The sequence below is a fragment of the Humibacillus xanthopallidus genome (assembly GCF_044793955.1).
GTDB classification, from domain to species: domain Bacteria; phylum Actinomycetota; class Actinomycetes; order Actinomycetales; family Dermatophilaceae; genus Humibacillus; species Humibacillus xanthopallidus_C.
On the sequence record NZ_CP084995.1, the window covers coordinates 2,410,778 to 2,525,403 of the forward strand.

General features: G+C 71.2%; 102 protein-coding genes, 1 tRNA gene, 1 pseudogene and 1 riboswitch (1 of these 105 cut by a window edge). Of the genes and pseudogenes, 47 read left to right on the forward strand and 57 right to left on the reverse strand.

From position 1 onward, the window contains the following. Positions 1 to 94: 94 nt before the first annotated feature. Entirely contained in the window at positions 95 to 949 is an 855-nt protein-coding gene (locus LG278_RS10655) for a PAC2 family protein (RefSeq protein ID WP_404386904.1), read from the reverse strand. A 261-nt stretch (positions 950 to 1,210) separates the two neighbouring features. On the opposite strand from LG278_RS10655, the gene metH reads away from it, so the two are divergent. Further along, a complete protein-coding gene (gene metH, locus LG278_RS10660; RefSeq protein WP_404393609.1) occupies positions 1,211 to 4,990 on the forward strand; it encodes a methionine synthase in 3,780 nt (1,259 codons plus the stop codon). A gap of 39 nt (positions 4,991 to 5,029) precedes the next feature. Beyond that, on the forward strand, positions 5,030 to 5,677 hold the full coding sequence (locus LG278_RS10665; RefSeq protein WP_404393611.1) for an HAD family hydrolase: 648 nt from the start codon (positions 5,030 to 5,032) through the stop codon (positions 5,675 to 5,677). A gap of 9 nt (positions 5,678 to 5,686) precedes the next feature. Here the strand turns inward: LG278_RS10665 and LG278_RS10670 are convergent, their stop codons facing one another. Continuing rightward, a complete protein-coding gene (locus LG278_RS10670) occupies positions 5,687 to 6,469 on the reverse strand; it encodes a LysR family substrate-binding domain-containing protein (RefSeq protein WP_404386906.1) in 783 nt (260 codons plus the stop codon). 76 nt (positions 6,470 to 6,545) lie between these two features. Continuing rightward, positions 6,546 to 7,901 carry a PLP-dependent aminotransferase family protein gene (locus LG278_RS10675; protein ID WP_404386908.1) on the reverse strand — a complete coding sequence of 452 codons (1,356 nt, stop codon included), beginning with the start codon at positions 7,899 to 7,901 and terminating at the stop codon, positions 6,546 to 6,548. Positions 7,902 to 7,960: 59 nt separating this feature from the next. Between LG278_RS10675 and LG278_RS10680 the strand changes: the two genes are divergently transcribed. Together LG278_RS10680 and LG278_RS10685 are read left to right on the forward strand one after the other, a co-directional pair. Then, on the forward strand, positions 7,961 to 9,463 hold the full coding sequence (locus LG278_RS10680) for a CoA-acylating methylmalonate-semialdehyde dehydrogenase (protein WP_404386910.1): 1,503 nt from the start codon (positions 7,961 to 7,963) through the stop codon (positions 9,461 to 9,463). A 16-nt stretch (positions 9,464 to 9,479) separates the two neighbouring features. Continuing rightward, complete coding sequence (locus tag LG278_RS10685) at positions 9,480 to 10,874, forward strand: aspartate aminotransferase family protein (RefSeq protein WP_404386912.1); 1,395 nt, start codon at positions 9,480 to 9,482, stop codon at positions 10,872 to 10,874. A gap of 63 nt (positions 10,875 to 10,937) precedes the next feature. Here the strand turns inward: LG278_RS10685 and LG278_RS10690 are convergent, their stop codons facing one another. Beyond that, the gene (locus LG278_RS10690; RefSeq protein WP_404386914.1) at positions 10,938 to 11,777 is read right to left on the reverse strand and encodes a RecB family exonuclease; all 840 of its coding nucleotides are present in this window, start codon (positions 11,775 to 11,777) and stop codon (positions 10,938 to 10,940) included. Between the two features lie 71 nt (positions 11,778 to 11,848). On the opposite strand from LG278_RS10690, the gene LG278_RS10695 reads away from it, so the two are divergent. The 4 genes from LG278_RS10695 to arc all read left to right on the forward strand — a co-directional run bounded on the left by LG278_RS10695 (position 11,849) and on the right by arc (position 16,514). Continuing rightward, on the forward strand, positions 11,849 to 13,036 hold the full coding sequence (locus LG278_RS10695; RefSeq protein WP_404386916.1) for a site-2 protease family protein: 1,188 nt from the start codon (positions 11,849 to 11,851) through the stop codon (positions 13,034 to 13,036). Between the two features lie 148 nt (positions 13,037 to 13,184). Continuing rightward, a complete protein-coding gene (locus LG278_RS10700; protein WP_404386918.1) occupies positions 13,185 to 13,580 on the forward strand; it encodes a single-stranded DNA-binding protein in 396 nt (131 codons plus the stop codon). Between the two features lie 11 nt (positions 13,581 to 13,591). Next, positions 13,592 to 14,677: a tRNA (adenine-N1)-methyltransferase gene (locus LG278_RS10705; RefSeq protein WP_404386920.1), complete on the forward strand. Its 1,086-nt coding sequence runs from the start codon at positions 13,592 to 13,594 to the stop codon at positions 14,675 to 14,677. Between the two features lie 58 nt (positions 14,678 to 14,735). Continuing rightward, on the forward strand, positions 14,736 to 16,514 hold the full coding sequence (gene arc, locus LG278_RS10710) for a proteasome ATPase (protein ID WP_404386922.1): 1,779 nt from the start codon (positions 14,736 to 14,738) through the stop codon (positions 16,512 to 16,514). Between the two features lie 1,083 nt (positions 16,515 to 17,597). Here arc and LG278_RS10715 read toward each other — a convergent pair. The 3 genes from LG278_RS10715 to LG278_RS10725 are packed head-to-tail and all read right to left on the reverse strand — an operon-like array spanning position 17,598 to position 20,009. Beyond that, a complete protein-coding gene (locus tag LG278_RS10715) occupies positions 17,598 to 17,984 on the reverse strand; it encodes a DUF3054 domain-containing protein (RefSeq protein WP_404386924.1) in 387 nt (128 codons plus the stop codon). Then, positions 17,981 to 18,970: a ribose-phosphate diphosphokinase gene (locus tag LG278_RS10720; RefSeq protein WP_404386926.1), complete on the reverse strand. Its 990-nt coding sequence runs from the start codon at positions 18,968 to 18,970 to the stop codon at positions 17,981 to 17,983. Before LG278_RS10720 ends, LG278_RS10715 begins: the two co-directional genes overlap by 4 nt. A 40-nt stretch (positions 18,971 to 19,010) precedes the next feature. Next, a complete protein-coding gene (locus LG278_RS10725; protein WP_404386928.1) occupies positions 19,011 to 20,009 on the reverse strand; it encodes an alpha/beta hydrolase in 999 nt (332 codons plus the stop codon). 72 nt (positions 20,010 to 20,081) lie between these two features. Here LG278_RS10725 and LG278_RS10730 point away from each other — a divergent pair, with 72 nt between their 5' ends. Further along, positions 20,082 to 22,514 (forward strand): lysylphosphatidylglycerol synthase domain-containing protein, encoded by a 2,433-nt coding sequence (locus LG278_RS10730; RefSeq protein WP_404386930.1) that lies wholly within the window; start codon positions 20,082 to 20,084, stop codon positions 22,512 to 22,514. A 67-nt stretch (positions 22,515 to 22,581) separates the two neighbouring features. After that, the gene (dop, locus tag LG278_RS10735) at positions 22,582 to 24,102 is read left to right on the forward strand and encodes a depupylase/deamidase Dop (RefSeq protein WP_404386932.1); all 1,521 of its coding nucleotides are present in this window, start codon (positions 22,582 to 22,584) and stop codon (positions 24,100 to 24,102) included. Positions 24,103 to 24,133: 31 nt separating this feature from the next. Here dop and LG278_RS10740 read toward each other — a convergent pair whose 3' ends face one another. Together LG278_RS10740 and LG278_RS10745 are read right to left on the reverse strand one after the other, a co-directional pair. Then, positions 24,134 to 25,183 (reverse strand): hypothetical protein, encoded by a 1,050-nt coding sequence (locus tag LG278_RS10740; protein WP_404386934.1) that lies wholly within the window; start codon positions 25,181 to 25,183, stop codon positions 24,134 to 24,136. Between the two features lie 93 nt (positions 25,184 to 25,276). Further along, a complete protein-coding gene (locus LG278_RS10745) occupies positions 25,277 to 26,023 on the reverse strand; it encodes a hypothetical protein (RefSeq protein ID WP_404386936.1) in 747 nt (248 codons plus the stop codon). Positions 26,024 to 26,227: 204 nt separating this feature from the next. On the opposite strand from LG278_RS10745, the gene LG278_RS10750 reads away from it, so the two are divergent. From LG278_RS10750 to prcA, 3 genes are read left to right on the forward strand one after another with little or no spacing between them, the layout of a single operon-like run. Then, complete coding sequence (locus tag LG278_RS10750) at positions 26,228 to 26,434, forward strand: ubiquitin-like protein Pup (protein WP_404386938.1); 207 nt, start codon at positions 26,228 to 26,230, stop codon at positions 26,432 to 26,434. Beyond that, positions 26,431 to 27,264: a proteasome subunit beta gene (prcB, locus tag LG278_RS10755; protein WP_404386940.1), complete on the forward strand. Its 834-nt coding sequence runs from the start codon at positions 26,431 to 26,433 to the stop codon at positions 27,262 to 27,264. Before LG278_RS10750 ends, prcB begins: the two co-directional genes overlap by 4 nt. Then, positions 27,261 to 28,106, forward strand: a complete 846-nt coding sequence (gene prcA / locus LG278_RS10760) for a proteasome subunit alpha (RefSeq protein ID WP_404386942.1) — start codon at positions 27,261 to 27,263, stop codon at positions 28,104 to 28,106. The genes prcB and prcA overlap by 4 nt, the downstream gene beginning before the upstream one ends. Positions 28,107 to 28,228: 122 nt before the next feature. On the opposite strand, the gene LG278_RS10765 is transcribed toward prcA, so the two are convergent. Then, positions 28,229 to 29,419 (reverse strand): hypothetical protein, encoded by a 1,191-nt coding sequence (locus tag LG278_RS10765; RefSeq protein ID WP_404386944.1) that lies wholly within the window; start codon positions 29,417 to 29,419, stop codon positions 28,229 to 28,231. A gap of 136 nt (positions 29,420 to 29,555) precedes the next feature. On the opposite strand from LG278_RS10765, the gene pafA reads away from it, so the two are divergent. The 9 genes from pafA (at position 29,556) to LG278_RS10810 (ending at position 39,909) form a co-directional block, all read left to right on the forward strand. Further along, a complete protein-coding gene (gene pafA / locus LG278_RS10770) occupies positions 29,556 to 30,947 on the forward strand; it encodes a Pup--protein ligase (protein ID WP_404386946.1) in 1,392 nt (463 codons plus the stop codon). Between the two features lie 183 nt (positions 30,948 to 31,130). After that, on the forward strand, positions 31,131 to 32,117 hold the full coding sequence (locus LG278_RS10775; RefSeq protein ID WP_404386948.1) for an FKBP-type peptidyl-prolyl cis-trans isomerase: 987 nt from the start codon (positions 31,131 to 31,133) through the stop codon (positions 32,115 to 32,117). A gap of 93 nt (positions 32,118 to 32,210) precedes the next feature. Beyond that, positions 32,211 to 32,597, forward strand: a complete 387-nt coding sequence (locus LG278_RS10780; RefSeq protein WP_404386950.1) for an FKBP-type peptidyl-prolyl cis-trans isomerase — start codon at positions 32,211 to 32,213, stop codon at positions 32,595 to 32,597. Positions 32,598 to 32,721: 124 nt separating this feature from the next. Next, positions 32,722 to 33,705 (forward strand): helix-turn-helix transcriptional regulator, encoded by a 984-nt coding sequence (locus LG278_RS10785; protein ID WP_404386952.1) that lies wholly within the window; start codon positions 32,722 to 32,724, stop codon positions 33,703 to 33,705. Beyond that, positions 33,702 to 34,700: a helix-turn-helix transcriptional regulator gene (locus LG278_RS10790; RefSeq protein ID WP_404386954.1), complete on the forward strand. Its 999-nt coding sequence runs from the start codon at positions 33,702 to 33,704 to the stop codon at positions 34,698 to 34,700. Before LG278_RS10785 ends, LG278_RS10790 begins: the two co-directional genes overlap by 4 nt. 125 nt (positions 34,701 to 34,825) lie before the next feature. Next, positions 34,826 to 35,173 (forward strand): Sec-independent protein translocase subunit TatA, encoded by a 348-nt coding sequence (gene tatA / locus LG278_RS10795; RefSeq protein ID WP_404386956.1) that lies wholly within the window; start codon positions 34,826 to 34,828, stop codon positions 35,171 to 35,173. Positions 35,174 to 35,215: 42 nt separating this feature from the next. Next, on the forward strand, positions 35,216 to 36,022 hold the full coding sequence (gene tatC / locus LG278_RS10800; protein ID WP_404386958.1) for a twin-arginine translocase subunit TatC: 807 nt from the start codon (positions 35,216 to 35,218) through the stop codon (positions 36,020 to 36,022). 9 nt (positions 36,023 to 36,031) lie between these two features. Continuing rightward, positions 36,032 to 36,970: a diacylglycerol/lipid kinase family protein gene (locus LG278_RS10805; protein ID WP_404386960.1), complete on the forward strand. Its 939-nt coding sequence runs from the start codon at positions 36,032 to 36,034 to the stop codon at positions 36,968 to 36,970. After that, complete coding sequence (locus LG278_RS10810) at positions 36,967 to 39,909, forward strand: DEAD/DEAH box helicase (protein ID WP_404386962.1); 2,943 nt, start codon at positions 36,967 to 36,969, stop codon at positions 39,907 to 39,909. The genes LG278_RS10805 and LG278_RS10810 overlap by 4 nt, the downstream gene beginning before the upstream one ends. 84 nt (positions 39,910 to 39,993) lie before the next feature. Here the strand turns inward: LG278_RS10810 and LG278_RS10815 are convergent, their stop codons facing one another. Genes LG278_RS10815 through LG278_RS10825 form a run of 3 tightly spaced genes read right to left on the reverse strand, consistent with a single transcriptional unit; the run spans position 39,994 to position 41,050 of the window. Next, positions 39,994 to 40,179: a hypothetical protein gene (locus LG278_RS10815; protein WP_404386964.1), complete on the reverse strand. Its 186-nt coding sequence runs from the start codon at positions 40,177 to 40,179 to the stop codon at positions 39,994 to 39,996. Continuing rightward, positions 40,176 to 40,727 carry a hypothetical protein gene (locus tag LG278_RS10820; protein ID WP_404386965.1) on the reverse strand — a complete coding sequence of 184 codons (552 nt, stop codon included), beginning with the start codon at positions 40,725 to 40,727 and terminating at the stop codon, positions 40,176 to 40,178. Before LG278_RS10820 ends, LG278_RS10815 begins: the two co-directional genes overlap by 4 nt. Then, positions 40,724 to 41,050 (reverse strand): lipid asymmetry maintenance protein MlaB, encoded by a 327-nt coding sequence (locus tag LG278_RS10825; RefSeq protein WP_404386966.1) that lies wholly within the window; start codon positions 41,048 to 41,050, stop codon positions 40,724 to 40,726. Before LG278_RS10825 ends, LG278_RS10820 begins: the two co-directional genes overlap by 4 nt. A gap of 174 nt (positions 41,051 to 41,224) precedes the next feature. On the opposite strand from LG278_RS10825, the gene LG278_RS10830 reads away from it, so the two are divergent. Genes LG278_RS10830 through LG278_RS10840 form a run of 3 tightly spaced genes read left to right on the forward strand, consistent with a single transcriptional unit; the run spans position 41,225 to position 43,985 of the window. After that, complete coding sequence (locus LG278_RS10830; protein WP_404386967.1) at positions 41,225 to 41,941, forward strand: response regulator; 717 nt, start codon at positions 41,225 to 41,227, stop codon at positions 41,939 to 41,941. Further along, positions 41,938 to 43,347, forward strand: a complete 1,410-nt coding sequence (locus LG278_RS10835) for an ATP-binding protein (RefSeq protein ID WP_404386968.1) — start codon at positions 41,938 to 41,940, stop codon at positions 43,345 to 43,347. Before LG278_RS10830 ends, LG278_RS10835 begins: the two co-directional genes overlap by 4 nt. A 23-nt stretch (positions 43,348 to 43,370) precedes the next feature. Then, positions 43,371 to 43,985, forward strand: a complete 615-nt coding sequence (locus LG278_RS10840) for a GerMN domain-containing protein (protein ID WP_404386969.1) — start codon at positions 43,371 to 43,373, stop codon at positions 43,983 to 43,985. A gap of 23 nt (positions 43,986 to 44,008) precedes the next feature. Here the strand turns inward: LG278_RS10840 and LG278_RS10845 are convergent, their stop codons facing one another. The 3 genes from LG278_RS10845 to LG278_RS10855 form a co-directional block, all read right to left on the reverse strand. Next, complete coding sequence (locus tag LG278_RS10845) at positions 44,009 to 45,400, reverse strand: DUF2254 domain-containing protein (RefSeq protein WP_404386970.1); 1,392 nt, start codon at positions 45,398 to 45,400, stop codon at positions 44,009 to 44,011. A 64-nt stretch (positions 45,401 to 45,464) separates the two neighbouring features. Continuing rightward, a complete protein-coding gene (locus LG278_RS10850; RefSeq protein WP_404386971.1) occupies positions 45,465 to 46,040 on the reverse strand; it encodes a DUF664 domain-containing protein in 576 nt (191 codons plus the stop codon). An 83-nt stretch (positions 46,041 to 46,123) separates the two neighbouring features. Then, positions 46,124 to 47,059 carry a 5'-3' exonuclease H3TH domain-containing protein gene (locus tag LG278_RS10855; RefSeq protein WP_404386972.1) on the reverse strand — a complete coding sequence of 312 codons (936 nt, stop codon included), beginning with the start codon at positions 47,057 to 47,059 and terminating at the stop codon, positions 46,124 to 46,126. A 157-nt stretch (positions 47,060 to 47,216) separates the two neighbouring features. Here LG278_RS10855 and LG278_RS10860 point away from each other — a divergent pair, with 157 nt between their 5' ends. Next, positions 47,217 to 47,675, forward strand: coding sequence for an Lrp/AsnC family transcriptional regulator (locus LG278_RS10860; RefSeq protein WP_404386973.1), 459 nt, complete (start codon positions 47,217 to 47,219; stop codon positions 47,673 to 47,675). Positions 47,676 to 47,706: 31 nt separating this feature from the next. On the opposite strand, the gene ybaK is transcribed toward LG278_RS10860, so the two are convergent. Next, on the reverse strand, positions 47,707 to 48,207 hold the full coding sequence (gene ybaK / locus LG278_RS10865) for a Cys-tRNA(Pro) deacylase (RefSeq protein WP_404386974.1): 501 nt from the start codon (positions 48,205 to 48,207) through the stop codon (positions 47,707 to 47,709). Positions 48,208 to 48,210: 3 nt separating this feature from the next. Beyond that, positions 48,211 to 49,653 (reverse strand): KamA family radical SAM protein, encoded by a 1,443-nt coding sequence (locus tag LG278_RS10870; protein WP_404386975.1) that lies wholly within the window; start codon positions 49,651 to 49,653, stop codon positions 48,211 to 48,213. 136 nt (positions 49,654 to 49,789) lie between these two features. Here LG278_RS10870 and LG278_RS10875 point away from each other — a divergent pair, with 136 nt between their 5' ends. The 7 genes from LG278_RS10875 (at position 49,790) to LG278_RS10905 (ending at position 56,867) form a co-directional block, all read left to right on the forward strand. After that, positions 49,790 to 51,034, forward strand: a complete 1,245-nt coding sequence (locus tag LG278_RS10875) for an L-erythro-3,5-diaminohexanoate dehydrogenase (protein ID WP_404386976.1) — start codon at positions 49,790 to 49,792, stop codon at positions 51,032 to 51,034. Further along, complete coding sequence (locus tag LG278_RS10880) at positions 51,031 to 52,650, forward strand: lysine 5,6-aminomutase subunit alpha (protein ID WP_404386977.1); 1,620 nt, start codon at positions 51,031 to 51,033, stop codon at positions 52,648 to 52,650. Before LG278_RS10875 ends, LG278_RS10880 begins: the two co-directional genes overlap by 4 nt. After that, on the forward strand, positions 52,647 to 53,390 hold the full coding sequence (locus tag LG278_RS10885) for an OAM dimerization domain-containing protein (protein WP_404386978.1): 744 nt from the start codon (positions 52,647 to 52,649) through the stop codon (positions 53,388 to 53,390). The genes LG278_RS10880 and LG278_RS10885 overlap by 4 nt, the downstream gene beginning before the upstream one ends. Beyond that, positions 53,387 to 53,842, forward strand: a complete 456-nt coding sequence (locus tag LG278_RS10890) for a hotdog domain-containing protein (protein ID WP_404386979.1) — start codon at positions 53,387 to 53,389, stop codon at positions 53,840 to 53,842. The genes LG278_RS10885 and LG278_RS10890 overlap by 4 nt, the downstream gene beginning before the upstream one ends. Before the next feature lie 91 nt (positions 53,843 to 53,933). Beyond that, a complete protein-coding gene (gene lnt / locus LG278_RS10895) occupies positions 53,934 to 55,562 on the forward strand; it encodes an apolipoprotein N-acyltransferase (RefSeq protein WP_404386980.1) in 1,629 nt (542 codons plus the stop codon). Then, positions 55,543 to 56,334, forward strand: coding sequence for a polyprenol monophosphomannose synthase (locus LG278_RS10900; protein ID WP_404386981.1), 792 nt, complete (start codon positions 55,543 to 55,545; stop codon positions 56,332 to 56,334). The genes lnt and LG278_RS10900 overlap by 20 nt, the downstream gene beginning before the upstream one ends. Then, positions 56,331 to 56,867 (forward strand): FxsA family protein, encoded by a 537-nt coding sequence (locus LG278_RS10905; protein ID WP_404386982.1) that lies wholly within the window; start codon positions 56,331 to 56,333, stop codon positions 56,865 to 56,867. Before LG278_RS10900 ends, LG278_RS10905 begins: the two co-directional genes overlap by 4 nt. 302 nt (positions 56,868 to 57,169) lie before the next feature. Here LG278_RS10905 and LG278_RS10910 read toward each other — a convergent pair whose 3' ends face one another. The 3 genes from LG278_RS10910 to LG278_RS10920 form a co-directional block, all read right to left on the reverse strand. Beyond that, positions 57,170 to 57,532 (reverse strand): RNA polymerase-binding protein RbpA, encoded by a 363-nt coding sequence (locus LG278_RS10910; RefSeq protein ID WP_141845479.1) that lies wholly within the window; start codon positions 57,530 to 57,532, stop codon positions 57,170 to 57,172. 120 nt (positions 57,533 to 57,652) lie between these two features. Continuing rightward, complete coding sequence (locus LG278_RS10915) at positions 57,653 to 59,029, reverse strand: MFS transporter (RefSeq protein ID WP_404386983.1); 1,377 nt, start codon at positions 59,027 to 59,029, stop codon at positions 57,653 to 57,655. Positions 59,030 to 59,160: 131 nt separating this feature from the next. Then, a complete protein-coding gene (locus LG278_RS10920) occupies positions 59,161 to 59,658 on the reverse strand; it encodes a hypothetical protein (protein WP_404386984.1) in 498 nt (165 codons plus the stop codon). A 75-nt stretch (positions 59,659 to 59,733) separates the two neighbouring features. On the opposite strand from LG278_RS10920, the gene LG278_RS10925 reads away from it, so the two are divergent. The 4 genes from LG278_RS10925 (at position 59,734) to LG278_RS10940 (ending at position 66,043) form a co-directional block, all read left to right on the forward strand. Continuing rightward, entirely contained in the window at positions 59,734 to 60,264 is a 531-nt protein-coding gene (locus LG278_RS10925; protein ID WP_404386985.1) for a MarR family winged helix-turn-helix transcriptional regulator, read from the forward strand. A 405-nt stretch (positions 60,265 to 60,669) separates the two neighbouring features. Then, positions 60,670 to 62,616, forward strand: coding sequence for a CotH kinase family protein (locus tag LG278_RS10930; RefSeq protein ID WP_404386986.1), 1,947 nt, complete (start codon positions 60,670 to 60,672; stop codon positions 62,614 to 62,616). Between the two features lie 82 nt (positions 62,617 to 62,698). Continuing rightward, the gene (locus LG278_RS10935) at positions 62,699 to 63,895 is read left to right on the forward strand and encodes a methyltransferase domain-containing protein (RefSeq protein ID WP_404386987.1); all 1,197 of its coding nucleotides are present in this window, start codon (positions 62,699 to 62,701) and stop codon (positions 63,893 to 63,895) included. 396 nt (positions 63,896 to 64,291) lie between these two features. Continuing rightward, complete coding sequence (locus LG278_RS10940; protein WP_404386988.1) at positions 64,292 to 66,043, forward strand: CotH kinase family protein; 1,752 nt, start codon at positions 64,292 to 64,294, stop codon at positions 66,041 to 66,043. A 130-nt stretch (positions 66,044 to 66,173) separates the two neighbouring features. Here the strand turns inward: LG278_RS10940 and LG278_RS10945 are convergent, their stop codons facing one another. The 3 genes from LG278_RS10945 to LG278_RS10955 form a co-directional block, all read right to left on the reverse strand. Continuing rightward, positions 66,174 to 67,364 (reverse strand): Fic family protein, encoded by a 1,191-nt coding sequence (locus LG278_RS10945; protein ID WP_404386989.1) that lies wholly within the window; start codon positions 67,362 to 67,364, stop codon positions 66,174 to 66,176. Positions 67,365 to 67,413: 49 nt separating this feature from the next. After that, positions 67,414 to 69,339, reverse strand: coding sequence for an alpha-amylase family protein (locus LG278_RS10950; protein ID WP_404386990.1), 1,926 nt, complete (start codon positions 69,337 to 69,339; stop codon positions 67,414 to 67,416). An 87-nt stretch (positions 69,340 to 69,426) separates the two neighbouring features. Beyond that, entirely contained in the window at positions 69,427 to 70,047 is a 621-nt protein-coding gene (locus LG278_RS10955; RefSeq protein ID WP_404386991.1) for an L-threonylcarbamoyladenylate synthase, read from the reverse strand. Positions 70,048 to 70,072: 25 nt separating this feature from the next. On the opposite strand from LG278_RS10955, the gene LG278_RS10960 reads away from it, so the two are divergent. After that, positions 70,073 to 70,435: a GNAT family N-acetyltransferase gene (locus tag LG278_RS10960; RefSeq protein ID WP_404386992.1), complete on the forward strand. Its 363-nt coding sequence runs from the start codon at positions 70,073 to 70,075 to the stop codon at positions 70,433 to 70,435. A 21-nt stretch (positions 70,436 to 70,456) separates the two neighbouring features. Here LG278_RS10960 and LG278_RS10965 read toward each other — a convergent pair whose 3' ends face one another. From LG278_RS10965 to LG278_RS10980, 4 genes are all read right to left on the reverse strand, one after another. Further along, on the reverse strand, positions 70,457 to 71,677 hold the full coding sequence (locus tag LG278_RS10965) for a WXG100 family type VII secretion target (protein WP_404386993.1): 1,221 nt from the start codon (positions 71,675 to 71,677) through the stop codon (positions 70,457 to 70,459). Positions 71,678 to 71,760: 83 nt separating this feature from the next. Further along, on the reverse strand, positions 71,761 to 73,020 hold the full coding sequence (locus LG278_RS10970; protein ID WP_404386994.1) for an APC family permease: 1,260 nt from the start codon (positions 73,018 to 73,020) through the stop codon (positions 71,761 to 71,763). A 61-nt stretch (positions 73,021 to 73,081) separates the two neighbouring features. Next, entirely contained in the window at positions 73,082 to 73,693 is a 612-nt protein-coding gene (locus tag LG278_RS10975) for a CE1759 family FMN reductase (protein ID WP_404386995.1), read from the reverse strand. Further along, on the reverse strand, positions 73,690 to 74,853 hold the full coding sequence (locus tag LG278_RS10980; RefSeq protein ID WP_404386996.1) for an LLM class flavin-dependent oxidoreductase: 1,164 nt from the start codon (positions 74,851 to 74,853) through the stop codon (positions 73,690 to 73,692). Before LG278_RS10980 ends, LG278_RS10975 begins: the two co-directional genes overlap by 4 nt. A 161-nt stretch (positions 74,854 to 75,014) precedes the next feature. Here LG278_RS10980 and LG278_RS10985 point away from each other — a divergent pair, with 161 nt between their 5' ends. Beyond that, a complete protein-coding gene (locus LG278_RS10985) occupies positions 75,015 to 75,500 on the forward strand; it encodes an NUDIX domain-containing protein (protein ID WP_404386997.1) in 486 nt (161 codons plus the stop codon). Between the two features lie 12 nt (positions 75,501 to 75,512). Then, on the forward strand, positions 75,513 to 76,268 hold the full coding sequence (locus tag LG278_RS10990) for a TrmH family RNA methyltransferase (protein ID WP_404386998.1): 756 nt from the start codon (positions 75,513 to 75,515) through the stop codon (positions 76,266 to 76,268). Between the two features lie 129 nt (positions 76,269 to 76,397). Here the strand turns inward: LG278_RS10990 and LG278_RS10995 are convergent, their stop codons facing one another. Together LG278_RS10995 and LG278_RS11000 are read right to left on the reverse strand one after the other, a co-directional pair. Beyond that, positions 76,398 to 76,934, reverse strand: a complete 537-nt coding sequence (locus LG278_RS10995) for a DUF1697 domain-containing protein (protein ID WP_404386999.1) — start codon at positions 76,932 to 76,934, stop codon at positions 76,398 to 76,400. A gap of 2 nt (positions 76,935 to 76,936) precedes the next feature. Next, a pseudogene (locus LG278_RS11000) lies at positions 76,937 to 77,899 on the reverse strand (PhzF family phenazine biosynthesis protein). A gap of 7 nt (positions 77,900 to 77,906) precedes the next feature. On the opposite strand from LG278_RS11000, the gene LG278_RS11005 reads away from it, so the two are divergent. Next, positions 77,907 to 78,536, forward strand: a complete 630-nt coding sequence (locus LG278_RS11005) for a histidine phosphatase family protein (protein ID WP_404387000.1) — start codon at positions 77,907 to 77,909, stop codon at positions 78,534 to 78,536. Between the two features lie 106 nt (positions 78,537 to 78,642). Here LG278_RS11005 and LG278_RS11010 read toward each other — a convergent pair whose 3' ends face one another. The 11 genes from LG278_RS11010 to LG278_RS11060 all read right to left on the reverse strand — a co-directional run bounded on the left by LG278_RS11010 (position 78,643) and on the right by LG278_RS11060 (position 89,840). Beyond that, positions 78,643 to 80,130 (reverse strand): glutamate--cysteine ligase, encoded by a 1,488-nt coding sequence (locus tag LG278_RS11010; protein ID WP_404387001.1) that lies wholly within the window; start codon positions 80,128 to 80,130, stop codon positions 78,643 to 78,645. Positions 80,131 to 80,198: 68 nt separating this feature from the next. After that, positions 80,199 to 83,177 (reverse strand): aminomethyl-transferring glycine dehydrogenase, encoded by a 2,979-nt coding sequence (gcvP, locus tag LG278_RS11015; RefSeq protein ID WP_404387002.1) that lies wholly within the window; start codon positions 83,175 to 83,177, stop codon positions 80,199 to 80,201. A 78-nt stretch (positions 83,178 to 83,255) separates the two neighbouring features. Continuing rightward, a riboswitch (glycine riboswitch) is annotated at positions 83,256 to 83,355 on the reverse strand. A gap of 83 nt (positions 83,356 to 83,438) precedes the next feature. Further along, positions 83,439 to 84,023, reverse strand: a complete 585-nt coding sequence (locus LG278_RS11020; RefSeq protein WP_404387003.1) for a MerR family transcriptional regulator — start codon at positions 84,021 to 84,023, stop codon at positions 83,439 to 83,441. Positions 84,024 to 84,218: 195 nt separating this feature from the next. Beyond that, positions 84,219 to 84,713: a bifunctional nuclease family protein gene (locus LG278_RS11025; RefSeq protein WP_404387004.1), complete on the reverse strand. Its 495-nt coding sequence runs from the start codon at positions 84,711 to 84,713 to the stop codon at positions 84,219 to 84,221. Positions 84,714 to 84,755: 42 nt separating this feature from the next. Next, positions 84,756 to 85,595 (reverse strand): MerR family transcriptional regulator, encoded by an 840-nt coding sequence (locus LG278_RS11030; RefSeq protein ID WP_404387005.1) that lies wholly within the window; start codon positions 85,593 to 85,595, stop codon positions 84,756 to 84,758. A gap of 25 nt (positions 85,596 to 85,620) precedes the next feature. After that, positions 85,621 to 86,064 (reverse strand): FHA domain-containing protein, encoded by a 444-nt coding sequence (locus LG278_RS11035; protein WP_404393613.1) that lies wholly within the window; start codon positions 86,062 to 86,064, stop codon positions 85,621 to 85,623. A gap of 146 nt (positions 86,065 to 86,210) precedes the next feature. Further along, the gene (gene gcvH, locus LG278_RS11040) at positions 86,211 to 86,600 is read right to left on the reverse strand and encodes a glycine cleavage system protein GcvH (protein ID WP_404387006.1); all 390 of its coding nucleotides are present in this window, start codon (positions 86,598 to 86,600) and stop codon (positions 86,211 to 86,213) included. 162 nt (positions 86,601 to 86,762) lie between these two features. Beyond that, positions 86,763 to 87,947, reverse strand: coding sequence for a DUF881 domain-containing protein (locus LG278_RS11045; protein ID WP_404387007.1), 1,185 nt, complete (start codon positions 87,945 to 87,947; stop codon positions 86,763 to 86,765). After that, entirely contained in the window at positions 87,944 to 88,276 is a 333-nt protein-coding gene (locus LG278_RS11050) for a small basic family protein (RefSeq protein ID WP_141820447.1), read from the reverse strand. The genes LG278_RS11045 and LG278_RS11050 overlap by 4 nt, the downstream gene beginning before the upstream one ends. Further along, a complete protein-coding gene (locus tag LG278_RS11055; protein ID WP_404387008.1) occupies positions 88,273 to 89,232 on the reverse strand; it encodes a DUF881 domain-containing protein in 960 nt (319 codons plus the stop codon). The genes LG278_RS11050 and LG278_RS11055 overlap by 4 nt, the downstream gene beginning before the upstream one ends. Continuing rightward, entirely contained in the window at positions 89,232 to 89,840 is a 609-nt protein-coding gene (locus LG278_RS11060) for a CDP-alcohol phosphatidyltransferase family protein (RefSeq protein ID WP_404387009.1), read from the reverse strand. Before LG278_RS11060 ends, LG278_RS11055 begins: the two co-directional genes overlap by 1 nt. 102 nt (positions 89,841 to 89,942) lie before the next feature. Between LG278_RS11060 and LG278_RS11065 the strand changes: the two genes are divergently transcribed. Further along, complete coding sequence (locus LG278_RS11065) at positions 89,943 to 91,436, forward strand: YibE/F family protein (protein ID WP_404387010.1); 1,494 nt, start codon at positions 89,943 to 89,945, stop codon at positions 91,434 to 91,436. Positions 91,437 to 91,599: 163 nt separating this feature from the next. Beyond that, positions 91,600 to 93,300, forward strand: a complete 1,701-nt coding sequence (locus LG278_RS11070) for a DUF5671 domain-containing protein (protein WP_404387011.1) — start codon at positions 91,600 to 91,602, stop codon at positions 93,298 to 93,300. A 63-nt stretch (positions 93,301 to 93,363) separates the two neighbouring features. Here LG278_RS11070 and LG278_RS11075 read toward each other — a convergent pair whose 3' ends face one another. Together LG278_RS11075 and LG278_RS11080 are read right to left on the reverse strand one after the other, a co-directional pair. Beyond that, positions 93,364 to 94,653 (reverse strand): hemolysin family protein, encoded by a 1,290-nt coding sequence (locus LG278_RS11075; protein ID WP_404387012.1) that lies wholly within the window; start codon positions 94,651 to 94,653, stop codon positions 93,364 to 93,366. 158 nt (positions 94,654 to 94,811) lie between these two features. Beyond that, positions 94,812 to 94,885: transfer RNA gene (locus tag LG278_RS11080), tRNA-Pro, on the reverse strand. A gap of 193 nt (positions 94,886 to 95,078) precedes the next feature. Here LG278_RS11080 and LG278_RS11085 point away from each other — a divergent pair. Beyond that, entirely contained in the window at positions 95,079 to 96,002 is a 924-nt protein-coding gene (locus LG278_RS11085) for a trypsin-like serine protease (protein WP_404387013.1), read from the forward strand. A gap of 127 nt (positions 96,003 to 96,129) precedes the next feature. On the opposite strand, the gene der is transcribed toward LG278_RS11085, so the two are convergent. From der to ald, 9 genes are all read right to left on the reverse strand, one after another. Beyond that, a complete protein-coding gene (gene der, locus LG278_RS11090) occupies positions 96,130 to 97,626 on the reverse strand; it encodes a ribosome biogenesis GTPase Der (protein WP_404387014.1) in 1,497 nt (498 codons plus the stop codon). An 83-nt stretch (positions 97,627 to 97,709) separates the two neighbouring features. Next, positions 97,710 to 98,417, reverse strand: a complete 708-nt coding sequence (gene cmk, locus LG278_RS11095) for a (d)CMP kinase (RefSeq protein WP_404387015.1) — start codon at positions 98,415 to 98,417, stop codon at positions 97,710 to 97,712. Positions 98,418 to 98,483: 66 nt separating this feature from the next. Then, a complete protein-coding gene (locus LG278_RS11100; RefSeq protein ID WP_404387016.1) occupies positions 98,484 to 99,563 on the reverse strand; it encodes a prephenate dehydrogenase in 1,080 nt (359 codons plus the stop codon). Then, entirely contained in the window at positions 99,560 to 100,522 is a 963-nt protein-coding gene (locus LG278_RS11105) for a pseudouridine synthase (RefSeq protein WP_404387017.1), read from the reverse strand. The genes LG278_RS11100 and LG278_RS11105 overlap by 4 nt, the downstream gene beginning before the upstream one ends. Next, on the reverse strand, positions 100,519 to 101,115 hold the full coding sequence (scpB, locus tag LG278_RS11110) for an SMC-Scp complex subunit ScpB (RefSeq protein ID WP_404393615.1): 597 nt from the start codon (positions 101,113 to 101,115) through the stop codon (positions 100,519 to 100,521). The genes LG278_RS11105 and scpB overlap by 4 nt, the downstream gene beginning before the upstream one ends. Before the next feature lie 100 nt (positions 101,116 to 101,215). Continuing rightward, complete coding sequence (locus tag LG278_RS11115) at positions 101,216 to 102,301, reverse strand: segregation and condensation protein A (protein ID WP_404387018.1); 1,086 nt, start codon at positions 102,299 to 102,301, stop codon at positions 101,216 to 101,218. 13 nt (positions 102,302 to 102,314) lie between these two features. Then, the gene (locus LG278_RS11120; protein WP_404387019.1) at positions 102,315 to 103,322 is read right to left on the reverse strand and encodes a ParA family protein; all 1,008 of its coding nucleotides are present in this window, start codon (positions 103,320 to 103,322) and stop codon (positions 102,315 to 102,317) included. Between the two features lie 94 nt (positions 103,323 to 103,416). Beyond that, positions 103,417 to 104,436 carry a site-specific tyrosine recombinase XerD gene (locus tag LG278_RS11125; protein ID WP_404393617.1) on the reverse strand — a complete coding sequence of 340 codons (1,020 nt, stop codon included), beginning with the start codon at positions 104,434 to 104,436 and terminating at the stop codon, positions 103,417 to 103,419. Next, entirely contained in the window at positions 104,433 to 105,548 is a 1,116-nt protein-coding gene (ald, locus tag LG278_RS11130) for an alanine dehydrogenase (RefSeq protein ID WP_404387020.1), read from the reverse strand. The genes LG278_RS11125 and ald overlap by 4 nt, the downstream gene beginning before the upstream one ends. 174 nt (positions 105,549 to 105,722) lie before the next feature. Between ald and LG278_RS11135 the strand changes: the two genes are divergently transcribed. After that, positions 105,723 to 106,340 carry a hypothetical protein gene (locus LG278_RS11135; protein ID WP_404387021.1) on the forward strand — a complete coding sequence of 206 codons (618 nt, stop codon included), beginning with the start codon at positions 105,723 to 105,725 and terminating at the stop codon, positions 106,338 to 106,340. Positions 106,341 to 106,358: 18 nt separating this feature from the next. Here the strand turns inward: LG278_RS11135 and hisS are convergent, their stop codons facing one another. Next, on the reverse strand, positions 106,359 to 107,705 hold the full coding sequence (gene hisS / locus LG278_RS11140) for a histidine--tRNA ligase (protein WP_404387022.1): 1,347 nt from the start codon (positions 107,703 to 107,705) through the stop codon (positions 106,359 to 106,361). Continuing rightward, complete coding sequence (locus LG278_RS11145; RefSeq protein ID WP_404387023.1) at positions 107,702 to 108,403, reverse strand: MBL fold metallo-hydrolase; 702 nt, start codon at positions 108,401 to 108,403, stop codon at positions 107,702 to 107,704. The genes hisS and LG278_RS11145 overlap by 4 nt, the downstream gene beginning before the upstream one ends. 184 nt (positions 108,404 to 108,587) lie before the next feature. Between LG278_RS11145 and LG278_RS11150 the strand changes: the two genes are divergently transcribed. Next, the gene (locus LG278_RS11150) at positions 108,588 to 109,442 is read left to right on the forward strand and encodes a peptidylprolyl isomerase (RefSeq protein WP_404387024.1); all 855 of its coding nucleotides are present in this window, start codon (positions 108,588 to 108,590) and stop codon (positions 109,440 to 109,442) included. Continuing rightward, the gene (locus LG278_RS11155; protein WP_404387025.1) at positions 109,439 to 111,196 is read left to right on the forward strand and encodes a DUF349 domain-containing protein; all 1,758 of its coding nucleotides are present in this window, start codon (positions 109,439 to 109,441) and stop codon (positions 111,194 to 111,196) included. Before LG278_RS11150 ends, LG278_RS11155 begins: the two co-directional genes overlap by 4 nt. A 174-nt stretch (positions 111,197 to 111,370) precedes the next feature. Here LG278_RS11155 and LG278_RS11160 read toward each other — a convergent pair whose 3' ends face one another. The 3 genes from LG278_RS11160 to secF form a co-directional block, all read right to left on the reverse strand. Beyond that, positions 111,371 to 113,656 carry a RelA/SpoT family protein gene (locus LG278_RS11160; RefSeq protein ID WP_404387026.1) on the reverse strand — a complete coding sequence of 762 codons (2,286 nt, stop codon included), beginning with the start codon at positions 113,654 to 113,656 and terminating at the stop codon, positions 111,371 to 111,373. 28 nt (positions 113,657 to 113,684) lie between these two features. Then, entirely contained in the window at positions 113,685 to 114,200 is a 516-nt protein-coding gene (locus tag LG278_RS11165; RefSeq protein ID WP_404393619.1) for an adenine phosphoribosyltransferase, read from the reverse strand. An 81-nt stretch (positions 114,201 to 114,281) separates the two neighbouring features. Further along, positions 114,282 to 114,626, reverse strand: the end of a protein-coding gene (secF, locus tag LG278_RS11170) for a protein translocase subunit SecF (protein WP_404387027.1). It continues 816 nt past the right edge of the window; the window shows 345 of its 1,161 coding nt (coding positions 817-1,161); the start codon falls outside the window, past its right edge; its stop codon occupies positions 114,282 to 114,284.

A 114,626-nucleotide genomic window follows, 5' to 3' on the forward strand; every position in this document is an offset into this window, starting at 1 on the left:
GCGGATCAGTCTGCGGGTGGCGCTGCTCTGACGACACCATGCGCAGACTGATCAGCAGCGTGAACCCGGCCGGACGGCATACCGGAGGGGCGCGTCAGCGGCCGGTCTGGTCGTCGTCGCGGCCGCGGAGGTAGCGCTCGAACTCGCGGGCGATTGCGTCCCCGCTGGCCTCGGGCAGCTCGGCGGTGTCCTGGGCCTCCTCGAGCGACTGGACGTACTCGGCGACCTCCTCGTCGGACTGCGCGAGCTCGTCGACGCCGCGCTCCCAGGCGCGGGCCTCCTCCTCGAGCTCACCGTGCGGCACGGTGACGCCGAGCAGCGCCTCGATGCGCCGCAGCAGGCTGAGCGTGGCCTTGGGCGACGGCGCGCCGCCGGCATAGTGCGGCACCGCGGCCCACGCCGAGACGGTCGGGATGCCGGCGTCGGTCGCGGTGTGGCTGAGCACACCGACGATGCCCGTCGGGCCCTCGTAGCGCGAGGCCTCGACGTCGAAGCGGTGGATCGCGGCCTCGTCGTCGGCCGTCGCGGTGACGGGGATGGGCCGCGTGTGCGGCACGTCCGCCAGCAGGGCGCCGATCGTCAGCACGGTCGTGACGCCGAGTCGCTGGGCCAGCTCGACCAGCTCGAGCGAGAAGGAGCGCCAGCGCATGGAGGGCTCGATGCCCTGCACGAGCACGACGTCGCGGGCGAAGCCGGTCTCGGTGGCCACGAGCACCCGGGTCGTCGGCCACGACAGCATGCGGCGACCCTCGTCGAGCACGACGCGGGGCCGGTTGACCTGGAAGTCGTAGTACTCCTCGGGGTCGAACGCGGCGACGACCTCGGCGTCCCAGAGGTCCGCCAGGTGGCGGACCGCGCTCGTGGCGGCCTCGCCCGCGTCGTTCCACCCCTCGAAGGCGGCGATGAGCACGGGCTCGGTCAGCTCGGGGACGTCCTCGAACTCCAGCACGCGGCCTCCTTCACTGTGGTTGCCGATCGGCTGCCGGTGGGTCCCGGGTGAACCCTCCACCTCAGCCTATGGGGTCGCGCCGCCCGCATGTTCGATCTGGGCGGCGCGCCCCGCGCGAGGGGCCGTGACCGCCCGCAGGGGCGACCAAGGCGCAACCGCGCACGCGACGCGGTGGCGCCGGTCCGTAGAATCGGGCAGGTCCGTCACCACCCGACTGCTGTCCCCACCGGCCCCCGCGGCCCGCTAGGAGTCACGTTGCCCCTGTCGCCCCGACAGCGACCCGACGTCACCGAGTCACTGACCGTTGCCCTGAGCGAGCGGATCATGGTCATCGACGGCGCGATGGGCACCGCCATCCAGCGTGACCGTCCCGACGAGGCCGGCTACCGCGGTGAGCGCTTCGCCGACTGGCCGAGCGACGTTCAGGGCAACAACGACCTGCTCACCCTGACGCAGCCCGAGATCATCGCCGCCATCCACCGCGAGTACCTCGAGGCCGGCGCCGACATCATCGAGACCAACACCTTCAACGCCAACTCGATCTCGCTGTCCGACTACGGCATGGAGGAGCTCGCCTACGAGCTCAACCACGCCTCCGCGGCGCTCGCCCGACGCGAGGCCGACGCGATGACCGAGCGCACGCCGGACCGGCCGCGCTACGTCGCCGGGGCGCTCGGCCCGACCTCGCGCACGGCGTCGATCTCACCAGACGTCAACGACCCCGGTGCCCGCAACGTCTCCTACGACGAGCTCGTCGCGGCCTACCTCGAGGCCGCTCGGGGCCTCGTCGACGGCGGCAGCGACCTCATCATCATCGAGACGATCTTCGACACGCTCAACGCCAAGGCGGCGATCTTCGCCGCCCTGACCCTCTTCGAGGAGCAGGGGCGGCGCTGGCCCGTCATCATCTCCGGCACGATCACCGACGCGTCGGGCCGCACCCTGTCGGGCCAGGTGACCGAGGCGTTCTGGGACTCCGTTCGGCACGTGTCGCCGCTCGCGGTGGGGCTCAACTGCGCCCTCGGCGCCAAGGAGATGCGGCCCTACATCGCCGAGATGGCGCGGATCGCCGACTCGTTCGTCTCGTGCTACCCCAACGCCGGCCTGCCCAACGCCTTCGGGGAGTACGACGAGGCGCCCGAGGAGACCGCTGCGATCGTCGGCGAGTTCGCCGAGGCCGGTCTCGTCAACCTCGTCGGAGGGTGCTGCGGCACGACGCCCGACCACATCGCCGCCATCGCCAAGGCCGTCGACGGCCGTCCGCGGCGCGAGGTCGCCACGATCGCCCCGGCGATGCGCCTCTCGGGCCTCGAGCCGTTCACCATCACCGACGACAGCCTCTTCGTCAACGTCGGCGAGCGCACCAACATCACAGGCTCGGCCCGCTTCCGCACGCTCATCAAGGACGGCGACTACGACACCGCCCTGTCCGTGGCCGCGCAGCAGGTCGAGAACGGCGCCCAGGTCATCGACGTCAACATGGACGAGGGCATGATCGACGGCGTCGCGGCCATGGACCGCTTCCTCAAGCTCGTCGCGAGCGAGCCCGACATCAGCCGCGTGCCCGTCATGATCGACTCCTCCAAGTGGGAGGTCATCGAGGCGGGCCTCAAGTGCGTCCAGGGCAAGGCGATCGTCAACTCGATCTCGCTCAAGGAGGGCGAGGAGGCCTTCGTCCGGCAGGCTCGGCTGGTGCGCAAGTACGGCGCTGCGGCCGTCGTCATGGCCTTCGACGAGGACGGCCAGGCCGACTCGCTGCAGCGGCGCCAGGAGATCTGCGCGCGGGCCTACCGCATCCTCACCGAGGAGGTCGGCTTCCCGGCCGAGGACATCATCTTCGACCCCAACGTCTTCGCGGTCGCCACCGGCATCGAGGAGCACGCGTCCTACGGTCTCGACTTCATCGAGGCCACCCGCTGGATCAAGGACAACCTCCCCGGCGCCAAGGTCTCCGGAGGCATCTCCAACGTCTCGTTCTCCTTCCGCGGCAACAACCCGGTGCGCGAGGCGATCCACGCCGTCTTCCTCTACCACGCGATCGCGGCGGGGCTCGACATGGGCATCGTCAACGCGGGTGCCCTCGTCGTCTACGACGCCGTCGACACCGTGCTGCGTGAGCGAATCGAGGACGTCGTGCTCAACCGTCGGCCCGACGCTGCCGAGCGGCTGCTCGAGATCGCCGAGGAGCACAACCGGGCCGGCCAGGCGGCCGAGGTCAGCGAGGAGGAGTGGCGCGCCCTGCCCCTCGGCGAGCGCATCACGCACGCCCTCGTCAAGGGGATCGACGCGCACGTCGAGGCCGACACCGAGCTCCTGCGCGCCGAGATCGCCGAGCGGGGCGGACGTCCGATCGAGGTCATCGAGGGCCCGCTCATGGACGGCATGAACGTCGTCGGCGACCTCTTCGGCGCCGGCAAGATGTTCCTTCCGCAGGTCGTCAAGAGCGCCCGCGTCATGAAGAAGGCCGTGGCCTACCTCATCCCGTTCATCGAGCAGGAGAAGCTCGCCGACCCGAGCCTGGCGACCCAGAAGGACACCAACGGCACGATCGTCATGGCGACCGTCAAGGGCGACGTGCACGACATCGGCAAGAACATCGTCGGCGTCGTGCTCCAGTGCAACAACTACGAGGTCATCGACCTCGGCGTCATGGTGCCGGCGCAGAAGATCCTCGACGCGGCCAAGGAGCACGAGGCCGACATCATCGGGCTGTCGGGCCTCATCACCCCCTCGCTCGACGAGATGGTCAACTTCGCCGCCGAGATGCAGCGGCAGGGCCTGACGATCCCGCTGCTCATCGGCGGGGCGACCACCTCGCGCGCGCACACGGCCGTCAAGGTCGACAAGCGCTACGACGGGCCGGTGGTCTGGGTCAAGGACGCCTCTCGCTCCGTCCCGGTCGCCGCGGCGCTGCTGAGCGACGAGCAGCGACCCGGCCTGCTGGCCAAGGTCGAGGCCGACTACGACTCGCTGCGCCTGCGGCACGGGGCCAAGAGCGACCGCCGCCTCCTCAGCCTCGAGCAGGCGCGCGAGCGCCGCACGCCGATCGACTGGTCGGGCTACCGACCGCCGCACCCGCACCTGCTGCTCCAGCAGGACCACGACGTCTCGACGATCACCCGGTCACGCGTCTCGTCGCAGCACGTGCGCGTGCTGCGCGACTACCCCCTCGGCGAGCTGCGCCGCTACATCGACTGGCAGCCCTTCTTCACCACCTGGGAGCTCAAGGGCACCTTCCCCGAGATCCTCAACAACCCGACGAGCGGACCGACCGCCCGCAAGCTCTACGAGGACGCGCAGGCGATGCTCGACCGTGTCGTCGAGGAGCGCTGGCTGCGCGCCAACGGTGTGATCGGGCTCTTCCCGGCCAACGCGGTCGGTGACGACGTCGAGGTCTATGCCGACGAGTCCCGCGAGACCCCGATCGAGGTGCTGCGCCACCTGAGACAGCAGGGTGACCACCGGCAGGGTGTGCCCAACCGCTCGCTCGCCGACTTCGTGGCGCCCCGAGGCACCCGCGACTGGGTCGGTGCCTTCGCGGTGACGGCCGGTCTGGGCGCTGCCGAGCGGGTGGCCGCCTTCAAGGTCGAGATGGACGACTACAACGCCATCCTGCTCGAGTCGCTGGCCGACCGGCTCGCCGAGGCGTTCGCCGAGCGCCTGCACGAGCGGGTCCGCAAGGAGTTCTGGGGCTACGCACCCGACGAGCACCTCGACAACGTCGGGCTCATCAAGGAGCAGTACGCCGGCATCCGTCCCGCTCCCGGCTACCCGGCCTGCCCCGAGCACACCGAGAAGCAGACGCTCTGGCGGCTGCTCGACGTCGAGGCAAACACTGGCATGCAGCTCACCGAGAGCATGGCGATGTCGCCGGGGGCGTCGGTGTCCGGCTTCTACTACTCGCACCCGCAGTCCCAGTACTTCGTCGTCGGGCGTCTCGGACGTGACCAGGTCGAGGACTACGCCGCGCGCAAGGGCTGGACGCTCGCCGAGGCCGAGCGCTGGCTCTCCTCCAACCTCGCCTACGACCCGGAGGACTGACCGGTGGCCACCGAGCTCCCCGCAGCGGTGCTGTGGGACATGGACGGCACGCTCGTCGACACCGAGCCCTACTGGATCGCTGCCGAGCACGAGCTCGTCGCGGCCCACGGGGGCGAGTGGAACGACGAGTTCGCCCACCAGCTCGTCGGCAACGCCCTCGAGGTGTCGGCGCAGCTCATCATCGACAAGTCGGGCATCGGCCTCACGGTGCCCGAGATCATCGATGCCCTGCTCGACCGGGTCGTGCGACACGTCGAGGTCGAGGTGCCGTGGCGTCCGGGTGCCCGTGAGCTGCTCGACGAGCTCGGGGCGCTCGGGGTGCCGTGCCTCCTCGTGACGATGTCGTGGCGACGCCTTGCCGACACCGTCGTGCGCAACCTGCCGGACGGGTCCTTCACTGCGCTCGTCACGGGTGACGAGGTGGGCCACGGCAAGCCGCACCCGGAGCCCTACCTCGCCGCCGCCAGCCTCATCGGGGCAGAACCCTTCGACTGCGTGGCCCTCGAGGACTCGCCGGCGGGCGTGCGCTCGGCCACGGCGGCCGGCGTGCCGACGCTGGCGATCCCGCACGTCGTGCCGGTGCCACAGATCGAGGGAGCCGTGCAGATCACGACCCTCGACGGCGTGCGTGCGGCCGACCTGCTGCCTCTCACCGCAGCCGTGCGCTCTCCGCGATCGCTGCGCTGAGTCGCTGAGTCAGCGGCCCTTGCGCCCGCGGCCGCGTCTCGGGGCCGCGCCCCGCTGCGGCAGCGTGCGCCCCGTCGAGCGACGGGGCGTTGCGCCCCGCTCCGAGCCCGTATGCCGTCCGGTGCCCTTGGCCGAGCCGGATCCGGCCGCCGTGGTGGCCGCCTCGCTCCCGCGGCCCCGGCTGCTGCGCTCGGTGCGTCCGCGCACCACGCCGATGAAGTCCTCGATGCGGGGGTCGTCGTCGTCGACCCGCCAGGCGAGGCCCACCCTCGAGCCGGCCACCCCGGTCACCGGTCGGTGCACGACGTCCTTGCGGTGGTGCACCCGCGCGACCGACAGCGGCATCACGACGAAGCCGGACCCGGTGGCGGCCACCGCGATCGCCTCGACGACGGTCATGGGCGGCATCGTGGCTGCTCGCTCGAGCACGTCGGCAGGCGCGGCGTCGCGCCAGGCCGGCACCGTGTCGGCGGGCTGCAGCAGCACCTCGTCGGCCAGGTCGGCGACGTCGAGCGTGTCGTAGGCTGCCGCGGCGTGCTCCTTGGCGACGACGACGACGGGCGCCTCCTCGTAGAGCGGGATGACGTGCAGGCCGGTGCGGTCGATGGGCAGGCGGAGCAGGCTGAGGGTCGTCTCGCCCGAGCGCAGACGCGACTCCGCGTCATCGCCGTCGACCGGAGTGAGGTCCAAGGGATCACCGGGGTGACGCTCGGCCCAGGTGCGGACCCACTTGTCGGGTGTGACACCGGTGACGAAGTCGACCCGCAGGGGCCTGCTCGGGTCGTCCGTCATGGGGCTGCACCTTCGGTCGCGTGGAGAGTGCTCCGAGGCTAGCCGACCACTCGTCGTCGCCCCTCACCTCGGCGCCTCAGCGCTGCTGGGCGGTCCAGGCTCCGGCGCGGGCTGCGTCGGCGATGCGGTCGGCGAGCTCGGCGTGGCCTTCGCGAACGAGCCCGGTCGTCACGCGCACGTGGCCCTCCGACCCGGGCCGGCTCTCGACCGCGAAGGGCGAGCCCGGGGTCACGGCGATGCCCTGGCTGGCGAGCCGCAGCACCGCGGCGGACTCGTCTCGCACCGGCACCCAGATGTTGAGCCCGTCGGTGCCCGGCACGTCGATGCCCAGCTCGCGCAGTCGGCCGACGACGAGCTCTCTCCGACGGGCGTACTCCGCCCGGGCCCGCGCCACCTCGCGCACCGCCTCGGGGTCCTCGAGCAGGGCGGCGAGCACGTGCTGCAGCAGGCGGCTCGACCAGCCCTGGCCCAGCGCCCGGGCGTGTCGCACAGGGGAGAGGAGCGAGTCGGGCCCGCTGACCGCAGCGAGACGCAGGTCGGGCCCGTGCGACTTGCTGTAGCTGCGGATGTGCAGCACCTGCTCGGGGATCCACGCCCCGAGGCTGATCGGGGCCGACGACGAGATGGGCCCACTGGAGTCGTCCTCGACGACGATCACGTCGTGGTCCTTCAACAGGGCGGCGAGGCGACGGGCCCGGGTCGGTGTCAGCGAGACACCGGTGGGGTTCTGCCCGCGCGGCTGGAGGAAGACCGCTGCCGGGCGCCGCGCCAGGGCCGACTCGACGGCCTCGAGGTCGAGCCCCGTCTCCGTCAGCGGCACACCGACCATCTCGACCCCGCGGTCCTCGAGCAGGTCGAGCATGGGCGGGAAGCCGGGACTCTCGACGAGCACGGTGTCACCGGGCCGCAGCAGGGTGCGGCTGATGAGGTCGAGGGCATCCATCGCCCCGTCGACGACGACGACGTCCTCGGCGGCATACGGCCAGTCCCAGGCCAGCACGTCACGCAGCTGGGCCAGCACCGGGTCGTCGAGGTAGCTCGTCGGGGTCGAGCGGCCGGGCAGTCGGGCGAGCACCGCCGCGAGGCCGGGCAGCAGTGCCGGGTCGGGCACGCCGGTGGAGAGGTCGATCGTGACCTCGGAGTCGTGGCGCAGCGCCCGGGAGTAGCGCTCACCCCCGCCCCGCCCGGTCGGCGCGACCGTGGTGCCCCGTCGACCGTCGGAGCGGATCGTGCCCGAGCGCGCCAGCAGCTGCCAGGCCGAGCTCACCGTCGTCGGCGAGATCATCAGCTCCTCGGCGAGGCGGCGGATCGGCGGCAGCTGGTCGCCGGCCCCGAGCTCACCGTCGCGGATGGCGCGAGAGACCGCCTGGGCCAGGCCCTTGGCGGTCGGGGTGTCGAGGCGCTCCTCGAGCGCGGAGATGAGGCTGCGCACCTTTGCACCATAGCAATGAAAGCTTTGTATGGCATAGAGGTGTCACGTAATCTCGGTCCATGACCTCGACTCCTGTCACCGCCATCGACCACTGGATCTCCGGCACCCGCGTGCCCGGCACGTCGGGCCGCACCGCGCCGGTCCACGACCCGGCGACCGGGCAGCAGACGGGCGAGGTCGCGCTCGCGTCGGCGGGTGAGATCGACGAGGCGCTCAAGACCGCGGTGGCCGCTGCCCGGGAGTGGCGCGCCAGCTCCCTGTCGAAGCGGGCCGCGGTGCTCTTCGCCTTCCGCGAGCTGCTGCACACCCGCACCGACGAGCTCGCCGCGATCGTCACCGCCGAGCACGGCAAGGTGCTCTCCGACGCCGTCGGCGAGATCGCCCGCGGCCTCGAGAACGTCGAGTTCGCGACCGGCGTGCCGCAGCTGCTCAAGGGCGGCTTCTCCGAGCAGGCGGCGAGCGGGGTCGACGTCTACAGCATCCGGCAGCCCCTCGGCGTCGTCGCCGGCATCACGCCCTTCAACTTCCCCGTGATGGTGCCGCTCTGGATGTGTGCCAACGCCATCGCGTGCGGCAACTCGTTCGTGCTCAAGCCCAGCGAGAAGGACCCGTCGGCATCGCTCTTCCTCGCCGAGCTGTGGAAGGAGGCTGGCCTGCCCGACGGCGTCTTCACCGTGCTGCACGGTGACAAGGAGGCCGTCGACGCCCTGCTCGACCACGACGACATCGCGGCCGTGAGCTTCGTCGGCTCGACCCCGATCGCGAAGTACATCTACGAGCGAGGCACCGCGGCAGGCAAGCGCGTCCAGGCCCTCGGTGGCGCGAAGAACCACGCCCTCGTGCTGCCCGACGCCGACATCGAGATGGCGGCCGACGCCATCGTCTCGGCCGCGTACGGCGCGGCGGGGGAGCGGTGCATGGCGCTGTCGGTCGCCGTCGCCGTCGGCGAGGTCGGTGACGACCTCGTGGCCGCCATCTCGACCCGGTTGCCGAAGCTCACCGTCGGACCGGGCGCGGCCGAGGGCACCGACATGGGTCCGCTCATCACCCGCGAGCACCGTGACAAGGTGGCCGGCTACGTCGCGGCCGGTGCCGAGGCAGGTGCGACCGTCGTCGTCGACGGGCGCGACCAGCAGGTGCCGGAGGAGGGCTTCTTCCTCGGCATGACGCTGCTCGACGACGTCACCCCCGACATGGCCGTCTACCGCGACGAGATCTTCGGGCCGGTCCTGTCGGTCGTGCGCGTCGCCACCTACGACGAGGGCCTGGCCCTCATCAACCGCAACCAGTACGCCAACGGCACCGCGATCTTCACCCGTGACGGCGGGGCGGCCCGCCGCTTCCAGAACGAGGTCGAGGTCGGGATGGTCGGCATCAACGTGCCGATCCCCGTCCCGGTGGCCTACTACTCCTTCGGCGGGTGGAAGGACTCCCTCTTCGGCGACACCCACATGTACGGCCCCGAGGGCATCAACTTCTTCACCCGGGGCAAGGTCGTGACCCAGCGCTGGCCCGACCCGGCGACCTCGACCGTCGACCTCGGCTTCCCACGCACCCGCTGAGAAAGAGGATCACACCATGACCGACCTCGACCAGCGTCTTGACCAGCGCACCGTGATCGCCGACCTGCTCGACGGCATGACCGAGCAGCAGGTGCGCGCCCTCGACCGCGACCACGTCTTCCACTCGTGGTCCGCGCAGGGCCTGATCGACCCGCTGCCGATCGCGCGGGCCCAGGGCTCCTACTTCTGGGACTACGAGGACAAGCGCTACCTCGACTTCAGCAGCCAGCTCGTCAACGTCAACATCGGCTACAACCACCCGAAGGTCGTCGCAGCGATCCAGGAGCAGGCCGCGCGGCTCGCGACAATCGCCCCTTCGTTCGCCAACGACGCGCGCAGCGAGGCCGCGCGTCTCATCACCGAGGTCGCGCCCGAGGGCCTGTCGGCGGTGTTCTTCACCAACGGCGGGGCCGAGGCCAACGAGAACGCGATCCGAATGGCCCGCCTGCACACCGGGCGCCACAAGGTGCTCGCGACCTACCGCAGCTACCACGGCGCCACGGGCGGGTCGATCACCCTGACGGGCGACCCGCGGCGCTGGCCCTCCGAGCCGGGTTTCGCGGGCATCGTGCACTTCTGGGGCCCCTACCCCTACCGGTCCGCCTTCCACTCCGAGACCGAGGAGCAGGAGGGCCACCGTGCCCTCCAGCACCTGCGCGACACCCTCATGGTCGAGGGCGCCCACACCGTGGCGGCGATCATCCTCGAGACGGTGGTCGGCACCAACGGCATCCTCGTGCCGCCCGCGGGCTACCTCCAAGGCGTCCGCGAGCTCTGCGACGAGCACGGCATCGTGCTCATCGCCGACGAGGTCATGTCCGGCTTCGGCCGCTGTGGCGAGTGGTTCGCCGTGGACCACTGGGGCATCCGTCCCGACCTCATCACCTTCGCCAAGGGCGTCAACTCGGGCTACGTCCCGCTCGGCGGCGTCGTCATCTCCGACGAGATCAGGCAGACCTTCGACCAGCGCGCCTTCCCCGGCGGCCTGACCTACTCGGGACACCCGCTCGCCTGCGCCTCCGCCGTTGCCTCGATCAACGCCTTCCGGGACGAGGGCATCATCGAGAACGCCCGGATGCTGGGGACCGACGTCATCGGCCCGCGCCTGCGCGAGATCGCCACGCGGCACCCGAGCGTCGGCGACGTGCGCGGCCTCGGGGTCTTCTGGGCCGTCGAGCTCGTCCGCGACCGTGAGACGCGCGAGCCGCTCGTGCCCTACAACGCCGCCGGCGAGGCGGCGAAGCCGATGACGGCCTTCGCCGCGGCGTGCAAGGACCGGGGCCTGTGGCCCTTCACGCACTTCAACCGCACCCACGTCGTGCCGCCGTGCACGACGACGGCGGACGAGGCGCGCGAGGGGCTCGACATCCTCGACGAGGCCCTCTCGGTCGCCGACGAGTTCACCGTCTGAGGGAGACTGCGGCAGTCGGGCCGGTGCTCCGTCGGCAGGCCAGTCGACTGATGAGGGGCCTGGTCAGTCGTCGATCTCGACCTGACCTGTGACGGTCGGGTCGATGGCTCGGCTCGCCGCGTCGTCGGGCAGCGGTGGCGGCGTGCCGCCCCAGGCGGGGCACAGCGGCTTGTGGTCGCACCAGTCGCAGAGCCGACTCGGGCTGGGTCGCCAGTCGCCGGTCGTCGCGGCGCGCTCGATCGCCGCCCACAGGGCCTTGACCTTGCGCTCGGTGCCGAGGAGGTCCTGCTCGTCGGGCTCGTAGGCGACGATCTCGCTGTTGCCGAGGTAGACGAGCTGGAGCCGCCGAGGGATCTCGCCCCGCAGCCGCCACAGCACCAGGGCGTAGAACTTCATCTGGAAGAGGGCCTTGGCCTCGAAGTGCTCCGAGGGGGAGCGGCCGGTCTTGTAGTCGACGACCCGCATCGCGCCGCTCGGGGCCACGTCGAGACGGTCGACGTAGCCGCGCAGCACGAGACCGTCGATCTCGGTCTCCACGTAGAGCTCGCGCTCGGCGGGCTCGAGCCGGGTCGGGTCCTCGAGCCCGAACCACGTCTCGAGCAGGGCCTGGGCCCCCGAGAACCAGGCGTCGGTGCTGCCGTCGTGCTCGGACAGCAGGTCGAGCATGGCCGGCTCCTCGCCGGCGAGGCGCTCCCACTCCTGGGGCACGAGGGCCACGGCGGCATCGATGGTGCGCTCGGTGGCCGGCAGGTCGAAGAGCCGCTCGAGCACGGCGTGCACGAGGGTGCCCCGCGCGGTGGCCTGGGTCGGAGGAGAGGGCAGCTTGTCGATGACCCGGAAGCGATAGAGCATCGGACACGTCATGAAGTCCGACGCTCGGCTGGGTGAGAGGGCTGCGACCATGAGGCGACTGTATGCCGCGGGGCCGACAGCGCCGGACCGCTCCCCACAGGGCCAGGGCTTAGGCTCTGAGGATGTCCACACCCGCTGGCCGCCGGTCACCACACGGCTGGCAGATCGGCTCGCTGGCGGGCTCGCCCGTCTACCTCGGCCGCTCGTGGCCGGTCATCGCCGTCGTCATCGTCGTCGTCTTCGGTCCCAACCTCGCGCGCCCCGACCGAGGCCCTGAGTACGGCTACCTCGCGGCCGCCGGCTACGCGCTGCTGCTGCTGCTCTCGGTGCTCGTGCACGAGGCCGCGCACGCGCTCGCCGCTCGCTGGCGGGGCCACCCCGTCGACCGCATCGTCGCTGACGTGTGGGGCGGGCACACCGTCTACGACGCCACCCGCACCTCGCCCGGCTCCACCGCGCTGATCGCAGTCGTCGGCCCCCTCGCCAACCTCGCCCTCGCCGGGGTCGGGCTGCTCCTCCAGTCGGTCACGACCAACGACACCGCCCTGCTGCTGCTGACGATCATCACCTACGCCAACCTGCTCGTCGGGCTCTTCAACCTGCTGCCCGGACTGCCCCTCGACGGCGGCCAGATCGTCAGTGCCCTCGTGTGGCGCGTCACAGGTCGCCGTGGTGCGGGCTTCGTCGTCGCCGGCTGGCTGGGGCGCGTCGTCGCACTTGCCACCGTGGCGTGGTTCGTCGTCGTGCCCTTCGTGCGGGGCGAGCCCGGTGACGCGTTCGGCATGATCTTCCCGATCGTCATCGCGGCCTTCCTCTGGCAGGGCGCCACCGGTGCGATCCGGGCAGGACGCATCCACGAGGCGACGGCGCAGCCAGCAGCCGAGGTGCTCGAGCCGCTCGTCGTCGTCGCTGCCACGACGACGCTGGCCCAGGTCGACGAGGCGCTCGCCTCCGGCGCGCTGCGACCCACCCCGGCGCGCCAGGTCCCCGACGGGCAGGTCTGGCTCGCCACGTCCGACGACCGTGGCTGGCCCGTCGGCGTCGTCGAGCCCGGCGCCACGCAGGCGGTTCCACCCGAGGCGCGCGCACGGACGGCGCTCTCGGCGGTCACGGTCGCCCAGCCGGGCGCCTGGGTCGTGGCGCTCGCACCCACGGACGTGCTCACCGACCTCATCCGGGTCATGAGCGAGCGCAGCCTGTCGTATGCCGTGGTCGTCGACTCCTCGACGCGCTCCGTACTCGGGTTGGCCACGGCCGAGCAGATCAACGCCGTCGTCGGCGCGCAGCTGGCCCGTCGCGGGCGCCGCTGAGCGTCCGGGTTCCCGGCCCTGCGTCCACACCCCCCTCGACCGGCGTCGCGTCGTCCACAGTCTCGAGGTCGTCCCCCGGCGACGGGGCCCGGGGCGACGAGGCTGGCACCCGAGAGCCCGCGACCGTCGGGCCGGACAGGGCGGGGAGATGAGCAGGATTCGAGGTGACGAGGCCGGCACGACGTCGGCGCTCAACGAGGTCGCGCTGCGAGGGCGGGCGTCCGCCGCTGGGGAGGAGCGCACCCTGCCGAGCGGAGACGTCATCGTCACGCTGAGGGTCATCGTCCCGCGGGAGGGAGGGGCTGCCCGGCGCGCGGCCGGCACCGGTGAGGTGCGACGTGCCTCCGTCGACACCATCGACGTCGTCTGCTGGACGGCTCGCACCCGGCGGGCTGCCCTGCGCCTGGCCGCCGGCGACGGGGTCGAGGTCGGTGGGGCCCTGCGCCGCCGGTTCTTCGGCGGTCCCGGTGGGCGCCAGAGCCGCTACGAGGTCGAGGCGACGTCGGTGCGTCGGGTGGCGAGAGGGGCTCCAGTGGCCTCCTAGACTGTGCTCCCATGAGCGATGCCGCGCCGTCCACCCCTCCCGGGAGCGCCCACAACCGACGCGGGGTGTTCGAGGTCGGCGAGCGCATCCAGCTCACCGACCCCAAGGGTCGGCTGCACACGATCACCCTCGAGCCCGCGCGCGAGTTTCACACCCACCGCGGCTTCCTGCGCCACGACGACCTCATCGGTGCCCCCGACGGCTCGGTCGTCACCAACACGGCCGGCGTCGAGTACCTCGCGCTCCGACCGTTGCTCAGCGACTACGTGATGTCGATGCCGCGTGGGGCGGCGGTCGTCTACCCCAAGGACGCCGGGCAGATCGTCCAGATGGCCGACATCTTCCCCGGGGCGACGGTCGTCGAGGCGGGCGTCGGCAGCGGCGCCCTGTCGATGTCGCTGCTGCGCGCGATCGGTGAGCACGGGCGGCTGCTGTCCTTCGAGCGGCGCGAGGACTTCGCCGAGATCGCCAAGGGCAACGGCCGGGCCTTCTTCGGCGGCGACCACCCGGCGTGGACCGTCACCGTGGGTGACCTCGTCGAGAGCCTCCCGACGCTCGTGCCGGCGGGCACGGTCGACCGGGTGGTGCTGGACATGCTCGCTCCCTGGGAGTGCCTCGACGCCGTCGCCGACGCGCTCATCCCCGGCGGGGTGCTCATCTGCTACGTCGCGACCACCACCCAGCTGAGCCGCGTCGCCGAGGGCATGCGCCTGCACGGTGGTTACACCGAGCCCAGCGCGTGGGAGTCCCTCGTTCGGGGCTGGCACCTCGAGGGTCTCGCCGTGCGCCCCCAGCACCGCATGCACGGTCACACCGGCTTCCTCGTCACGACCCGCAGGCTCGCTCCCGGTGTCGTGCCGCCCGAGCGCAAGCGTCGACCGGCCAAGGGATCCCACCCGGTGGTCGACGGCGTCGCGGTGGGTGCGGACGGCATACCGGAGGGTGACGACACCCCGCTGACGCAGCCCGGCTCGCTGGCCGCGGTCGACGTGCCCGATGAGGCGTGGACGCCCGAGGCGATGGGCGAGCGAGTCAAGAGCGACAAGACGATCCGCCGCGTACGCCGATCACTGGCTGAAACGTCCGAGGAAAACTGACGACCTCGGGTTAGGGTCGAATCGTCACGGTGTGCGAGTGACGGATGAGGAGGCCGAGATGTCAGATGACGTCAGCAGCTGGAATCAGGCGGGTGACGGCGGCTCCGAGACCACCGGATCGCGCAGCCCCGGCGCCAGCGAGCGTGAGCTCGCCGCCCTGCGCGCCGAGATCGACGCGCTGCGCGACGCAGCGCGGGTCTCGCCGCAGCGCACGCGAGAGCTCGAGGCCCGCCTCGCCCACGTGCAGACGAGCCTCTCGACCCTGTCGACGCAGAACGAGCGCCTCGTGCGCACGCTCAAGGAGGCCCGCGAGCAGATCGTCACCCTGAAGAAGGAGGTCGACCGACTCGCCCAGCCCCCGAGCACCTACGGCCTCATCATGGACACGCCCCAGGACGGCGCGGTCGACATCCTCACCGGCGGGCGCAAGATGCGCGTCGCCGTGAGTCCCTCGGTCGAGGTCGGCGAGCTGGGCCTGGGCCGCGAGGTCATGCTCAACGAGGCGCTCAACGTCGTCTCGGTGCACGGCTTCGAGCGGGTCGGCGAGGTCGTCACCGTCAAGGACAAGCTCGACGACCTGCGCGTCGTCGTCGTCACCCACGGTGACGAGGAGCGGGTGTGCCGTCTGGCCAACCCCCTCATCGGCGAGCACATCCGGGTCGGTGACTCCCTCACCCTCGACGCGAGGTCGAACTTCGTGCACGAGGTGATCCCCAAGCTCGAGGTCGAGGAGCTCGTCCTCGAGGAGGTGCCCGACGTCGCCTACGAGGACATCGGGGGCCTGGCGGGCCAGATCGAGCAGATCCGCGACGCGGTCGAGCTGCCCTTCCTGCACCCCGAGCTCTACAAGGAGCACGCCCTCAAGCCGCCGAAGGGGGTGCTCCTCTACGGACCCCCCGGCTGCGGCAAGACCCTCATCGCCAAGGCGGTCGCCGCGTCGCTGGCCCGCAAGGTGGCCGAGCGCACGGGCAAGCAGACCGAGAAGAGTTACTTCCTCAACATCAAGGGCCCGGAGCTGCTCAACAAGTACGTCGGTGAGACGGAGCGGCACATCCGGCTGATCTTCCAGCGTGCTCGCGAGAAGGCCTCCGACGGCACACCCGTCGTCGTCTTCTTCGACGAGATGGACTCCCTCTTCCGCACCCGCGGGTCCGGCGTCAGCAGCGACGTCGAGACGACGATCGTGCCGCAGCTGCTCGCCGAGATCGACGGTGTCGAGCGGCTCGAGAACGTCATCGTCATCGGCGCCTCCAACCGCGAGGACATGATCGACCCCGCGATCCTCCGGCCGGGCCGCCTCGACGCGAAGATCAAGATCGAGCGCCCCGACGCCGAGAGCGCCCGCGACATCTTCAGCAAGTACCTCACCGACACCCTGCCGCTGCACGAGCACGACCTGGCCGTGCACGGGGGCGACCGCGAGGCGACCGTCGTGGCCATGATCACGGCAGCGGTCGAGCGGATGTACTCCGAGATGGACGAGAACCGCTTCCTCGAGGTGACCTACCAGGGCGGCGACAAGGAGATCCTCTACTTCAAGGACTTCAACTCCGGGGCGATGATCCAGAACATCGTCGACCGGGCCAAGAAGCTCGCCATCAAGGACTTCCTGATGACCGGCCAGAAGGGCATTCGCATCGAGCATCTGATGACCAGCTGCGTCGATGAGTTCAAGGAGAACGAGGACCTGCCCAACACGACCAACCCCGACGACTGGGCGCGCATCAGTGGCAAGAAGGGCGAGCGCATCGTCTACATCCGCACGCTCATCAAGGGCAAGGACGGCACCGAGCCGGGCCGTTCCATCGCGACGGCCAACACCGGGCAGTACCTCTGAGCGCCGATCCTCGCCGCACGTCCCGCTGACCGGAGCACCGCACCGTCGCTCGAGTGGGCACTTTCGATCGGTGCCGTCCGCGACGGCGTACGCGCCGTTGGTGGGAAGTGCCCACTCGATGCGTGGGGTCGGCGACGGCGAACGCGTGTTGGTTGGGAAATGCCCACTCGACGGGTGGGGTCGGCGAGGGGGTCAGGGCGGGTGCGGTCGTGGCCGGCCAGCACCGGGCAGTACCTCTGAGCGCGGCTCCTCGCTCCACGTCCCGCTGACCGGAGCACCGCACCGTCGCTCGAGTGGGCACTTTCCATCCGTGCCGTCCCCGAACGCGTACGCACCTTCGGTCGAGTGGGCAGTTTCCACCCGTGCCGTCCGTGACGGCGTACGCGCCTGCGGTGGAAAGTGCCCACTCGATGGGTGGGGTCGGCGAGGGGGCAGGGGGTGCGGTCGTGGGCCGGCCAACACCGGGCAGTACCTCTGAGCGCCGATCCTCATTTCACGTCCCGCTGACCGGAGCACTGCACGGTCGCTCGAGTGGGCACTTTCCATCCGTGCCGTCCGCGACGGCGTACCCGGCCGTTGGTGGAAAGTGCCCACTCGATGGGTGGGGTCGGCGACGGCGTACGCGCCTCCGGTGGGAAGTGCCCACTCGATGGGTGGGGTCGGCGAGGGGGCAGGGCGGGTGCGGTGGTGGGTCGTCCCAGCACCGGGCAGTACGTCTGAGCGCCGATCCTCATTTCACGTCCCGCTGACCGGAGCACCGCACCGTCGGTCGAGTGGGCACTTTCCACCCGTTGCCGTCCGCGACGGCGCACCCGGCCGTTGGTGGAAAGTGCCCACTCGATGGGTGGGGTCGGCGACCCCGTACGTGCCGTTGGTGGAAAGTGCCCACTCGATGGGTGGGGTCGGCGACGGCGTACCCGGCCGTTGGTGGAAAGTGCCCACTCGATGCGTGGGGTCGGCGCGGTGGGTCAGCGGGGATGCGGTGGAAAGTGCCCACTCGACGGGTGGGGTCGGCGACGGCGTACGCGCCGTTGGTGGAAAGTGCCCACTCGATGAGTGGGGGCCGGCGCGGGGTGGATCGGGTCAGCGGCGGGTGCGGCGGAGGACCAGGGTTACGAGGGCGCGCCAGCCGACGAGGAAGAGCGCGAGCACCAGGGCTGCCACGAGCACGAAGCTGACCGCGGTGCCCTGACCGGTGGACTGGCGCAGCACCATCCCGATGAGCACGGTGGCGAACCAGACGGTGATCCCCGGACCGACCTCGAGCGGCCACGCCTTGCGCAGCACGCGCACCACGGCCCATCCGACGGCGGTGCCGACGAGGAAGGGCCAGGCCGTGACGAGCGCCCCGACCACGGGGTTGGCCTCGTCGTGGCTGGCGCGGCCGACGGCTGCGAAGACGACGACGAGCAGCACGTCGAGCGCGAACGCGACCGGCGGGCGACGCAGGACGGCGAGGGCACCGGTCATGACGGCGTGTCGAACGGCAGCCTGGCCTGCGGGGGCGCATGCGTCGGGTCGACGCCCTCGAAGAGCGAGCTCACCGACCGCCCGTGGTGGATGCGGCTGATCGCCTCGGCGAAGAGTGCCGAGACCGATCGGACCGTCAGCTCCGGCCAGCCGGGGGGCGGGGGCACCGTGTCGGTCGTGACGACCTCGGTGACGAAGGGGTGGTCGCGCAGGCGCTCGACGGCCTTGCCGGCAAACAGGCCGTGGGTGCACACGATCGAGGCCTCGGTGGAGCCGGCGTCCTTGAGGCGGTCCATCAGCTCGAGCATCGAGCCTCCGGTCGCGATCTCGTCGTCGAGCACGATGGCCCGGCGACCGTCCACGTCGCCCACGATCGCGTCGATGACGACGCGGTCGTCGGAGATGCGCTGCTTGGCGCCGGCGGCCACGGGCAGGCCCAGCAGCCGGGCGAACTGGGTGGCCACCTTGGCGTTGCCGAGGTCGGGGCTGACGACGATGCAGTCGGTGAGGTCGGTCCCGCGGTAGTGGTCGGCGAGCACGCCGATGGCTGTGAGGTGGTCGACGGGCGTGGAGAAGAAGCCGTGCACCTGAGGGGCGTGCAGCGCCATGGTGAGCACGCGGTGCGCGCCCGCCGTCGAGATCATGTCGGCGACGAGCCGGCCGCCAAGCGAGATGCGAGAGGCATCCTTCTTGTCGGAGCGGGCATAGGCGTAGTGCGGCATGACGGCGGTGATCTGGGCCGCGGACGCACCCCGAGCGGCGTCGATCATGAGCAGGAGCTCCATGAGGTGCTCCTGCGTCGGCGGGACGAGCGGCTGCACGATGTAGACGTCGCGCTGGCGGCAGTTCGCGAGCAGCTGGGCCTGCAGGCAGTCGTTGCTGAACCGCTTGATGTCGACGGGCGACCGGTTCACCCCGAGGTAGGCGCAGATCTTGTCGGCGAGGGCAGGATGTGCCGACCCGCTGAACACGACGACATCATTCACTCCGAGCCATCCCTCTCGAGGTCCGCGTGCGCTTCGCACCCTAGCCGACCCGGGGCCGGTGCGCGTGCCGCGCGATCCACCTGGTGAGCTCGTCACGGGCCGCTCGGCCCACCGGCGTCGCGCCCGGGAAGCTGTGGAAGCCGTGGGGGACGCGCGGGTAGTTGGTCAGCTCGACCTCGACACCGGCGTCGCGCAAAGCCCGAGCGTAGGCCGCGCCGTCGTCGCGCAGGGGGTCGAGGTCGGCCGTCTGCACGAGCGCGGGCGGCAGCGCGGCGAGGTCGGCGGCATACAACGGCGACACGAGCGGGTCGACCCGCTCGAGCGCGTCGGGGCCCTCGCCGAGGTAGTGCCCGAGGAAGGCGTCCATGTCGGCCCTGGTGAGGATCGCGCCACCCGCGTGCTCGGCCACCGACGGCTGCGACATGGTGGCGTCGACCGCGGGATAGATGAGGGACTGGTGGGCCAGGTCGGCGCCACCATCGGCACGCACCACCTGCGTGACGACAGCCGACAGGTTGGCGCCGGCCGAGTCGCCCGCGACGCCGATGCCGTCGGGCCGCGCGCCCAGGGCGGGCGCTGAGCCCGTCACCCAGCGGACCGCGTCGACGCAGTCGAGCGCCGCCTGGGGCGCGCGGAACTCGGGCGCGAGCCGGTAGTCGACGCTGAGCACGAGGACGCCGGCAGCATGGGCGATGGCCGTGCAGATCGGGTCGTAGGACCGGGTGTTGCCGAGGACCCAGCCCCCGCCGTGGAGCCAGACGAGGACCGGCAGCGGGCCGGGTCCACCCCTGCGCGGTCGATAGGTGCGCACCCCCACCGAGTGACCGTCGCGGGCCCGGAACGCGGTCGCCCCGATGCTGACGTCGCGGCGCACCCTGCCGGTGATCCACGAGTAGGGCGGCCGCGCGGGCGCGGCCCAGGCCCGCATGCGCGGGATCTCCTCGGCGGCGAGGCTGCTGATGGCGCCGCGTTCACGGCTGATCGCCCGAACGACGAGGCGGGTGCGGAGCGGCATGTCCCACGAGCTGCTGGTCGTCACGCTGCGCAGTCTGGCACGGCACGCAGGCCTGCCTTGCACGGTTGCGGCGTGCGCGTCGGGCAGGATGATGGGGTGCCCAGCCCAGACGAGCCCCTCGAGGGCGCCGAGACCGTGGCCGACGCGGTCGACACCCTCGATCCCGCGGCGGCCGTCGAGGTCATCGAGCCGCCCATTCCCGACCGCGTGCGGCGGCCCGCGGATGCCGTGCGCCTCGCCGTCGTCACGCTCGTGCTCGTGCTCGGCCTCGTCGTCGCCGACTTCGCCACAGGCACGCGCGGCGCCGTCGAGCAGGACCTCGCCGAGGCCACCAGCGGGCTGCCTCGCATCCTGCTGACCCTCCTCGCCTGGCTCGCCGGACTCGGGGCCCTGCTCCTGCCGATCGCGGTCGGGGCCGACCTGCTCGTGCGCCGTCGGCCGCTCCAGCTCGTGCAGGCCCTCGGTGCGGCTGTCGTCGGCGGTGTGCTCGTCATCATCTGCGTCGCGCTCGTCACGACGGGCCACGGCGGCTTCCTCACCGATGTGCTGACGCGGCCGACGGCGACCGGTCAGAGTCCGCCCCTCGACATCATCGTCGTCTCGATGATCGCGCTGCTCACCGTCGCCGACATCGCCGGTCGCAAGTGGATCTCCCCGGCCGCCACCGTCGTGGTCTCGGCCACCGTGCTCACGGCCTTCCTCTCCGGCCTCGTCACGCTGACCGCGCTCATCAGCTCGCTCCTGCTGGGCTGGCTCGTGGGCCTCGCCTTCCGGCTGGGCTTCGGGGCGGTGTCGACCCGCCCGCCGGGCGTCGACGTGGCCCGGGTGCTCCTCGACACCGGCGTGCCCCTCGAGCGCCTGCGGCTCGTCGACGCCAACGCCGCGGGCGACCGGAGGTATGCCGGAACGACCGCGAGCGGGTCCGTCGACGTCCACGTCATCGACCGTGACACCTTCGGCCTCGCCTCCGGTCGGCGCCTGATCCGGGCCGTCCGGCTCCGCAGCGGTTTCTCCCGCCCACCCGCGGTGACCCTTCGCGCCGAGCTCGAGCACCGCACCCTCATGGGCCTGCTGCTCGCAGACGCCGGCGTCCACGCCCCCCGGCCGGTCGCCGTCTCGGAGGTCGGCCCCTTCGCGGCCGTCATCGCCTACGTCGAGCCCCAGGGCGTCACCCTGGCCGAGCTCGACGACCTCGACGACGAGCAGCTGGCGCAGGTCTGGCGCCTCGTGGCCACCCTGCACCGGCGACGCATCGCGCACCGTGGCCTCAGCCCGCATGCGTTGCTCATGGACGGGGAGGGACGCGTGGGTCTGCGCTCCCTCGGCGCCGGCGACCTCGCGGCCGACGACATCACCCTGCGCATCGACCTCGCCCAGCTGCTGACCAGCGTGGCCCTCGTCGTCGGCCCGGAGCGCGCCGTCTCCTCGGCCGTCGAGGCCCTGGGAAAGGAGGCCGTCGTCCGGGCCGTGCCGGTGCTGCAGTCCGTCGCGATGACGCCCGACACGCGCTCGGCCCTCAAGGCGCACAAGGGGCTGCTCGGCACGCTCCGCGACGAGCTCATGGCGCTGCGTCCCTCGACCGAGCAGGTCGCGCCGGTCGAGCTGCGCCGGGTCACGCTGCGGTCGGTCGTCACCGTCATCGGTGGCGTCGTGGCCGGCTACCTCGTGCTGACGCAGCTGGCCCAGGTCAACCTGGGCGAGGTCATCAGCACGGCCCAGTGGGAGTGGGCGCTCGTGCTCGTCGCCTTCGCGGTCGCGACCTTCGCCGGCGCCTCGATCGCCCTGGCCGGGGCCGTGCAGATCCACCTCAGCTTCGTGCGCACCTACATGACCCAGCTCGCCGTCGCCTTCAGCGGGCTCGTCGCTCCGGCAGCGGTCGGCAACATCGCGCTCAACACCCGCTACCTGCAGACCTCGGGCCTGCCACCGGCCGTCGCCGGAGCGAGTGTCGGAGTGGCCCAGGTCGCCCAGTTCTGCTCGTACTTCGTGCTGCTCGTCGTCGCGGGCGTGCTCGCAGGCACCGGGCCGGCCATCTCGTTCAGCCCGTCACCCGTGCTGGTGGCGGGCATCCTCGCCGTCCTCATCATCGCCATCGGCCTGCTCGCTGTGCCCCGGGTGCGGGCGGTGATCACCGACCGCGTGATGCCGCAGATCCGCTCCGCCGTGCCCCAGGTGCTCGCGACCTTCCAGCACCCCAAGAAGGTCGCCCAGCTGCTCGGCGGCGCGCTCATCCTCGACGTGTCCTTCGTCGCCTCCCTCGTCTGCGCCACCCGGGCCTTCGGCTCCGACGCCGCCATCCCCGCGGTCGCGGTGGTCTACTTCGCCGGGGCCATCATCGGGTCGGCCGTGCCGACGCCGGGTGGGCTCGGTGGCATCGAGGCGGCCATGTCGGCCGGCCTCATCGCCATCGGCGTGCCGGGAGGCGTCGCCGTCTCGGCGGTCCTGCTCTATCGCCTCGCGACCTACTGGCTGCCGATCCCGTTCGGCTGGTTCTCGCTCAACCGGCTCCAGAAGCTCGGGGCGATCTGAGCCCCGCCCGGCGGCATACGGCGGACTGGCGAGGAGAGCGGTCGGGGCGCCGGTTATCGTCCTGACCATGACGGTGCGTCGGATCATGGGCCTCGAGACCGAGTACGGCATCTCCGTGCCCGGCGACCCGATGGCCAACCCGATGTTCCTCTCGGGGCAGGTGATCAGCGTGTATGCCGCCGCGCAGGGCATCCGCTCCAACCAGTCGAGCTGGGACTACGCCTTCGAGGACCCGCTCCGCGATGCCCGGGGCTGGCAGCTCGACCGCCAGTCGGCCGACCCGAGCCAGCTCACCGACGTCGAGGACCCGACCCTCGCCAACGTCGTGCTCACCAACGGCGCCCGCTACTACGTCGACCACGCGCACCCGGAATACAGCTCGCCCGAGGTGACCCTGCCGCGCGACGCCGTCACCTGGGACCGCGCCGGCGATGCCATCGCCCTCGAGTCGGTGCGGCTGCTCGCGGCCCGCCCGGGCCAGCCCCCCGTCAACCTCTACAAGAACAACACCGACGGCAAGGGCCAGTCCTACGGCACGCACGAGAACTACCTCATGCCGCGTCGCACCGCCTTCCCCGACATCGTGCGTCACCTCATCCCGTTCTTCGTGACGCGCCAAGTCGTGTGCGGCGCGGGCCGGGTCGGGCTGGGCGTCGACAGCAGGGGAGCGGGCTACCAGATCTCCCAGCGCGCCGACTTCTTCGAGACGGAGGTCGGGCTCGAGACGACCCTCAAGCGCCCGATCATCAACACCCGTGACGAGCCGCACGCGGTGGCCGACCGCTATCGCCGCCTGCACGTCATCATCGGCGACGCGAACCTGTTCGATGTCGCCGGGCTGCTCAAGGTCGGCACCACCTCTCTTGTGCTGGGCATGATCGAGGACGGCTATCTCACGCAGGACTGGTCGATCCGCCGGCCGGTCGCCGCCCTGCAGAGCATCTCGCACGACCCGAGCCTGCAGGCCACGGTCGAGCTCGCCGACGGCCGCGTCATGACGGCTCTCGACGTGCAGTGGCTCTACCTCGAGGCCGCCCAGCGGTGGCTCGAGCTGCGTGGCGACGACCCGGAGCCGGAGGCCACGACCGAGGTCATGGCGCTCTGGGGGGACGTGCTGACCCGACTGGGTCGCGACGTCATGTCGTGTGCGGGGATGCTCGACTGGGTCACCAAGCTCCAGCTCCTCGAGGGCTTCCGCTCCCGTGACAGCCTCGCCTGGGACGACCACCGCCTCGCGGCGGTCGACATCCAGTGGGCCGACGTGCGGCCAGAGAAGGGGCTCGTGCACCGCCTGCGCGACCGCGGCCGCACGGTCGACCTCGTGACACCGGAGCAGGTGCGGGTCGCGTGCACCACCCCGCCCGACGACACCCGCGCCTGGTTCCGCGGCACCTGCGTGCGGCGTTTCGGGGCCGAGGTCTTCTCGGCCAGCTGGGACTCCGTCGTCTTCGACGTGCCGGGTCACACGAGCCTCCAGCGGGTGCCGATCCTCGAGCCGGAGCGCGGCACCCGCGCCCAGGTGGGCACCCTACTCGAGGAGAGCGTCGACGTCACGGCACTCCTGCGCGGACTCGCTACCCCGGACTGAGGCCCCCGATCTCGTTGTAGGGCAGCGGAACTCAGGTGCGCCGCAGCACTCCGGCCTCGACCAGGTCGTCGACGGCAGCCGCGACGACCTGGTCGGCATCGGGGTAATCGCCGTGGGCGCGACAAGCGGCCTCGACGAGCGACGCCTCGCTCGCGCCGGGCCCGGCCTCGCACCAGAGCGTCAGGGCCAGCGGCCCGAGACGCACCGGGGTGTCGCCGGCGAGGACGACGGCCTCGGACCCAGCCCGTATGCCGTCCACGACGTCGGCTCGTGCGACCAGGCTGCTGTCGGCGGGCTGTGCCGCCTCATCGGGCTGCAGGCGGGGGAGCGGCTCCCAGTCGGGCTGCCGGTCCTGGATCTGCCCGTGCCGCAACAGCGCCCGGAGCGGTAGGGCGAGGTCGCCGGACTCCGCATACGTGACGCTGAAGCAGCCGGCTCCGCGGGAGACGACCTCGGCCAGGCGCTGCAGGGGCTGCGCGAGCTGCAGCAGCGCGCTCGTGTGCCCCACGAGTTCGAGCACGGCGGCCAGGGTGGGCAGGGGAGTCAGGACCGGGTCGTGTCGCAGTGACGGGTCACGGCGCAGGAGCACGACGGAGTGCAGGCGCAGGTCGTCAGGGCAGTGCCGCAGGCCCAGCCGGTCCGGCCCGTGGTGTGTCTTGGTCTCGGGGTGCTCCGGGTCGTCGATGACGGCGAGCGGCTTGGGGAAGGGCGGCACCGTCCCGTCGCGCAGCACCGCGACGGTCTCATCGGTCACGTAGCCGAAGGACGCGTTCCCCGCGTCGGCCGAGGTGAGACGGGCAGCGGCGGTCGTCTTGCCCGTGCCCGAGCCGGCGACGAGCGCGATGACGTCGCCCCGGGGCCCGCTGAGGCCGGCGGCGTGGAGCAGGACGGCCGATCCGGCGAGGTGGTCGATGCCGAGGTCGTTGAGGTCGTGGACGAGGCGTGCCTCGAGCTCGCGCGTCAGCGGCAGGTCGGTGTCGGCGGCGAGCAGGGTGCGCACGGGTCCGGGTGGTGGGGGCACGACGCAGCGCGACCACGCCCCGAGCACCTGTCGGCGCGCCGCAGCACCGCGGACCTGCACGGCGAGCACCTCGCCCAGGACGTGGAGGCACAGCACACCGTCGGCGTCACCGCCGGCGGCGTGCTGCGTGGATCGCGTCGTGGTGCGCAGGGCTCAGTCGCCGAGCGACGGGGCGGAGCGCTCGGTCGACAACGACCGCGGGGCGATCTGGCCCGCCGCGCACGAGTCGAAGTCCGGCTCGGGCGTCGTCGTGCGCCAGACGAAGCCGTTGAACGGCAGGTCGGTGTTGAGCACCCAGCCCGGGTCGTTGGGGCCGGGCGCCACGGCTGCCGTCGACGGGTGCCTCTGGAGGATGAGGTTGACGGTGACGGCGTCGCGCGAGCCGGCCGGCGGGATGCCGTTCGCGGAGTTGGAGAACGGCCGGGGGTCTGAGGTGCGGTAGGTGAGCGAGAAGCGCTGGCACCCTCCGGCGTCACCGACCGCCGCGAGCTTGAACGGGTCGCGGTAGCCGGCCCCCGGTCCGTTCTGGTCGTTGTGCTGGCCGTTGACCTCGATCTGGAAGTTGTCGAGGCTGTCGGTCTCACGGAAGCGATACCACGCGGGGTCGCTCGTGCAGTTGCAGATCTCGATGTAGGAGGGCAGCCAGACGAGGCCGTAGTTGTTGCGGATGCGCGGCACGGCGAAGGCGCTGCTCTGTGACAGGTCACGGCACACGGCATCGAGACGGACCCGGCCCGTCGGACCCAGCGTGACCGACCCGGTCACCGTGCACTGGCTGATGCCCGCGTGCGCAGCCGGCGTGCCGACGGCCAGCACCGGCACCGACCAGGCCGCCCCCTTGACGATGGTGCGGCGCGTCTGCCTGCGTGCAGGCTCGACTGAATCGTGAGCGATGCTCATGGTTACTCCCCCGAGCAGATGTGGATCTGAAGTTGTGTGCACGACGGGATCTCGCCGGCCGCTGTCACCGTAGCAGCGAGCAGTGCCTGCGCGGCTGGTTTGTCGACAACCCGCTCGAGGCGCGGTGGCTCGTCCCGGTGCTCGGTTCGCACCGACCCACGCGTTAGGGTCGGTGCAAGAGGCCGCACGTCCCAGGAGGTAGCAATGCCGGGTCAGGAACACGCAAAGCCGCAGCGCCGCGAGGACGAGGTGCCCGATGCCCCGGAGGCCCCCCCGGCCACCCCGGCGGGGGCTGCCGTCAAGGAGGGCCTGACCGACGACATCGACAGCGTCCTCGACGAGATCGACGGCGTGCTCGAGTCCAACGCCGAGGAGTTCGTGCGCGGGTTCGTCCAGAAGGGCGGAGAGTGACGGGCGACCCCCGGGGGCGTGCGCGCCAGCTCGACGATGCGTTCCTCGTGACCGGCAGTTCGTCCTTCACCGACTTCGTCGGGGCCTACCGGCCCGAGCTGCTGCCCTCGGGGCGCCGCCTGCCCTCCGGGGCGAGCATCGAGGCACCGCACGGCACCACGATCGTCGCGCTGCTCTTCGACGGCGGCGTCGTCATGGCCGGGGACCGCCGCGCCACGATGGGCAACGTCATCGCCAACCGCGACATGGAGAAGGTCTTCGCCGCCGACGGCTACAGCGTCGTGGGCATCGCCGGCACGGCCGGCATCGCGATCGAGCTCGTGCGCCTCTACCAGGTGGAGCTGGAGCACTACGAGAAGATCGAGGGCGCCATCATGTCGCTCGAGGGCAAGGCCAACCGCCTCGCCTCGATGATCCGGGGCAACCTCTCCCTCGCCATGCAGGGCCTCACCGTCGTGCCGACCTATGCCGGCTTCGACCTCGAGGCCGACGGCGGGCGCATCTACTCCTACGACGTCACCGGCGGCTGCTACATCGAGGGCGGTCACCACTCGACGGGGTCGGGCTCGGTCTTCGCCCGGGGCGCGCTCAAGAAGCTGTGGCGACCCGGCCTCGCGGAGGAGCAGGCCGTCGGCATCGCCGTCGAGGCGCTCTACGACGCCGCCGACGACGACTCGGCCACCGGAGGCCCGGACCTCGGCCGGCAGATCTGGCCGACCGTGGCCGTCGTCGACCGGACGGGCGCGCGCTTCGTCGCGCAGCCCGACCTCGAGGCCCACGTCCAACGCATCGTGGCGGCTCGGCGCGACAACCCCGGAGGTGCCCGATGAGCATGCCGTTCTACGTGCCGCCCGAGCAGGTGATGAAGGATCGGGCTGACTTCGCACGCAAGGGAATTGCGCGCGGCCGCTCCGTGATCGTCCTCGGCTACGACAAGGGCATCGCGTTCGTCGCCGAGAACCCGTCGCGGGCCCTGCACAAGGTCTCCGAGATCTACGACCGCATCGCCTTCGCCGCCGTCGGGCGCTACAACGAGTTCGAGAGCCTGCGTGTCGCCGGCATCCGCTACGCCGACCTGCGGGGCTACTCCTACGACCGCACCGATGTCACGGCGCGCGCTCTCGCCAACACGTATGCGCAGACGCTCGGCGCCGTCTTCACCCAGGAGTCCAAGCCTTTCGAGATCGAGATCGTCGTCGCCGAGGTCGGCCTCACCCCCGACGGCGACCAGATCTTCCGCCTCACCTACGACGGCTCCGTGGCCGACGAGCAGGGTTTCGTCGTCATGGGCGGCGCGAGCGAGAAGGCCGAGGAGCGGCTGTCGACGACCTGGCGCCCCGGCCTCCCGCTCGGCGAGACGCTGCGGCTCGCCGTCGACGTGCTCGCCGCCGGCGACAACGGCGAGCGCCGCGAGATCGGCGCCGCCCAGCTCGAGGTCGCCGTGCTCGACCGCGACCGCCCGCGTCGCACCTTCCGGCGCATCGTCGGCCCGCTCCTCACCCGGCTGCTCAGCTCCGAGGACCCCACGGCCGACGCCCCGCTCGTCGACGAGAAGCACCCGGGGCACCCCGAGGTGCTGAGCGGTGAGACCACCGACGCCGGCAGCGTCACTGGCACTGGCAGCGACGGCGAGGACGCGGCGAGCGATCCGCACCCGCACCCACCCGGCTGAGCGCGCCGCAGCGGTGACGCCTGCCCGACCCCACGGCATACGGGATCGGGCGACGACGGCGAAGGCCGTCCACCCATGCGGGTGGACGGCCTCTGCGTGCGGTGGGGCGAGGGCCCTGCGACTCAGCTCGAGGGGGACCCGACGCGCGTCGGCCCGCGCTGGTAGTAGGACGACGCCGTCGACCCGTAGGACTCGTCGCTCGCGCCCTCGGCGGCCTCGTCCTGCGCTGCGTCGGTGGGCTGAGCGTCGTCCTGCGCCTGTTGGGCGGGCTCCTCCTGCGCCTGCGCCTGCTCCGGCGCAGGCTCCTGCTCGGGATTGCGCTCCTGCTGCTCGGTCGCCTGCTCGGGCGCCTGCTCCGGCTCCGGCTTGGCCTTGGGGGCCTCGGCCTCGCCACCGAGGACGTCGGCGAGCGCGCCCCCGCCGAGCGTCGAGAGCATCTGGCGCACGTTGGACAGCTGGGCCGTGATGCTGTCGCGCTGGGCGGTGGCGGCGGCGAGCTCGCGGTCGGACTCCTCGCGCAGCCGCGAGGCGTGGTCGCGGGCCTCGGAGACGATCTGGTCGGCCTGCGCCTGCGCGGTCTCGAGCGTGCGCTCGGACCGGGTGCGCAGGTCGGCGGCCTCGCGCTCGGCGCGCTCGGCGGTCTGGCGCAGCCGCGCCTCCGACTCGGCGAGGAGCTGCTCCTGCTGCTTGCGACGCTGCTCGAACTCGGTGTCGGCCTGCTCACGCCGGGCGGCGAGGGAGACCTCGAGCTCTGCCGACGCGGTGGAGGCACGCAACCGGTGCGCTTCGTACTCGGCGGCGGCCTCCTGCCGCTGCGCAGCCGTGACGCTCTGTGCCTCGGCGACGATGGCCTGCGCCTCGCGGTTGGCCTGGGCGATGATGCGCACCGACTCCTCGTCGGCGCGAGCGCGGGCCTGCTCGGCATACGTCGTCGTGGTCGCCTTCAGCTCGGCCGCCGAGCGGTTGGCACGCTCACGGATCGCGTCGGCCTCGGCGGCAGCGCGGGACTTCATCTCGCCGGCCTCCTGGTCGGCGAGCGTGAGGATCTGCGCGATGCGCTCACCGAGGTCGGAGAAGGTCTGCGTCTGGGCCGGCGTGTTCTGCTTCTTGAGGTCCGCCATGACGCGCGACTGCTGACCGAGCTGTCCCCGCAGGTCGGTCAGGGCGGCGTTGAGCTTGGTCAGCTCGACACTGCGCTCGGCAGCGTCCTTCTTGGCGGCCTGGAGGGTGCGGTTCTGCGACTCGATGAACGAGTCGACCTCCTCGGGCTCGTAGCCGCGGCGAGAGAACTTGAAGTGTGGTCTGTCGATCATGTCCGTCCAATGCAGGGTGGAGGGGAGGTCAGGTCGGTCGCCCCGCCATTCTGACAGCAGTCCCTGAGAGCTCCCGCACGCGCCGTGGGTGCGCCCCATCCCTCGGCCCTCGTGGTCTGCCGCCTAGAGTTGGTTCATGGAGCGGCGGATCTTCGGGATCGAGAACGAGTACGGCGTCACCTGCACCACGCAGGGTCAGCGCCGGCTCACGCCCGACGAGGTCGCCCGCTACCTCTTCCGCAGGGTCGTCGCCTGGGGGCGTTCGAGCAACGTCTTCCTCGGCAACGGCGCCCGGCTCTACCTCGATGTGGGCTCCCACCCGGAGTACGCCACTGCGGAGTGCGACTCGGTGCGCGAGCTCGTGATCCAGGACAAGGCGGGGGAGCGCATCCTCGAGGGTCTCGTGGAGGACGCCCAGGCGCGGCTGCGTGACGACGGCGTCGAGGGCGAGATCTTCGTCTTCAAGAACAACACCGACTCGGCCGGCAACTCCTACGGCTGCCACGAGAACTACTGCTACGGCCGGTCCGGCGACTTCACCCGCGTCTCCGACATGTTCATCCCCTTCCTCATCAGCCGGCAGATCGTCTGCGGCGCGGGCAAGGTGGTCACGACCGCCCACGGGGCAAGCTTCGCGGTGAGCCAGCGCGCCGACCACATCTGGGAGGGCGTCTCGTCGGCCACGACCCGCAGCCGGCCGATCATCAACACCCGCGACGAGCCGCACGCCGACGCCGAGAAGTACCGCCGCCTCCACGTCATCGTCGGCGACTCCAACATGTCCGAGACGACGACGCTGCTCAAGGTGGGCAGCGCCGACCTCGTGCTGCGCATGATCGAGGCCGGCGTCGTGATGCGCGACCTGACGATGGAGAACCCCATCCGGGCCATCCGGACGATGAGCCACGACCCGACGGGGCGGGCGACGGTGCGCCTGTCCAACGGTCGCGAGCTGTCGGCTCTCGACATGCAGCGCGAGTACCTCGACAAGGCTCTCGACTTCGTCGACCGCGAGGGCATGACGAGTCCTGACACCAAGCAGGTCCTCGACCTGTGGGGCCGGGCGCTCGACGCGATCGCCGCGGGTGACCTCGACGCGATCGACACCGAGATCGACTGGGTCATCAAGCACCGGCTGATCGAGCGCTACCGCGAGCGCCACGGGCTGGCCCTCACCGATGCGCGGGTGCAGCAGCTCGACCTCGCCTACCACGACATCAACCGCCGACGCGGCCTCTTCTACCTGCTCCAGCGGCACGGCAAGGCGGCCCGCGTCGCCACCGACGTCGAGATCTTCCAGGCCAAGGTGCGCCCCCCGCAGACCACCCGAGCCAAGCTGCGCGGCGACTTCATCCGGGCCGCGCAGGCCCATGGCCGCGACTTCACTGTGGACTGGGTGCACCTCAAGCTCAACGACCAGGCGCAGCGCACCGTGCTCTGCAAGGACCCCTTCCGCGCCGTCGACGACCGTGTCGAGCGCCTCATGGACACCATCGAACGGTCGCCGTCCATCCAGCGTCCGCTCTGAGTCACAGCCGCCGGCGAGCACGCGGACCCTCCGGGCCACGGCACCTGAGACGACCTGTGAGGACCTGTCCGGAGCCTGTGAGCCTGCCCCGGTCGGGAACTCGCGACCCTGCACCGGGGGTTACAGTGACGGGGTTTGCCGAGCGGACCCCGTGCCGCCCGCCCCCGACCTGAAAGTGCTCTCGTGCGCCCCTCCCGTCCAGCCCTGACCGTCGCAGCCACCCTCACCCTCGCCCTGTTGGCGGGGTGCGGCAGCAGCAGCAACCCGTCACCGGGCGGCACGACGGTGGCCACCACCGCCCCCTCGGTCGCCCTCAAGGGGGTGACGGCCACCGGCGCCGTCGACCTCAAGACGGCCCCCAAGGTGGCGCTCGGCACCACGCCGATCAGCACGACCACCGTCGAGCGCAAGGTGCTGACCCCGGGCACCGGCACGGCCGCCACGACCCAGGACACCGTGCGCCTGCGGGCCCAGATCTTCAACGGCACGAGCGGCAAGCTCCTCGACGACGGCTACGCCGAGGGTCGTCAGCCCGAGGGCTACCGCCTCGGTCGCAGCGACCTCATCGCCGGCTTCACCGAGGGTCTGCTGGGCGCCACCAAGGGCTCGCGCGTCGTCTTCTCCATCCCGCCGGCCAAGGGCTTCGGCGCGGAGGGCAACAGCCAGCTCGGCATCGCCGGCACCGACACCATCGTCGTCGTGGCCGACATCGCCGACGTGCGCCGTGGCCTGACCCAGGTCGACGGCACGCAGGCCGCGAGCCCGGCGGGTCTGCCCACCGTGGCGTTCCCGAACGGCCCCACCAAGGAGCCCACCGTCACGGTGCCCAAGTCGGCTGCGCCCACCGAGACCAAGCAGGCCACCCTCATCGAGGGCAAGGGCGCCGCCGTCGAGAAGGGCCAGACCATCACCGCCCAGTACCACGGTGTGCTCTGGCGCGACGGCAGCGTCTTCGACTCCTCGTGGCAGCGGGGCGCCTCCGCGGACTTCCCCATCGGCGTCGGCGCCGTCATCCCCGGCTGGGACAAGACCCTCGTCGGCCAGAAGGTCGGCAGCCGCGTGCTGCTCGTCGTGCCGCCCGCCGACGGTTACGGCGAGGCCGGCAGTGGGGACAAGATCAAGGGGACCGACACGCTCGTCTTCGTCGTCGACATCCTCGACGCCTACTGACCCGAGCGCGCCCCGCACCACCGCTGGTTCGCCAGCACCCGAGACCCCAGCACAGGCGGGGACCATCTCCGCCGGAACGAAGGGAAACGCAGCATGGCACTCGACCCAGACCGCACCAAGCCCGAGATCGACTTCCCCGAGGGTGAGGCTCCGGCCGACCTGCTCATCGAGGACGTCATCGACGGCGACGGCCGCGAGGCCAAGGCGGGTGACACCGTCAGCGCACACTACGTCGGTGTCGCGCACTCCACTGGTGAGGAGTTCGACTCCTCGTGGAACCGGGGTGCGCCGCTCGACTTCCGCCTCGGCGTCGGCATGGTCATCCCCGGGTGGGACAAGGGCATCGAGGGCATGAAGGTGGGCGGCCGGCGCAAGCTGACGATCCCGCCGCAGCTGGCCTACGGCGACCGCGGCGCCGGTGGCGCCATCGCCCCCGGCGAGACGCTGATCTTCGTCGTCGACCTCGACGACGTGCGCTGAGGCGGACCTCGCCACCAGCACGACACGCAGGTATGCCGTGGGGCCCGGCCCCACGGCATACCTGCGTCTGCGTCGGGTAGCGTCGGACTGCCCACCCGCCAGCGACTGCCCAGGAAGGTCGTCGATGAGCCCCGCGTCTGCCTCGGCCGAGAAGACCGAACGGCTGCTCAACCTCATCCTCGCGCTCAAGTCGGCGCGGCGACCGGTCTCGAAGCAGCGGATCCGCGAGTCGCTTCCCGCCTACGCGGCGGCGACGTCGGACGAGGCCTTCGACCGCATGTTCGAGCGCGACAAGGACGAGCTGCGCGAGATGGGCATCCCCATCACCACGACGGTGCTGGACGTGCTCTTCGACGACGAGGTCGGCTACCGCATCGACCCGAGCGAGACGACCCTGCCGGCCATCAGCTTCGAGCCCGACGAGGTCGCGGCCCTTGCTCTCGCGGCGCGGGCGTGGTCGACGGCGAGCATCTCCGGCGCGGCGTCGGCCGGGTTGCGCAAGCTGCGGTTGTCGGGCGTCGAGATCGACGAGTCCGTGGCGGCCGGGGCCGAGCCGCGCATCCGCACCAAGGAGCCGGCCTTCGAGGCCGTGCACGCGGCCGTGTCGGCCCTGCAGCCGATCACCTTCGACTACCGCAAGAACGACGGGGAGCTGACGACGCGCCGCGTCCAGCCGTGGGCCCTCAAGAACTGGCACGGGCGCTGGTACCTCACCGGTTTCGACCTCGACCGCGACGACGACCGCGCCTTCCGGCTCAGCCGCTTCGAGGGCGCGGTGCGCAAGATGGGCCGGGCCGGCAGCTATGCGGTGCCCGAGGGCCACGAGCCGGAGGTCTCCCTCGAGCAGCAGGTCTCCGAGCCCGAGGGCACCGCCGTCGTGCTGCTGCGTCACGGTCGGGGGCACACCCTGCGCCGGCACGCCGTCGCGGTCACCGAGCTCGACGAGCGCTGGTCGCAGGTCGAGGTGCCCTACTGGCGCGGCTCGACCGAGCGCGACGTCGTCGCCCTCGGCCAGCACGCCGTGGCGATCTCGCCGCCCGAGCTCGTCGAGGCCGTGCGGTCGACGCTGACCGCCGCGGCCGAGGCCAACGAGCGGACGTCCGCATGAGCGCGGCCCGCTCGGCCCGGCCGGCGCGCCGACCGCCCGAGACCGCGACCCAGCGGCTGGGCCGACTGCTCGACATGGTGCCGTGGCTCCTGCAGCACCGCGGGGTGCCGATCGAGGAGGCCGCGAGCGAGTTCGGGGTGAGCACCGAGCAGATCGTCGAGGACCTCGAGCTGCTCTTCGTCTGCGGCACCCCGGGCTACGGGCACGCCGAGCTCATCGACGCGTCGTGGGACAGCGGGCACGTCTACCTCGACAACGCCGACGACATCGCGGCCCCGATGCGCCTCACCCGCGACGAGGCGGTCACCCTCACCGCGGGACTGCAGGCGCTCGGGTCGAGCCTCGTCGGCTCCGACGTCGCCGACCGCACCCTCGCCAAGCTGAGGGCCGCCGCCGCGACGACCGTCGACGACCCCGCGGGACGCATCGCCCTCGACCTCGACGACGGCAGCCAGCACCCGGCGATGGCGACGCTCAAGGAGGCCTTCGCCCGGGGTCGGCGCGTGCACCTGCGCTACTACGTCGCCACCCGTGACGAGTCGACCGAGCGCGACGTCGACATCATGCGCATCGTCAACCTCGACGGGCAGTGGTACGTCGAGGGCTGGTGCCACCGGGCCGAGGGCGTGCGGCTCTTCCGGCTCGACCGGATCGAGGACGCGCAGGTGCTGGGCGTCGACGGCACCCCGCCCGCAGGGGCCCGCCCCCGCGACCTCGACGACGTCTTCGTGCCCGGCGAGAACGACCTCACCGTCGTGCTCGAGGCGAGCCGGTGGGCGGCCTGGATCGCCGACTACTACCCGAACGAGGGTGTCGAGCGCGGTCCTGACGGCTCGCTGCGGGTCACCCTCAAGGTCGCCGACCCAGCCCTGGTGCGGCGCCTCGTGCTCCGCCTGGGGGGCGAGGTGCGTGTCGTGGAGCCGCCCGAGCTCGCCGACGCCGTCGCGCAGGAGGCGCGGGCTGCCCTCGCCGCCTACGACCGTCTCGACCCGTGATCCCCAAGGCATTTGGTGGGGGCACCGAGGGGTGACTCACCACACACCAACGTATGCTGGTCACTGCAGCGAGGATGCTGCGCCGACCCGGCCGACCGGACCGGACTTCGACGAGGAGTAGACACATGCCCAACCTGGGTGCCCCCGAACTGATCATCATCGCGATCGTCATCATCGCCCTGTTCGGATGGAAGAAGCTCCCCGACATGGCCCGCAGCCTCGGCCGCTCGGCCCGCGTCTTCAAGTCCGAGGTCGACGAGCTGAAGAAGGACGGCAAGCCCACGACGCCGAGCGAGGCGTCGCGCAGCACCGTCCCCGGTGACGTCGTCGACCACGCCGCCGAGGAGCGGCGGGTCGCCGACGAGCGCGTCGCCGAGGCCGAGCGCCAGGCCGCCGCCGCCCGTGCGGAGGCCGACCGCCTGCGTGCCTCGAGCCCCGAGGCGACCGACATCCGCCGCGACACGACCCTCTGAGTGGGGCGCCCACCGCGCCTTCCGCTGCACGGACGAACCTGAATGCCCTCCCTTCGACGCAAGCGCGACCCTGAGGGGCGGATGTCGCTCGGCGACCACCTCCGCGAGCTGCGCAACCGTGTCACCATCGCAGGCGTCGCCATCCTCGCTGGCGCAGTCCTCGGCTGGGTCTACTACGAGCAGGTCATCGACGCGCTGACCAAGCCGCTCCAGGACCTCCAGGCCGGCCGCGAAGGTGTCGTCAACATCAACTTCGCCGGCATGACCGACGCGTTCGCCCTGCAGCTGACGACGTCGCTCTTCGTCGGGCTGATCCTCGCTTCGCCGGTCTGGCTCTTCCAGATCTGGGGCTTCATCGTCCCCGGCCTGACGAAGAAGGAGAAGCTCATCGCGCGGCTGTTCGTCGTCGCCGCCGTGCCGCTCTTCCTTGCCGGGTGCTACTTCGCGTTCATCATGGTGCCCAAGGCCGTCGCCGTGCTGCTCGGCTTCACCCCCGACGGCGCCTACAACCTGCAGGACGGCTCGCAGTACCTCAACTTCGTCCTCAAGTTCATCATCGCCTTCGGCTGCGCGTTCCTGCTGCCGGTCTTCCTCGTGGCGCTCAACCTCGTCGGCATCCTGCCGGCGCGCGCCATGCTCAAGAGCTGGCGCCCGGCGATCATGATCATCTTCGTCTTCGCCGCGATCATGACGCCGACGCCTGACGCCTACACGATGATCTTCCTCGCCTCGCCGATGATCGTGCTCTACTTCGCATCGGTCGGCATCGCCTTCCTGCTCGACCGCCGCAAGGAGGAAACGAAGCCGGACTGGCTCGACGTCGCCGACGACCAGGCCTCTGCCCTGTAGCGTTCGGGTGTGTCCCACCGGCCCCACCGCGTCGCCCTGATCGTCAACCCGACGGCCGGCAAGGGTGCGGGCCGGCGGCTGGGTGAGGCCACCCGTGCGGCTCTCGTCGCGCGAGGTCACGCGGTGCTCGACGTCTCGGGCGTCGACTACGCGTCGGCCCGCGAGCACGGGGCGCGGGCCCTCGCGGACGGGGCCGAGACCCTCGTCGTCGTCGGGGGTGACGGCATGGCGCACCTCGGCACCAACCTCGTGGCGGGCACCCCCGCGCGGCTGCTCATCGTGGCCGGCGGCACCGGCAACGACGTCGCGACCAACCTCGGCCTGCCCGTGGGTGATCCCGCGGCAGCCGTCCGGCTGCTCGACGAGGGTGTCACGCGGGCCATCGACGCCGGGCGGGTGCGTCACGACGTGCTGGGGGAGCGGTGGTTCGCCGGCGTGCTCGGAGCGGGCTTCGACGCCGTCGTCAACGCCCGAGCGCAGCGGATGCGCTGGCCGCGCGGCCAGATGCGCTACAACCTCGCCATCCTGCGTGAGCTGCCGGTCTTCCGCCCGATCCCGTATGCCGTGGAGCTCGACGGGCACCGCATCGAGACCCGTGCGATGTTGGTGACCGTGGCCAACACGACGTCCTTCGGTGGTGGCATGCGGGTGTCGCCCGACGCCGACGTGACCGACGGCCTCTTCGACGTCATGATCGTGCACGAGCTGTCGATCCCCGCCTTCCTCCGGGTCTTCCCCAAGGTCTTCTCCGGCACCCACGTGAGCCATCCTGCGGTGGAGACACACCGGGCCACTCGCGTGCGCCTGGAGGCAGACGGCATACGCTCGCAGGCCGACGGTGAGATGTTCGCCGACCTGCCCATCGACGCCGAGGTGGTGCCGGGGGCGCTGCGCGTCGTCGTGCCCGCACCCGCGGGCGTCCAGACCGAGAAGGAGGTGGGGTCGTGATCGCGTCCTGGCCACAGCTGACCGAGTTCGCCGCCCAGCTCGACTTCCCGCTCGACGACTTCCAGGTCGAGTCGTGCCGCGCCGTCGAGGACGGGCGCGGGGTGCTCGTCGCGGCTCCCACCGGAGCGGGCAAGACCGTCGTCGGCGAGTTCGCCGTGCACCTGGCCCTCGCGACGGGACGCAAGGCGTTCTACACGACCCCGATCAAGGCGCTGTCCAACCAGAAGTACGCCGACCTCGTGCGCCGCCACGGCGCCGACCGGGTCGGCCTGCTGACCGGTGACGCCTCGATCAACGGCGAGGCCCCCATCGTCGTCATGACGACCGAGGTGCTGCGCAACATGATGTATGCCGGCTCGACCACCCTGCGGGGGCTCGGTTGGGTCGTCATGGACGAGGTCCACTACCTTGCGGACCGCTTCCGCGGCGCGGTGTGGGAGGAGGTCATCATCCACCTGCCGCCCGACGTCAGCGTCGTGTCGCTGTCGGCGACCGTGAGCAACGCCGAGGAGTTCGGCGCCTGGCTCGGCGAGGTGCGCGGTGACACGGAGGTCGTCGTCTCCGAGCACCGACCGGTGCCGCTCTGGCAGCACATGATGGTCGGGCAGTCGATGTTCGACCTCTTCGTCGAGCAGGTCGACGGTGCGGGCGACGACGACGGGCCTGCGACCTCCGGTGCCTCCGAGGTCGCGCCCGGCCTCGTGCCCGTGACCGTCAACCCCGACCTCGTGCACGCCATCCGCGGCAACGAGGGGCGCGGCGCGTGGGACTCCCACTGGGTGAGCAACCGCGGCGGCCGCGCGAAGGGACGCGGCAAGGGTGGGTCGCGCGGTCGCGACGACTGGTCGGGCACGGGCCGGCGCGACGGCCGCGGCTCACCGGGCGGCTCACGCGGTCAGGGCGGATCCGGTGGTCGGGGTGACCGGCAGGCAGGTGGACGAGACGGCGGCCGTGGGGGACCGGGCGGCGGTGACGGCGGCCGCGCCTTCGTGCGCGGCGGTCGCCCGGGTGGCGGCGCGAGTCGCTACGAGGTCATCGAGCGGCTCGAGCGTGAGGGGTTGCTGCCGGCGATCACGTTCATCTTCAGTCGGGCCGGCTGCGAGGCCGCGGTGGGCCAGCTGCTGGCCAGCGGGATGCGCCTCATCGATGAAGCCGAGGGCGAGCGCAACCGTCGGGTCGTCGAGGAGCGCATCCAGGGTCTCGCCGACGAGGACCTGTCGGTGCTCGGCTACTGGGACTTCGCCGATGGCATCGCCCGAGGTTTCGCTGCGCATCACGCCGGCATGCTGCCGACCTTCCGCGAGATCGTCGAGGAGCTCTTCACCGCCGGGCGCATCAAGGCCGTCTTCGCCACCGAGACGCTCGCCCTCGGCATCAACATGCCGGCCCGCACCGTCGTGCTCGAGAAGCTGGTGAAGTTCAACGGCGAGAGCCACGTCGACATCTCACCGGCCGAGTACACCCAGCTGACCGGGCGCGCCGGCCGCCGGGGCATCGACATCGAGGGCCACGCCGTCGTGCTGTGGAACCGGGGGCTCGACCCGGCCGCCGTGGCCGGTCTCGCGTCGACCCGCACGTATCCGCTGCGCTCGAGCTTCCGGCCGACCTACAACATGGCCGTCAACCTCGTGCGCCAGTTCGGCCGCGACACCGCGCGCGACATCCTCGAGACGTCGTTCGCGCAGTTCCAGGCCGACCGGGCCGTCGTCGGCTTCGTGCGCACCGTGCGCCGCAACGAGGAGGCCCTCGCCGGTTACGAGGAGTCGATGCGCTGCCACCTCGGCGACTTCCGCGAGTACGCCGCGCTCCGCGACCAGATCCGAGAGCTCGAGCGCGACGGGGCCAAGCGCCGGTCGGCGTCGCTGCGCGAGGACGCCGCAGGGTCGCTCGAGTCGCTCAAGATCGGCGACATCGTGCGCATCCCGGCCGGTCGACACAGCGGCCTGGCCGTCGTCGTCATGCCCAACCGGGGTGGTCGTGGCGAGGCGGCCTCCCCGGCGGTCGTCACCGAGGACCACCACCTGCGACGGCTGACCCTGCACGACGTGCCCACCCCGCTCGAGCCGCTGGGCACGATGCGGGTGCCCAAGCAGTTCAACGCCCGCAACCCCAAGGCCCGCCGCGACCTCGCGGCGACGCTGCGGGCCCAGATGCCGCACGACCCGCCACCGCGGCGGCGCGCCGCGGTCGATGTCACCGACCCCGGCTCCGACCGCATCGACGAGCTGCGGCGCCAGATGAAGGCCCACCCCTGCCACCAGTGCCCCGACCGCGAGCACCACGCTCGCTGGGCCGAGCGCTGGTGGCGGCTGCGGCGCGAGACCGACGGTCTGCAGCGCAAGATCGACGGGCGCACCAACTCGGTGGCCAAGACCTTCGACCGCATCTGCGCGCTGCTCGTCGACATGGGCTACCTCGGCGAGGGCGGCACGACCATCACGTCCGAGGGCGACCGGCTGCGCCAGCTCTACACCGAGAAGGACCTGCTCGCGGCCGAGTGCCTGCGCGAGGGCCTCTGGAAGCGGCTGGACCCGCCGTCACTGGCCGCCATCGTGTCGACGCTCATCCACGAGCCGCGCCGCGAGGAGGGCGGGCTCACCCCCCGGTGGCCCAACGACGACGTGCGCGAGGCCTACGACCGCATGATCGCCCTCTGGAGCGACCTGGAGGACGCCGAGGGCGCCCTGGCACTGCCGCGCACCGGTATGCCGGACGGCGGGCTCGCGTGGGCCGTGCACCGGTGGGCGAGCGGCCAGCGCCTCGAGGACGTGCTGCGCGGCACCGACCTCGCGGCCGGTGACTTCGTGCGGCGCTGCAAGCAGGTCATCGACCTGCTCGGCCAGCTCACCGATGCAGCCGACCCGGCCCTCGCGGCGGTGGCGCGATCCGCGAGCGACAAGGTGATGCGCGGCGTCGTCGCGGCCGACCGCCTGGACTGAGCACGCCCACGGTGGGCCGCGGCACCGTCGGCGTGCGAGACGACTTTAGGGTGCGGAGGTCCTGGGCACAGAGGCCGGGTCTGATCACCGGGCGAGGACCGACACCGGCTCCCAGGCGTTGCGTCGGGTGATCTCCGCGAGGTCGGCGAGGCGGGCCCGCGCATCGAGGGCGGCCGACTCGTCCTGGCGGGCCAGCGCCTCGCGAAGTCGGCGCTCGGCGAGCACACGCTCCTCTCGCAGCGCAGCGGCGAAGGCGGGGCAACCGGTCATGAGAACTCCGTTCTGCTGGACGGGGTGTCGAGGTGAACAGGGCTGATCAGCGCACCGCAGCCGATCGGGATCTCCGAGAAGACGGTCTCCAGCACGGAGACCGGAGAGGTGTTGAGGACGCGGTGGGGGAGCTCTCGCAGCACGCTGACGAGGGCCGGCGGCAGCGTGTCGAAGGCTGCGGCGGACAGGACGAGGAGTCGCTCGCCGGGCTCCACGACGGCGGTCCCGGCCTCCGACGGCGTGCTCGGCACCAGCACGGTGCGCGTCGATCCGACGAGCAGCACCGGGGGAGCGGCGAGTGCCGTGACGATGACGCGGCCGCCTCCGCCGCAGCGGACGGTCGTGCAGCAGGGTCCGTGCCCGTCCGGGGCGTGTCGGTCGTCCTCGCCACCGGAGCCCTCGTGGTCGCCCACGCAGACCACGACGGCATCGGCCGACCGCGTCACCTCTGCGAACCCACCCGGCTGCTTGAGGACGGTGACCTCCCACCGGGCGTCGACCGCATCGTGGTCGGTGACCCGCACGGGGCGGGCTGTCACGATCGTCATCGCGCACCGCCTCCCGGCCGCGTGCGCTCTGTCTCCACCATGCCGCAGCGGCGCATGACACTACGGTTGCGGCTGCTCGGGTTGGCCACGCGCATCTCCACCCCGTGCATCAGACAGAGTCGCTTGACCCTCAGGAGGGCAGCCACGGTCACCGACGAGAGCCGTTCGACCGCTGCGACGTCGACGGTCACGGTGCCGTGACCGCTGAGCAGGATCCCGGGCAGGTTGGTGCGCAGTGCGCTGAGGTCGCGCAGCAACGTCCGCTGGTCGAGGACCACCTCGAGGGCAGGGCCGCCGTCGTGCTCCACCGTCTCGACCGTCATGGCATCCTCCTTCGGCACCGTCCACGGGCTCTGCGACCCGGGTTGAGCGACGTCTTCAGGCTGGCGGTCCCACATCACGACCACCGTCACAAGTACTTGTCAGTTGTGTGACAACTGCTCCGATGGCCCGGGCCGGGCGCACCGATGGCCCGCGCGGCTGAGACGATGGCGGACATGCGCCCTCGCCTGCTCGTCCTGGAGGACGACGACGGCATCCGCACCGCCCTGCGGCTGTCGATGGAGGACGAGGGCTACGACGTCGTCGACTGCGCCGACGCGGAGAGTGCCCTCGCGTCCGTGCGCGACGCCGCCCCCGATCTCATGCTCGTCGACCTCATGCTCGGTGGAATGGACGGTTTCTCGTTCATCCGCGCGGTGCGACCGCTGAGCGCCGCACCCATCATCGTCGTCAGCGCGCGGTCCGACACCCACGACATCGTCGCGGCGTTGGAGGCCGGGGCCGACGACTACGTGACCAAGCCCTTCGAGGTCAAGGAGCTGAGCGCGCGGCTGCGTGCGCTGCGGCGTCGGCCGCCCGTGGCGGCGCCCGCCGACGTCGAGCGGACGAATGCGACCACAGGGCTCGTGCTCGACGCCGGTCATGGTCCTCTGGTGCTCGACGAGGCGGCGGGAGTCCTGCGCAGAGGCGACGATCCGGTGCACCTCACCGTCACCGAGTTCCGCCTGCTGGGCGAGCTGGCGGGCGCTGCGGGGCGCGTGCTGAGCAGGCGGGTCCTGCTCGAGAGCGTCTGGGACCGCGGCTACTTCGGGGACGAGCGCATCGTCGACGTGCACGTGCGCCGACTGCGCACGAAGATCGAGCGCGATCCCGGCACCCCGGGCCTGCTCGTGACGGTCCGGGGCCTCGGCTACCGGCTCGATCCACAGTGAGGCCCTGGAGCAAGCCCTTCGGGCTGCGAGCAACGGTCACGGTCTCGTTCGCTGCCGGCGCGCTCCTGCTCTCGACGCTGCTGGCGGCCGGCACCTACATCGCGGCGCGGCACTACCTCGTCGACCAACGCGAGCGCCTCGCCCTGCGTCAGGCGTATGCGGACGCCTCCTTCGTGCGCGACGGCCTGCTCACCGCCGGAGCCCGGGAGGGCGAGGTGATCGGGGCGCTGTCGCCTCCCTCGAGCTCGGACGTGCTGCTGCTCCGTGACGGGCAGTGGTTCTCCTCGGCCCTCGGTGATGGCTCCGACACGGTGCCACCGGCGGTGGCGCAGCGGGCCGCCGACGGTGTCGTCAGCCTCGCCTGGACACGCACCAGCGGCGGCCCTTCCGTCGTGGTCGGCGTCCCGCTGCCGGCGGTCGACGCCCAGTTCTTCGAGGTCTCCTCCACCTCGGAGCTCGCCGAGACGTTGCGGACCCTCTCCATCGTGCTGACGATCGCAGCCGTGCTGACGACCGTGGGTGGGGGCCTGCTCGGCCGGGCCGCGGCCCGGCGGCTGCTCGTGCCCCTCGACACGATCAGCTCGGCCGCGGCCGACATCGCCGTGGGGCGCCTCGACACCCGGCTGCCCGGCACCGAGGACCCGGACCTCGCCGTGATCGTGGGCTCGTTCAACAGCATGGTCGAGACGCTGCAGGAACGGATCGAGCGTGATGCGCGCTTCGCTGCCGATCTGAGCCATGAGCTGCGCTCCCCGCTGACCACCCTCTCGACCAGCGTCAACGTGCTCCTGCACCGCCGCGACGACCTGTCGGAGCGAGGTCAGCAGGCGCTCGATCTCGTGGCGGCGGAGCTGGAACGGCTCAAGCAGGCCCTCGAGGACCTGCTCGAGCTCGGCCGTCTCGATGCGGGCGTCGCGGGCCGAGACCTCGTGGAGACCGACCTCGCAGACCTCGTCGGCCACGTGCTCGCCGAGAGCCGACGCCCGGTGTCTCTGCTGCACGGAGCAGGTGACGACGGGACCGCACTGCCGGTACTCGTGGACCGGGCCCAGATCAAGCGTGCCCTGCTCAACCTCTTCGCCAACGCCGACACCCACGGTGAAGGCCTGACGGCGGTGACCGTGGGACGTCGCAACGAGCAGGCGCTCGTCGTCGTCGACGACGCCGGGCAGGGCGTCGCCGCGAGCGACCGCGAGCGCATCTTCGAGCGCTTCGCCCGAGCGGGCTCGCGCGGCTCCCGGCCCGGAACCGGTCTGGGGCTCAGCCTCGTCGAGGAGACCGTCCGCGCCCACGGAGGGACCGTCTGGTGCACGGAGTCACCGAGCGGCGGCGCGCGTTTCGTCATTCGGCTGCCACTGCTCCACGACGACGCCACGAGTGCGCCGCTCGACCGGGAGACCACATGAGGGGGGCGGGCGGCAGAAGGTGGGTGCGCGGCAGGAGGGCTGCCGCAGCGGCGCTCCTCTGCCTGCTGTCCGCGGCATCCTGCGGGCTACCCGATGCCACGACCCCGCTGGAGCTCGACCCCCGCGACGTGCCCTATCGCCTCCTCAGTCCGAGCGCAGGGCCCTCGGCCACCCAACCACCGTCGACACGCACCACGACACCCGAGGTCTACCTCCTCGACGGTGACGGTCGGCTCGTCCCCGTCGGGGCGGCGCAGGCGGCGAGCGGGCTCGTGCCGGTGCTCGGGGGTGTGCTCTCGCGACTGGCGGCGGGACCGCGTGAGGCCGAGCGCGCCTCAGGGCTGGCCTCGGCCCTCGGACCGGACGTGCGCCTGACCCTTGTCGGCGTCACCGACGGCACGGCGGTCATCGAGGTCGACCTGGGCGAGCAGGACCCGTCGGCCAGCCGACTGCCGCTGGCCGTCGGGCAGGTGGTGCTCAGCGCGACCTCCGTCGAGGGGGTCGCCCGCGTGCAGCTCATCCAGGGCGGATCGCCCATCGAGGTGCCCCTGCCCGACGGCGCCCTCACGCTCGGACCGGTGACCGCCGGCGACTACGCGGCCCTCCTCGGTGCCACCGAGTCCCTGGGCCCCCGCTGAGCCCGTGCACCGGTGCGGAGCTCTCAGCCGTGCGCGGACCGCGAGGACGGTGTCGGACCTGCCGTGGTGACGCGTCGTGACAGCTCGGTGAGGCCGGCCAGGGTCACGGCATCGAAGTCCGATCCCGAGACCGTGTGGTCGAGGCGACCGCGCTCCCGCTCCACGAGCCACGCGTCAGCGGGCGAGACGCGCCAGGACAGCTCGGCGAGCAGGCGATAGAGGCGGGCGACGACGAGGGGGTCTGCGGCGCCATATCGGCGGATCTGGGTGAGCGACATCTCGACCAGGTGCTCGAGGTCCGGCCGGTGGAGCACCACGCGCGATCCGTCGTCACCCCGTGACTCGACGGGCCCGAGCTCGGCGTCCGCGAGCTCGCCGAGCAGCGCCGAGACGTGCCCGAGGGCGTGGACGGCCGTCGTCGGGTCGTTGATGCCGGGTGAGAGGGCCTTGGTCGTCACGTCGGTCAGCTGGCGCAGACCGAAGCCCACGTCCTGGGCCGCCGTGCGCTCGGTGCCGGTCCGCAGCGCCGACCCCACGGCCCGGCGCACCTCCTCGGGGACCGTGCCGGGGAAGGTGCCGGGGATCTCGGCGGACAGAGTGGCCGCGTCGCCGGGCCCTGCCGGATCAGGGTGGAGCGACCCGACCGGAGTGCCCTCCACGACGAAGTCACCCGGCATGGCGGTGAGCACGACGACCGATCCGGTCGCCCTCGACACGTCGAGCAGCTCGTCCGCATCGACGCTCAGGAGGAAGCCCGACGTCGTCGCCAGCAGGGGCTGCCCGACGCCGGTCGGCACGGTGACGGCCGGACGCCCCTCTCCGCGAGGAGGCAGCACGGAGCGCAAGGTCCCCGATGCGTCACGTCGCACCTGGTGCAGCATCGTCTCGACCCGGATCTGCCGAGTCAGGTGCGCGAGGAAGAGCACGAGCGCGATGACGCTGACCATCGCGAGCACGTAGGAGGTCGTGACCGAGATCCTCGGAACGAACGGCTCCTGGCCGTCGTCGCCGGAGCGCACCGACCGCAGGACCGTCAGGGAGTAGGCGAAGGTCGCGAGGAAGAGCGCGAGCGTGCTCTGGACGAAGAGGTCCTGGGTGAAGGTGCGCAGCAGCCGCGGCGAGAACTGGCTGCTCGCCAGCTGGAGCGTCACCACGGTGAGCGAGAACGTCAGGGACGTCACCGTGATCAGCGAGCTCGCGACGGCATCGAGCACGGTGCTGGCCGAGCCCGCGTCGCCACCGAAGAGCACGGTGTCGGCCCACCCCGACAGGCCGGCATCGACCGAGGCATCCACCCTCGGCAGGACCAGCCCGAGGGCGATCGCCGCCGTCACGGCGAGCGTGGGCAGGGGCCACAGCTGGGTGCGGACCGCGTCGCGCACCGTGCGGATCGCCGTGCTCGGCCCGGACGTCATCAGCCGACCCTAGCGGTGCTCCTCACCCCGACCACGTGCCTGACCGAGTGAGGTCGTCCGTGCCTCACCTGTCGGCTGGCACCGACGGCGTCCAGCCCGCGGGCGGGTCCTCGCCGACGCGCCCGTCGACCGCCTCGCGGATGAGGTCGGCGTGGCCCGTGTGGCGGCCGTACTCCTCGACGAGGTCGCACAGCAGGCGACGCAGGTTGGCGTGGTTGCCCTCGGCGTCGTGGGCGGCGATGGCCTGGTCGAGCCCTCCGCGGGCGAGGACCGCAGCCAACCGGGCGCGTGAGCGTGCGATGGCACCGTCCCAGACGGCATACAGCTGCGTGGGGGTGTCATCGGCTGCCGACGTGAACTCCCAGTCGTTGCTGCCGTCCCACCCCCAGCCCCGCCACGGTTCGCCGATCGGCTCACCGGTGAGCTTGGAGGTGAAGTGGTGATCCTCGGCGGCTGCGAGGTGCTTGAGGAGGCCGCCCAGGGTGAGCGTGGAGGAGCCGATGCTCGTGTCGAGCCCGACGGCGTCGAGGCCGTCGGCCTTCCAGCGGAAGGTCGCCCTCAGACGCTCGAGCGCACCGACGACCTGCTCGGTCTCGGTGCCGGCCAGCGGGGGCTCCCAGGGGGTCGCGTCGGAGGTCATGGCCCCACGCTAGGGCGAGGTGGTGACGCACCGGGGCGTGCAGGCCGCGCGATCCCAGCCGACCTGCCGACCTCAGCCCGACCTCAGTCGATCCGAAGGGCGTTGACGACGCGGTCGAACGACGACGTGAGTCCGTGCTCGATAGCGAGACGCGACATCAGGGTCGGGTCGGCCACGGAGCGGGGCGTCGCGAGGTCGACGTCGGGCACGGGCGCATCGCGCACGACCTCGACGACGCGCGGGGCGACGTCGAGATAGGCCGTCGCGGCCTCCAGCCGGGCTCGCTGGGCCCCCTTGAGCGCCGGGTCGCCCCCGTCGATCGCCGCACGGAGCGCCGCCAGCGTGCCGTAGGTCGTGATCAGCTTGGCGGCCGTCTTCTCCCCGATGCCGGCGACGCCGGGCAGCCCGTCGCTCGTGTCGCCGCGCAGCACCGCCATGTCGGCGTAGGCGGCGCCCGTGCCGACGCCGTACTTCTCGGCGATGAAGGCCTCGTCGACGAGGTCGGGGGAGCGCACACCGCCGCGGGCGGTGTAGAGCACCCGGATCGAGTTCGCGTCGTCGACGAGCTGGAAGAGGTCACGGTCACCGGTCACGACGTCGACGGGCATCCGGCCACGGAAGCTCGTCGTCAGGGTGCCGATGACGTCGTCGGCCTCGTGGCCGTCGATGCCGACCCGGGCGATGCCGAGCGCCGCGAGCGCGTCGACGATGATCGGCACCTGCACCGAGAGGGCGTCGGGCACCGTCTCGCCGTCGAGCGCCTCGTCGCCGGGCTCGGCCACCCGGTGCGCCTTGTAGGACGGGATGGCCTCGACGCGGAAGGCCGGCCGCCAGTCGTTGTCCCAGCAGGCGACGAGGTGGGTCGGACGGCCCCGCTCGACGAGTGAGGCGATCATGTCGAGGAAGCCGCGCACCGCGTTGGTCGGCACGCCGCTCGGGCCGATCACCTCGGGCACGCCGAAGAAGGCGCGGAAGTAGAGCGACGCGGAGTCGAGGAGCAGGGCGCGCTGGTTCGGCATGGGCCCGAGACTACCGACGAGGACGTGCCCCGGGCGCGCCACGGGTGGCGTGCGGAGGGTGCACGGAGGGGGCACGGACGGGGAGCGGAGCAGCGCCCGAGTACCGGGATGAGGGATGACCCAGCGGGGCGGCACGTCGTGGTCTACCCTCACGCGCATGGAGGATCTCGACCGCCGGCTCGTCGGACTGCTGCTCGCCGACGGCCGGATGAGCTACACCGACCTCGGCAAGGCCACTGGCCTGTCGACCTCGGCCGTGCACCAGCGGGTGCGCCGCCTCGAGGAGCGCGGGGTGATCACCGGCTACGCGGCGACCGTGTCGCCCGAGGCGCTGGGCCTCTCGCTCACCGCTCTCATCTCCGTGACCCCTTTCGACCCGAGCGCGCCCGACGACGTGCCCCAGCGGCTCGCGCACATCACCGAGATCGAGGACTGCCACTCGGTCGCGGGTGTCGAGAGCTACATCCTCAAGGTGCGCGTCGGCACGCCGGGCAACCTCGAGGACCTTCTCGCGCGCATCCGCTCGGCTGCCAACGTGTCGACGCACACGACCGTCGTCCTGTCGACGCCGTGGGAGGGTCGCAGCGCCTCGGCGACCCCTCGCGAGAAGGACTGAGCCGCAAGCCCGCCCAGCGGCACCACCTCGTTCAGGCGCGGCCGATCGATGCTCGCACTGCCCGCGTGGCGCTCGCTAGGTCGGTGGGGGAGAGCTCGATGTCGAAGCCGCGTCGCCCGCCGGAGACGAAGACCGTCTCGAAGCCGTATGCCGTGTCGTCGAGCACCGTCGGGAGGGCGCGCTTCTGCCCGACGGGGGAGATGCCGCCCACGACATAGCCCGAGCTGCGCTCTGCCGCAAGGGGATCGGCCATCGTCACACTCTTCACGCCGAGCGCCGACGCGATCGCCTTGAGGTCGAGCTGGCCGGCGACGGGGACGATGCCCACGGCGAGGCCCGGCGCTGTGTCGACCAGCAGGGTCTTGAAGATCCTCCGCGGGTCGACCCCGAGGAGCGCTGCGGCCTCGAGCCCGAAGCTGGCCGCAGACGGGTCATGGTCGTAGGCATGCCGGGTGTACGGGACCTCGGCACGGTCGAGCGCGAGGGTCGCCTGGGTGGTGGGGCCACCGGCGTCCTTGCGCTGGCGCGCCATCCGTCAGATGAGCTGTGACTCGGAGACGGCCCGGCTCGTGGCCGCCTGGTCCGTGGAGTCGGCCAGCAGTGCCTCCTGGTCGACCGACTTGTGCCACCACTTCTGGCCCGACTCGGGCAGGGTGTAGATCGGGTCGTAGTAGACGTACTCGCGCGACATGGCCTCGGTGTCATCGCCCTCGATCGAGGTGCGGTAGTTCTTGCGCCAGTAGGAGATTCCGCGCTCGGTGTCGTACTCCTCGACCTGGTGCACCCAGCGCTTGCCGACGAAGGGCACGTCGCAGACGATGCGCGGCGTCGAGAAACCGGGGAGGTAGCCCATCATCGAGTGCTGGAGGTGCTGCGCCTCGGCGAGCGAGAGCCGCCAGTGCTCGGCGAAGGGGATCATGTCGCACATGTAGAAGTAGTAGGGCGTGATCTGGGCGCCGTCGGCCAGCCCGAAACACAGGTCGAGGAGCTGCTCCGTCGTGTCGTTGACGCCCCGCATGAGCACCCCCTGGTTGCGCACGTCGCGCACTCCGGCGTCGAGCATCGCCTTGGAGGCCCGGGCGACCGAGGGCGTGAGCGACTGGGCGTTGTTGACGTGCGTGTGGATCGCGAGGGAGACGCCCCGCGAGCGCGCCTTGGCCGACACCCGGGCCACGCCCTCGACGACGTCGTCGGCGAACCAGTGCTGCGGCAGGCCCATCAGGGCCTTCGTCGCCAGCCGGATGTCGCGGATGTTCTCGATGTCGAGGAGCTGGTCGATGAAGGCCTCGAGGTTCTTCCACGGCATGTTGGCGACGTCGCCGCCGGAGACGACGACGTCACGCACGACGGGGGAGGTGCGCAGGTAGTCGAGCATCGCGGCATACCGGTCGACGGGCTTGAGGTCGAACTTCAGCTTGGCGACCTGGGGGGTCGAGTTGCCGACGAGGTCCATGCGGGTGCAGTGCCCGCAGTACTGCGGGCAGGTGGGGAGCAGCTCGGCCAGCACCTTGGTGGGGTAGCGGTGGGTGAGCCCCTCGGCCACCCACATGTCGTGCTCGTGCAGGGAGTCGCGCGAGGCGTGCGGGTGCGACGGCCAGTCGGTGCGCCGGTCGGAGAAGACCGGCAGCATGTAGTTGCGGATGGGGTCGGCATAGAACGCGTCGGTGAAGTCGTGGCCGGCCGACGGCATCGACGTGTCGGTCGACGGCACCATGGTGTTGAGCATCTGCGGCGGCACGAGCATCGACATCGTCGCGCGCTCGCTCTGGTCCTTGGCGAGGTCGTCGTAGAAGCGCTCGTCGAGCAGGTCGCCCATGAGGGCTCGCAACTGCTTGATGTTCCTGACACAGTTGACCCGCTGCCACTGCGCGCTGTCCCAGTCCGCCTGCGTCACGCCGACCCAGCCGGGGAAACGTGTCCAGTCGGGCTCGACGAGCTCGCGGCGGCGGTACTCGTACGGCTGCTCAACCATGCCCATGCGCGACACAGTAACGTCAGCAGGGGGCAGGCTCAAACATGTCCATACCACGGATTCGTAAAGAATCGCCTTGGTCGCCCCTATGCTGACGGATGATCTGCGCCACAGCACTGCTGAGACAGAAGGATTTGTGATCGTGTCGGACCCGCTGCCCACCCCGGCAGACCTGCCCGCAGCCCCCCGCGTGTCGTCGCCCTCCTCGCCGGTGGGCCTGCACCGAGTGCTCGAGCCCACGGGAGATGCCATCACCCTGCCGCAGGCGGCCCGGCGACTCGACGCTCGCGCGGAGCTGTGGCCCGACGAGGTGCGCATCGCCGTCGAGACGCTCAACCTCGACGCCGCGAGCTACCGCCAGCTGGCCGGCAAGCACACGGTCGACGGAGCGCTCGACGGTGCCGCCCTGCGCGCCGAGGTGCTCGACATCGTCGCGACGCGCGGCAAGATGCAGAACCCCGTCACCGGCTCCGGGGGCATGCTCATCGGCACGGTCGACGCCGTCGGTCCGCAGAGCCCGCTCGGCCTGCGTGCCGGCGACCGGGTGGCGACCCTCGTGTCGCTGTCGCTCACGCCGCTGTGCCTCACCGACGGCCTGGCCGGCTGGGACGGGCGCTCGGAGCAGGTGCCTGCCGCGGGCCACGCCATCCTCTTCGGCCGGAGCATCGCCGCGCGGCTGCCCGACGATCTCGACCCCCACCTGGCACTGATGGTCATGGACGTGTGCGGTGCGCCCGCCCTCGTCGAGCGGGTCGTGGGGGAGTATGCCGCCCGCGACGTCGCGCCCACCGTGGCCGTGCTCGGGGCGGCGGGCAAGTCGGGGTCGCTCTCGCTCGCCGCCGCTCGCCGAGCGGGCGCCGGGCGCCTCATCGGCGTCGTGCCGGTCGAGAGGGAGCGCCTGCTGCTCGAGCCGACCGGGCTCGCCGACGAAGTGGTGCTCGCAGACGCCCGCAGCCCCCTGGGCCTGTCCGCCGCCTTCGAGGCCGCAGGCGGACCCGCCGACATCACCGTGGTCTGCGTCGACGTGCCGGGCTGCGAGCAGCCGGCGATCCTCTCGACCGCGCAGGGCGGCACGATCATCTTCTTCAGCATGGCCACCAACTTCGCCGCAGCTGCCCTCGGCGCCGAGGGTCTCGCGGCCGACGTGCGCATGCTCGTCGGCAACGGCTACGTGCCCGGCCATGCCGACCTCGCACTCTCCCTCCTGCGCGAGGTGCCGGCCGTGCGGACGCTCTTCGAGTCCCGTCTCGCCGCCGAGTCCGGATCGCCCACCCCCCCGCCCCCGCAACACACCGAGCAGTCGTCAACGGCGGCAGGTGTTACCGGTGGGGGTTCGCAGCTGCTCGGTGTGTTGCCGCGTGAGGCGGGGGAGGGGAGCGCCCGATGAGTCGCACCGAGCCGCTCCTGCACCTCGACCTGGCCGTGGTGCAGCGGGCGCGGGCACTGGCACACCGGGCCGCGTCGCCGGTCGTCGAGCTCGCCCAGAGCCACACGACCGTCTCGGTCGAGCGAGCGACGCTGCGCCTCGCCGGCCTGTCCGGCGCCGACCACGAGCGGGTGCCGTGGGTCAACCACCTCGTGACGGCGGTGCGCGAGGAGGTCGGTCTCGAGCACGGCGTCACGACGCCCGTCTACGACGCGCTCCTGCGCGGTGAGGCCCCCGACCTGACGACCCTCGCCCAGAAGGCCGCGAGCGGCAACGTCTCGTTCCGCCTGCCGACCGGGCGAGAGGCGCAGGCCGCGCGCCGAGCCGCGACGAAGGGCGTCGCGGTCGGCCTGCGCACGATCGACCGCTCACGCGCCACGCGCGACCGGCTGATCAAGCGCCACGGCGACCCGAAGTCCCGGCCCTGGATCTACCTCATCGTCGCGACGGGCGACATCTACGAGGACATCCCGCAGGCCCAGGCGGCCGCCCGCGAGGGAGCCGACGTCATCGCCGTCATCCGCTCGACGGGGCAGTCCCTGCTCGACTACGTCCCCGAGGGCGCCACGCGCGAGGGGTTCGCCGGCACCTACGCGACGCAGGAGAACTTCCGGCTCATGCGGGCCGCGCTCGACGACGTGAGCAAGGAGCTCGGCCGCTACGTCCGGCTGACGAACTACGCCTCGGGGCTCTGCATGCCCGAGATCGCGGCCCTCGCCGGCATGGAGCGTCTCGACATGATGCTCAACGACTCGATGTACGGCATCCTCTTCCGCGACATCAACCCGGTCCGCACGTTCGTCGACCAGCGCTTCTCGCGCCAGGTCCACGCCCGCGCCGGCATCATCATCAACACCGGCGAGGACAACTACTTGACGACGGCCGACGCCGTCGACGCCGCCCACACAGTCACGGTGAGCCAGCTGCTCAACGAGTGCTTCGCCAAGGAGGCCGGCCTCGAGGACTGGCAGCTCGGCCTCGGGCACGCCTTCGAGATCAACCCCGAGATCCCCGACAGCTTCCGGCTCGAGCTGGCCCACGCGCTGCTCGCCCGCCAGCTCTTCCCGGACGCCCCCCTCAAGTGGATGCCGCCGACGAAGCACATGACGGGCGACATCTTCCGCGGCTACCTCCTCGACGGCTTCTTCAACCTCGTCGGGGCCATGACGGGCCAGGGCATCCTTCTCGTCGGCATGATGACCGAGGCGGTGGTCACGCCGTTCCTCTCCGACCGCGACCTCGCGCTGCAGAACGTGCGCTACGTCATGAATGCCGCCAGCGGGCTCACCGAGGACTTCCACCCCCCGCGCGACGGCTTCATCCAGACGCGGTCGCGCCAGGTGCTCTCGGAGGCCGTCGACCTGCTCGACCGCATCGTCAGCGACTCCGACTCGGCCGGCGACCCGCCCCTGCTGGCCGCCATCGCGGACGGCACCTTCGGCCTGATGCATCGACCCGCCGACCGAGGCAAGGGTCTCGAGGGTGTGGTCCGGCGGGCCGACGGCTATGACAACCCGGCCATCACGGCGCTCGACGCCGGCGTGCCGGCGTCGACGAAGAAGGGCGAGAAGCCTTGAGCAGCAACATCGTCCGCCCCTACGGCGACACCACCGGTGACGGCATGATGCAGGTGTCCTTCACCCTGCCGCTGCCCCACGACAAGCTCGCCGAGGGAGCTGCGCTCCAGCTCGCGCGCAAGATGGGACTCGACCCGGCGCTGCTCGTGCACGCCAAGGCGATGGGGCCCGACTTCACCTTCTTCGTCGTCTACGGCAGCTCGACGCACCTGGTCAACCTCGACGACGTGCACGTGGTCGAGCGCGAGTATCCGCTGCTGTCGGCCAAGGACGCCAACCTCGCGATCCGCAAGCAGCTGCGCCGCAAGCTCGTCGTCGTCGGCGCGTGCATCGGCACCGACGCCCACACCGTCGGCATCGACGCCATCCTCAACATCAAGGGGTTCGCCGGTGAGAAAGGTCTCGAGTACTACCGCGAGATCCGGGTGGTCAACCTCGGGGCGCAGGTGCTCGTGCCCGAGCTCGTCGCCCGCGCCCGGGCGGAGAAGGCCGATGCCGTGCTCGTGAGCCAGGTCGTCACGCAGAAGGACGCCCACATCCACAACACGACCCAGATGTCGGCCGCCTTCCGCGAGGCCTACCCCGCGGGGCAGGTGCCGATCCTTATCGTCGGAGGTCCGCGCTTCGAGGAGGGCTCGGAGGGAGCGCTCGGCGTCGACCGGATCTTCGGTCGCGGCACGACGCCCGGCGAGGTCGCGAGCTACCTCGTGCACGAGATGACCGAGCGGAAGGGGCGATGACCGTGTCCGAGCCGGCCGGCCCGGCTGCCCCGGGCGAAGACGCCGCATCGACGCCGCGCGCCGCGCGCCGCACCCGGGCGGAGGTGGGCCTGCGCGTCGTGCACCGTCGCTACGTGCCGTATGCCCATGCGCACTACGCCGGCAACCTCGTCGACGGCGCGTACTCGCTCGCCGCCTTCGGCGACGTCGCGACCGAGATGTGCATCCGCACCGACGGCGACGAGGGCCTCTTCGCCTCCTACAGCGACGTCCAGTTCCGCGAGCGCATCAAGGCGGGCGACGTCATCGAGATCAGCGCCGAGATCGTGCGGGTCGGGTCACGCTCGCGTGAGCTCGTCTTCGAGGTGCTCGTCGTCGGCCGGGGGCACCCCGAGCGCAGCGAGTCCTCCGCCGAGATGCTCGACCCACCGGTCGTGGCCACGACGGCTCGCGGCACCGTCGTCGTCCCCTGACCGGCCACCCGTGGTCAGGAGCAGAACCCAGCTACGCGGGCCCGTCGGGGGGCACGCGGTGGGCGAGGCCCCCCGAGCGTACGGTGACCTCGTGCGTCGTGACCGTGGGCAGCTCGTGCTGAGGCTCGTCGTCGCCCTCGGCGGCGGCGGGCTGCTCTGTCTCGCCTTCCCGAGCTTCGACGTCTGGGTCGTGGCCCCGTTCGCGATGGCGCTGCTCGCGTGGTCCGCGACGGGTCTGGGAGCCCGCCGGGGCCTCCTCGCCGGCGTCCTCTTCGGGCTGGCCTTCTTCGTGCCCACCCTCAGCTGGTCGGGGATCTACGTCGGGGCGCTTCCGTGGCTGGCGCTGGCCACCCTCGAGTCGCTCTTCGTCGGCATGGCGGGGGCGCTCTACGGCTGGCTGAGCAGGGCCGGCCGGGTGCGGCCGCTCGCCTTCGCCCTCGTCTGGGTCGTCACCGAGGGCTTCCGAGCCCGTGCTCCCTACGGCGGGTTCCCCTGGCTCAAGCTGGCCTTCAGCCAGGCCGACTCGCCGGTCGGGCGCCTCGTCGCGCTGGGCGGCGCGCCCTTCGTCGGCTTCGTGATCGCGCTGGTCGGGGGGCTGCTCGCGCTCCTGGCGCACCGTCTGCTGACGGCCGGGCACCACCGCTCCGGTATGCCGTGGCGTCCGCTCGCGCTGCCCTTTGCCGCAGCGCTCGGGCTCACGGTCGCAGGCCTCGCCGTGCCACTGCCCACCGATGGGCAGGCGGCGCAGTTCCTCGGAGTGCAGGGCAACGTGCCGCGCGCCGGCCTCGACTTCAACGCTCAGCGCAGGGCCGTCCTCGACAACCACGTCGCCGCCACCTGGCAGGCGCAGGCCGACATCGAGGCGGGGCTCGCGCCGACCCCCGACCTCGTCGTGTGGCCCGAGAACGCGTCCGACATCGACCCGGTGCGCAACGCCGACGCCGCCGACGAGATCGCGGCGACCGTGTCGAGGCTGGGCCGTCCGCTCGTCGTCGGCGGGCTGCTCGAGGAGCCTCCCGGCCAGGTCTCGAACGTCTCGCTGCTCTACGAGCCCGACAAGGGCATCACCGACAGCTACGTCAAGCGCCACCCGGTGCCGTTCGCCGAATACATCCCCAACCGCGCCTTCTTCCGGATCTTCAGCGCGGAGGTCGACCGCGTGAGCCGCGACTTCGTGGCCGGTCCGTCGGTCGGGGTCTTCGACGTCGTCGGCACCGCCGGACAGCAGATCCGGGCGGGCGTGGCCATCTGCTTCGAGGTGGCCTACGACGACATCATGCGTGACGCGGTGACCGCCGGGGCCAACGTGCTGCTCGTGCAGACCAACAACGCGACGTTCGGCTTCACGGCGGAGTCGGCCCAGCAGCTGGCGATCAGCCGCGTGCGGGCGATGGAGTTCGGACGATCCATCGTCCACGTGTCGACGGTCGGCCAGAGCGCGCTGATCACCCCGGATGGAACTGCCCACCAGGTGACGTCGTTGTTCACACAGGCCCTCGTGCAGGGGGCTCTACCATTGCGGGACGCCACGACCGTGGCGACCCGCGTGGGGGAGTCCCCCGAGTGGGCAGCCGCGGCCGGGCTGGTGCTGCTCCTGCTCCTGCGGGTCAGGAGCAGCGGGTCGGGCCCGGACCCGCAGCACCGCAGGGACGACAGCACCGCCGACAGCACAGATGTCAGCACAGAGGACAAGGAAGCGCATGACCGTGACGCAGCGTGAGCCGGTGACGAAGGTTGCCGTGCTCATCCCGACCTACAACGAGCGGGAGAACCTGCCCGGGATCGTCGCGCGCGTGCGCGCCGCCGTCCCCACGGCCGACGTCATCGTCCTCGACGACAACTCGCCCGACGGCACGGGTGACCTCGCCGACGGCCTGGCCGCGGGCGACCCCCAGGTGCGGGTCGTGCACCGCCCGGGCAAGCAGGGCCTCGGCCAGGCCTATCTCGCCGGCTTCGCGATCGCACTGGATGAGGGCTACGACGCCGCGGTCGAGATGGATGCGGACGGCTCGCACCAGCCCGAGCAGCTGCCTGCGATCCTCGACGCGCTGGCCGACGCCGACCTCGCCATCGGGGCCCGCTGGGTCAAGGGCGGCGAGGTGCGCAACTGGCCGATGCGGCGCAAGGTGCTGTCGGTCGGTGCCAACATCTACACCAAGGTCATGCTCGGCATGCACGTCAACGACGCGACGGCCGGCTATCGCGCCTACCGCACGAGTGCTCTGCGCACGATGGGTCTCGCCGGCGTCGAGTCGCACGGCTACTGCTTCCAGATCGATCTGACGCTGCGAGCCGTGCGGTCGGGGCTGCGCGTCGTCGAGGTGCCGATCACCTTCATCGAGCGTGAGATCGGGGTCTCCAAGATGGGCAACGACATCGTGCGCGAGGCCCTGACCAACGTCACGAAGTGGGGCATCGAGCACCGCGTCGGGCAGCTGCGCGGCGTCGTCGGCCGGGCCCGCGAGCGGGTGCCGGCGGGGGAGCGCTCATGACCACCGCGCCCAGCCCGAGACGGCGCGGCCTGCGACCCACGCGCGTGGCCGCCGTGCTGCTGCTCCTCGTCCCTGTGATCGAGATCATGGTCATGCTCGCCGTCGGTCAGGCGATCGGCGGCTGGCCGACCTTCCTGCTGCTCATCGCCACCTCGGCCCTCGGGGCGCTGCTCATCAAGCGCGAGGGTGGCCGGGCCTGGCGCGCCCTGGGCCAGGCACTGCGAGACGGGCGGATGCCGGCGCGAGAGCTGGCCGACGGGATCGTCGTGCTCGTCGGCGGCGCCCTGCTGCTCGTCCCCGGCTTCGTCACCGACGTCTTCGGTCTCCTGCTCGTGCTGCCCTTCACCCGCCCGATCGCGCGGTCTCTGCTCGCAGCCGTGATCAGCCGGCACATGGTCGCGCAGGTCGAGGTCTTCGGGGCGACGACCGTCACCGACCGCCCGGCGTGGGAGCAGCAGGAGCCGCCCCGCGGTCCGCGTCGCTCCGGGTCGAGCGACGAGGTGGTCGAGGGCGAGATCATCGACGAGGACTGACCGATAGGTCAGGTCCGCCCGTCAGCGCCCACGACAGATCCACACGCCGGCCCCGGGTGATGCCCGTCGGACCCATAAACCGTGCCTCGACCCCGCTGTCACTGCGTGCAACCGCGCCGAACGTGGACCCTTGTGAGTCCGAGCGTCACCGCGGACCCCGGCATACCGGCATACGGCGGGGCGGTGGGTCCGAGCGTCACCGCGGACCACGGCATACGGCATACGCGGAGCCTGCGGGGGCGGGCAGCGAAAAGCCCGCCTCCACGAACGAGGCGGGCCAGTCGATGTCTCGGGGGTGTGCGTCAGGCGGTCTTGCGCCGGCGCGGCTTCTCGCCTCGCGACTCGCGCAGCAGCGTCAGGCGCTCCTCGAGGAGCTCCTCGAGCTCGGGGATCGAGCGACGCTCGAGCAGCATGTCCCAGTGCGTGCGCACGTGCTTGACGGGCTTGGCGTCGGGCTCGGGTCCACCGCCCTGCAGCTTCGCGTCGAGGCCGCAACGGCACTCCCACGTCGGCGGCACGTCGGCCTCGACCGAGAACGGGAGCTCGGTGCGGTGCCCCTGCGCGCACACGTAGGTAGTGAGCTGACGCTCACTCGGGATGACGTTCTCGTCGGACTCCATGCTCCTGGAACCGAGGTTGGAACCGCGTAGTGCTCGATCGGCCATGTGGACCCCTCCAAAACTCCTGCCACTGGTCGACACCGGTCTGGTGCCCTACCCTCACAGTCGCTTGAACGAGCGAAACGGTCGGGTTGTTCCCGGAGGCCTCGCGGATTGTAGGTGTCGTCAGATGACGGCAGGCACGGGGTTGCCCGCTTCGATGATGCCGCGGCGCATGTCGACCCGGGACAGCAGGTAGCCGCCGATGACGAAGAAGGCGATGAGGCAGATGATGGCCCAGCGGTAGCTGAGGGTCAGCTGGTAGACAAGCCCGAAGATCAGGGTGCCGAGCCAGCTCGTGCCGCGCTCCATGGCCTGGTAGAGGCTGAAGTACTCCGCCTCGCGACCGCGGGGGATGAGCTGGCTGTAGAGCGAGCGCGACAGGGCCTGGGTGCCGCCGAGCACGATGCCGATGAGCAGGCCGAGCGCGAGGAAGACCGCGAGCGACTTCGACGGCGTGACGAAGGCGATGACGACGACGACGGTCCACAGACCGATGCCGTAGAGCACGGTGCGCCAGGCGCCGATGGAGGCCGCGATCCGGCCGGCGAGACGGGCGCCGAAGAAGGCGACGAACTGCACGAAGAGGAAGACGCCGAGCACCGTCGACTCCGAGAAGCCGAGCTCCTTGCTGCCGTAGATGCTCGAGCTGCCGATGACGGTCTGGATGCCGTCGTTGAAGAAGAGGTAGGCGACGAGGAAGGTCAGGGTCATCGGATACTGGCGCAGGTCGCCGAAGGTGCTGCGCAGCTGCGACAGGCTGCCGCGCACGACCCCGGCCTTGCGGTCGACCGGCGTCGCGACCGTGCCCGTCAGGTGACGCAGCCCGAGGTAGGGGATGATCGTGAAGGCTGCCCACCAGATGCCGGCCGAAAGGATGCTGATGCGGGTCGACATCGCCCGGTCGAGCCCGAGGTCCTCGTGGAAGATGTCGAGGGCGAAGTTGAGCGCGAGCAGGGTGCCGCCGCCGAGGTAGCCGAAGGCCCAGCCCTTGGAGGACACCCGGTCGCGCTCGTTCTCGTTGGCGATGCGGCACAGGATCGAGTCGTAGACGACGAGCGAGGCGCCGAGACAGATGCCGGCCACGACGACGAGCGCCGAGCCCAGCTGCCAGTTGGTGCCCGCGATGAAGAACATCAGGCAGGCCGCGAGGGAGCCGGCCCAGGCGAAGCCGGCGAAGAGCCGCGTGGGCTTGGGGCTGCGGTCGGCGATGGCTCCGACGAAGATGAGCACGATCGCCGAGATGATCGTCGTGATCGTCACGGTGAAGAACCACAGGCTGCCCGGGGCGACGGGGATGCCGAGGACCGACAGGGTGTTGGTGCAGTCGGCGCCGTCGGCGAGGCCGGGGCACGCGGCAGCCTCCGCCACCGTCGTCAGGTAGGGGCTGAGCAGCACCGTGGCCGTCGTGGTGACGTAGGCGGAGTTGGCCCAGTCGTACCAGTACCAGGCGCGCTGCTCCTTGGTCTCGGGACGCGCTGCGTTGACGACGACGGACGACATGGCAGGACTGTCCCACACGGGCGGGCCGCGTGGAGCGGTCCCGCGGATGAACACGCCGAGGCGACCGGACGGCATACCCCTTGAGCGCTCAAACATCCGGTATGCCGGGTCGCGGGGGAGGGGAGGGGTGCTCAGGCGTCGTCGATCAGGCGGGGGTCGTCGGTGGTCGTCAGCAGCTCCCAGGCGAGGCCGTGGGCCAGCACGACGAGGCAGACGACGGTGAGCGCGGCCGCCTGCAGGCCGGTCAGCCCGACCGACGCCGCGAGCTCCGGGGCGACTCCGAGCACGACGATGACGAGGTAGAGCACTCCGACGAGCCAGCGGTGGCGGCGGAAGGGCCCGCGCACGCCGGGACGGCTGTCGGCCCGGATGAGCCGGAAGGTCGACCAGGCGCCGAGCAGCGCGACGAGCCCGAACGTCGTGCGCCACAGGCCGGGCTTGCCGGGGTCGACCTGTGCGAAGAGGCCCATGACTCCGGGCAGCAGGAAGGTGAGGTAGACGCCGCCGACGAGCCGGCGGGTCTCGGGGGAGTCGAGCAGCTCGCGGCGCCGGTCGAGCGCCGACCACCAGAGGCCCACGAGGGTGAAGCAGGTGGCCGACACGACGGCGTAGAAGGTGGAGAGGTCCATGGCGCTCCTTCGGGATGCACCCGATGGTCCCACCGGACTGGCCCACGGCAAGCGATTTAGCCCTAAAGTATTGGGGTGAGCACATCATCGGGGGATGAGGTCGACCGGATCGTCGACGCGTGGCGGCGTGAGCGTCCGGACGTCGACGTGTCGTCGATCGGCATCGTCCTGCCGGTCCTGAGGCTCGCTTCGTCTGTCGCCGAGGCGCGCTCCGGTGTGCTGGCGGCCCACGAGCTCGACCAGAGCCATCTCGACGTGCTCAGCGTGCTGCGGCGCACCGGCCCGCCGTACCGGCTCACCGCGGGTGAGCTGTCACGACGCTGCCGGGTGACTCCGGGCGCGACGACGCAGCGCGTGCAGGCGATGGAGACCCAGGGGCTCGTCGAGCGCGTCCGTGAGGAACCGGACCGACGCACGGTGCACGTGCAGCTGACGACGCTCGGGCTGAGCCGGCTCGACGAGGTCTTTGCCGAGGTCGTGGCCGCGGACGAGGGTCTGCTGTCCGGGCTCACGTCGGCGCAGCGCGGCGCATTGGAGTCGGCGCTGCGAGGGTGGCTCGACGTCGTGCAGGCCGGAGCCGAGGCCGACCGCCCCACGACCTCGTAACGCCGATAATCGACATTATGTCACTTAGGGCGACCCTGCCTTGTCCCCCTCGCGTCCACCCCCGGAATGTGACGCCTGAGGCCATATCCCGATTCGGGCGCGAAGGGGCCCCTCTCTGCCTAGGCTCGAAACGGCAGTTCACGTAGAAGGGTGTGCGACATGAGGATCCGCCAGGGGTTCGTATCGGTGCTTGCCACCGCGGCTCTGCTTCTTCCAGCAGCCACCGCCTTTGCCGAGGCAGGGTCCCCTCCCCTGGGGCTGGCCACGACCTCGACGACGCAGGTCACGACGCAGGCCGATGCCGTCAGCAACCTCCCGCATGTGCAGATCGAGCTGGCCGACGGCAACACGCTTGCGTGGCTCAACGAGACCAAGGACCACAAGACGGCCGCCACCTTGGACCTCGTGGACCCGGTCAACCCGGGCTTCGACCTCGCCGACGCGGTGATCACTGAGATCAAGGGCCGCGGGAACAGCACCTGGAACCGGCCCAAGAAGCCGTACCAGATCAAGTTCGACAGTGCCGTCGGTGTGCTCGGAATGGAGACGCACAAGACGTGGGTCCTGCTAGCGAACCACTTGGACCCATCTCTCATGCGCAACAAGCTCACCTATGACCTGGCTGACTCGTTCGGACTTGCGTATTCCCCCCAGTCGCGCTTCGTCGACCTCACCGTCAACGACACATACCTCGGCACCTACCTCCTTTGCGAGAAGACCGAGGTCGGGACGCACCGCGTCGAGCTGCAGACTGACGAGGGTCTGCTGCTCGAGCTCGACAACAACTACGGGACCGAGGAGGACCACTACTTCTACGGCGGGACGAGCAAGTCGGTCTTCGTCCTCAACGACGCGACAATCGACGTCGACGACTTCGACACGGAACCCGTGCTCCAGAAGGCGTACTCGGACGTGCAGGCGTACATCAACGAGCTCGAGACGCTGCTCTACGCGCCCGACCCGGACTGGAACGCAATCTCCCAGATGATCGACGTCGACTCGTTCATCAAGTACTACTTCATCTTCGAAACCAGCGCGAACCCTGACGTCAACAGGTCGAGCATGTTCTTCTACAAGGACGGCCCCGGTGACGTGCTCCACGCCGGTCCCGTCTGGGACTTCGACCTGGCTATGGGGCAGTTCCGCGTCCCGGAGAAGGCGGCCGACCCGACCGGTGAGTGGGGGCGAGTTTCCAGCGTCCTGGGCAACAAGCGCAGCAGCTGGTTCGAGCAGCTCGCGCGCAACGAGCAGTTCATCCAGCGGGCCTACGATGTCTACTCCTCCGAGCTCCAGAGCCACGTCGACGCCCTGCCCGGGAACATCGATGCCCTCGAGGACCACCTCACGCAGTCCGCCGCGGAGAACTTCGAGATCTGGGACGTACTCGGTGAACCGTCCACCCTGGGATCAACGGGGCACCTCATCAGTGACACCTACGAGGGTGAGGTCGCCTATCTGCGCAACTGGGTCGTGCAGCGGGTCCAGCATCTGGCTCGCTCCTACGACCAGGCGATGCCGGTGCTCCGCTTCGCGTCCTTCGTGTCCACCATCGGCTGGCAAGGGGCGGTGACATCGGGCATGGTCGCCGGGACAACAGGCCGGGCCCTGCGTCTCGAGGCCGTTCGCCTGGCACTGTACGACAACGGCCTCAGCGGAACCGTCCAGGGCAATGGGCACGTCCAGTCGATCGGCTGGACGGGCTACCGGAGTCCTGGCACCGCCATCGGCACGACCGGGAGGTCTCTGCGTCTTGAAGCGATCCAGTTGCGACTGACCGGCGAGCTCGCAGCGCGGTATGACATCGAGTACCGCGTGAACGTGCAGGATCGCGGTTGGATGCGTTGGGTGCAGAACGGCGCCACGGCTGGAACGGTCGGCAAGGGGCTGCGTGTCGAGGCGATCCAGATGCGGCTGCTGGAAAAGGTGCAGGCACAGCCTTCTGCGGTCTACAGCTCCCATGTCCAGAGTCTCGGCTGGCTCCCCCCAGTCCATGACGGACAGACCAGCGGGACGATCGGCAGGTCGTTGCGGGTAGAAGCCCTGCAGCTCAACGTGAATGGCAGCAAGTACAGCGGTGACGTCCAGTACCGCGGCCACGTTCAGGGCATCGGCTGGATGAGCTGGACGACGTCGCAGTCCTTCATCGGAACTCTCGGCCTGAGCCGGAGACTCGAGGCGTTCGAGATCAAGCTCACCGGCGACCTCGCCACTCGCTTCTCGGTTCGCTACTCCGCGTACGTCCAGGGCATCGGATGGCAACCCTACGTCGCGAACGGGCAGACGGCTGGAACCACGGGACAGGGGAAGCGAGTCGAGGCCGTCAGGGTCGTCCTGGCTCCCAGGACGTCCTGACGAGCGACGCGACATCCACGGCGAGCGGGGCCGACCGTTGGCCTGACAACCCCGTCGTCGCGCGAGCCGTAGCCTTGGTGCGATGGACTGCGACTACTTCGATGCCCACCGATGCCGCTCGTGTGCACTCATGGGCGTGCCGTATGCCGTCCAGCTCGCTGACAAGCAGCAGCACTGCGCCGCTGTGCTGTCCGACAGTGCGCCCGAGGCGACGTGGCTGCCCGCCTTCGTCTCCCCTGAGTCCGGCTTCCGCAACAAGGCCAAGCTCGTCGTGGGCGGTGACCCCGGCGCCGTGACGCTCGGCATCCTCGACCCGGCGGGCCGCGGCGTCGACCTGCGCGACTGCGGGCTCTACGAGCCCGGGCTTCATGAGCTCATCCCACGCCTCGCCGGCCTCGTCGACGACTTGCAGCTGGAGCCCTACGACGTTCCGGCACGCCGAGGCGAGCTGAAGCACCTCATCGTCACCCACTCCCCCACCGGCGCCGTGATGCTGCGCTTCGTCCTGCGGTCCCAGAAGCAGCTGGCGCTGCTGAGATCGCGCCTGGCCGTCATCAGGGAGCGGTTGCCCGAGGCTGTCGTCGTCTCGGTCAACCTCCAGCCCGACCACAAGGCGGTGCTCGAAGGAGACACGGAGCTCGTGCTGACCGAGGCCGACGTTCTGCCCATGCAGGTCAACGAGATCACTCTCAGCCTACGTCCCAACAGCTTCTTCCAGACCAACACACATGTGGCCGCTGGCCTCTATCGTCAAGCGCAGCAATGGATCTCGACGGCGCGCCCGACGAAAGTCCTCGACCTCTACTGCGGCGTTGGCGGATTCGCGCTCCACAGCGCGGTGCTCGGCGACAGCGGGCCTGCCCAGGTCATCGGGATCGAGGTGTCGCCCGAAGCGGTGACCAGCGCCGACCACACTGCCGGTGAGCTTCGAGCAACTCACCCCGGGCTGGCAGAGATCTCGTTTCGTGTCGGTGACGTGACTGACGTGGCAGGCCTTCGCTCCCTCGGCCCCGGGGCGCTCGTCGTCGTCAACCCGCCCCGTCGCGGCATCGGTCCCGAGCTGGCGCACTGGCTCGAGCGATCCGGCGCCGAGCACGTCGTCTATTCGAGCTGCAACGTCGACAGCCTCTCCAGAGACCTTGCGCGGCTGCCCTCCTACGCTGCTTCGCAGGCTCGGCTCTTCGACATGTTTCCGCAGACCGAGCACCACGAGGTCATGGTGTTGCTCGATCGCACCAGCACTGAGGAACATTGCGTGACAAGGGATCTCGACCAATGAGCAGCGCGGAGTGACTGGCGCGCATTCAGAGACGTTTCGGTGAGTTGGCCGAGGAGTAAGCCGTCCTGCCGCTCTACGGTGCGCTATGGCGTGAGGATGCGGTGACGAGACGACCGCCCGCAGCATGGTCGGGATTGTTCGCCGGTGCTCTGCCGTGGCGTGGAGCGCAGGGTTCCGCGGCTGCAGGGCTGGGCGACCGTTACTCCGGGGCGCTCGGGACCTACCACCCGGTCGGCTGTTCCTTCATCTCACATTCCGCCATTCGGACACGCACCGCCACCTACGCACATAGCCTTCGAAGCGAGTGATCCGAGGGGCCGGATCTCTTTGGGGGCACATCACAGCCGACATTGCAGTTCAGATCGTCCGAAAACGGACGATAGGGGAGGAACACAAATGAACATCCGACGACGAGGTCTTCTAGCGACCTTGGCATCCATCACTCTGCTGCTGCCGGGCACGGCCGCCGTGGCGCAGGCGTCCACCGCACCAGCGGCCGCCTCGATCACCGCGGTGGCCCCGGTTCCCCTCAGCAACCTTCCGATCGTGGCGATCGACCTCACCGACGTCGATCCCACAAAGAACGACCTCGACTACCTCAACGCCTCCAAGGACAACTCTGTGGGCGCGACGGTGAACCTGGTCGACGGGTCAACCCCGGCCAACGACATCGTGGATGCCCTGGCCACGATCAAGGGTCGCGGCAACTACACCTGGACGCTGGACAAGAAGCCCTACCAGATCAAGTTCAAGACGGCGGTGGCCCCGCTCGGCATGGAGTCGACGCGGACCTGGATCCTGCTCGCGAATCACACGGACCCGTCCCTGATGCGCAACAAGCTGACCTACGACCTGGCACGTGGCGTGAACCTTGCGTACTCCCCTGAGTCGCGCTTCGTCGACGTCAAGATCACCGACGCGGACGGTGAACACATTCTGGGCAACTACCTTCTCACCGAGAAGGTCGAGGTCGGTCCGACTCGGGTGAACCTCACTGATCCGCAGGCGAACCTCGTGGAGCTGGACCAGAACTACGGCACTGCCGAGCCGTTCTACTTCACCACTGCCACCAGCAAGCGGATCTTCACGCTCAAGGATGCGCCCGGTGGCATCGGTGACACGCTCACCGCGGATCAGGCGGCCGGATGGGCCAGCACCAAGTCCTACATCAACACCTTCGAGGCGGCGCTCTACGCGACCAGCCCGGACTGGACGAAGATCAGCTCGATGATCGATGTCGACTCGTTCGTGAAGTACTACTTCGTTCACGAGATCGCAGAGAACTACGACTTCAACCGGTCGAGCATGTTCTTCTACAGGAACGGCCCGAGCGACAAGTTGCACGCCGGCCCCGTGTGGGACTTCGACCTCGCTCTCGGCAACTTCACGCCCCACAGCTGGGGCGGAGACCCCACCTCTGACTACGCGAAGACCACCACCTACCTGCGCAGCAAGACACACAACTGGTTCGAACAGCTCATGCGCAATCCGCAGTTCGTCGCCAAGGCCAACGCGCTCTACACGTCAACGGTCCGGCCTCAGGCCGACATCATGGAGGCGCAGGTCGACAACCTGAAGGCGGACCTGACCGCGTCGGCGGAGCGCAACTTCGAGATCTGGGCCGGTTCGCGTGGTTACGGCCCCACGACCTTCAGCACCGGCGTGGCGGCCCTCGAGAGCTGGACGACGAGCCGCGTCGACTACCTGGCAAAGGCGTACGGCTCGAGCCTGCCGACCTTCAGGTTCGCGGCCCACGCCGCATCGATCGGCTGGCAGGCAGCAGTGTCGGGCGGCATGATCGCCGGCACCACCGGGGAGTCGAGGCGCGTGGAGGCTCTGCGCTTCCAGATCGTCAACACCAGCCTTGCTGGCGGCATTCAGGGCAACTCCCACGTGCAGAGCATCGGCTGGACGGACTGGGGGGCGACCAACGCAGTGGTCGGCACGACCGGGCGTGCGCTCCGGCTCGAGGCGGTGCAGCTGAGGCTCACGAGCACGCTGGCGGCGAACTTCGACCTGGGCTACCGCGTGCACGTGCAGAGCGTGGGCTGGATGCCGTGGGTGAAGAACGGCGCGACTGCCGGCACGACCGGCCGGGGTCTGCGCATCGAGGCGATCCAGATCCGGTTGCTCGACAAGACGCCGTAATCGACCGCGACCCGCGCCACCGGCGCACCCGTGCTTCGGCGCTGGTGCGCCGGTGGTGTGCCGGTCATGCCCGGGACGCATTGCATAATGTCGATTACCGGCGAATAGTCATGCAGCACAATCGAATTCGTCAGCGCGCACGCCGACCCAGCCCAGCGGCATATGCGTCCAGTGCTCTGAGCACCGCAGGCGCCCGATAGACCCGGTTGCGTCGGTGACCGGTGGACTCCAGCAGTATGCCGTCGGCCACGAGCCGCTGCAGGGCTGACTGCGCGGTCGGCGCGGTGACGCCCAGCTCACGGGCGACGACGCGTGCCGTGACGACGGGCTGGCGCAGGAGGAGGTCGAGCAGGGCCCACGACGCGGAACCGGCTCGTGCCGTCAACCGGCCGGCCCACTCCTCTCGCACGCCGCGCAGGGTCGCGACGAGGCGCTCACCGATGTGGGTGCCGCTGCGGGCCGCCTCGGCCACGCAGCGCAGGATCGGCTCCGCATCGCCGGCGCGATAGGCGCCGAGAGCCGCGAAGTAGTCGTCACGCAGGGCCAGCAGCCCTGCCGAGATCGGCACCGTGACCCGGTGGATCGCCCCGGTGTGCAGCAGCACCGAGTGCAGCAGGGCCCGGCCCGTGCGGCCGTTGCCGTCGGTGAAGGGGTGGATGGTCTCGAACTGGGCGTGCGCGAGGGCGGCCTGGGCGAGGGGTGGCAGGTCGTCACGGTCCATGAAGCGCACGAGATCCGCCATCAGGCCCGCCACGTCGTCCGCGACGGGCGGCACGTAGTGCGCGTCGCCGGGGTGCAGGGGGGAGCCGCCCACCCACACCTGCTGCTCGCGCCACGCGCCGGGCGCGTGCACCGACTGCTGTGACATGAGAGCGCGGTGCATGGAGAGCACTGCCTCCTCGTCGAGGTGCCCGGCGAGGTCGAGGGCGGCCTGCATCGTGCGCACGTTGGCCAGGATCACGGCGGCGTTGGCCCGCGAGCCCTCGCCGATCTCGGCCTCGGCGAGGGCCCGAGCCGAGGAGGTGAGGTTCTCGATCTGCGAGCTCGCGGCACTCTCGGAGCGCAGCAGCACCGATGCGAACGGGGCGATCTCCCCCGCTCCCCCGGCATCGAACGTCGCCAGCAGCCGGGTCGCGTCGTCGAGGTCGGCGGCGAGGTCGCCGCCCAGCACGAGCGGCACGCCGGCGATGGGCGGCACGACCGCGGCGGCATACGTCAGCGGCGTCGAGCGCAGGGCGCGCCGCGACAGGTCGAAGAGACCCTCGACGGGCTGCCACGGCACCGTCGCGCTGCCGAGCGCGGGCCAGGTCACGGAGCTCATCCTCACCTCCTTGATAAAGGTTAGCCGACAACCTTTATCAAGAGTGGGCTCAGGGGGCCTCGACGACCCACCAGGCGGCATACGGGCTCAGGGCGACCCGGCCGTCGGGGCCGGCATAGACGGCGTGTCCGCCGATCGCGTCCACGGGCTCGCGAAGGCCCGCGGCGGCGAAGAGGTCGATGCCGACGTGGCGCCACTCCCCCGTGACGTTGTAGACGCACACCATCGACCCGCTCGGGTGGGCGCGCCGCACGGCGAGCACCCCGTCCTCGGTGTCGCTGAGCACCTCCGTCGCCCCCGACGCGTGCAGCTGCGGCAGCCCCGCCCGCACGCGGGCGAGGTGCGCCACACCCTGGAAGACGCGCCCGGCACGCGTGCTCGGGTCGCGGCTCGAGGCCGCCTCGGTCCAGTCGATGCGCACCCGGTGCGCCCACCGGTTGTCGTCCTCGTGGCCCGCCTCGTCGGCCCAGCGGGGATCGTTGGGCAGGCCGAGCTCGTCCCCGCTCCACACGACCGGTATGCCGCCCCAGCCGGCGACGATCGCATGCGCCAGGAAGAGCCGGGCGAGGGCCGCTCCCTCGGCGTCGGCGTCGGGCGCTTCCGAGAGGCCCACGAGGGCCGCCGCCGTGCCGCTGATGCGCTTGTCGCCCGTGGCCGGGTTGTGCTGGAAGACGAGGCCACGCGCCCACGAGCCCGGGAAGTCCCCGGCATACCAGTCGGACAGGAAGCGGCGGTGCTCCCAGCCGTTCAGCCCGACGGCGGCCGCGTCACCGTCGTCGATCGCCCAGCCGATGTCGTCATGGCAGCGGACGTAGCAGATCCAGGTCCCGTTGGGGGGCGTTGTGGGCAGGGCCCGCAGGGCCTGCTTGGCGAGCAGGGTGCTGCCGGTGGCGAGCATCGACCACACCTGCACCATGAGGCTGTTGTGGTAGGCGAGGTCACTCACGCGGCCCGCGTGACGCCCTTGCCCGAGGTACTGCACGAGGTCGCGCGGTCCGACGATCGCCTCGGCCTTGAAGGCGAGCGCCGGCGCGGCGATCCGCGCTACCGTGCGCAGCGCCTGGGTGACGGCATGGACCTCGGGCTGGTTCTGGCAGTTGGTGCCGAGGCGCTTCCAGGTGAAGGCGATCGCATCGAGACGCAGCACCTCGACCCCGAGGTTGGCCAGATGCAGCACGACGTCGGCGAGCTCGACGAGGACGTCGGGGTTGGCCCAGTTGAGGTCCCACTGCCACTCGTTGAAGGTGGTCCAGACCCAGGCGTCGAGGTCGTTGTCCCACGTGAAGTTGCCGGGGGCGAAGTCGGGGAAGACCTCGGGCAGGGTGCTCTCGTAGGCGTTCGGCATCTCGCGGTCGGCGAAGACGTGGAAGTAGTCGCGGTAGCGCGCCTCCCCCGCTCGCGCGCGACGGGCCCACTCGTGCTCGCGGGCGACGTGGTTGAGCACGAGGTCGAGCACGAGCGAGACACCGTGACCGCGCAACGTGCGGGTCAGCTCGCGCAGGTCGTCGACGTCACCGAGGTCGGAGCGCACCGTGCGGAAGTCCTGCACGGCGTAGCCGCCGTCGTTGTCACCCTCGCGCGGCTGCAGCAGCGGCATGAGGTGCAGGTAGGTCACGCCGAGGTCGCGCAGGTAGGGCAGTCGGCTCGGGATGCCGGCCAGGTTGTCGGCGAATCTCTCGGTGTAGCAGGCGTATCCGAGCATGTCGGGCTGCTGGAGCCAGTCGGGTCGCAGGAGGCGGCGCTGGTCGAGGTGCCGCAGCTCGGGCTCGCGCGCCCGGAAGCCGGCGATGGCGGTCTCGACGAGCCGCAGCGTGAGGGCCGAGACATCGTGCCCTGGGTAGAGCAGCGTGAGGGCGTCGACGAGGTCGTCGGACCAGCGCTCGAGGCGCAGCTCGATGGTCTCGCGCTCCTGCTCGTCGAGATCGGCCAGGAGGGAGGAGACCGACTCCGACGTCGGCCCGGTGCGGGGTCTCATGGGCCGATTGAAGCGCAGTGCGGCCGGGTGCGACAGGGGCCACGCGGAGGAGTGCCCGTCAGGTGCACGCGGTCGGCACCCATGGCGTCACTCGAAGGGGCTCGGATCGCCCGCACCGACACGGGTGACGACCGGTGCACCCTCGGAGAAGTCGACGACCGTCGTCGGCTCGAGCCCGCACTCCCCCGAGTCGATGACGGCGTCGATGACGTGGTCGAGGCGGTCCTTGATCTCCCAGCCCTCGGTCATCGGCTCGTCGTCGTCGGGCATGAGCAGCGTGCTCGACAGGATCGGCTCCCCCAGCGCCTTGAGCAGCTCACGGACGACCGGGTGCTCCGGGATGCGCACGCCGACCGTCTTCTTCTTCGGGTGGAGCAGACGCCGCGGCACCTCCTTCGTCGCAGGGAGGATGAACGTGTAGGGCCCCGGCGTGACGGCCTTGATGGCCCGGAAGACGGAGTTGTCGAGCTGCACGAACTGACCCATCTGGGCGAAGTCCGAGCAGACGAGGGTGAAGTGGTGCTTGTCGTCGAGCTGGCGGATGCGCAGGATGCGCTCCTTGCCCTCGGGGTTGTCGAGGGAGCACCCCAGCGCGAAGCACGAGTCGGTCGGGTAGGCGATCAGGCCGCCGGACCGCAGGATCTCGACCGCCTGCCCGATCGCCCTGGGCTGCGGGTCCACCGGGTGGACGTCGAAGTACCTCGCCATGGGCCCACCCTGCCATGCTGGCGCCATGAGTGAGGACGTGGACACGATCGAGGTCGTCGACAACCCCGCCGCCGGCGCGTTCGAGCTGCGCGACGCGGGCCGGCTCATCGGCGTTGCACGGTATGCCGTGGTGCCGGCCTCCGAGGGCCGGGCGGAGCGGGTTGTCTTCTTCCACACCGAGGTCAGCCAGGCCCGTGAGGGTGAGGGTCTCGCCGGCCGCTTGGCGTCCGCAGCGCTCGACCAGACGGTTGCGGCGGGCCGCACGATCGTCGCGCTTTGCCCCTACATTAAGGTCTTCCTGAGGCGTCACGAGGACGACTACGCCGGGCACGTCGCCGCGCCCCAGCCCGCCGACCTCGAGGCCGTCGACCGGGCCGTCGACGGCTGAGTCGCTGGCGGCTGGGCTGGCTCAACGACGGCCGAAGTGGTCGCTGGCCTCCATGGCGTCCAGCACCGACGGCGTGCCGTGCTGGTCGACGGAGTAGCGACCGATGTCGATGGCCGTGTCGACGACGAAGCCGACCGGGTTGGTGAGGTCCCACGGCGAGACCTCGATCTCGGGGCCCCGGGCCGGGTCGAGCGCGATCTGCGTGCCGAGGGCGTTGGGCAGGATGTTGTCGCCGATGAGCGGCACGTGGTCGGTGAACGAGCCGAGAGGGTGCTGCAGCGTCGTCAGCACCTCGCCGCGCACGTGATAGTTGCGCACCTGGTCGGGCGCGATGACCGGGCTCTCCTGGCCCACGAGGGCGGCGGCGACCACGGTGTTGGGGTGTACCCCGGCCGCGTTGAAGGTGACGGCAGGCAGGTCGGTGGCCACCGAGGCCGTGCTCGCCAGCCCGCCTCCGAGCGAGTGCCCGGTCAGCACGACGTTGTCGGAGCCGACCGCGCGGGACAGCTGCTCGGCGAGCCCGATGGCCTGACCGTGCTGACCGCTGAGGGCGCCGACGCCCTGCTGGAGGTTGGTGCCCCAGTCTTCGACACTGGCGGGGTCGGTGCCGGCGAAGGCGAGCACGTAGCCGCCGTCCGCGTCACGGTAGATGCCCGCCTGGAAGCCGCCCGGCCCCTCGAGCGAGCCGGGGTCGATGCCGAGCGCCATCAGCTCGGCATCGCTGACCGGGTCGAAGTGCTCACTGCCCTCACCGTCGTAGACCCCGGCTGCCAGCTCGGCGAGCTCGAGGTCGATGTCCTGGGGGGTCGTGCCCCGGGTGTCGTCGGCGATGCTCGGCTCGTCGACGACACCCGTTCCCGCCGACCCGGCGCCGCCGAGATCGGGGAACAGGCCCGCTGACCCGGGCACCGCGCTCGGGAGCAGGGCGGGCGCCGCCGTGGCCATGGTGCTCGCCGTGCGCTGGGCCCGGGCGTTCTCGCGCAGCCGGACCGAGAGCGTCTCGAGCGAGGTCGTGAGGGTCGTGAGGGCCACCGCAGAGCGGCGCCACTCGGCCTGGACGGCGTCGGAGTCGGCGCCACCCCACGACCGACGGATCACGGCCAGCGCCTCGGTGCCGGCAGCGCGCACCGACTCGACCTCGCGCGCACACGTCGCCAGCTCGCCGGCGACGCGGTCGAGCACCTCGGGGTCACCCCCCTTGCGATAGAGCATCGCCGCCTCCTCCTCGACCACCTCGGCCACCTCGACAAGGCCTCACGCTAGGTGACGGCGCCCGACCCGTCGATGGGGAGCACTCCCCCTGATGAGCCGGTGGGGCCGGCCGCTCAGGTCGTGCGACGCCGCACGACGAGGCGGCCGAGCAGCCCGACGGCGAGCACGGCGATGCCCGCGACGAGTGAGGTCGCGGGCACGGCGAGCGCCAGCACGACGCACCCGAGGAGCCCGACGACCGGCACGAGCCGGGGATAGCGGCGGTGCGGCTCCTGCTGGGTCAGGGCGGAGGCGTTGGCGACGGCGTAGTAGGTCAGCACCCCGATGGACGAGAAGCCGATGGCCGCCCGCAGGTCGGTGACGAGCACGAGGACGCACACGACGGCGGCGACGGTGACCTCGGCGACGTGGGGCACGGCATACCGCTCATGGACGGCGGAGAGGGGCCGTGGCAGGTCTCCCTCGCGCGCCATGGCGAGCGCCGTGCGCCCGACCCCCGCGATGAGGGCGAGCAGGGCGCCCAGGGTGGCGGCGGCAGCGGCCACGACCACGACCAACTGGAGCCAGGCGCCCGACGTGACGGTCGCGGCAGCAGCGCGCAGCGGCGCCGGGCTCGAGGCGAGCGCGTCGACGCCGAGCACGCCCAGCAGCACGACACCGGTGACGGCATAGAGCGGCACGACGACCGCGAAGGCGCCGAGGATCGCCCGGGGGATCGTGCGGGTGGGGTCGACGACCTCCTCGCCCAGGGTCGCGATGCGGGCGTAGCCAGCGAAGGCGAAGAAGAGGATCGCTGCGCCCTGCAGCACTCCCCCGGCACCGACCGCGCCGGTGACGAGGTCGACTGGGTCCGGTCGTGCCCCAGCGACGGCAACGGCGACGAGGACCACCGCCAGCAGGACGAGCACCAGGGTGACGATGACCCTCGTGAGGCGCGCGGTCCGCGTGATGCCGCGGTAGTTGACCGCGGCGAGGGCCACCACGGCCCCGACGGCCACCGGCTTCTGCCAGGCATCGGGCACGAGGTAGGCCGCGAAGACCAGCGCCATGGCAGCGCAGCTCGCCGTCTTGCCGATGACGAAGCCCCACCCGGCGACGAAACCCCACCACGGGCCCAGGCGCTCGCGACCGTAGACGTAGGTGCCGCCGGAGGTTGGGTACTGCGCGGCGAGCTGGGCCGACGACGCAGCGTTGCACAGGGCGACGAGCGCCGCGACGCCGAGCGAGAGCAGCAGCAACGCCCCGGCCGCCCCCGCAGCCGGGGCGAACGCGCTGAAGAGCCCGGCCCCCACCATCGACCCGACGCCGATGACGACGGCGTCGGGCGTGGTGAGGCGCCGGGCCAGCGACGGGCCCGAGGGCTCTGCGGTCATGCCGAGCAGTCTGCCCTGTGGGCTGGCTCGTCAGGCGCCGCTGGCCCGCAGGGCGCGCGGGTCAGCTGCGCAGGCCGGTCAGCAGCGACTCGAAGGGCGTGACGTCGGCGAAGGGGTCGACACGCTCGACCCGGGGCTGTCCCGTGACGAGGCCGGCGAAGGAGCGGCCGGCCCGCTCGATGCGCTCGCCGAGGCGGCCGGCGTCGGTGCTGCCCCAGTCCTCGCTCGCGGCGAAGACCGCAACGGGCGCGACGAGCGCCCCCAGGTGGGCGAAGAGCGGCCGGAGCGCGTGGTCGATCGCCAACGAGTGCCGTGCCGTGCCGCCCGTGGCGCCGAGCAGCACCGGGGTGTCGCGCAGGGCGTCCTGGGGCAGCACGTCGACGAGCATCTTGAAGAGCCCGCTGTAGGACGCGGCATACACGGGGGTGGCCACGATGACAGCGTCCGCCTCGGTGATGGCGTCGAGGCGCACCTGCAGCTCCGGCGACGCGAAACCGGTCAGCACGTTGTTGGTCACGTCGTGGGCGACGTCACGGACGTCGATGACCTCGACGACGACCTCGCGGGGTGCGAGCGCCGCGACGGTCGCGGCGGTCAGCCGGTCGGCGAGCAGGCGCGTCGAGGACGGCTGCGTGACGCCGGCCGTGATGACGGCGAGGTGGAACGGGTTCACTTCGACACCTCCAGGGTGGGCGTGGTGGTGGGCTCGGGCGAGGCGCCGGTGACGTCGTCGAGCGCGTGGACGGTCACGTCGTGGGCACCGCCCGCTGCCGCGACGAGGCTGGCGTGGGTCGGCGCGTCGGGCACGTGCGCCGGCTTGAGCGCGGCGAACTCCTTGCGGAGCACGGGGACGACCTCCTCGCCGAGCAGGTCGAGCTGCTCGAGCACCGTCTTGAGCGGCAGGCCGGCGTGGTCGATCAGCCAGAGCTGGCGCTGGTAGTCGCCGGCGTAGTCACGGAAGGCGAGCGTGCGCTCGATGACCTCCTGTGGGCTGCCGACGGTGAGCGGCGTCTGGCTGGTGAACTCCTCGAGCGACGGTCCGTGGCCGTAGACGGGAGCGTTGTCGAAGTAGGGGCGGAACTCGCGCACCGCGTCCTGGGAGCTCTTGCGCATGAACACCTGTCCGCCGAGGCCGACGATGGCCTGGTCGGCGCTGCCGTGGCCGTAGTGCTCGAACCGGCGGCGGTAGAGCTGGACCATCTGCCGCGTGTGGCTGGCCGGCCAGAAGATGTGGTTGGAGAAGAACCCGTCGCCGTAGTAAGCGGCCTGCTCGGCGATCTCGGGGCTGCGGATCGACCCGTGCCAGACGAACGGCGCGATGCCGTCGAGGGGGCGGGGCGTCGAGGTGAAGCCCTGGAGCGGAGTGCGGTACTTCCCCTGCCAGTTGACGACCTCCTCGCGCCACAGCCGGTGCAGCAGGGCGTAGTTCTCGATCGCGAGCGGGATTCCGTCGCGGATGTCCTTGCCGAACCACGGGTAGACCGGGCCGGTGTTGCCACGGCCCATCATGAGGTCCATGCGGCCGTTGCTCAGGTGCTGGAGCGTCGCGTAGTCCTCCGCGATGCGCACCGGGTCGGTCGTCGTGATGAGGGTCGTCGACGTGGAGAGGATGATCCGCTCGGTCTGGGCGGCGATGTAGGCGAGCGTCGTCGTCGGGGCCGACGGCACGAAGGGCGGGTTGTGGTGCTGCCCCGTCGCGAAGACGTCGAGACCGACCTCCTCGGCCTTCCTGGCGATGGCGATCGTCGCGGTGATGCGCTCGTGCTCGGTCGGCGTGCGGCCCGTCGTGGGGTCGGTGGTCACGTCGCCGACGGTGAAGATGCCGAACTGCATGGTCCCAGCTCCTTTGTGATTGAGAATTCAACCATACCAACACGAAGGCGTCGATGGGCATTCCCGGCCCGGTCAGCCGCCGACCGCGCGCCACGACCCCACGCCACGACCCCATGCCACGGCCCAGAGGAGGCGGACGGCATACGTGGTTGGGTGGTGGCGTGTGGATCACGGAGCAGGCCCACGCGGCGGCCGCCGGGCTGTGGCGACGCGCCGGTGGCCGGCTGCAGTGGCGCCTCGTGCGCTGGCGCAACGCCACCTTCCTCGTCGGCCTGACCGGCGTCGTGCTCGACCCGGAGGGTCGGGTGCTCGTGCTCGAGCACCGCTACTGGATGGGCAACGCGTGCGGGCTGCCGTCGGGGTATGCCGTCCGGCGCGAGACGTGGGAGCAGGGCCTTGCGCGCGAGGTACGTGAGGAGACGGGGCTCGAGGTCGCCCACGTCACCGTCGTGCGCGTGCGGTCGGGCTTCGAGGGACGCATCGAGGTGCTGCTGTCGGCGACCGTGCCGCCCGGCGCCGAGCCCCGACCCGACGGCGGCGAGGTGCTGACCGCCGAGTTCCTCGACGTCGACGAGGCCCGGACGCGCCTGCGAGGCGAGCACGTGCGGATGCTCGACCTCGTCCTCGGAGGTCCGGTCGGAGCGTGACATCCTGTTGCGGTGACGGCTGACATCTCGCCCAAGGACCGCTTCATCACCGTCTACGGTCGCAACCCCGTGCACGAGGTGCTGCTCGACGAGACCCTCGTCGTCGACAAGGTCGTCGTCGCCGAGGGTGCCCGCGGAGAGGGCATCCGCGAGATCAGGGCGGCCGCGCGGCGACGGGGGGTCGACGTGCAGCTCGCCAGCCCCGAGCGGGTCAAGAAGCTCGCGGGCAACGGCCGTCAGGACCAGGGCGTCTTTGCCGACGTCGTCGCGCCCCGGATGCGCCCGCTCGACGCCGCGCTCGACGACGCCGCCCTGCGCAGCGTGCTCGTGCTCGACGGCCTGACGACCCCGGCCAACGTCGGGATGATCCTGCGCACGGCGACGGCGGCGGGCCTCGACGGCATCGTCGTGCCCCGTCGGGGCGTCGCCTCCATCGACCCGCTCGTCGTCAAGGCCTCGGCCGGGGTCGCCTTCCGGGCGCCGATCCTCAAGGCCTTCACGGCCGGCGAGGCGGTCGCGGCGCTCAAGCAGCGTGGTTTCCACGTCGTCGGGCTCGATGCCGACGGCGACGACGACCTCTTCACGGCGCACCTTCCGGAGCCCGTGGCCTTCGTGCTCGGCAGCGAGACGGCGGGCCTCTCCCCCGACGTCGCCGACCTCGTCGACACGTGGGTGTCGATCCCGATGGCCGCTGGCGTCGAGTCGCTCAACGTCGCGGCGGCGGGGGCCGTCGTGTGCTTCGAGCTCGTGCGCCGCGCCCGCGCCTGACCTTGCTTCACGCCGGCCGGTCAGACGGACCGCCACGACCCTGTGCCAGTCGTGCTGGTCAGGCGTGGCGACGGCGAGGGCGCGCAGTCGTGGCGGTCCGTCGGCCCGGTCACCCAGGCGCGCGCGGCCTCACGCACCCCACTTGTCGGCGAGGGCACGCACGACCGTCATGTTGCGGGCGGTCCCCACGCCGCCCGTGAGCCTCTCGATGCGCACGTTGGTCAGCTTCGCGGCCTGCACTCCCGCGGCCAGGAAGAGCACGATGTCGTTGCCGAGGACGCGGGCCGCCTCGGTCTCGGCGTCCCAGGCATGCAGGGCGTCGACTCCTGCGGGGTCGAGCTCGCCGCTCATCACCATGACGTAGCGGGTGGCGCCGGCGATCGGCGACTCGAGCGCGTCCGCCTCCTGCGCGAGCCGGCGCACCTGGGCCGGGGTGCGCACGACGACCGGCACGTCGAAGCCGAACGCCTCGCTGATGAGGGCGCGCAGGTCCGTCTCCAGGCGGGCGGCGCTGCGCGTGGCGCTTCGCACCTTGAGGTTGCCGCTCTGGATGTGCGTCTCGACGTCGTCAAAACCCTTGTCCTGCAAGAGCTCCCGCAAGGTCTGCATCTTGACCTGCCGCTTGCCGACGTTGACGGCGCGCAGGAAGCCGATCCAGGTGGGCACGGTCAGCCCTCGGTGGACGGGGCGTCCGACCCGTCGCCGGCGACACAGGTGCCCTCACCCACGACGTCGACCCGACCGCCGACGTGCACTCCCCCGTCGGCGTCGATCTCGAGCAGCAGCAGGGACGGCCGCCCGACGGCCGCCCCCTGGCTGACGGCGACGGACACGTCACGCGAGCCCTGGTGCACGAGCCAGCCGCCCAGGTTGGCGCACGCAGACCCGGTGGCAGGGTCTTCGTGCACGGCGCCGTCCTGGGTATAGAACAGGCGTGCCTCGATCGATGTCGGACCGGTCCACGCCCAGACGTAGACGTGCGGCGGCCGACCCGGCGAGGTCATGTGCTCGGTCATCGCGTCCGCGTCGGGGCGGCAGGACCGCACGCCGTCAGCCGAGTCGACCCGCACGATGAGCTACTCGACGCCGGCGCTGACCCAGAGAGCGTCGGACCGCACGACGGCTGCGGCATCGACCCCCAGCGCAGCCGCGAGCTCGGCCTGCGAGGAGGTCACCTCGCGCACCGTCGCGGCCGGCGCGGTCAGCTGCCAGCCGACCTCGCCGATGCGGGTCACCGGGATGTCGCCGGCGGGCACGGTGAGCGTGACCGTGTCGAGCGGCCGCGGTCCCAGACCGGCCACGACGGCTGCGGTGCCGAGCGTGGGATGCCCCGCGAAGGGCATTTCGTGGCCGGGCGTGAAGATGCGCACCGTCGCGCGGCCGGAGCCGTCGTGCCCGGTGATGAAGGCGGTCTCGCTGAGGTTGAACTGCCGGGCCCACGCCTGCATCTGCGTGTCCGAGAGCGCGCTCGCCTCGGTGAGGACGGCGAGCGGGTTGCCCGAGAAGGCATCACCGTTGAGCGAGAACACGTTGAGGAGGCGAAACGGCAGGTCCATGTGCTGAGTGTGCCCGAGACGGCGGCCGTGACGCGCGCCTCGGCGCAAGGACACCGGTGTGCTGCGCCGATACATTGCTCACATGGCTTCCCCCGACGGTGTCGTCCCCGGCAACATCTACCTCTTCCGGCACGGCGAGACCGAGTGGTCGCTCTCCGGTCAGCACACCGGCACGACCGACCTGCCGCTCCTCCCCCAAGGTGAGTCAGCGGCGCGCGAGCTCGCCGACGTGCTGCGCAAGAAGCGCTTCGAGCGGGTGCTCGTCTCTCCGCTCCAGCGCGCCAGGCGCACCGCAGAGCTCGCGGGTCTCGGCGACTTCGAGGTCGAGCCGCTGCTGCGGGAGTGGGACTACGGCGCCTACGAGGGCATCACGACGACCGAGATCAGCGCCGAGATCGGTCGCCCCTGGGAGGTCTTCGCCGACGGCGTGCGTCCCGGCGTCACTCCCGGCGAGACCGTCGAGCAGGTCTCCGCCCGCGCCCAGCAGGTCATCGACAAGGTGTGGCCCGACCTCGTGCACGGCGACGTGGCCCTCTTTGGCCACGGTCACGCGCTGCGCGTGCTCACCGCGACCTTCCTCGGGCTCGACCCTCGCTTCGGCCAGAACCTCATCCTCGACGCGGGGTCGATGAGCGTGCTGACGCACCACCGCTCGACGCGCTGCATCGGGATGTTCAACCTCTCCCCCTGGCGCCTGCTCTCCGAGGACTGAGCGCGCCCCGGATCGCCAGCATTCCTCCCCCAAGCACTGCCGAGGTATGCCGTGTGGCCGGCCACACGGCATACCTCAGTTTGCTTGTGGCACAGGCAAACCCGCGTCAGGCGGTGGGCAGTTCCCAGGTGTGCACGGGCTCGTTGGCGCTCTGACCCAGCATGTAGAGGCGCAGCATCTCGCGCAGGGCCTTGTCGCGGGTCAGACCACGAGCCTCGAGCCGCTCGACGCACGTCGTCTGCCACGAGGCACCGTTGACCCCCCTGAGGCACCGCTGCTCGATGATGCCGAGGAAGCGGTCGCGCACCGCCGCTGACACCCCCCACTTGGACAGACCCTCGTGGGCCATCGGCAGGAGGCGCCGCAGGATGAGCTCGGTGGCGGGCACGTCGCCGAAGCCGGGCCAGAAGGCGCGGGCGTCGATGCCGAGCCGGGCGCCCTCCTCGAAGTTCGCCTCGGCAGCCGAGAAGCTCATCCGGGTCCAGACCGGGCGGTCCTCCTCGGCGAGCACGCGCATCGTGCCGTAGTAGAAGGCGGCGTCGGCCATGATGTCGGCGATGCTCGGCCCTGCCGGCAGCACACGGTTCTCGACCCGCAGGTGGGGGCGGCCGCCGTGGGTGTCGTAGATGGGGCGGTTCCAGCGGTAGACGGTGCCGTTGTGCAGCCGGAGCTCCTTGAGCTCGGGCACCTCGCCCCGCTCGAAGACCTCCTCGGGCTGCTCGTCGTAGATCTCGGGCAGCAGGGCCGGGAAGTAGCGGACGTTCTCCTCGAAGAGGTCGAAGATCGAGGTGATCCACCGCTCGCCGAACCACACGCGGGGGCGCACGCCCTGGTTCTTCAGCTCGACCGAGCGGGTGTCGGTCGCCTGGGTGAAGAGCTGGATGCGGGTCTCGGCCCAGAGCCGCTGCCCGAGGAAGAAGGGCGAGTTGGCGCCCAGCGTGAGCTGCGGGCCGGCGAGCACCTGTGCGGCGTTCCAGTGGTCGGCGAAGCGGTCGGGGTGCACCTGCAGGTGCAGCTGGATGGAGGTGCACGCCGACTCGGGCGCGAGGGAGTCGGAGTAGCGCGCGATGCGCTCGCCCGTCGGGCCCTCGAGCTCGAGCCAGACGTCCTCCCCGCGGGCGTCGAGCACCGCGTTGTTGAGCGCGGCGTAGCGGATGTTCTCGCTGATCCAGTCGCCCTCGAAGTGCTCGGGCATGACGGTCGGCAGGATGCCGATCGCCACGATGCCGGTCTTGAGCTCGGCGGCGCGCTCGGACGCGCGGTTGAGGGAGCGACGCAGGTCGGCCTCGAGCTCGAAGGCGGAGTCGCCCGGGAGCGGCCGCGGCGGCACGTTGAGCTCGATGTTGTAGCGCGCGAGCTCGGTCTGGTAGTCGGGGTCGGCGATCTGCTCGAGGATCGCCTTGTTGTCGAGCTTGGGGCCGAGATCCTCCGACACGAGGTTGAGCTCGACCTCGATGCCGGTCATCGGCTTGTCGAACTCGAACTGGCTGTGGCTCAGCATGCGCTCGAACACGTCGAGGTCGCGACGCACCTTCTCGCGATACTGCTGTCGCTGCTCGCGCGTGTATCTGGCCTGCTCGACGTCGGCTCCCACGTGCCGAGACAACCACACTCGGGGCACCGACGCGAGGACAACCCGCTAGGTGACCAGCCCTCGAACGCTCAGCTCTCGAACGCCTCGGGCGGCGGGCACGAGCAGACGAGGTGCCGGTCGCCGTAGGCGCCGTCGATGCGGCTCACCGGCGGCCAGTACTTGTCGGCCGCGTCGACACCCACGGGGAAGGCCGCGTCGGCCCGGTCGTAGGGGTGGTCCCAGGGGCCGGCGAGGTTGCGGGCGGTGTGCGGGGCGTGGCGCAGCATGCTCTCGGCGACAGCCACCTCGCCCCGGCGGATCGCCTCGATCTCGCCGCTGATCGCGATCATCGCATCGCAGAAGCGGTCGAGCTCGTAGCGGTTCTCCGACTCGGTGGGCTCCACCATGAGCGTGCCGGCGACGGGGAAGCTCATCGTCGGGGCGTGGAAGCCGTAGTCGACGAGGCGCTTGGCGATGTCGTCGACGGTGACACCCGTCTCGGCGGTGATCTGCCGGACGTCGAGGATGCACTCGTGGGCGACGAGGCCGTCGGTGCCGGAGTAGAGCACCGGGAAGTGGTCGCGCAGCCGGGCCGCGATGTAGTTGGCTCCCAGCACGGCCATCTGGGTCGCGTGCCGAAGGCCGTCACCACCCATGAGCCTGACGTAGGCCCACGAGATCGGCAGGATGCCGGCGGAGCCGTAGGGCGCGGCCGAGATCGGCCCGACGCCCGTCTCGGGCCCGGCCTCGGGTGCCAGGGGGTGGTTGGGCAGGTGGGGCGCGAGGTGGGCGCGCACCGCGACCGGCCCGACACCGGGGCCGCCGCCGCCGTGCGGGATGCAGAACGTCTTGTGCAGGTTGAGGTGGCTGACGTCCGCACCGAACGTGCCGGGCTGCGCCAGACCCACGAGTGCGTTGAGGTTGGCGCCGTCGACGTAGACCTGACCGCCCGCGTCGTGCACGAGCTCGCACAGCTCGGTGATCGTGTCCTCGTAGACGCCGTGCGTCGACGGGTAGGTCACCATGATCGCGGCCAGGTCGTCGCGGTGCGTCTCGATCTTGGCGCGCAGGTCGTCCATGTCGACCGTGCCACCGGGCGCCGTCTTGACGACGACGACCTTGAGGCCGGCCATGACGGCCGAGGCGGCGTTGGTGCCGTGGGCACTGGCGGGGATGAGGCAGATGCGCCGGTGCCCCTCGCCGCGGGCCTGGTGGTAGGCGTGGATGGCGAGCAGCCCGGCGAACTCACCCTGCGAGCCGGCGTTGGGCTGCAGCGACACGGCGTCGTAGCCGGTGATCTCGCACAGCCACGCCGCAAGCTGGTCGATGAGCTCGCGGATGCCCTCGGTCTGCTCGGCCGGCGCGAACGGGTGCAGCTGCGCGAACTCGGGCCAGGTGATGGCCTCCATCTCGGTCGTCGCGTTGAGCTTCATCGTGCACGAGCCCAGCGGGATCATGCCGCGGTCGAGAGCGAAGTCGCGGTCGGAGAGTCGGCGCAGGTAGCGCAGCATCGCCGTCTCCGAGTGGTGCGAGTGGAAGACGGGGTGGGTGAGGAAGTCGGACGACCGCTCGAGCCCAGCAGGTATGCCGCTCGCGTCCGAGGTGCCCACGGTGGCCTCCGCGTCGGCCGAGGAGATGCCGAAGGCGTCGAGAACGGCGAGCACCGTTGCGGCAGTGGATGTCTCGTCGAGGCTCAGGGAGACGCGGTCGTCATCGACCCGGCGCAGGTTCATGCCCCGGTCGGCGAAGGTGGCCGTGACCTCCTCGGCTCGGCCGGGCACGAGCACGGTCAGGGTGTCGAAGAAGGCAGTCGACTCGACGTCGAGACCGCTCGCGACGAGGGCGTCACGCAGGTCGGCCGTGAGGCCGTTCACGCGGCGCGCGATGCGGGTGAGGGCTGCGGGGCCGTGCCACACGGCATACATGCTCGCCATGACGGCGAGGAGCACCTGGGCGGTGCAGATGTTGGAGGTCGCCTTCTCGCGGCGGATGTGCTGCTCGCGGGTCTGCAGGGCCAGGCGGTAGGCCTGCTGGCCCTCGGCGTCGACCGAGACGCCCACGAGGCGGCCGGGCAGCTGGCGCTCGAGGCCACGGTGGACGGCCATGTAGCCGGCGTGCGGCCCGCCGAAGCCCATCGGCACGCCGAAGCGCTGGGCACTGCCGACGGCGATGTCGGCGCCCCACGCACCGGGCTCTGCGACGAGGGTCAGCGCGAGCAGGTCGGCGCAGGCCGTGACGAGCGCTCCCGCCGCGTGGGCGGCGGCCGTCAGCGGCGCCCAGTCGAGGAGCTCACCCGTGGCGTCGGGATACTGCACCATCACGCCGACGACCGGCTTGCCGTCCGCCGCAGCCGTGAGCGAGGCCTCGTCGGTGACGCCGCGCAGGTCGGCGACGACGAGGGGCAGACCGATCGCCTCGGCCCGGGTGCGCATGACCGCGATCGTCTGCGGGAAGAGCTGCCGGTCGAGGAGCACGACCGCCTCGGCCGGGGTCTTGCTGACGCGCCGCATGAGCGACATCGCCTCGGCGGCGGCGGTCGCCTCGTCGAGCAGCGACGAGCCGGCGACGTCGAGGCCGGTGAGGTCGGTGACCACGGTCTGGAAGTTGAGCAGCGCCTCGAGCCGGCCCTGCGAGATCTCCGGCTGGTAGGGCGTGTAGGCGGTGTACCAGGCAGGGTTCTCGAGCACGTTGCGGCGCACCACCGGCGGCGTGACTGTGCCGTAGTAGCCGAGCCCGATGAGGGAGGTGAGCACCGTGTTGCGCGAGGCGAGGGCACGCAGCTCGTCGATGACCGCGCTCTCGCTGGCGGCTGCCTCGACCCGCAGCGGCGAGTCGGAGCGGATCGCACCCGGGATGGCGCGGTCGCACATGGCATCGAGGCTCGGCTGACCGATGACCGAGAGCATCTGCTCGGTGTCCGTGGCGTCGGGGCCGACGTGCCGGCTGACGAAGTCGGCCATCGGGGCTGCGACGGACTCGACGCCGAGGCTTGCGTCGGCCCGTGCCTCGGGGCTCGCGCCGGTGGCGGGCGCGGAAGGGGTGCTGGCGGAGAGGTGGTCGATCGACATGCGGGCTCCTGACGGGATTCGAGCGGGCGACACACGCTCCCCGTCTGTCGCGTCCCGGTCGGGGCCCTTCAGAGTTGCCTCACCCGCATGGTCCTGGCGCCTGAGAGGTTCCGGGGATGTTGCCCCTTCGGCGCCTCGCAGGTGCTGGGCACCCCGAGGACTCTCCCACGCAGGGTCGATCGGCGAGACCAAATCTACCAGCAGAGCGCGGGCAGCCGACGTGCAACTCCCCGCGCGGGGGAAGCGACGCTTCGCTTGCGGTCAGGCCATGCGGCGTGCGGCGCGTCGAGCGGTGAGCTCGTCGCCCGGGTGCTCGGCCACGGTGTCGTCCTCGGCCCGCTCGCTGGGCAGGTGGGCGAGCTCGCCCTCGACCTCACGCCAGACGCGCCCGACGGCGATGCCGAAGACGCCCTGACCGCCCTGGACGAGGTCGATGACCTCGTCGGCGGAGGTGCACTCGTAGACGGAGGCACCGTCGCTCATCAGGGTGATCTGGGCGAGGTCCTCGACGCCCCGCTCGCGCAGGTGCTCGATGGCGACCCGGATCTGCTGGAGCGAGACGCCGGTGTCGAGGAGGCGCTTGACCACCTTGAGCACGAGGATGTCGCGGAAGCCGTAGAGGCGCTGGGTGCCTGAACCGGTCGCGCTGCGCACCGACGGCTCGACGAGTCCGGTGCGGGCCCAGTAGTCGAGCTGGCGGTAGGTGATGCCGGCCGCGCGGCACGCCGTGGGGCCGCGATAACCGGAGTCCTCGTCGAGCGTCGGGAGGTCGTCGTCGAAGAGCAGACCCTGCGAGCCGGTGGGTAGCACGCGGCCTGGGCCGGGCAGATCCTCGATGGCAGCCATTTCGTCCTCCTCGTGGGCACGCGACGAGCCGATCACAACCGGATAACTACAGTCGCGTCGTTCTCCTGACGGTAGGCGCCGCACGGGTCGCTGGTCAATCATCCGGCGTGCAGGGCGGCGTGTCGGCCCCCGGCGAAGGCTTGTCGGCGGTCAACCCTCATGCTCAGGTCGAACGTCAGGGTTGAGGCGGATCGGTCAGGAGTCGCGGTCCTCGGCCTCGGGCCCGGGAGCCTCGAAGTCCTCGGCGGAGACCTGGTCGAGGAACTCCTTGAACTTCTCGACCTCGTCGTCCTCCTCGGAGGAGACGACGATGGCCGCCTCGTCGAGGATCGCCGGGTCGACGAGCACCTTGGCACCGGTGCGCAGGGCGAGCGCGATCGCGTCGCTGGCCCTCGAGCTGATCTCGGCCGTGCCGTCGACGATGAGGGCTGCGTGGAAGACGGAGTCCTTGAGGGCGACGATGCGGACTTCGGTCAGGGTGTGGCCGAGCACCGCGAGAAGGTCGCGCATGAGGTCGTGGGTGAGCGGCCGCGGGGGCACGACGCCCTGCTGGGCGTAAGTGATCGCGGCAGCCTCTGCCGCACCGATCCAGATGGGCAGGTATCGACCGCCGTCTCGCTCGCGCAGCAGCACGATCGGCTGGTTCGTCGGCATCTCGACGCGGACGCCCAGGACATCGACCTCTATCACCTGACCACCGTACCCCGCGCCTCGACGGTCGCGGACGCGCCCTCAGCGCGAGAGGCCCGACCGCACGAGGGCGACGTGCAGCGCCAGGCAGGCAGAGACGATCTCGGCGGTGCGCTCGTCGCGCGTGCCCTGTCCGTGCCGTGTCGCGAGCACCTGCTCGGCCAGCCCGATCTCGCGGTCGGCGGCCGTGCGGAAGGGGCGCAGGTGACGGGCTTCCAGGCCGTGGGCGGCCAGCGTGCGAGCCGCGGCCGCGACCGCCAGCGCATCCTCGCCGTAGTGCCCGCTGTGGTCGCTCTGCAGCAGGCCGTAGGTCTCGAGGGCCAGGAAGGTCTCGGTGTCGAGGCCTGCGGCCTCGCGCACCTCCGCGCCGGTCAACGCGACGGTATGCCGCTCGAGCAGGCTCGCGGCCGACGGCACCTCCGGGTCGGGCCGGGGTGACGGCGGCCGCGGACGACCGGCTCGCGGCGGAGGGGCGTAGGGGCCGGTGTGGCCGCCCCGGTCGCCGGGGGGTGCGCCGTCGGTGCCCGGGGTCGGGGCCGGGCCGTCGCTACGATCCTTTGGTTCGCCGCCACCGCCGCCGTCGTCGCCGTCTCCTGGGTCGGTGAGCCCGCGGTCGAGAGCGTCGAGGGCCTCGCCGATGACCTTGAGCGGCCAGAAGCGGTCACGCTGGGCGCTGAGGATGTAGCGCAGCCGCTGGACGTCGGAGCCGCTGAAGGTGCGGTAGCCCGACGCCGTGCGGTGCGGCGTGATGAGGCCCTCCGCCTCGAGGAAGCGGATCTTGGACGCCGACACGTCGGGGAAGTCGTCGCGCAGCTCGGCGAGGACCTTGCCGATCGTCAGCCGTCGATCGGACTCGCCACCCGCGCGACTGCTCTCGCTCACCTCGACGCCCCGAGCGCCCGACCGGTCAGGCCGAGTAGTAGACGAGACGGAACTTGCCGATCTGCACCTCGTCGCCGGTGTGCAAGGCGGCCTCGTCGATGCGCTCCCGGTTGACGTAGGTGCCGTTGAGCGAGCCGGAGTCGCGCACGACGTAGCCGTCGTCGGCGCTGACGAAGAGCGCGTGCTTGCGCGACACCGTCACGTCGTCGAGGAAGATGTCGGAGTCGGGGTGGCGCCCGGCCGCGACCTGGTCGTCGTCGAGCAGGAAGCGGGCGCCCGTGTTGGGTCCGCGCAGGACCACCAGCAGGGCGGTGCCGGGGCGCAGCGCCTCGATCGTGGCCTGGTCCTCGGCGCTCAAGCCGCGCCCGTCGACCTCGACGTGCTCGGACTCCTGCGACGGAACCCCCTGGAACCGCATGGTGCGCGGCTCGACGTTCGTCTCGTCGTGGGCGGGCTGGTCGCTCGACATGCGCTCCTCCTCGTGCGGGTCGGGCTGGTCGCTCGACATCAGGTCCTCCTCGGCGTGCGGGTGGGCCATGGCTCCCCCACTCTAGGGGACGGCGGGTGGGTCGGTCCGACCACCGTCCCCGCGTGTGGGGCCGCCGTGGCTGCGGGTCAGGACAGCGAGGCCTTGTAGCCCTCGACATCCATCAGTGCGTCGACGGCGGCAGCGTCGGCGGGGCGCATCTCGAACATCCAGCCCTCGCCGTAGGGGTCGGAGTTGATCAGCTCGGGAGCGCCGTCGAGCGCGGCGTTGGTGGCGGTCACCTCGCCGTCCAGCGGGGCGTAGACATCGCTGACGGACTTCGTCGACTCGACCTCGCCGCACGAGTCGCCGGGGCTCACGGTGTCACCGACCGCCGGCAGCGAGACATAGACGACGTCGCCGAGGGCGTCCTGGGCGAAGGAGGTGATGCCGATGCGGACGACGCCTTCGTCACCGACACGGACCCACTCGTGATCGCTGGTGTAGCGCAGGTCGGAGGGGTACTCGAGGTCGCTCATGTCGCTCCTGTCAGGACGGTTCGGTGACGCGGGGCCGGGAACGGTGACCGCGCACCTGAGAGGATGCCACCTCTGCAGGGTCCGTGGGCACCGGGTCGCAGAACCCGTGCCGGCGAGTTCGGTCGGCCCGTCGACCAGCTAGTCGACCAGCTAGTCGACCGGCTAGTCGACCGGCTGGGCGTGGGTCAGGTCGGTGGGCTCGTGCGTCGAGGTGATCTCGACGGAGTCCGACTCCGTGACCGTCGCGCTGGCCCCCTTCTGGCGCACCGACTCGACGATGCCGCCGGGGATCGTCATCGCCGAGGCCAGCGTCTTGGAGTCGCCGATCGCCTTGATGACGAAGGGACGCTCGATCGACTGGCCGTCGATCGTGATCTGGCCCCCGGAGTCACCGACGAAGCTCGAGGCAACGACGCGCACTCCCCCGACGTCGATCACCTCCGCGCCGCCGTCGCGCAGCTCCTGGATGAGGTCGAGGATGACCGGACCGCTGACCTGGTTGTCGGGGTCGCTGATGCGCAACGTGATGCCCGGGCCCTCGGCCTCGACGGTGCCGGCGAGGATGCCGAGGGTGTCGAGACGCTTCTGGGCCTGCTCGAGGGCCTCGGCGGAGGTGCCGGTGCCGCTCTGGAGCCGGTCGCGGGTGCCCTCCAGCTCACGGACCTGCTGGTCGAGGCGGGAGGAGCGCAGGGAGACGTCGTCGAGCACGCGCACGAGGTCGGTCTGGCTCAGCTCGGTGAGACCCCGCTCGTTGGTGAGCTGCACCTGCGCGGCGATGGCCGCGCCGAGCACGACGGCCAGCAGCAGCACGAGCAGGTTGGCACGGGTGGCGCGTGGCCGGCCCATCTTCAGCAGGCGCCCCCACGCGGCGCGCCCCTCGACGGGGTCGACGTGGTGGCCGTGCGCGGCATCGGCAGCGACGAACGGGTCGTCGACGAGCTCGGGACCCGACGACGCAGGAGCAGAAGCGTCGGTGGCGGGTGCCGGCGCCGACGGGTCGACGGCCGGAGAGGGGATGGCCGCATCGACGGCCGGCGACGGAACGGCCGCGTCGACGACGGGAGTCGGCGCAGTCGCATCGGCCCCCTGGGTGGGCTGGGTGGGCTGTGTCGGCGGCGTCGGCTGTGTGGCCTGCATCGGTGTCGCCGGCGGTGCGGTCTCCGGGGCACCGGGGGCCGACAACGCCTTCCTCTTCTGCTTGCCCTTCTTGCGCTTCGTGGCGGGCTGGGGTGCCGCGTCGACCGGGTCCGCCGAGCCGGCCGGCTCGACCGGCGCGCCGTCGCCGCGAGGGACGTCGTCGGGTGCCGGTGTCACCTCGCTCCGCGGCTCGTCGCTCGACATCGTCATGCCTTGAACAGGTGCCGACGGATGGAGGCGACGTTGGAGAAGATGCGCACCCCGAGCACGACGACGACGCCGGTCGAGAGCTGCGCACCGACCCCGAGTTGGTCGCCGAGGAAGACGATGAACGCGGCCACGATGACGTTGGAGAGGAACGACACGACGAAGACCTTGTCGTTGAAGATGCCGTCGAGCACGGCCCGCACCGCGCCGAACACGGCATCGAGGGCCGCGATGACCGCGATCGGCAGGTAGGGCTGCAGCCACACCGGCACGGAGGGGTCGATGACCAGTCCGATCGCGAGTCCGGCCAGCAGGCCGAGGACGGGAATCACGGCTGGGTCTCCTCAGGGTCGGGGGCCCCGCTGGTCGGTGGGATCGGGGCTCTCGAGGTGGTGGCCGAGCCCACGGCGCTGGTCAGCGGGCTCGCGTGGTCGATGCGGGTCGACGTGTCGCCCGGCACGGTCAGGTCATCGGAGGTGCGCAGCGATGAGCGGATCTGGAACTCCTGGGTGAGCTGGTCGAGGTAGACGCCGGCGAAGGACGGCTCGAAGATCTGCTGCATGCCCTGCGGGTCGCCGAGGGCCGTGACGACGTAGGGGCGCGCCAGCGGGCGGAAGTCGACGATGATCGCCTGGCCGGCGAAGCGGATGGCCGCGGTGGAGCTGAGGCGGTGCCCGTTGATGGCGATCGCCTCCGCCCCGGCGCCCCAGAGGCCGTTGACGACGATCTGCAGGTCGCCCGAGGTCACCCGGCCCTCCTGGAAACCGCCGCTCGGCCGGGTGCCGGCGTTGGCGTCGGCATCGACCGACGGAGCGTCGTCGATGGTGAGCGTGAGACCGGGCCCGGTGAGGGGCACGGCCGCCGCCCCCACCTCGAGCTGCTTGATCTGCGTCGTGAGGTCGTCGCTGCCCGACTGCTGGAGCGCGAGGTCCTCGAGGTCGCGCACCTCCCTGCTCAGCGTCGTGACCTTGGCCTCCTGCTCGGTGCTGTGGGCCTGCAGCGACTCGATGCGCGACACGAGCTCGCTGCGGACCGTCGCTGCCGCGGTCGGCTTGGGGCGCAGGGCCTGGGCGCCGATCGCGAAGAGCAGGCCCGTCAGCAGCATCATCACGAAGACGAGCACGGTGCGGCTCGAGGTCGCCGGCGGCTCCCCCGCTGCTCGGCGGCGGTCGGCCGCCGCCTGGTAGCTGGGGTCGAGGGGCCGCTCGAGCATCGAGGTCAGCAGCGTCATCGACGCGTCCGGGCGACGCGGCTCGGGACGTCCTCCCTCCGGGAGGCGGTCGTCCATCACGTCATCACCACCCGCGGGCTGCGCGCGAGCACGAGACGGGCCTGGACGGCATACAGCACCACGGCGAACCAGTAGAGCGCGACGCCCCACCACGTGAACCCCCAGCCGATCGGCTCGGCGATCCGCCCGATCCAGTCGTCACGGATCGACAGCAGCAGGAAGGGGAAGGCGCAGAGCAGGTTGAAGGTGGCGGCCTTGCCGACGAAGTGGACGGGCATGCCGATCTGTCCGCGCTGGCGCAGGTAGAGCAGCATGGCGACCATGACCACTTCGCGCAGGATGAGCACGGCGACGAGCCAGACCGGGATCATCTCGCGCCACGCGAGACCCACGAGGGTGGTGGCGATGTAGAGCCGGTCGGCGATCGGGTCGAGGAACTGACCGAGGCGGGTCTCGAGGTTGAAGCGGCGAGCGATCTTGCCGTCGAGGTAGTCGGTGAAGCCCGACAGCAGCAGGATGAGCAGGGCGAGCAGGTCGCGCTCGGAGACGATGGCCCAGAGGAAGAGCGGCAGGCCGATCAGCCGCAGCACCGAGAGGGCGTTGGGGAGGGTCAGCAGACGCCCGGACACCTCGCGCCCGGCGGGTGACTGCTGCTCGACATCCACGACCCGAGCCTAACCAAGGGCCGGAGGGATCGACGCCACGACGCCCGATCGATCGCGACCTGTGATCACAACGGCACAAAAGGACTCTGGCACACTCTCCCCATGCCAGCCGGACCCGCGCACAGCCACTCCCACGGCACCGGTGACGCCCACGACTCCGTGGCGGTCAGCACGGTCGCGCGGGTCGGTCTCACGGTCTTCCTCGTGCTCGCCGCGGCGGCCACCGTCTTCGGGCTCGTGCGCTACTGGCCCGACGACACCCGCACCCCCAACCAGGTCGCGAGCACCGACTTCGCGGCACCCGGGGTGACCTTCCCCATCGCCGAGGTGCAGACCGTGCTGCCCCCCTGCGAGGGCGCCGACGCCCAGACGGGCGCCCCACCCGCCGACGGACAGCAGGGCGACGTCGCCGCCGCTGACGCCACCTGCGGGGCGATCGTCGTGCAGCTCGACCAGCCCTCCCCCACCTCGGGTGACGTGCGGCCCATCATCTCGGTGTCGGTGCCGCCGGCGATCTCCACCTCGGGGCTGCGCGAGGGCGACACGGTGCAGCTGCTGCGCATCCCCCCTCGCGACGGCAACCCCGAGTCCTACTCCTTCCTCCAGGTGCAGCGCGGCGCTCCCCTGTCGCTCATGCTCGTGCTCTTCGTCGTCGTCGTCGGGCTCATCGCCCGTTGGCGCGGTCTGCTCGCGCTCGTGGGGTTGGCCTTCGGCGGGCTCGTGCTCGTGAAGTTCATGCTGCCCGCCCTCGTCGGTGGGGAGTCCGGCCTCGTCGTCGCCCTCGTGGGCTGCTCGGCCATCATGTTCGTCGTCCTCTACCTCGCGCACGGCCTGTCGGTGCGCACCAGCACGGCGCTGGCGGGCACGCTCTTCGGCGTCGGCATCACGGCCGTCCTCGGCGTGCTCGCGGCCGGTGGCGCCCGGCTCAGCGGGGTGGCCGACGACGAGGGCGCCACGCTCGCTGCCTTCATCCAGACGATGGACCCCAAGGACCTGCTGACCTGCGCGATCATCGTGGCCGGGCTCGGCGTGCTCAACGACGTGACGATCACGCAGTCCTCGGCCGTGTGGGAGCTGCGCGCCGCCGCCCCGGGGTTGGGCCGTCGTGAGCTCTTCCACTCGGGCATGCGCATCGGGCGCGACCACATCGCCTCGACGATCTACACGATCGTCTTCGCGTATGCGGGTGCTGCCCTCCCCGTGCTGCTGCTCCTCTTCCTCTACGAGCGTCCCGTGCTCGACATGCTGCAGACCGAGTCGATCTCGGAGGAGATCGTGCGCACCCTCGCCAGCGCGATCGGTCTCGTGCTCGCCGTGCCGGTCACGACCCTCATCGCCGCGCTCACCGTCGGCACCGCCAAGGGCTCCGCCACGGAGCCGGTTGCCGTCCCGGAAGTCCCCGAGGGCTCCGAGGGCTCCGAGGGAGGACACACCGACCGTCCCACCTCAGCGGGCGGGCTGGGCCGGACTGCCGGCGCAGGGCCCGGGGCCGCCGACCTGCAACGCGCCGCCGAGGGTTCGGCGTCGCCCGCTCACCCGACTCCCCCGCCTCCGCCGCGCACCCGGGCCGAGGCGCGGGCGCGGAGGACGGACTGACCCGGCCGCCGGCATACGGGCTGCTCCCCGGAGGGGGACCTAGGCCTCTGGTGGGGCACCTGCGCCGGGAGCACGCTCGGGGCGTGATGGAGTGACCCTGCCGGGTCGGAGAAGTCGTCGACAGGCACCCGCGGCCACTCCAGGCGTGTGAAGGAGTGCGGACATGATTGTCATCTCGCTGCTGGTCACCATCGCCGTGGTCGTCGCCGTCGTCCTGGCCGGGCGGAAGGGGGCGAGCCAGGCCCGTGGGGCGCCGCCCGACGCCCACGCCGTCCGGCGGTTCTTCCAGTACCTCGTGCTCTACGGACTGCTCGTCGTGGCCGCCATCGGGCTGTCGGGGCTGCTCGGGCGGCTGATCGGTGCCGAACCCGTCGTCGAGGACGAGTCGGGGCTGGCACTCAGCCTCGCCTTCACCGTCGTCGGGCTGCCGCTCTATGCGGCCCTCGCCTGGTGGTCGGGGCGCAGCCTCAGGGCAGACCCGGCAGAGGCGGAGTCGGGGGCCTGGGCCGCCTATGTCACCCTCGCGAGCCTCACCTCGCTCGCGGTGGCCATGGATTCGCTCAGCGCGTCCGTGCGGGGGCTCCTGGGCGTGGTGCCGGACGGGGCCGCGGCCCTCGCATCTCTGGTGGTCTGGGGAGGAGCGTGGGCGGCCCACTGGTGGGTGCACCTGCGCCTCGTCACGGCCGGGCAGTCCCGGCTGCACCACCTCGGCGGATCCCTGCTCGGGCTCGGCACGGCGGCGACCGGGCTCATCGCCCTCGCGGGCGCAGCCGGGCAGCGCCTCCTCGGGATGGGCACCGAGATCGTGCCCCCACTGGCCGACCAGATGGTGACGGGCGCGGTCGGTCTGGGCGTGGGTGCCCTCGTCTGGTGGCTCTACTGGCTGCGGACCGCATCGCGGTCAGCCCGTGATCCGCTGTGGCTCGGCTACGTCCTGCTCGTCGGCGGCGCCGGTCTCGTGACGGCTGTCGTGTCCGCCAGCACGGTGCTCTACACGCTGCTCGTGTGGCTCGTCGGTGAGCCAGAGATCTCCGACGCGGCCCGCCACTTCATCGACACACCCCTCGCGGCCGCGGCCGCCCTCGTCGGCGTGGTCGTGTGGTTCTACCACCAGAGGGTGCTGGCTGACGCGGGCGTCACGGCTCGCACCGAGGTGCGGCGCGTCTACGAGTACCTCATGGCGGCCATCGGTCTGCTCGCAGCCGCGGCCGGCCTGACCATGCTCGTCGTCGCTGGCATCGAGGCCGTCGTGGGGCCCGAGACCGCTGTCCTCGGCGTCAGCGCCGTCAACACGCTGCTGCTGGCTGGCACCCTGCTCGTCGTCGGGAGCCCCGTGTGGTGGTCCTTCTGGAGCCGGATCCGGCGTGCCGCCGCAGCCGAGCCAGCGGTGGAGCTCGCCTCCCCTGCGCGCCGGATCTACCTGCTGGTCCTCTTCGGGGTCGGCGCGATGGCGGCAGTCGTCGCGCTCCTCGTCGGTGTCTACGTGTTCTTCGAGGACCTCGTGACCGGAACCGTCGGCCCCGAGACGCTGCGCGAGATGCGCGTGCCCATCGGCATCCTGCTGAGCACCGGCGCCATCGCCGGCTATCACGGCGCCGTCTACCGGGCCGGGCGCCGGATGCTGCCCCGCGCTGCCCACAGCCCCGACTACGTCCTGCTCGTGGGCCCGCCGGACCCCGAGATCGCCCACGCCGTCGCGCACGAGACCGGTGGCAGGGTGCAGGCCTGGACGGCCGAGGACGGCGGCTCGCCCTGGACCGTCGACGAGGTGATGGCGGCCCTCGGCGCCTCTCCGGCGGCTGACGAGGTGCTCGTGCTCTCGGACGCCTCCGGGGTGCATGCCATCCCGGTCCATCGGGCGTGAGGGCCACCGGGCGTGAGGTCCACCGGGCAAGAGGTCCGGCGGGGGGACTGGTGACGAGGCGGCTCAGCCCGCCTCGTCGCCTGCTCGGCGGGCTCGCACCCCGGTGATCGCATGGCGGGTGACCTCGGTGACCTCGAACAGCCATCCGTCTCCGGCATCGATGACGTCACCGGCTCCGGTGGGCACGCGGCCGAGGTGGTGCAGGACGAGTCCGGCGACCGTCGCGTAGTCGACGTCCCGGCTCACGGTGAGCACGATCCCGAGGTCGCTGAGGTCGTGCAGGGGGAAGGTGCCCGGCAGCAGGAAGGAGCCGTCCTCGTCCGGAGCGAGATCCATCGTGTCGCTGTCCGTCTCGTCGTAGATCTCCCCCACGATCTCCTCGAGCAGGTCCTCGAGGGTCACGATGCCGTCGACTGCCCCGTGCTCGTCGATGACGACCGCCAGCCGTTGGCGGCTGGTCTTGAACTCCCGGAGGGCCGCCGACACGCGCACGGTGTTGGGGAACATCTCGATGGCGCCCATGACCGTGGTCACCGGCAGGTCGGCGTCAGCCTCGGCCAGCCCGGCCCAGTGCACCACGCCCACGACGTCGTCGAGATGGTGGCCGCGCGTGACCGGTGCGCGTGAGTGCCGTGACGCCGCCAGGGCTTCGCGGGCCTCGCCCACGCTCTGGTCCTGCGTGATCGTGACGACGCTGCCTCGTGGGACGAGGACCTCGCGCAGGGTGCGCTCATGGATCTCCAGGGCCCCGCTGATGATCTGGCGCTGCTCGGGGTTGAGGCCGGTATGCGAGATGACGAGCTCTCGGAGCTCCTCGGGGCTGAGGTCCTGCGGGGCGACCTCGGCCCGTCCGCCGAGGAGCCGCACGACCAGGTCGGTGGCACGTGCGAGGAGCCAGACGACGGGGCGGCTGATGGTCGAGAGCAGGTCGATGGGCCGGGCGGCGACCTTGGCCCACGGCAGCGCCATCTGCATGGCGAGCCGCTTGGGCGCCAGCTCGCCGAAGACCAGGGTGAAGAAGGTGAGGACGAGGGTGACGAGCGCCACCGCCACCGGCTCTGCGGCGCCGCCGAGGAAGCCCAGCGCCGGCGCCACGGGCGCCGCCAGGGCGACTGCTGCGGTGGCCGAGGCGAGGAATCCCGCCAAGGTGATGCCGATCTGGATGGTGGCGAGGAAACGGTTCGGGTCGCGGGCCAGTCGCACGAGGCGCAACCCCGTCAGGCTGCCTCCCCGCTCGAGCTGTTTGAGCTGGCCCTCGCGCAGTGAGATGAGCGCCATCTCGGATCCGGCGAAGGCCGCGTTGAGGATCACGAGCACGACGACGAGGGCGATGTTGAACCAATAGCCAGACATCTCGCTGGTCCACCAGAACCTTCCACCGGGCGCCCATCCGGCGCAGCCACTGCGATCAGGCTAACCGAGGAGGCTCGTCACGATCGGGGCCAGCGGCCGACGTGACGAGAGGCCGCTCCCGGACTTCCGGGAACGGCCTCTGACCTGCTGCTATTCGGTCGGGCTGACAGGATTTGAACCTGCGACCCCTTGACCCCCAGTCAAGTGCGCTACCAAGCTGCGCCACAGCCCGAATGCCCTTGCGGGCGAACGAAACCCTAGCGCACACCCGCTTGGAGTTCCGAATCGGGGCCCTCGCGGCGCTCTTCGCCCCGCGAGGCCCCTGCGCGGAGTAGGTTCGCCCCACAACAGGATCGCCAGGTGGCACGAGACTCAGGTGACCACCGCGGCTCGGGGGGACCGATCGATCACTGGAAAGGCACTTCATGCTCCGTCGTCCTCGCGCCCGCCTCCGCGGCTCGGTGCGCACCCTTCTGCTCGCAGCCGCTGCCGTGGCCGGTCTCGTGACCGTGCCCGCGATGTCCGCCACCGCCATCACCGGCGGCACGCCCGACGGCGAGGGGCACCCCAACGTCGCGGTCATCCTCTTCTACGACAAGGCAGACCACCTGCGCTACCGCTGCACCGCGACGCTCGTCACCCCGACGGTGCTCGTCACCGCGGCGCACTGCACGGCCGACACGGTCGGCAAGACCATCGTGTCGTTCAGCTCGACCATCGCCGAGGCCCCGCCGAACGGCATCCCGGTCGCCCCTGACGTCGCGGCCGACGGATCGAGCCAGACCGGCTACACCCAGACGGGCCCGATCACTGACGACCGCGGTCGCACGTGGTACTTCGGCACGCAGGACGCGCACCCCGAGTACTCCGACTTCACCGACCTCAAGAACTGGAACGATGTCGGCGTCGTCGTGCTCAGCGCGCCCGTCACGGGCATCACGCCGGCCACGATCGCTCCTGCCGGCTACCTCGACACCATCAAGCGGTCGCAGCTCGCGCACACGCTCTTCACGATCGTCGGCTACGGCACCGAGGTCCGCAAGCCGTTGAGCGGCCCGCAGAAGCCGCAGCCGATGTCCTACCCGCTGATCCGCCGGGTGGCCGACGCGCCGGGCCAGAAGCTGACGCCGCAGATCCTCCAGGTCAACGGCAACTACAACGACACGCGCGGCACCGGCGGCTCGTGCTTCGGCGACTCGGGCGGTCCGACCTTCAAGGACGGCTACCAGGTCACCGTCACGAGCTACGGCTACACGTCCAACTGCCGCTTCCTCGATGGGATGCAGCGCATCGACATCCCCGTCGTGCAGGATTGGCTCGCGACGTACGGCGTGACCCCCGCCGCCTGAGCGCGGACGGCTCGGGCCTGACGGCCGAGCCCTGACGGCCGAAGGGCGCCCACGACGTGAGTCGTGGGCGCCCTTTCGCATCTTCCCGTCCGGCCGACGACGGTATGCCGCGTGGCCGGCGCTGACGTCAGCGCTTGCTGCGCTTCTCGCGCACGCGCACCGACACCTCGATCGGGGTGCCCTCGAAGCCGAACTGCTCGCGCAGGCGACGCTCGAGGAAGCGACGGTAGCCCGCCTCGATGAAGCCCGAGGCGAAGATGACGAAGCGCGGCGGACGCGTCGAGGCCTGGGTCGCGAAGAGGATGCGCGGCTGCTTGCCCCCGCGCACCGGGTGCGGGTGCGAGGCCACGATCTCGCCGAGGAAGGCGTTGAGTCGGCCGGTCGGCACGCGGGTGTCCCACGACTCCAGCGCCGTCTCGATCGCCGGCACGAGCCGGTCCATGTGCCGCCCGGTGAGGGCCGACACGTTGGCCCGCGGCGCCCAGGGCACCTGCACGAGCTCCTTGTCGATCTCGCGCTCGAGGTAGTGGCGGCGCTCCTCGTCGAGGGTGTCCCACTTGTTGTAGGCGATGACGAGCGCGCGACCGGCGTCGATGACCTGCTGCACGACGCGAACGTCCTGCTCCGCGATCGGCTCGGACGCGTCGATGAGCACGACGGCGACCTCGGCCTTCTCGAGCGCCGTCTGCGTGCGCAGCGAGGCGTAGAAGTCGGCACCGCGCGACTGGTGAACGCGGCGGCGGATGCCCGCGGTGTCGACGAAGCGCCACGTCTTGCCGCCCAGCTCGATCAGCTCGTCGACGGGATCGCGGGTGGTGCCGGCGACGTTGTCGACGACGACCCGCTCGGAGCCGGCGAGACGGTTGAGCAGGCTCGACTTGCCGACGTTGGGCCGGCCGACGAGCGCCACGCGCCGCGGGCCGCCCTGGGCGTAGGCGCCGTGCGCCGAGACGGCCGGGAGCACCTCGAGCACGGCGTCGAGCGCGTCGCCGCTGCCACGGCCGTGCACGGCGGAGACGGGCCACGGCTGGCCGAGGCCGAGGCTCCACAGCATGGAGGCGTCGGCCTCGCCGCGCTGGTCGTCGACCTTGTTGGCGATGAGGACGACGGGCTTGCCGGAGCGGCGCAGCAGCTTGGTGACGGCCTCGTCGTCGTCGGTGGCTCCGACGGTTGCGTCGACGACGAACATCACGACGTCGGCGAGGTCGATCGCGATCTCGGCCTGCTCGGCCACCCGGAGGTGGATGCCGGTCGCGTCGGCCTCCCAGCCGCCGGTGTCGACGACGGTGAAGCGGCGCCCGGCCCACTCCCCCTCGTAGGACACGCGGTCGCGGGTCACCCCGGGCACGTCCTCGACGACGGCCTCGCGCCGGCGCAGGATGCGGTTGACGAGGCTCGACTTGCCGACGTTGGGTCGGCCGACCACGGCGACGACGGGCAGCGGCCCCTGGGGAGTGCTGTCAGCGGCATACGGGCCCTCGGCCTCGAGCAGCGCCTCGTCCTCGGGGCTCAGCTCGAAGTCGGAGAGCCCGGCGCGCAGCGCGCGCTCCACGGCGGCGTCGTCGACGGGAGCGGTCGAGATCGGAGCGCCCTCATCGGTGGGGCGGGCGGTCTCGTCAGTCACGGTGTCCTCGAATCAGTGAAACGTCTTTGAGGGACCATTCTCCACCCGCGCGGGGTGCCCACGTGACGCGAGCGCCGCCGGCGTCACGCCTGCGCGGCGCGCACCACCTGCAGGACGGCCTGCACCGAGCCCTCGAAGTCGACGTGCGAGGTGTCGACGGTGGTCACCCCGTCGGCCGCGACGCTGAACTCCGAGACGGCCGAGTCGGCCTTGTCGCGGTCGACGATCTGCGACCGGGTGGCCGCGACCGACGCCTCGTCGGCGGCGCCGTGCAGCTCCGTCGACCGCCGGGCCAGGCGGGCCTCCTCGGAGGCGGTGAGCAGGATCCGCACGGGTGCGTCGGGCGCCACGACGGTCGTGATGTCGCGGCCCTCGGCCACGACACCGCCGTCCGCTGCACCGGCCTCGGAGATGAGGCGGCGCTGGAGCACCCGCATGAGCTCGCGCACGGGGATGACCGACGCCACGACCGAGACGGTCGTCGAGATGCGGGTCTCGCGGATGTCGGCGGTGACGTCGACCCCGTCGACGGTCACCGTCGGGTCATCGGGGTCGGTGCCGATCGAGAGCGGCAGGCGCTCGGCTGCCGCCGTGATGGCGTCGGCGTCGTCGAGGTTGACGTCCTCGCGCAGGCACCACCACGTGAGTGCGCGATACATCGCTCCGGTGTCGAGGTAGCCGTAGCCCAGGGTGCGTGCCACCTGCTTCGACACGCTCGACTTGCCCGACCCCGAGGGGCCGTCGATGGCGACGACGAAGCCGGACAGGTGGTCCTCGGGGGTGCTCGACATGCGCCCGAGGATAGTGGCAGGGCCGACGGGTGCCGGACGCACCCTCGGGTGCCCCGCTGCCCAGGGTCAGTCCTGGACGCGCCAGCCTAGCCGCTCGAGCGCGTCGTGCAAGGGCTCGACAGAGGCCGGCACGACGGCGATGTCGGCGATGCCGACGGCCTGCCCGAGGCCGTGCTCGATGTGGAGGTCCTCGAGGTTGATGCCGGCCTCGCCGACGTTGGTGAGCAGCCGGGCCAGCGCGCCGGGCTCGTCGGGCACGACCACCGACACGAGCTCGTATGCCGCGGGCGCTGCTCCGTGCTTGCCGGGGATCCGCGCGTGGCCGAGGTTGCCGGCCTCGAGGACCCGGCTGAGGGTGCCGAGGGAGCCCTCTCCCCCGGCGTCGACGAGCCCGTCGAGGGCCTCGACGACCGCGGCCACCTGGCCCTGCACCTCGTGGAGCACGTCGCGCACGGCGCTCGCGTTGCCGGCGAGGATCTGGGTCCAGAGGCGGGGGTCGCTCGCCGCGATGCGGGTGACGTCGCGCAGGCCCTGCCCGGCGAGCCCGACGGCGCTCTCGGGGAGCTCGCGCAGGGTGGCGGCGATGATGCTGGCCGCGAGCTGGGGCACGTGCGAGACCGCGGCCACGGCCTCGTCGTGCTCGTGGGCCGGCATGACGCGCACGGCCGAGCCGACAGCCGTCGCCAGCCGGGTGACCTGATCGGTGGCCTCCGCGGTCGAGTCCGGGTGCGGCACGACGACCCACGCCCTGCCGTCGAAGAGGTCCCCGCGAGCAGCCGCGGTGCCGGACCGCTCCCGACCGGCCATCGGGTGCGAGCCGACGTAGTGCGAGGCCTCGACGCCGGCCGCGAGGACCTCGCGCAGGATCGACTCCTTGACCGAGGCGACGTCGGTGACGACCGCGTGGGGCCACTCGCGCAGTGCCGCGACGATGACTCCCGACACGACGTCGGGCGGGGCCGCGACGACGACGACGTCGGGTGCGTCGTCCTCCGAGGCCAGCTCACCCGCTCCGAGGTCACGCGCGAGGCGCACGGCCGTCGGTGACGGGTCGTCGAGCGACACTCGAAACCCGTTGTTGCACAGAGCGATCCCGAGACTGGTGCCGATGAGTCCAGTCCCCACGACGCGGACGTGCGTGGTCACAGCCCCGCAGCCTTGTAGAGGGCGCCGATCTCGGCCTTGTTGAGCCGGCGCATGCGGCCCGACTTGAGGTCGGCGAGACGGATCGGGCCGACCTCGGTGCGCACGAGCTCGAGCACCGGGTGGCCCACGGCCTCGAGCATGCGGCGCACGACGTGCTTGCGGCCCTCGTGCAGCACGACCTCGACCATCGCCTTGCCCGGCTGGTGGTCGACGATGCGGAACGAGTCGACGCTCACAGGGCCGTCCTCGAGCTCGACGCCCTCACGCAGCCGCTTGCCGACGTCGCGCTGCACAGGGCCGCGGATCGTCGCGACGTAGGTCTTGAGCACGCCGTAGGACGGGTGCTGGAGCCGGTGCGCGAGGTCGCCGTCGTTGGTGAGCAGCAGCAGGCCCTCGGTGTCGGCGTCGAGGCGTCCGACGTGGAAGAGCCGCTCCTCGCGGTTGCCGACGTAGTCCTCGAGCGAGATGCGGCCGAGCTCGTCGTGCATCGTCGTGACGACGCCCTTGGGCTTGTTGAAGGCGAGGTAGACGCGGTCCTCGTCGAGGTTGATGCGCACCCCGTCGACGTGGACGACCTGGGACTTCGCATCGATGCGCACACCGAGCTCGGTCACGATCTGGCCGTCGACCTCGACCCGGCCCTGCGCGATGAGGTTCTCGCAGACGCGGCGCGAGCCGACACCGGCGGCGGCCATGAGCTTCTGCAGGCGCACGCCGTCGGGGTCGTGCACGTCGATCGGCGCCGGTGCGTTGCGGTCGGGAAGCCGGGTCGGCTGGCTCGGCTTGGTCGAGCCGGCGAAGCGGGGTCCGCCGCCCTTTGCGCCTGCCTTGCTCGATCCCTTGCCTCCGCTCCTGCCGCCGGGCTCGGACCTGCGGGTGCCGGAGCCGGATCCACGGGACCCGCCCGGGGCGGCGCCCTTCTTGCGGGGCTGGCGGGGTGACCTCGAGTGCTCGGTCATCGGTGTCCTTCCTCGATGAGCTCGTCGATGACGTCGGCATCGGGCAGATAGGGCGCAAGGGCGGGGAGCTCGTCGAGCGACGAGAGACCCATGCGCTGGAGGAAATAGGTGGTCGTCCGGTAGAGGACGGCGCCGCTCTCGCCCACGTCGTCGACCTCCTCGATCAGACCTCGTGAGACGAGGGTGCGCACGACACCGTCGACGTTGACGCCGCGCACGGCGCTGACCCGCGCCCGCGAGACCGGCTGGCGGTAGGCGATGACAGCCAGGGTCTCGAGGGAGGCCTGCGTGAGGCGGGCCTGCTGACCGTCGAGCACGAACTTCTCGACGACGGGGGCGAACTCGGGTCGGCTGTAGACCCGCCAGCCCCCCGCGACACTGCGCAGGGTGAAGCCCCGCTGGTCGGCGGCATACTGCCCCTCGAGCGCGTGCAGGTGCTCGAGGACGTCCTCGACGGGCAGCTCGAGGGCGGAGGCGAGCGACATCTCGGTCACGGGCTCGTCAACGACCATGAGCACCGCCTCGATCGCCGACCGGGCACCCCCGGGGAAGGTCGACAGGTCGAAGGCGATCTGCTCGTCGGCACCCTCCATGGCCGCCGACTCGAGGGTCGACTCCAGAGCCGCCTCGAGGTCCTCGACGGCGACCGGGGCACCGGCGCCCTCGTCGGGGGCACCCAGCTGCCGGGGCCCGTCATTCATCGTCGTCCTTGGTGGTGCCCACGTCGCCATCTTCCTTGCCGTCTGCCGTGCTGTCTGCCATGCGTCGGTCGGTGCTGTCGTCGGCCTGGTCGTCCTCGTCGAACTCGTCGTCGATCGCCACGTCGCCCTGCTCGCTGCCGGTCCACCGGATGTCGAGCTCGCCGAGCGCCTCGGCCTGCTCGAAGGCGATGACCGACTCCTTGAAGAGCTCGAGCAGCGCGAGGAACCTCGCCACGATGACGAGCGTGCTGTCGGCGTCGGCGACGAGGCTGCGGAAGGACACCTGGCCCCTCGTGCGCAACCGCTCGACGATGATCGCCGCCTGCTCGCGAACGCTCACCTGCGGCGCGTGCAGGTGCTCGAGTCCCACGGTGGGCGGGACCTTCGGGGTCATCGCGCGGGCGGCGATCATCGCGAACTGCTCGGGCGTCACGGCGATGACGAGCTCGGGCAGCAGGCTCGCGAACTCCGGCTCCATGCCGGCCTGCCGCGGGGTGATGCGGCCCGCCGTCGCCATCCGCTCGCGGAAGGAGCTGGCGATCTGCTTGTACGCGCGATACTGCAGCAGCCGGGCGAAGAGCAGGTCGCGGGCCTCGATGAGGGCCAGGTCCTCGTCGTCCTGCGGGGAGAAGGAGGGCAGCAGCCGAGCGGCCTTGAGGTCGAGCAGGGTCGCTGCGACGAGCAGGAACTCTGATGCCTGCCCGAGGTCCCAGTCGTCCTCGGTGGCCTGAGCGGCCTTGATGTGGCTGATGAACTCGTCGGTCACCTGGGCCAGGGCCACCTCGGTGATGTCGAGCTTGTGCTTGCTGATCAGGCCGAGCAGCAGGTCGAAGGGGCCCGAGAAGACGTCGAGGTGCACCTCGAACGGCACGACCTGGCGCCGGGTGAGGATGCCCCCGGGGGTGAGCTCGGACCGACCCGCGGAGGGCACCGTGGGCGCCGACGGCGCGTCGGGCGCGCCCGTCGCGGCCGACGGCACCTCGTCGACAAGCGGGACCTCGAGGCCGAGCCGGCCGCCGTCGGCGGCAGCGTCGTCCGCGTCGACCGCCGGGCGGTCGACGATGCCCTGCTCGGTCATCGCGCCGGGCCGGTCAGGCGGCGTCGCCGCGGGCGATGAGCTCCCGTGCGAGCTGGCGGTAGGCATTGGCGCCCGAGTGGTCCGAGGAGTAGGTCGTGATCGGCTCGGCGGCGAGGGTGGCGTCGGGGAACTTCACGGTGCGGCTGATGACCGTCTCGAAGACCTGGTCGCCGAAGTGGTCGACGACCGAGCGCACCACCTCACGGCTGTGCAGGGTGCGCGAGTCATACATCGTCGCGAGGATGCCGTCGACCTTGAGGCGCGGGTTGAGCCGGTCGGTGATCTTGTCGATCGTGTCGATCAGCAGGGCGACGCCGCGCATGGCGAAGAACTCGCACTCGAGCGGGATGAGCACGCCGTGCGCCGCGGTGAGGGCGTTGACGGTGAGCAGACCGAGCGAGGGCTGGCAGTCGATGAGGATGACGTCGTACTCGTCGAGCACGGGGCGCAGCACGCGGGCGAGCACCTGCTCACGGGCGACCTCGCCGACGAGCTGCACCTCGGCGGCGGACAGGTCGATGTTGGCGGGCACGAGGTCGAGACCCGGCGTGCTCGTGTGCGCGATGACGTCGTGGATCTCGTGGCCGCGCTCGACGAGCAGGTTGTAGATCGTGAGGTCGAGCTCCTGCGCGTTGACGCCGAGCCCGACCGAGAGGGCGCCCTGGGGGTCGAAGTCGATGACGAGCACCTTGCGGCCGAGCTCGGCCAGCGCCGCGCCGAGGTTGATCGTCGTCGTCGTCTTGCCGACGCCACCCTTCTGGTTGCACATCGCGATGATGCGGGCCGGTCCGTGGCTCGACAACGGCTCCGGGTCGGCGAAGACCTGCAGCGGCCGCCCGGTGGGCCCGAGCACGGGTGCGTCGGCGACGCGGACAGGCAACGTGGCGTCGCGCTCCCCTGCGTCGGCTCGGGGCGCTCGCGGCGGCACCGGTCCGCCGGCGCGTGCACTCGGCACGTCGCGGGCCTGCTCGCGTGACGGCTGCGACGGCACCGACGACGGCATGGACTCGCTGGTCTCCATGGTCTCGTGTGACTCCTCGTTCACCGGCTGCACCACTCCGCTCGGCTCGCTTCTCGTGCTGCGTTCAGCCTCTCGCTGATCACGTGTGACCCTATCAGCGGGCCCGGGGGTGGGCGCCCGCGTAGACCTCGCGCAGTCGGTGCACCGAGACCATCGTGTAGATCTGGGTCGTCGTCACCGAGGCGTGCCCGAGCAGCTCCTGGACGACGCGCACGTCGGCTCCACCGTCGAGCAGGTGGGTCGCGAAGGAGTGCCTGAGGGTGTGGGGCGACACGTGCTCGGCGAGACCGGCGCGGTCGGCGGTGCGCTGGAGGATGGCCCAGGCCGACTGCCGAGACAGCCGGTTGCCGCGGGCGTTGAGCAGCAGGGCCGGTCCCCCGCGACCGTGGGTCGCGAGCACGGGCCGGGCCCGCACGAGGTATGCCGTGACGGCCTCCACCGCGTAGCGGCCCACCGGCACGATGCGCTCCTTGCCGCCCTTGCCGCGCAACCGGGCGGCGGCCCTGGTGACCGGCGCGACGCCGGGCGACCCGCCGTGCGTTGAGTGTGCGGCGCCGGTCACCGCGTCGGCGTCGTGCGCGCCGAGGTCGAGGTCGTCGACGTCGAGCCCCACCGCCTCGCTGATGCGCGCACCGGTGCCGTAGAGGATTTCGAGCAGCGCCCGATCGCGCAGCGCCTCGGGCGTGTCGCCGACCGAGGCGGCCGCGAGGAGGCGCTCCACGGCGTTGACCGGGATGGCCTTGGGCAGGCGTGAGGGCGGGCGCGGGGGTGCTACGGCGGCGGCCGGGTCCGCGCTGACCTCCCCCTCGAGGGCGAGGAAGCGGTGGAAGCCACGCACCGCGACGAGCGTGCGCGCCGCCGACGACGGTGCGAGGCCGCGCTCGCTCAGCGAGGCGAGGAAGTCGGTGACGTCGACCTCCGTCACCCGGGAGGCCCGGTCGATGTGCCGGTCGGCGAGGAAGGCGACGTAGGCCCTCAGGTCACGGGCATACGACGAGAGGGTGTTGTCAGAGGCGCCGCGCTCGACCCGGACGTGGTCGAGCCACCCGCGGACGTCCCGCTCCAGGGGCGAGAGCCGTGCCGCAGGTGGCCCGGTCGTGACGTCCTGGGTCAGGAGAGCGCCTCCTCCAGGGGGATCGAGGTCATCCCGTGAGCCTCGGCGACGGGCCCGTAGGTGACGTGACCGCCGTAGGTGTTGAGGCCGAGCGCGAGGGCGCCGTCACCGCGCAGCGCGTCGAGCCACCCCTCGTTGGCCAGCTTCACGGCATACGGGAGCGTGGCGTTGGTGAGGGCGTACGTGGACGTGTTGGGCACGGCGCCCGGCATGTTGGCCACGCAGTAGAAGACCGAGTTGTGCACCTCGAAGGTCGGGTCGGCGTGGGTGGTGGGCCGCGAGTCCTCGAAGCAGCCCCCCTGGTCGATGGCGATGTCGACGAGGACCGAGCCCGGCTTCATCTGGGCGACGAGGTCGTTGGTGACGAGCTTGGGAGCGGCCGCGCCGGGGATGAGCACGGCGCCGATGACCATGTCGGCCTCGAGCACCTGCTGCTGGACGGCGAGCCTGGACGAGGCCAGCCCGTGCACCTTGTTGTCATAGCGCCAGAACGACATGCGCAGCTTGTCGAGGTCGGTGTCGAGCAGGGTCACGTCGGCGCCCATGCCGAGCGCGATGTTGGCGGCGTTCTGCCCCGACACGCCGGCGCCGAGGATGACGACCTTGGCGTTCGCGACACCGCCGACGCCACCCATGAGCACGCCCCGACCGCCCTGGGCACGCAGGAGCGAGTGCGCGCCGACCTGGGGCGCCAGGCAGCCGGCGACCTCGGACATCGGGTAGAGCAGGGGCAGCGCACCTGAGGTCAGCTGCACCGTCTCGTAGGCGATGCCGGTGACCTTGCGGGCGGCGAGCTCCTCGGTGAGCGGCTTGTCGGCGGCGAGGTGCAGGTAGGTGAAGAGGGTCAGGCCCTCGCGCATGCGGTGGTACTCCTCCGCCACGGGCTCCTTGACCTTGAGCACCATGTCGGCCTCGGCCCACACGTCGTCGGCGGAGTCGATGATGCGGGCCCCGGCGGCCACGTAGTCCGCGTCGTTGATCAGCGACCCGACGCCGGCGTCCTTCTCCACGAGGACCTCGTGCCCGTGCTCGGTGAGCTCGTGCGCCCCCACGGGCGTCAGTGCGACGCGGTACTCGTGGTTCTTCACCTCGCGTGGAATGCCGACCTTCATGCTGCACATCCTTCCGGACTGACCACGTCGGGACGGGCTCCGTTGCCCGGCCGGCGGCCGAGTGCGTGGCCGCGAGGCCACTCTAACGGCGTGCTCGTGGTGCCCCGGGCCACTTCTGCACCAGCACGATTGGCGGGCCAGTAGGTTGGGCCCGTCGACACTGCGAGAGGCGCCATGAAGCTGTATGCGGACACCCCCACCCGTCGGGCTCGGCAGCTGGTCGCCGACGGCCTCATCCTCCTGTGGGTCGGCTTCTGGGTGTATGCCGGCCGGCAGGTCCACGACCTCGTCACGGCCCTGCGCTCCCCCGCCGACTCGCTCACCTCGGCCGGCCAGTCGGTGAGCGAGGCCCTCACGGGCGCGGGCGAGCAGGCGCAGGAGATCCCGTTCGTCGGCGACCAGCTGCGCACCTGGTTGACGCAGGCGGCGGGCTCCGGCACGACGCTCGAGGAGGCGGGCTCCTCGATGGGCGAGAGCGTCGACCAGCTCGCCCTCGCGCTCGGTCTCGCCACGGCGCTCGCCCCGATCGCGATCGTCGTCGCCGTGTGGCTCTACCTGCGCATCAGCTTCGTGCGCGCGGCGACGGACGCACAGCGCTTCATCGACGCGGGCGAGGACCTCGACCTCTTCGCGCTGCGGGCCATGGCGCGCCAGCCGATGCGGGCCTTGGCCAAGATCTCCGACGACCCGGCCGGTGCCTGGCGTCGGCAGGACCGCGACGTGATCCGCCGGCTGGCCGTCCTCGAGCTGAAGGACCAGGGCCTGCGCCCACCACCCCCTCCGACCCCCTGACACCCCCTCGAGGTCGTGTCAGACGACGCGGGTGACCTGGGGGTGCAGGTCCTCCTCGGGCGGGGTCCACGAGGCGGGGTCGGCCGGCTGCTGCTCGCCGGAGCGGATGTCCTTGACCTCGCCGTGCTCCCCCGCCGCCGGGAACCACACGTACGGGATGCCGCGACGCTCGGCGTAGCGGATCTGCTTGCCGAACTTCGCCGCTGAGGGCGCGACCTCGCAGGCGATGCCCCGTCGGCGCAGCGCGGTCGCGATCTCGACGGCCTCGTGGCGGGCCTCGTCGTCGGTGAGCGCGACGAGCACCGCAGCGGGAGTCGAGCGCGAGGCCGTCACGAGGCCACGACCGATGAGCAGGCCGAGGATCCGGGTGACGCCGATCGAGATGCCGACACCGGGGTAGGTCCTGCGCCCGTCACTCGCCAGGGAGTCGTAGCGGCCGCCGGAGCAGAACGAGCCCCACTCCTCGTGACCGATGAACTGCGTCTCGTAGACGGTGCCCGTGTAGTAGTCGAGCCCGCGGGCGATCCGCAGGTCGGCGACGATCCTCCCGGGCGCGTTGGCCTGGCCGGTGCGGATGACGTTGGCGAGCGACTCGAGCCCCTCGTCGAGCAGCGGGTGCTCGACCCCCAGCGCGCGCACCTGATCGACGAAGCCGAGGTCGCTCGAGCGGATGGCGGCCAGCGACAGGCACTGGTCGGCCTGCTCGGGCGTGGCGCCTGACTCGACGAGGAGGGCCTTGACCTTGTCGGGGCCGATCTTGTCGAGCTTGTCGACGATGCGCAGGGTGCCGATGACGTCGGTGATGCCGATCCCCTGGTAGAAGCCGTTGGGAATCTTCCGGTCGTTGACCTGGATGACGAACTCCCCGACCGGGAAGCGGCTGAAGACGTCGGCGATGACGAGCGGCATCTCGGCCTCGAAGTGCGGCGAGAGCTGACCCACGTCGACGACGTCGATGTCGGCCTGCGTGAACTCGCGGTAGCGCCCCTCCTGGGGTCGCTCGCCGCGCCACGCCTTCTGGATCTGGTAGCGCCGGAACGGGAACGCGAGCTTGCCGGCGTTCTCGAGGACGTAGCGGGCGAAGGGCACCGTCATGTCGAAGTGCAGACCCCAGCGGGCGTCGTCGTCGCTGCCACCGGCGAGCCGGGAGACCGCGTAGATCTCCTTGTCGGCGTCCTCGCCCTGGGCGCTCAGGCGGTCGATGGGCTCGATCGAACGTGTCTCGATCGAGAAGAAGCCGTGCAGCTCGAACGTCTCGCGGATCACGTCGAGGAAGCGCTGCTCGACGATGCGCTCGGACGGGAGGTACTCCGGGAAGCCGCTGATCGGAGTGACCTTCACGGCGGGACGGGACGGGGTGCTCACGCGGACAGGTCCTTCAGGTAGGGGTTGGTGAGGCGCTCGTGGGCGATCGTGGTGGCCTGGTAGTGCCCGGGCAGCACGAGCGTCGTGTCGGGCAGGGGCAGCACGACGTCACGCAGGCTGCGCTGCATCGCGGCCGGGTCTCCCCCGGGCAGGTCGGTGCGTCCGATCGAGCCGGCAAAGAGCACGTCGCCCGTCACCATCGTGCGGTCGACGTCCACCTGGTCGGCGATGCCGTCGGGCACCCGGTCGAGGCCGAACATCACCGAGCCCTCGGTGTGACCGGGCGCGTGCAGCACGTCGACGTCCATCCCGGCGAGGGTCAGCCTCGTGCCGTCGGTGATCTCGACGACGTTGGTCGGCTCGGTCCACGTCGCCGCGGCGCCGAACTGCTGCTCCAGCATCGCGATCAGACCAGGGTTGCTGCTCCCGAGCAGGTCGTGGAGCCGGTAGCGGTCGTCCGTGTGGATGTAGGCAGCCGTATCGGCTCCGCACACCGGCGTCACGGAGTAGACGTGGTCGACGTGCCCGTGCGTCAACAGGACCGCCGCCGGACGCAGCCGGTGCTCGGTCAGCACCTCGCGGAGCGTCTCGACCACGCCGATGCCCGGGTCGACGATGATGCACTCCTCCCCCGCCTGCGCGGCGAGGACGTAGCAGTTCGTGTCGAAGGCCTGGGCCGGGAATGCGATCGTCAGCACGCTGGGAGCCTAGTGCGAGAGCGTCCGGAGGCAGACGGCATACCGCGGCGTATGCCTGATCTGCTCACTCCCGGGGTAGATGTCACGTACTCGTGACCCCACCGGTCGCGAGCCCACCGCGCAGTGTCCATAAAATGACCGAACGCCCGGGGAGAGCCCACGCGGCCCGTTCGAGGAGAGGTTCGTGACCAAAGAGCAGGAACGCGCACGTGCGCGCCGCCGCTACGAAGAGCACCAGAAGACCGAGAAGCCCCCCGTGGGCGACGCCACGCGCGACAAGCAGGTCTTCGGTGTCATCCTCGCGGTCATCCTCGTCCTCGCGGCCGTGATCATCGTCCCGCGCTTCATCGGTGGCGACGATGCGGCGACGCCGGCAGCGGCGTCCACGACCCCGGCCACCCCCGCCGCGACGGCCTCGACGGGAGCCGACGGTCTCCTCGAGGGGCAGAAGCTCGCGGCCGGCTGCACGAAGCCGCCGGCCCTGCAGACGGAGCCCAAGCAGCAGACCGAGGTGCCGGACAAGGCCACCGCGGCGGGCAAGACGTGGATCGCCACGGTGAAGACGACGTGTGGTGACATGACCTTCGAGCTCGACGGCACCAAGGCGCCGCAGACCGTAGCGTCGTTCCTCAACCTCGCCAAGACCGGCTTCTGGGCGCCGAGCCCGTGCCACCGCGTCACGACCGAGGGCATCTACGTGCTGCAGTGCGGCGACCCGACCGGCACCGGCCAGGGTGACCCGGGCTACGCCTTCGGCATCGAGAACGCGCCGCAGGACGGGAAGTACCCCACCGGCGCCCTCGCCATGGCCCGCACCCAGGATCCCAACAGCAACGGCAGCCAGTTCTTCATCACGTTCAAGGAAACCCAGTTGCCCACTGACGGCGGCGGCTACACGATCTTCGGGAAGGTGACCAAGGGCCTCGACATCGTCGACAAGATCGCTGCCAACAAGGCCCTTCCGCCCAGCCCGACGGACGGGACCCCGGTCTCCCCGATCAGCATCCTCAGTGTCAGCGTGACGGAGAAGAAGGCATGACGGACACCACCCAGCACACCGGACCCGACGACAGCGCGGCGCAGTCCGCAGCAGAGACGGAGACTCCGGAAACGACCGAGCGGGCAGCCGAGCAGGCAGCCGAGCAGGCCCCTGAGCAGGCGCCCGACCCGGCTGCTGCCGAGATGGCCGACGTCCTCGAGTCGATCGAGACCACGGAGGCGCCAGCCGCCGAGCAGGCACCCGACGAGGCGCCTGCCACGGAGGAGACCCCCGCGGTCGAGGAGACCCCCGCCGAGGCCCCTGCGGCGGCGGAGACCCCCGCCGTCGAGGAGGCCCCCGCCGAGCAGGCACCCGACGAGGCGCCTGCGGCGGAGGAGACCCCCGCCGTCGAGGAGAAGCCCGCAGACGCACCGGCCGCTCCCTCCCCTGCCGCGATGGCGGTGCCGAAGCCCAGCGCCATCCCGACGCCGGCTGCGCTGGCGCACACCACGCCCCACCCGGTGGCTCCGGTCGCTCCCGCAGTCCCCGAGACCGACCACTCTGCCTCGGCCGCCTTCGGGCGCGTCGACGAGAACGGCACCGTCTTCGTGCGCACCCCCGAGGGTGAGCGCGAGGTGGGCTCCTATCCCGGAGCGAGCGACGCCGACGCCCTGACCTACTTCGCCCGCAAGTACGACGAGCTCTTCGCCTCCGCCGTGCTGCTCGAGCAGCGTCTCGCGCTGCCCGAGGTGCCGTCCAAGGACGTCGCCGACGGTCTCAAGACCCTCGCGGCGCAGGTCAAGGACGCCGCGGTCGTCGGCGACCTCGACGCGCTCGCGGCCAAGCTCGACGAGATCCAGTCGGGCATCGCGAGCAAGCGCACCGTCGAGCAGCAGCACCGGGCCGAGGCCCGCGCCGCTGCCACGGCTGAGCGCGAGGCGATCGTCGCCGAGGCCGAGGCCATCGCCGGCCAGCCGGAGAACAAGATTCAGTGGAAGACGAGCGGCGCCCGTATGCGTGAGCTGCTCGACGAGTGGAAGGCGCACCAGCGCTCCGCCACCCGCCTCGACCGCGAGACGGAGTCGTCGCTCTGGACCCGCTTCAGCGCGGCCCGCAACGGCTTCGACAAGGCACGTCGCACTCACTTCGCCGGGCTCGACGCCGCCCACGGTGAGGCCAAGGCCGCCAAGGAGCGCCTGGTCGCGGAGGCCGAGCGACTGGCGACCAGCACCGACTGGGCCGCCACGGCGGGCGCGTTCAAGCGCCTCATGGACGAGTGGCGTCGTGCGGGTCGCGCGAGCCGCACCGACGACGACCGTCTGTGGAGTCGCTTCAAGGCGGCCCAGGACGCCTTCTTCGCAGCGAAGGACGAGGTCGTCGCCGCCGAGGAGGAAGAGTTCAAGGGCAACCTCGTCGTCAAGGAGGCCCTGCTCGTCGAGGCCGAGGCGATCCTGCCCGTGACCGACCTCGAGAAGGCCAAGGCGCAGCTGCGCACGGTCCAGGACAAGTGGGACGCCGCGGGCAAGGTGCCCCGCGCCGATATGGACCGGGTCGAGAAGGCGATGCGCCGGGTCGAGCAGACCGTGCGCGACGCCGAGGACCGCAAGTGGAAGTCGAGCAACCCCGAGGTGGCCGCCCGCGCCCGCGCGATGGTCGATCAGCTCGAGCGCGCCGTCGCCGACCTACAGGACGACCTCACCAAGGCCGAGGCCTCGGGCAGCGCGAGCAAGGTCAAGAAGGCCCGGGAGGCGCTCGAGGCACGTCAGGTCTGGCTCGACCAGGCCCGCGCCGGAGTGGCCGAGTTCGGCGGCTGATGCTCACGCCGTAGCAAAGTGCCCACTCGACCAATCCCCTTGTCGAGTGGGCACTCTCATGCACTCGAGTGGGCACTTTCATGGACGCTGGGCTCGGTGGCTGATCCTCACGACGCAGCAAAGTGCCCACTCGACTGATCCCCTTGTCGAGTGGGCACTTTCATGCGCCCATCGTCAGTTGGTCGACTTGCCGCCGTTGACGCGATAGACGTCGAAGACGCCGTCGATCTTGCGCACCGCCTTGATGACGTGGTCGAGGTGCGCCGGGTCGCCCATCTCGAAGGTGAAGCGCGAGATCGCCACCCGGTCGCGTGAGGTCTGCACCGAGGCCGACAGGATGTTGACGTGCTGGTCGGACAGCACCCGCGTCACGTCGCTGAGCAGGCGGTTGCGGTCGAGTGCCTCGACCTGCAGCTGCACGAGGAAGACGCTGGCCGAGCTCGGAGCCCACTCGACGTCGATGAGGCGCTCCGGGTTGGACGTCAGCTGGTCGGCGTTGGTGCAGTCGACCCGGTGCACCGACACCCCGTCGCCGCGGGTGACGAAGCCGATGATGGGGTCGCCCGGCACGGGAGTGCAGCACTTGGCCAGCTTGACCCACACGTCGGGCGTGCCGACGACGACGACACCCGGGTCGCCGGGCCGCCGACGCGAGGCAGCGCGCGTGGGCACGGTGGCCTCGGCGAGGTCCTCGGTCGCCCCCTCGACGCCGCCCATCGACGCGACGACCTTGCCGACGACGTGCTGCGCGGAGACGTGCCCCTCGCCCACGGCGGCATAGAGCGCCTCGATGTCCTGGTAGCGCAGGTCGGTGGCGACCGCCGTCATCGACTCGTGGCTCATCAGCCGCTGCAGCGGGAGGTTCTGCTTGCGCAGCGCCTTGGCGATCGCCTCCTTGCCGGCGTCGATGGCCTCTTCGCGGCGCTCCTTGGAGAACCACTGCTTGATCTTGTTGCGCGCCCGCGGGCTCTTGACGAACTGCAGCCAGTCGCGCGAGGGCCCGGCACCGTCGGCCTTGGAGGTCAGCACCTCGACGACGTCGCCGTTCTCGAGGGTCGACTCGAGCGGCACGAGGCGCCCGTTGACGCGGGCGCCGATGCAGTGGTGACCGACCTCGGTGTGCACGGCATACGCGAAGTCGACGGGAGTGCCGCCCACGGGCAGCGCGACGACCGACCCCTTGGGGGTGAAGACGTAGACCTCGCTGCTGCCCATCTCGAAGCGCAGCGAGTCGAGGAACTCGCCGGGGTCCTCGGTCTCACGCTGCCAGTCGAGCAGCTGGCGTAGCCACGCCATGTCGTTCTGGGGGGTGATCTCGCCGGGGCGCGCTCCCCCGCCGCCGCCAGAGGTGTCCTTGTACTTCCAGTGCGCGGCGACGCCGTACTCGGCGCGGCGGTGCATCGTGTGGGTGCGGATCTGGATCTCGACCGGCTTGCCCTGCGGGCCGATGACCGTCGTGTGCAGCGACTGGTACATGTTGAACTTCGGCATCGCGATGTAGTCCTTGAAGCGCCCCGGCACGGGGTTCCACCGCGAGTGCAGGGCGCCCAGTGCCGCATAGCAGTCGCGGACCGTGTCGACGAGCACCCGCACCGCGACGAGGTCGTAGATCTCCTCGAAGTCGCGGCCGCGCACGATCATCTTCTGGTAGACGGAGTAGTAGTGCTTGGGCCGGCCCGTCACGACGGCCTTGATCTTGGCGCCGGTGAGGTCGTCCATCACCTGGGTGCGCACCCCGGCGAGGTACTCCTCACGCGCGGGCGCGCGCTCCGCCACGAGACGCACGATCTCGTCGTAGACCTTGGGGTAGAGCGTCGCGAAGGACAGGTCCTCGAGCTCCCACTTGATGGTGTTCATGCCGAGCCGGTGCGCGAGCGGCGCGTAGATCTCGAGGGTCTCGTTGGCCTTGCGCTTGGCCGACTCCTCGCTGACGTAGCGCCACGTGCGCGCGTTGTGCAGCCGGTCCGCGAGTTTGATGACGAGGACGCGGATGTCGCGGGCCATCGCGATGACCATCTTGCGCACCGTCTCGGCCTGGGCGGCCTCGCCGTAGGTCACCTTGTCGAGCTTGGTGACGCCGTCGACGAGCATCGCGATCTCGTCGCCGAAGTCGGTGCGCAGCTCGTCGAGGCCGTATGCGGTGTCCTCGACCGTGTCGTGCAGCAGCGCCGCCGCGAGGGTGGGCGGCGTCATGCCGAGCTCGGCGAGGATGGTCGTCACGGCAAGGGGGTGCGTGATGTAGGCGTCGCCGCTCTTGCGCATCTGGCCGTCGTGCGCGCGCTCGGCGACGGCATACGCCCGCTCGATGATCGAGAGGTCGGCCTTGGGGTGGTTGGCCCGGACGGCAGTCATCAGCGGCTCGAGGACGGGGTTGCCCGCCGGACGGGTGGCCCCGAACCGGGCAAACCGGGCTCGCACCCGCGACGGGGTGGAGAGCTCGCTGCGGACGTCCTCGCTCATGGAGAGAGTCTAGGCGCCGTCGGAGGGGTCACACGGTCAGGATGGCGTTGACCACGTGTCCGGTGAGACGCGAACGGCCGTCTAGGAAGCCCAGCTCGAGCACGACCTCGATCGCGGCGACCGATGCGCCAGCCCGCTCAACGAGCTGGGCGCAGGCCTCGGCGGTGCCCCCGGTGGCGAGCACGTCGTCGAGGACGAGGACGCGCTGGCCGGGCTCGAAGGCGTCGGTGTGCACCTCGATCTCGGCCGTGCCGTACTCCAGGGCATAGGACTCCTTGAGCGTCGCGCCCGGCAGCTTGCCGGCCTTGCGCACCGGCACCATGCCGAGGCCGAGCTCATAGGCCACCGCCGCCGCGAGGATGAAGCCGCGGGCCTCGATGCCGACGAGCACGTCGACCTCCCCGCGGTAGCGTCCCGCGATGTCGTCGACGAGGGCCTTGAAGGCCACCCCGTCGGCGAGCAGCGGCGTGAAGTCCTTGAAGACGATCCCCGGCTGGGGGAAGTCCGGGATGTCGCGCAGCTTGCTCGCGACGAGCTCGGCCATGTCGGTCACGCCATCTCCTCCGTCTTGACCGGGCCACCTGACCGCCCGAGGGGCCGGTCAGGTGGCCCGGTCAGGTGCTGCTCAGCGCTTGGACTTCGGGGCGCGCTTGGGCTGGTTGCGCGGGCCCGCCTGGGCGTACTTGTGCACCGGGCGGTATGCCGCGTCGACCGGCTCGTCGGCAGCGGCACCCGAGCTGTCGGCTCCGACGACGACCGGCTCCGGAGCGCCGTCGGGACGGGGCTCGTCGCGCGTCGGCGTGGACCGGCCTTTGCTGCCGTGCCGGGCGACGTAGCGGTCGAGCTCGACGACCGCCTTGTCCTTGCGGCGCAGGTCGACGAGCAACGGCGTCGCGATGAAGATCGACGAGTAGGCGCCGACCGCGATGCCGATGAAGAGGGCGAGCGACAGGTCGAGCAGGGTGCCCGG

Coding starts and splice junctions, on each gene's coding strand:
- LG278_RS11055 (WP_404387008.1), bottom strand. CDS start 89,232: ATGGACGACCGCCTCCCGGAGGGAGGACGTCCCGAGCCGCGTCGCCCG.
- LG278_RS11160 (WP_404387026.1), bottom strand. CDS start 113,656: ATGAGCGAGGACGTCCGCAGCGAGCTCTCCACCCCGTCGCGGGTGCGA.
- LG278_RS10970 (WP_404386994.1), bottom strand. CDS start 73,020: ATGACCGCAGAGCCCTCGGGCCCGTCGCTGGCCCGGCGCCTCACCACG.
- prcA (WP_404386942.1), top strand. CDS start 27,261: ATGAGCATGCCGTTCTACGTGCCGCCCGAGCAGGTGATGAAGGATCGG.
- scpB (WP_404393615.1), bottom strand. CDS start 101,115: ATGGAGGGTGCCGACGAGCAGATCGCCTTCGACCTGTCGACCTTCCCC.
- LG278_RS10890 (WP_404386979.1), top strand. CDS start 53,387: ATGACCGTGTCCGAGCCGGCCGGCCCGGCTGCCCCGGGCGAAGACGCC.
- LG278_RS11115 (WP_404387018.1), bottom strand. CDS start 102,301: ATGACCGAGCAGGGCATCGTCGACCGCCCGGCGGTCGACGCGGACGAC.
- arc (WP_404386922.1), top strand. CDS start 14,736: ATGTCAGATGACGTCAGCAGCTGGAATCAGGCGGGTGACGGCGGCTCC.
- tatA (WP_404386956.1), top strand. CDS start 34,826: ATGCCCAACCTGGGTGCCCCCGAACTGATCATCATCGCGATCGTCATC.
- LG278_RS11085 (WP_404387013.1), top strand. CDS start 95,079: ATGCTCCGTCGTCCTCGCGCCCGCCTCCGCGGCTCGGTGCGCACCCTT.
- LG278_RS11020 (WP_404387003.1), bottom strand. CDS start 84,023: ATGGCTGCCATCGAGGATCTGCCCGGCCCAGGCCGCGTGCTACCCACC.
- LG278_RS10935 (WP_404386987.1), top strand. CDS start 62,699: ATGGACTGCGACTACTTCGATGCCCACCGATGCCGCTCGTGTGCACTC.
- gcvH (WP_404387006.1), bottom strand. CDS start 86,600: ATGAGCGACCTCGAGTACCCCTCCGACCTGCGCTACACCAGCGATCAC.
- LG278_RS10950 (WP_404386990.1), bottom strand. CDS start 69,339: ATGAGACCCCGCACCGGGCCGACGTCGGAGTCGGTCTCCTCCCTCCTG.
- LG278_RS10940 (WP_404386988.1), top strand. CDS start 64,292: ATGAACATCCGACGACGAGGTCTTCTAGCGACCTTGGCATCCATCACT.
- LG278_RS10945 (WP_404386989.1), bottom strand. CDS start 67,364: ATGAGCTCCGTGACCTGGCCCGCGCTCGGCAGCGCGACGGTGCCGTGG.
- LG278_RS10905 (WP_404386982.1), top strand. CDS start 56,331: ATGACCACCGCGCCCAGCCCGAGACGGCGCGGCCTGCGACCCACGCGC.
- LG278_RS10850 (WP_404386971.1), bottom strand. CDS start 46,040: ATGACCTCCGACGCGACCCCCTGGGAGCCCCCGCTGGCCGGCACCGAG.
- LG278_RS10665 (WP_404393611.1), top strand. CDS start 5,030: ATGGACGGCACGCTCGTCGACACCGAGCCCTACTGGATCGCTGCCGAG.
- LG278_RS10820 (WP_404386965.1), bottom strand. CDS start 40,727: ATGACGATCGTGACAGCCCGCCCCGTGCGGGTCACCGACCACGATGCG.
- LG278_RS10815 (WP_404386964.1), bottom strand. CDS start 40,179: ATGACCGGTTGCCCCGCCTTCGCCGCTGCGCTGCGAGAGGAGCGTGTG.
- LG278_RS10845 (WP_404386970.1), bottom strand. CDS start 45,400: ATGACGTCCGGGCCGAGCACGGCGATCCGCACGGTGCGCGACGCGGTC.
- LG278_RS10700 (WP_404386918.1), top strand. CDS start 13,185: ATGAGCAGGATTCGAGGTGACGAGGCCGGCACGACGTCGGCGCTCAAC.
- LG278_RS10790 (WP_404386954.1), top strand. CDS start 33,702: ATGAGCGCGGCCCGCTCGGCCCGGCCGGCGCGCCGACCGCCCGAGACC.
- tatC (WP_404386958.1), top strand. CDS start 35,216: ATGCCCTCCCTTCGACGCAAGCGCGACCCTGAGGGGCGGATGTCGCTC.
- LG278_RS11165 (WP_404393619.1), bottom strand. CDS start 114,200: ATGGCCGAGCTCGTCGCGAGCAAGCTGCGCGACATCCCGGACTTCCCC.
- LG278_RS10880 (WP_404386977.1), top strand. CDS start 51,031: ATGAGTCGCACCGAGCCGCTCCTGCACCTCGACCTGGCCGTGGTGCAG.
- LG278_RS10915 (WP_404386983.1), bottom strand. CDS start 59,029: ATGTCGTCCGTCGTCGTCAACGCAGCGCGTCCCGAGACCAAGGAGCAG.
- LG278_RS10670 (WP_404386906.1), bottom strand. CDS start 6,469: ATGACGGACGACCCGAGCAGGCCCCTGCGGGTCGACTTCGTCACCGGT.
- cmk (WP_404387015.1), bottom strand. CDS start 98,417: ATGTCGAGCACCCCCGAGGACCACCTGTCCGGCTTCGTCGTCGCCATC.
- LG278_RS11045 (WP_404387007.1), bottom strand. CDS start 87,947: ATGACGATGTCGAGCGACGAGCCGCGGAGCGAGGTGACACCGGCACCC.
- LG278_RS11120 (WP_404387019.1), bottom strand. CDS start 103,322: ATGGAGACCAGCGAGTCCATGCCGTCGTCGGTGCCGTCGCAGCCGTCA.
- LG278_RS10765 (WP_404386944.1), bottom strand. CDS start 29,419: ATGATCGACAGACCACACTTCAAGTTCTCTCGCCGCGGCTACGAGCCC.
- LG278_RS11035 (WP_404393613.1), bottom strand. CDS start 86,064: ATGTCGAGCGACCAGCCCGCCCACGACGAGACGAACGTCGAGCCGCGC.
- LG278_RS10830 (WP_404386967.1), top strand. CDS start 41,225: ATGCGCCCTCGCCTGCTCGTCCTGGAGGACGACGACGGCATCCGCACC.
- LG278_RS11075 (WP_404387012.1), bottom strand. CDS start 94,653: ATGTCTGGCTATTGGTTCAACATCGCCCTCGTCGTCGTGCTCGTGATC.
- LG278_RS11070 (WP_404387011.1), top strand. CDS start 91,600: ATGATTGTCATCTCGCTGCTGGTCACCATCGCCGTGGTCGTCGCCGTC.
- LG278_RS10680 (WP_404386910.1), top strand. CDS start 7,961: ATGACCTCGACTCCTGTCACCGCCATCGACCACTGGATCTCCGGCACC.
- LG278_RS10695 (WP_404386916.1), top strand. CDS start 11,849: ATGTCCACACCCGCTGGCCGCCGGTCACCACACGGCTGGCAGATCGGC.
- LG278_RS10690 (WP_404386914.1), bottom strand. CDS start 11,777: ATGGTCGCAGCCCTCTCACCCAGCCGAGCGTCGGACTTCATGACGTGT.
- LG278_RS11005 (WP_404387000.1), top strand. CDS start 77,907: ATGGCTTCCCCCGACGGTGTCGTCCCCGGCAACATCTACCTCTTCCGG.
- LG278_RS10715 (WP_404386924.1), bottom strand. CDS start 17,984: ATGACCGGTGCCCTCGCCGTCCTGCGTCGCCCGCCGGTCGCGTTCGCG.
- ald (WP_404387020.1), bottom strand. CDS start 105,548: ATGAAGGTCGGCATTCCACGCGAGGTGAAGAACCACGAGTACCGCGTC.
- dop (WP_404386932.1), top strand. CDS start 22,582: ATGACGGTGCGTCGGATCATGGGCCTCGAGACCGAGTACGGCATCTCC.
- LG278_RS10920 (WP_404386984.1), bottom strand. CDS start 59,658: ATGGACCTCTCCACCTTCTACGCCGTCGTGTCGGCCACCTGCTTCACC.
- LG278_RS10860 (WP_404386973.1), top strand. CDS start 47,217: ATGGAGGATCTCGACCGCCGGCTCGTCGGACTGCTGCTCGCCGACGGC.
- LG278_RS10825 (WP_404386966.1), bottom strand. CDS start 41,050: ATGACGGTCGAGACGGTGGAGCACGACGGCGGCCCTGCCCTCGAGGTG.
- pafA (WP_404386946.1), top strand. CDS start 29,556: ATGGAGCGGCGGATCTTCGGGATCGAGAACGAGTACGGCGTCACCTGC.
- LG278_RS10870 (WP_404386975.1), bottom strand. CDS start 49,653: ATGGGCATGGTTGAGCAGCCGTACGAGTACCGCCGCCGCGAGCTCGTC.
- ybaK (WP_404386974.1), bottom strand. CDS start 48,207: ATGGCGCGCCAGCGCAAGGACGCCGGTGGCCCCACCACCCAGGCGACC.
- LG278_RS10705 (WP_404386920.1), top strand. CDS start 13,592: ATGAGCGATGCCGCGCCGTCCACCCCTCCCGGGAGCGCCCACAACCGA.
- gcvP (WP_404387002.1), bottom strand. CDS start 83,177: ATGTCGATCGACCACCTCTCCGCCAGCACCCCTTCCGCGCCCGCCACC.
- LG278_RS11135 (WP_404387021.1), top strand. CDS start 105,723: ATGAAGCTGTATGCGGACACCCCCACCCGTCGGGCTCGGCAGCTGGTC.
- LG278_RS11065 (WP_404387010.1), top strand. CDS start 89,943: ATGCCAGCCGGACCCGCGCACAGCCACTCCCACGGCACCGGTGACGCC.
- LG278_RS10785 (WP_404386952.1), top strand. CDS start 32,722: ATGAGCCCCGCGTCTGCCTCGGCCGAGAAGACCGAACGGCTGCTCAAC.
- LG278_RS11105 (WP_404387017.1), bottom strand. CDS start 100,522: ATGACCGAGCACTCGAGGTCACCCCGCCAGCCCCGCAAGAAGGGCGCC.
- LG278_RS10780 (WP_404386950.1), top strand. CDS start 32,211: ATGGCACTCGACCCAGACCGCACCAAGCCCGAGATCGACTTCCCCGAG.
- LG278_RS10745 (WP_404386936.1), bottom strand. CDS start 26,023: ATGAGCATCGCTCACGATTCAGTCGAGCCTGCACGCAGGCAGACGCGC.
- LG278_RS10900 (WP_404386981.1), top strand. CDS start 55,543: ATGACCGTGACGCAGCGTGAGCCGGTGACGAAGGTTGCCGTGCTCATC.
- LG278_RS10750 (WP_404386938.1), top strand. CDS start 26,228: ATGCCGGGTCAGGAACACGCAAAGCCGCAGCGCCGCGAGGACGAGGTG.
- LG278_RS10980 (WP_404386996.1), bottom strand. CDS start 74,853: ATGCAGTTCGGCATCTTCACCGTCGGCGACGTGACCACCGACCCCACG.
- LG278_RS10960 (WP_404386992.1), top strand. CDS start 70,073: ATGAGTGAGGACGTGGACACGATCGAGGTCGTCGACAACCCCGCCGCC.
- LG278_RS10855 (WP_404386972.1), bottom strand. CDS start 47,059: ATGCCGAACCAGCGCGCCCTGCTCCTCGACTCCGCGTCGCTCTACTTC.
- LG278_RS11155 (WP_404387025.1), top strand. CDS start 109,439: ATGACGGACACCACCCAGCACACCGGACCCGACGACAGCGCGGCGCAG.
- LG278_RS10910 (WP_141845479.1), bottom strand. CDS start 57,532: ATGGCCGATCGAGCACTACGCGGTTCCAACCTCGGTTCCAGGAGCATG.
- LG278_RS10685 (WP_404386912.1), top strand. CDS start 9,480: ATGACCGACCTCGACCAGCGTCTTGACCAGCGCACCGTGATCGCCGAC.
- LG278_RS10955 (WP_404386991.1), bottom strand. CDS start 70,047: ATGGCGAGGTACTTCGACGTCCACCCGGTGGACCCGCAGCCCAGGGCG.